Source organism: Curtobacterium sp. MCBD17_035 (genome assembly GCF_003234815.2).
GTDB lineage: Bacteria > Actinomycetota > Actinomycetes > Actinomycetales > Microbacteriaceae > Curtobacterium.
Genome location: NZ_CP126279.1, coordinates 2,970,057 through 3,081,663 on the forward strand (window position 1 = coordinate 2,970,057; position 111,607 = coordinate 3,081,663).

Here is a 111,607-nt window from a genome sequence, read left to right on the forward strand (position 1 = left end):
CCGCGTCGTTCCCGGTACGGTCAGCCCCGGGGGCGTGTCATGGCGGGACAGACCGCGGACGACGACCGGTCGACCCCGGCCGCGCGCATCGGGTCGTCAGCACACATCGACTCGTCGCTCGCGATCCACGAGGGCCGTTGCTGCGGACCGCCCGTCGACCACCGCCGGGCGATCCCTTGATCGGTCCTCTGGTTCCTCGGTGCCGCGGGCACCATGCTCCTCGTGTGTCTGCTCGTCGAGCACCATCGGCTCCATCGCTCGTTCGCTCTCGCGCGCCGGGCCGTTCCGGCCTCCTGACCGGTGCCGCTCGGACGACCGCGTCCCGCTCCACGCCGTCGAGTTCTGCGGCGTCCCAGTACGCTGCCGACGTGATCCCTGCGGGCTGGACGATCAACCACTTCTCCCTGAGCAATCCCGAGGGGAAGGGGCAGGGCAGCGTCCCGGCGTTGCTTCGTCGGCTCGCCGACGCCATCGACGGCCTCGGTGACGTCGACGTGCAGGACGTCACCTTCAGCAGCAAGGTGACCGACGGCGAGGATGACCTCACCATGACGGTCTACTACCACCGGGAGCCGCGGCGACGGTAGGGCACCGTTCATCGAAGGACGACGGACGGACATCGCGACGCAGCCGGGCCGGAGCGGGGATCTGAACTGCGCGTCCCTTGCTCGAAGGCCCCGGTCCCTCGCGGAGGGCCGGAGTCGCATCGGCGGCGCAGCGCTATCGCCCGCGCGAGCGGACGAAGAGCACGGCGGCGATGGCCAAAACCACGATGATCCCCGCGACGAACAGCCATGGAGGAACGCCCGCGCCGTGCTGAGGACTCACCGGCGCAGCCGCGAGGCTCACTGCTCTCACTCGATCGACCACCGGCATGTCCCCTCCTGTTCCCGACACGGTTCGTCGTGCGCGGCCTGACCAGCTCTGACGCGCCCTACGGACGCGGGCTGGCGCCGCCCCACCAGGTGTCGAACGGCGTCGCGGGCACGCGGCGCTTGTGCTCGGTGGCCCGGTAGCGGGTCTCGATCGCCTCGGCGACCTCCTCGGGCACGTCGTGCCCCTGCAGGTACGCGTCGATCTCGGCGTAGCTGAGGCCGAGGTTCGCCTCGTCGGTCTGACCGGGCAGGTCGTCGAGCAGGTCGGCCGTGGGCGCCTTCTCGTAGAGCCGCGCCGGCGCGCCGAGGTGCTCGAGGAGCTGACGGCCCTGGCTCTTCGTCAGGCCGGTCAGCGGGGTGATGTCGACGCCGCCGTCCCCGTACTTCGTGAAGAAGCCGGTCACGGCCTCCGCGGCGTGGTCGGTGCCGACGACGAGCAGACCGCGCTGCCCGGCGACCGCGTACTGCGCGACCATCCGCATACGGGCCTTGACGTTGCCCTTGACGAAGTCGCTCAGGGCGGTGCCCGACTCGGCGACGTCCTGGACGACGCCGTCGACCCCGTGCTCGATGTTCACGGTGATGCCCGGGTCGGCGGCGATGAAGCGGAGCGCGAGCTGCGCGTCGTCCTCGTCGGCCTGCACGCGGTACGGCATGCGCACCGTGGTGAACTCGGCCGGATGCCCCTCGGCCCGGAGCGACTCGACGGCGAGCTGGCACAGACGCCCGGCGAGCGAGGAGTCCTGACCGCCGCTGATCGCGAGCACGAAGCCCTTGGCGCCGGTGGCGAGCAGGTAGTCCCGGAGGAAGGCGACACGGCGCGCCACCTCCTGCTCCGGGTCGATGACCGGCTGGACGTCGAGGTCGGCGGCGATGGCCGCTTGGAGTTCACGCACGGAACCAGTATCCCGCCGTCGGCGCCGCCGGCACGAAAGCCGAGTCGAACCGCGTCACCTGCTCGTCGGTCTCCCAGTCGTCGTCGTCCCGTGGTCCACGGCCGACGGGGCGAGGAGCTCGCACCCGCAGCTCCGGGCGACGACGAGGTTCCCACGGAGCCGACTGCGCGCTGCCGGAGCCGTCGGGTCCGCGATGCCTGCGATGAGCTGCCGGGCGGCGAGTTCCGCGATCAGCTCAACGTCCTGCCGCACCGTCGACAGCGGCGGCACGGTGTACGGGGCGATCCGCGTGCCTCCCACTGCGACGACGGCGACGTCCTCGGGGACGCGGAGCCCGAGCTCCGCACAGGCGGAGATGACGCCGACCGCCTGGGCGTCGTTCGTGGCGAAGACGGCGGTGGGGCCGCGGCCGTGGACGACCCAGGGACGACCGTGACTGCTCAGGAGCTGCATGGCGGCCGAGTACCCACCCTCCTCCGAGATCTCCCCGTAGGCGAGCAGTTCCGGTCCGGAGGGCAGTCCCTCGCTCCCGGTCGCGGTGCGCCACCCGGCGATGCGCTCCGCCTCGCTGGTGAGCCGCGGCGTCCCGGCGATGCAGGCGACCAGCATGTGCCCGTGCTGCAGGACCAGGTGCCCGACGGCGGTCGCGGCGTCCAACGCGTCCTGGGCGCTCACGGTCGACCAGCCCGGATGGGTCCCCGCTCCGTCGAGACTCACCACGGGGCGATCGGCCTGCCACGTCGGGGTGCTGGCGAGCGAGACCCCGGGGGCGAACACGAGGCCGTCGACGTTGCGGTCGATGAACGACTGCAGGTACCGCTCCTCACGTGCCCGGTCGAAGTACGTGTTGCCGGTGAGCACGAGGTAGCCCCGAGCGCTGAACTGCCGCTCCACCGACTCCCCGAGTTCCGCCATGAACGGATCGCGGGGGTTCGGCGTGAGGTACCCGATCGACCGGGTGCTGCCGTTGCGGAGCGACGACGCGATGGCGTTCGGTCGGTACCCGAGGTCGGCGATCGCCGCCTCGACCCGCTCGCGGGTGGTGGCGGAGACGGGGCGCGGCCCGTTGTTGATGACGTAGCTCACGACGGCGGGCGAGACCCCCGCAGCCCGAGCGACGTCCGACCGTGTCACTGGCATGGGTCGATCTTCCCGCGTCAGCTGATCGGTCCGGTGACGGCCCTCTCCGTCGTGAGGTCGGCGAGCGTCGGGTACGAGGACTGCGCCCCCGGCGTGCGGACCGCGAACGTCCCGGCGGCCACACCGATCGCGGTCGCCTCGCCGAGCCCGCCGCCGCGCGCGAGCGTCGCCGCGAGTGCACCGACGAACGCGTCGCCGGCGCCGGTCGTGTCGACGACCCGGTCCGGTGGCGTGGCGGGGAGGTGCCCCTCGCCTCCCGAGTCGGCCCAGCAGGCGCCCTGCGCGCCGAGGGTGATGACCACCGAACGGGCGGTACCGAGCAGGGTGCGGACCGCCGCAGCGGCCTGCTCCGGATCCGCGATGGGCCGCCCGACGAGCGCGGTCGCCTCGGACTCGTTGAGCACCAGTGGGTCGCAGACCGCGAGCAGGTCGTCCGGGAGGCGCTGGTACGGAGCGAGGTTCAGCACGCACCGCGCTCCCGCCTCCGCCCCCGCCCGGAGCGCCGTCGCGATGATCTGCGGTCGGAGCTCCGCCTGCACGACGACGATCGCCCGCTCGGCCTCCGCCGCGAGGCGTCGCACCGTCCGGTCGACGCGGCTCGCGGTGAGCGCGAAGTTCGTGCCGGGCACCACCGTGATCGCGTTCTCGCCGGAGTCGTACACCGACACGAGCGCGAGTCCCGTCCGACCGCGGTCGATGATCTCGACCTCCGAGGTGTCGACGCCCTCGCTCCGCAGGCCACGGAGGAGGTCGGTGCCGTCCGGGTCGTCACCGACGCTGGCGACGAAGCTCACGTCGCCGTTGAGCCGTGCTGCGGCGACGGCCTGGTTCGCTCCCTTGCCACCGGGCTGTCGCAGGAGGTCCTGGGCGAGGACCGTCTCCCCCGGCGCAGGCGGAGCGGTCACCCGCACGATGTAGTCCTGGTTGGCCGAGCCGACGACGATGATGTGCGCGGATCCCGGCGCTTCCGTGCTCACTTCTCACCACTTCCGATCGACAGCCGGCCGAAGAACCGCTGCAGGATGAAGAGACTGATCGCCGGCACGAGCGACAGCAGGACGGCACCCGCGAAGTTCTCGCCGTAGTTCGCGCTGTGCTCCCCGAACGTCGACGCGAGCGCCACCGGCGCGAGCTGCTTCGAGTCGTCGGTGACGACCAGCAGCGGCCACAGGTACGAGGTCCACTGCGCGAGGAAGATGAGCAGGGCGGAGTTCGTCAGCGCCGGACCGGACATCCGGAGGTACAACGAGAAGAGGATCTTCGGCTCGCTCGCGCCGTCGAGCATGGCGGCTTCTCGGTAGGAAACCGGGATGCCGAGGAACGCCTGCCGGAGGTTGAAGATGGCCAGGCCGTTCCCGATCCCGGGCAGGATCAGACCGATGAGGCTGTTGCCGAGCCCCCAGTCCGTGAACTGCTGCGCCAGCGGGATGGCGATCGCCTCGAAGGGGACCATGAAGCTGATCACGATGACGGCGAAGACGACGTTCCGTCCGCGGAACCGGTACACGGCGAGCGGGTACGCGGCGGCCGCGGACACGAGGATCCCGACGACGACGGACGCGATGCACACGATCGCCGAGTTGAGGAGCGCCGTGCCGAAGCCGTCGTGGACGAGCAGCCCGACGTAGTTCTGCACCGTCACCCGCGAGGGGACGAACAGGCGCCAGGTCAACGGCGACATGGTCGTGAGCACGTCCATGTTCGGCCGGAAGGACCCGATGAGGATCCACAGCGCCGGGAGCATGAAGACGGCGCTGACGACGATCGCGACGACCGTCAGCACGAAGCGGGTCGTCGACCACCGCCGCCGACGGGGTGCTCCGGGTGACGCGACGTCGTCGCTCACGGTCGACGCGACCGCGGCCGGGAGGCCCACCATGCCGCTGTCGGCCGTCATGCGTCCTCTCCGTCCTCGCGGAGCAGCCGGAACTGCAGGACGACGAACACCAGCATGATCACGGTCAGCACGATCACCTCGGCCGAGCCGAGGTTCTGGCTGCCGTACCCGTAGGTGGTCCGGTACGCGTCGAACATGAGCAGCGTGGTGCTGTCCTGCGGTCCACCGTTCGTCAGCAGCTGCACGGGGACGAACAGCACGAAGTTCGCGACCGTGTCGGCGACGAGCACGAACAGCAGCTGTCGACGGAGCATCGGCAGGGTGATCCGCAGGAACGTCCGGACGGGACCGGCGCGGTCGAGCTTGGCCGCTTCGTAGAGCTCGCCCGGGATCGCCTGGATGCCGGACACCAGGAACATCATCCAGTAGCCGATGCCGATCCAGGACGCGACGATGATGATGCAGGCCAGCGCCTGCCGCGGCGAGGTGAGGAACGGCTGCGTGCCGCCGCCGATCGCGGTGATCGCAGCGTTGATCGGCCCCTGCGGGTTGAACGCCGCGCCCCAGGCGATGCAGGAGCCGACGATCGGGATCGTCACCGGCACGACGAGGAGTGTCCGCCAGAGCCCGACGAGCGGGATCCGCTGCGTGAGGAGCACGGCGACGAGGAGCGCGACCACGATCTGCAGCGGGTTGATGACGACGTTGAACAGGAGCGTGCGGCCGACCGTCGCCAGGAAGGCCGGATCGCCGAACAGCGACTCGTAGTTGCCGAGTCCGGTGAAGGTCGGGGGGATGAGGCCGCCCGGGAACGCCTTGAGCAGGCTGGACCCGACGGCGTCGATCGTCGGGGCGACCCGCAGGACGGCGAGGGCGATGACCGCGGGGGCGAGGAATACGATGCCCCAGACGAGCTCGCGTCGTGCGCCCGCGCGGCCGGTGCGGCGCCGAACCGGGACGGGCGTGCCGAAGCGGTTGCGGACCTCCCGGGGTGCGGTCCGGGGACCGGGGCGGCGCGCGCGGGCCGCCCCGGTCGTGGTGTCGGTGGTCGAGATCACGGGCGGCCTACTTGTACTTCGCCCAGGCGGTCGTCAGCTTCGCCTTCGCGGCGTCGAGCGCCTGCTTCGGGTCGGCCCCGTTCCGGATGTCCGAGTAGGCCTGGTTGATGATGGACTCGAACTCGATGTAGCCGATCGTCTTGACGCGCGACACCGCGGTCTGCGACGTCTCGTGGTTTATGATCTTCGCCGCGTCGGCCCCTGCAGCCGACTGGAACACGGGCTTGTCGAAGTAGAGCTGCTTGCCCTTGACGTTCGCGGCGAGCTCCGGGTTGCTCCGGTAGCGGATGTAGCCCGAGCCGTTGTCGACCGCGAGCCACTTCATGAACACCGCGGTGGCGTCCTTCTGCTTGCTGAAGGGGTTCATCGCGACGGACCACGAACCGGTCGGCGTCGCGACCTGCTTGCTGTCCGCGAAGGCGGGCATCGGTGCCACGCCCCAGTGCACCTTCGACGCCTGGAGCTCGGGCAGGAGCCAGGGCCCCTCGACCGAGTACGCCACCTGGCCGGCGAGGAACGCGGGGTCGGTCTGGTCAGCGGTCATGCCCTTCGGAGCCGCGCCCGAGGCGAAGATCGAGCGGTACCACGTCATCGCCTTCACCCACGCGCTGTTGGTGAAGTCCGGCGTCAGGTTGTCCGTGCCGTCCGCGCCGACCGAACCTCCGAGCTGGACCGAGAGCGGCTCGAGCTGGTAGTAGCGGTCGAACTGGCCGAACGTCATGCCGTACTGCGCGCCGGCCTGCTTGGCCTTCAGCGCGTCGGACGCCAGGTCCTGCCAGGTCATCCGGCTGCTCGTGGACGGGGAGGGTGTGGGGAGCCCGGCCTTCGCCAGCAGGTCCTTGTTGTAGTACAGGAGCTGCGTGGAGTTCGCGATCGGGAGGGCGTACAGCTTGCCCTTCTGGACGCCCGTCTCGTACGACACCTTGTCGAACGACGACGAGTACCCGCCGAACTGGGACGTCAGGTCCTCGGCCTCACCGCGGCTGGCCAGCGCGGCGATGCGCGGCTGGTCCGCCCAGTAGAGGTCCGGGTCACCGCCCTTGTTCGACACGTGCGAGTCGACGGTCGAGTTGAGGGAGTCGAACGGCACGGTCTGCCACTTGATCGTGATGTTCGGGTGTGCCTTCTCGAACGCGTCGACGACCGGCTGCATGTTGTCCGGGGACTTGAGGCTGAGGATGCTGAGCACCTTGACGGTGGTCTTCGGGTCCTTCGACGGGATGGACCAGCTCCCCGAGGAGGATGCGGCACCCCCGCCGCTCGAGCATCCGGTCAGGGCGAGTGCGCCGGCGATGACGCCGGCGGCGGTGACGAGCAGCCGACGACGGCCGTGGTGGACGTGTGATCGCATTGGTCCCTCCATTGGGTGTGCGGATCGTGGGTACGGTGAACGGCCCGGCGCCCGGGGCGGGCGACGGTTGTGGCGGGCAGCGGGCGGAGCGGGTGCCGGTCGGGCGCTCCGACGGCTCAGAGGTCGGCGATGCGCCCCAGGAAGTGGTCGGTGAACGCGGCGACGTCGACCTCCGTCGCGATCCTGCAGTTCGGCGCGGGTGCGTCCGGCCCGTGCCCGAGGTCGGTGACGAGCACGCCGCGCGCGAGTCCGTCGCCGGTGACAACGTCGACCGCGGCGTCGACCCAGGTGAGGAACTCGGGGTGCGTCAGCGCCGCGACGGCGAGCGGGTCGTGCATCGCGCACGAATCGCGGTTGCGCGGGTCGCCCGGGTCGCGCTCGGCGATGTGGTCGATCCACGCGTTCGTCGATTCGCCCGCGAGGGTGGCGAAGTCGCGGCCCGAGTCGGTGAGACGACGAGCGTCGTCACGGGTGAGTCGGACCTGCAACGTGACGTCGAGACCGACCCACCGCTGCGGTGCACCGGAGCGCAGCACGGTCGCGGCGGCCTCCGGGTCCACCCACACGTTGAACTCGCCCGGCATGCTCCGGTGGGCCATGGTGCCGAGGAACACGCCGCCCATCATCACGATCTCCTTGACCGACGACGCCAGTCGTGGCTCCATCGTGAGAGCGAGCGCGATGTTCGTCAGCGGCCCGATCGCGCAGATCGTGATCTCGCCCGGGTTCGCCATCACGTGCTCGATGATCCGGTGCGCCGCGTGGCCCGGGTCGGGCTCCAGGCCGACCCCGTACGTGCTGACGACCTCGGGGGACGGCTCACGCCGGCGCTCCGGGTGGACGAGCGGTGTCGGGGCGCCCTTGACGACCGGGACGTCGATGCCCAGCCGACGGCGGAGTTCGAGCGTCAGGAGCGTGGCGCTCTCGACGTCGGTGTTCCCGTTGACGGTGGTGACCAGTTCGAGGTCGATCTCGGGTTCGGCCACCGCGAGGGCGAGCGCGAACCCGTCATCGATGTCGCTGCCCGGGGCACCCATGGCGAGGTCGGTGTCGAGGATGAGACGAGTCATCGCGAACTCCCTTGTTCAACTCGTGTTGCGTCGCTTCCTGACTGCGAGTTAACACGAGTTGCGCGGCGTGGACAAGGGGTGATCCGGAAATGGTCGGGCGAGAGACCTCGATGGGCGTCAGCGTCCGCGCTCCGGTCGATCACCGCAGTCGCGCGGGCTCGGCCATCCCGTCTCCTCCGGGGACCGCTTCCACACCAGCTCCGACCGAGCCCCCGCGCCACGAACTCGGAGGAGGAGCCACCCTGCCTCAGCCCCCTTGAAAGCGGACCCGTTGATCGCTCGGGTCGCTCATCAGGCCACGCCGGTCGTATCGCCCGACCGCGATCCGTCAGTGCAGACCTGATCCCCACCGGGAGCGGGCTGAGGCTCCGCGCTTCCCGGGCCTCGGTGACCTCGGGTCCGGACTCGGACACCACACGAACGGCGTCGCGACGCGCGAGAGCTGTGGTACGCGCGACAGGAGGCGGACGACCGCGATTCCCACGAGTGCCCCGACGGTGTTGCCGATCACGTCGTCGATGTCGGCGACACGCCCCGTGCTCACGGTCATGTCGCCGACGAGCTGGACCACTTCGATCGTGACGCTCAGCAGGAACGCGATGGTCCCGAGTCGGATGACGGATCCCCGGACGAGGAACGGCAGGAGCACCCCGATCGGAACGAACAGGACGATGTTGAGGACCATGCCCGACGGGTCGCGCGGCACGGTCGCCACCGGGATGAGTTGCACGAACACCGGCCATGGCGGGAGCGTGGCTCGTTCCGCGCCGAGGACGATCGGGGCGGGGAACAGCACCGACCGGAGCAGCACGATCCCGAACAGGCAGGCGGCGCCAGCGGTGATCGTGCGCGAGAGGGTCAGGCGGTCGCGCTGCCGCAGCCGCCACAACAGGAGCACCCAGACGACGATCGCGGCAGGGATGAGGACGGGCAGCGCGGGAACCACGGACGGCAGGCTATCGGCGACGCTCGCGCTGTGCCTGCGCGGGCGGAGGTCGTGGCAGCTGCCGTCAATGGTTCCTGCGGCGCTGCGCAGACAGGGCGCGAACCCATCGGAGCCAGCCTTCGAGCTCGGCTCGTGCTGCCTCCACACTGTGGTGACTTCCCTCGACGGTCCCGTCGATCGAACGCGCCGCGAAGCCCTGCTCGTGGGTCACCGAGCCGACGAGGTGTCCTCCGAGGAACGCGTCGAGACCATCATCGCCCTCCACCCACGCCAGATCGTGGAACGCGTCGGTCCCGGCTGGCAGATCGCTCATGGTTCGTCCTCGCGATCCTCGGGGCACCAGCGGTTCGAGCTGAGGCTGCCGCGGTGCTGCTCGGCTCGAGAAGATCCACGCGCGGATCGCGGGGTCTCGGTCGATCGCCTACCGGTGGACGTCGGCCGTGGAGCGCGATTGGGGCCGCTGCACGATGACGACCGGGCAACCGGGCCCACCCTGGTAGACGAGCGTGCCGCCCCCGTCGAGGTCGACGTGCTTCACACCGGGGTCGTTGACCAACGAGTCGAGCTGCCGGCCATCGGCCACGACGTCGAGGCGGTACTCGCGGCCGCCCACGACCGCGTACACGTCGTTCACGCTCGACCCCGGGGCGTGAAGGAGATCCTCTCCGCGGCGCGGGTCACTTCCTTCGCCCGCGCATCACGGTCCTCGGCCTCGCCCTGTGCCACATCGATCCGTCGCTGCTTCTCCGCGGCCACGTTCCGGCTGATCTCATCGATCACCGTTGCGATCTCCTCCGCGAGACCCTGCTCGAGCTCTTCCAACGAGGTGTGACCGATCAGGAGGCGACGATCGGCGATCTCGAGCGTGACCTCGGGGTACCCCGCCGTCGCCATGGCGTTCCGGACACTGCTCGTGACGATCGCCTGGGCCTCCATGGGCTCGGGACGACGGTTGAACACCGCCGGGACGGTGTACCGCGCCGACGAGGCGGGGAGCGGGTTGGGAAGGCCAGAGGCCACGACGCCGGCGAGAGCCAGGGATTGGAGATGGGTGTCGGTCATGATGTCGCCGCTTCCGTCGACGGCTCCCGCACGCTCGCGCTCGAGAGGATCCCGAGCGGATCTGTGGTGGCCGCTCCTCGAGCCTCCTCTCGGCGCCTGGAAGCGCGCCTGCGACCCATGGCAGCGCGCGGATCAGTCGGAGAAACCGGCGGACGAGGTGTGCCGGGGTCGCCGGGGGCAGGAGGAGGGACCTCTCAAGGGCGCGGCTACCGAGCTGGCTGGACCTTCGATCCCGGCACGGCGACGACGACGGTGGTGCCCCTGGAGGGACTCGAACCCCCAACCCTTTCCTTAGGACGGAACTGCTCTTCCATTGAGCTACAGAGGCAGGCGCCAGCCACTCTACCGGCCCCACCACGCACGGACGGGAGGCGCGACACCAGCCGGTGCCGCGCCTCCCGTCCGATCGATGTGGAGGGTGGGGCGGCTCCTACGCGGACGCCACCGGCTGCTCGGCCCCGGCCTCGGCCCGCGCGGTCGCGGGCGCAGCGCCGAGCGCCGACTCCGCGTCATCAACGGCCCCGGCGGCAGACGCCACCCCGCCCTGCGCCGCCCGCCGGTGCCCCGGCAGGAACAGCACGGCGACCAGGAGCACGACGGCGATCGCGGCGATCGCGACGAACACCAGGTGCATCGCGGTCATGAGCCCGGCGCCCTCGGGGACGCCGGCGGCGTTGAGCTGCACGTGCGCGTTGACGACCGCGCCGAACACCGCGACGCCGATGGCCGAACCCATCGAGCGGGCGAACATGTTCGTGCCGGTCACGGCACCGCGCTCGCTCCAGGTGGCGGACGACTGGGCGGCGATCAGGGTCGGCACGGCGGTCAGGCCCATGCCCGCGCCGATGACGAAGCAGAACAGGGCGACGAGCCAGATCGACGAGTGCACGGCGAGCGTGATGGTGAGCACCGCACCGATGAGCACGAGGGTCGACCCGATGACCGAGGTGACGCGGAACCCGAACCGCAGGTAGAAGCGCCCGGCCTGCGACGCCGAGATCGGCCATCCGAGGGTGAGCGCCGCGAGCGCGAACCCGGCGATGAGGGGCGACGCCCCGAGGACGTCCTGCGCGTAGATCGGCACGTACGTGGACAGGCCCATCACGATGACGCCGATGATGAGCGACGCGATCGTGGACGCGGCGACCACGCGCCGCTTCAGCAGGCCGAGCGAGAAGATCGGCTGCGCGACGCGGAGCTCGACGACGACGAACGCGACCAGGAGGACCGCGGCGGCGATGAAGATCGCGAACGACGCGGGGGCGTCCCAGGCCCACGACGTCCCGCCCTCGAGCAGACCGAGCAGGAGCGCGGTCGTCCCGCCGCCGAGCAGGGCCGCGCCGAGGTAGTCGATGCGCTGCCGGTCCTGCGACGCGTCACGTTGCTCGTGGTAGGCGCGGATGAGCATGACGCCGGCGACGATGGCGAGCGGGATGTTGATCCAGAAGATCCACCGCCACGCGCCGATCTGGCTGAACAGGCCACCGAGGGTCGGCCCGACGACCGAGGCGATGCCCCAGACCGAAGCGAGGTAGCCCTGCGTCTTCGCGCGCTCCTCGAGCGTGTAGATGTCGCTCGTGATCGTCATCGAGATCGGCAGCACGGCGCCCGCGCCGAGGCCCTGCACGACCCGCGCCAGGATGAGGACGGGCATCGACCACGCGGCGCCACACAGCACCGAGCCGAGCAGGAACAGGCCGATCCCGACGAGCAGCAGGCGCTTGCGGCCGAGCACGTCGGCGAGGCGGCCGTAGATCGGCACCGAGACCGCCTGCGCGAGCAGGTACACCGAGAACAGCCAGGGCAGCTGCTGGAAGTGCCCGAGGTCCTTGGCGATGGACGACGACGCCGTCGCGATGATCGTGGAGTCGAGGGCGACCAGTGCGGTCGCGAGCATCAGGGCCAGGAGGATCGGGCCGCGCTCGGAGCGCAGGCCCACGCCGGAGCGAGCAGGAGGTGCAGAGGGTGCAGACACCTCCGGGGCAACTCCGAGCGCTGGTTCAGCATTCCGCAGACACGCCGGACGGGAGGCCCGGCACCCGCTGGCCCCGTCCCTCCCGTCCGACGCCCGCCGGGTCAGGCGGCGGCGAGGTACTCGTCCCAGTCCGGCTGCGGCCGCTCGATGCCGCGCACGATCCACGCCGTGCCGTGCGGAGCACGTGGGCGGAAGCGCAGCGTCCAGCCCATCTCGTGCGGGGTGCGGTCACCCTTGACGTTGTTGCAGGCCAGGCAGCACGCCACGAGGTTCTCCCACGAGTCCGCACCGCCGCGGGACTTCGGGTGCACGTGGTCGATCGTCGTGGCGTGCCGGTTGCAGTAGGCGCAGCGGTTGCCGTCGCGGCGCAACACTCCGCGGCGGGACACGGGGACGAGCCGGCTCTGCGGGATGCGCACGTACCGGGTGAGGACGATGACCGACGGCCGGTCGTAGCTCGTGGTGGAGCCGAATACCGGGTGGTCGGCGTCGGCGGTGATGACGGTGGCCTTCTGGTTCATGACCAGGACGAGGGCCCGTCGGAACGAGATCACCGCGAGGGGTTCGTAACCGGCGTTGAGGACGAGAGTGCGCATGGGGTCCCTTCCGACGTGCCTGGACGGCTTCCAGGCGGACGACGCTGCTCACGGTCCCCTCGGTCCTCGAGCGGGTGACCCGACTCCGGAAGCAGAAGAGCACCGCCCTGGTGGGCGGTGCTCAGTTCGCGGGCGCGTGCTGGGGCACGCGGCAGGTCGTGGTCGACCATATGTCGACGTGCGCGCGCCGACCCATGGTGCGGGTCGTGCGGCAGGCTGGCATGTGATCTCCCGTTCGAGGTCGAGTGGACCGTGTCGCCAGGTTAACCCAGAAACCGGCCCGACACGAGAGCGTGTGGACCCGTTTCCGGTGCGTTCAGCGGGCCTGGGCCCGTCCGTTCACTTGATGCCGAAGCGGACGATGTGGTAGTCGGTCGTCCAGATCGGGCGGATGCTGACCGAGCCGCCGGGCTTCGGGGCGTCCATGATCATGCCGTTGCCCATGTAGAAGCCCTCGTGCGCCTCGGTGTTGAAGATCACGACGTCGCCGGGCTGGGCCTCGGAGGTCGGGATCGTCGTGCCGGCGGCGTCCTGCAGCGGCACGGAGTGCGCGAGCGAGATGCCGAACTGGGCGTAGACGTACATGACGTACCCGGAGCAGTCGAAGCCGGCCGGAGTCGCGCCGCCGTAGACGTACGGCGTGCCGATGTACTGCTCTGCGACCGAGACGACCTGCGACAGGCTGAAGCTCGGGTACTTCGGGCTCGCGACGTAGTCCGCGGCGCTCGGACCGGTGTACGAGGCGTACGAGGCGGCGGTCTGCGCGCGAGCCGTGGCGAGGGCGGTGTCGCTCGTCGTGGTCGTCGTCGTCGCGGTGGACGCGGTGACCTTCGGGGCGACGACCTTCGGGGCCGTCGCGGTGTAGCCGTCGCGGACGGTGTCGGCGAGCGCCGCGGTGTTCGCGACGGTGAGCGACTGGCTGTCCGCCGAGCGGAGGTTGCCCTGGGCGACGGCCTGCTGCGAGCCGGCGGTCGGCTGCGGGGCGGTCGCGGCGATGGCGGGGAGTGCCATGGTGCCGAAGAGTCCGGCCGTGATCGTCATGACGGCGACCGGCAGGACCTTGCGCTTCCCGCGCGCGGCCGGCCGGGAGGCGCTGCTCGCGACCGCCGCGCGGCTGGCGGCGGCACGGCGGGCGGCGGTGGCGACCGGGGACTTGGCGAACGACGATGTGACCGGCGCGATGGGAGCCTCGAGCTCCGGGTCGACGGAGCGAACCACGGCGGCGCCGGCCGCGACGGCGGGCTTGGGGGCCGGCTCGGTCGCCGCCACGAGGGTGGTCTCGGCAGCGGGTGCGGCCTCGACGATGGCCTGCTCGGACGCCGCGGCAGTCGTCGCGGCGACCGCGACCGGTGCGACGGGCGCGGTCGACCCCGTGCGGGCGGCGGCGGCCTCGGCGGCGCGGCGCTCGCGGCGACTCGCGAACTGGATGTCGGTCGAACGGGCGGCGGCACCCGTGGTGGTGTCGGCTCGCTGGGCGTCCGTGGTGGAACCGGTCTGCGTCAAGAGTGTTGTCTCCGGCGCCTCGACTGCACACGCGACCGAGGCCGTCGGGTGCAACCCCATCCGTTCGTCATCGTTTCCGATCAGGCAGGAGACGGGTTCGAGACGTCCTGCCACGGTTCCCGCCAGCTCGCTTCCAGGCTCTGCGGGACTCGTCGAGTGTACGCAACGCCTCCGACGGTGTCGAGGCCTGCGAGCAAGTTGGTAACGATTCGATCAAGAAAGCCTGGTCAGAGGCCGTTTTGACATGTTCCGACGCCGCGCGGGCGGGACCGCCGGAAGTCGTGTAGGCGCCCCGATCCGGGTACCCCGCAGCCCACCGCTCGGGGTACGCCGAGGGGGACGGCATCCCCGGCCGTCAGCTGCCGATGTACACGTGCTGTGCGACCTCGACCGGCAGCTCGAGGCCCTGGTCCTCGCCCTCGACCCGCACGGCGACGTACGCTCCGGCGCGCTGCACGCTCGCGGTCCGTCCCGGCATGACCCCGGCGGCACGGAGTTGCGCGAGGAGTTCCGGCTCGAACTGCACGGGTTCGCCCAGGCGGCGGATGGTCCCCGTGCTCACCGTCGACGAGCCGTCGGTCGCGGCGACGATGCTCCGGACGCCGTCGAGGAACCGTCCGGCCGGGGCGTCGCCGAGCTCGTCGAGGCCGGGGATCGGGTTGCCGTAGGGGGACTCGGTCGGGTGGCCGAGCATCTCGATGATCCGACGCTCGACCTGCTCGCTCATGACGTGCTCCCAGCGGCAGGCCTCGTCGTGGACGAAGGCCCAGTCGAGACCGATGACGTCGGACAACAGGCGCTCGGCCAGCCGGTGCTTGCGCATGACGTGGGTGGCCCGCTGGCGACCCTCCGACGTGAGCTCGAGGTGGCGGTCCCCGGAGACGACGACCAGGCCGTCGCGCTCCATGCGGGCGATGGTCTGCGAGACCGTGGGACCCGAGTGTCCGAGTCGCTCCGAGATCCGTGCGCGCAGGGGGACGATCGCCTCCTCCTCGAGGTCGAGGATCGTGCGCAGGTACATCTCCGTGGTGTCGACGAGATCGGTCACCGGAACGCCTCCCCTGTCACGTGCACAACTCCTCCAGCCTACTTGTTCACATGCCGCGGCCCGGACAGTGCTCCACAGGGGGTCGCGCGCTCGTCCGGGCGTGGGATACCAGCTCACTAGGATCGACGCATGGCAGACATCGTCATCCCCGCTGACCTCCTCCCCACCGACGGACGCTTCGGCTGCGGCCCGTCCAAGATCCGCGGTGCGCAGCTCGAGTCCCTGGTGACGGCAGGGGCGACGATCCTCGGCACGAGCCACCGTCAGGCGCCCGTCAAGAACCTCGTCGGCAGCGTTCGCGAGGGCCTCGCGACACTGTTCGACATCCCCGACGGGTACGAGGTCGTGCTCGGCAACGGTGGCTCGACGGCGTTCTGGGACGCCGCCGCGTTCGGCCTCGTCGAGCGCCGTGCCGAGAACCTCTCGTTCGGCGAGTTCGGCTCGAAGTTCGCCAAGGCGGTCGCCGCTCCCTGGCTCGAAGCCCCGCACGTCGTCACCGCGCCCGGTGGCTCCCGGTCGGAGCTCGAGATCGTCGAGGGCGTCGACGTCTACGCCTACCCGCACAACGAGACCTCCACGGGCGTGATGGCCCCCGTCGTCCGCGCGGCCGGCGATCCCGGCGCGCTGACCGTCGTCGACGCCACGAGCGCCGCCGGTGGCGTGCAGTTCGACACCGGTGCCGCCGACGTCTACTACTTCGCACCGCAGAAGAACTTCGCATCCGACGGCGGTCTGTGGCTCGCCCTGTTCTCGCCGGCCGCGATCGAGCGCGTCGAGCGCATCGCCGCGAGCGACCGCTACATCCCCGAGTTCCTCAGCCTGAAGAACGCCGTGGACAACTCGCGCCTCGACCAGACGCTGAACACCCCCGCGATCACGACCCTCCTGCTGCTCGACGACCAGATCCGGTGGATCAACGGGTCGGGCGGCCTGGCTTGGGCGGACATCCGCACCAAGGAGTCGTCGAACGCGCTCTACGAGTGGGCCGAGTCCGTCGACTACGCCACGCCGTTCGTCGCCGACCCGGCACACCGGTCGCAGGTCGTCGCCACCATCGACCTCGACGACGCGATCGACGCCAAGGCCGTCAGCGCCGCGCTCCGGCAGAACGGCATCGTCGACACGGAGCCGTACCGCAAGCTCGGCCGCAACCAGCTCCGCATCGCGACGTTCACCGCGATCGACCCCGACGACGTCCGTCAGCTCATCAAGGCCATCGACTACACGGTGGCCGCGCTGCGCGGCTGACGGCCGCACGACGGACGACGACGGCCCCCGGGATCCGATCCCGGGGGCCGTCGTGCGCCTCCCGGCCACAGGTCGCCACAGCGTCCGATCCGGCCGGGAGGCCCGGCGTCACTCCGCCTCGTCCGCCGCCTCGCCATGCCCAGCGCTGGTGCGACCTGCGTCGTCGTCGGAGTCGTCCGCGTCAGAGTCGTCGTCGTCCGCGTCGTCGTCCTCGTCAGGCTCGTCGTCCTCGTCCGAGTCGTCCTCGTCCGAGTCGTCCCCGTCCGAGTCGTCCTCGTCCGAGTCGTCCCCGTCGTCCTCGTCACCTTCGACGACGGCGATGGCCTCCTCGACGTCCACGCCGTCGAACGCGTCGTCGCCCAGGTCGTCGTCCTCGTCGGAGTCGTCCTCGTCGTCGTCGAGCAGGTCCTCGTCGTCCTCGTCCGCGTCGTCGTCGTCGTCCTCGTCCGACTCGTCCTCGTCGTCGTCCTCGTCAGGGTCGTCGTCGGAGTCGTCCTCGTCCGAGCCCAGGTCCTCCCCGTCGCCGGCCTCGGCGTCCGCATCGCCCTCTTGCGTCGCCCGGTACTCGGCGAGCCGCTCCGACCACGGCACCCAGTCGGGCGCGAGCAGCGAGCCGTCGCCGGGCATCAGCTCGACCTCGAGCACGGTGGGGTCCTCGCCGTCGACCTGCGCCAAGCTGACGGTCCAGCGCCATCCGGGGTAGCCGGGCATCGTGTTGGCGAACAGCACGGACACGACGCCGTTGCCCTCGTCCACGGTGCCGACGACCGCTCCGACGGTGTCCTCGGGCGTGACCTCGAGCAGCGCGGTACGCGCGAGCCCAGTCGGGTCCTCGATCACGGTCAGGCGTCCAGCTGGTCGGCGACGTGGCGGAGGATGGCCGCCGTCCGCGACCCGTTCTTCGGGTAGTGGCCGTGGCGCAGGTCGCCGCTGATGCGGTCGAGCTCCTTCACCAGGTCCTCCACGATGACGGCCATGTCGTCGGCCGAGCGCCGGTTGATCTTCGCGAGGCTCGGACCCTCCTCGAGCACGCGGACCGACAGCGCCTGCGAGCCACGCTTGCCCGCGACGACGCCGTACTCCAGACGCGCTCCGGCCTTGACGGTGGTGACCCCGGACGGGAGCGCCGACGCGTGCAGGAAGACCTGGTCGCCGTCATCGCCCGTGATGAAGCCGAACCCCTTCTGCTCGTCGTAGAACTTGACCTTGCCGGTCGGCATGACTGCACTCCTCGATCTGACGTCCGCGGTGTCCGCGGACGGCGTTCCTTGTCGATCATCCTGTGTCGACTATCCTGAGCCGGTGGCCAAGACCCGATCAACCGCGCGACAGCGTCCCGTTCGGACGCAGGCCACCGGCCCTGCGCAGTCGACCAGGACCCCGGAGCGCCCGCAGACGCCCGAGCCCCCGGTGGCCAATCGTATCGAACGCATTCTGATGTACATGATCGCGGGGATCATCGCGGTCGCACTCGTGTGCTTCCTCGTGCTCATCGTGGCGTGGCTCACGGTCGGGTCCATCCCCGGCACGGGCATCTGGCCGACGGTCGAGGCCTTCCCGCTCATCGGCTTCCCGATCGGGCTGCTGCTCATCATCGCGCTGCTCGCGGTCAACTGGACCAAGCGGGCACGCGAGAACCGGGACGACGCGCGCTGACCCCGCTCCGGGGCGGACGGACACGACGATGACGACGGCAGCCGCCCTCGCCGCCCGACTGCGGGCCATGCCCGACGACGACCTCGTCGCGCTCGTCGCCGCGCGGCGCCTGCCGGGCGCGGCCCTCGCCGCACATGGCCCGTCGGCCGTGGCCGACTTCTTCGACCTCGCGGACGCCCTCCGGACGCCCGACGTCATCGACCGTGCGCTGGCACGACTCCCGCGCGCGACGCTCGCCGCCCTCCAGCACCCCGCCGACGCGGACCACGCGGCACTCGCGCCCGCCGTGGCACTCGGCCTCACCGACGGAGCAGAGCTGGACGACGCGGTCGCCGCGCGACTCGCCGAGCATCCGGAGTTACGACCGGACGACGCTCCCCGGCCGGGAGGCCCGACCCCCGTCCCGCAGGACGTCGACCGGGTGCGCGGGGTCGCCGCCGAGACGGCGTTCGCGACGCTGACGTCACTCGCCGAACTGGTCCGCGCGGTCGCCGCGGACGAGGTGCACGAGCTCGCGAAGGGCGGGATCGGGGCGCCGCTCGCGCGGCACCTCGGCGAGCGCGCCGCGGCCGACCCGGTGCGGGTCCCGGACCTGCTGGCCCTGCTCGCCGAGACCGCGCTCGTCGATCCCACGAGCCCGACGTGGACCGTCACCGACGACGGTCGCGGCTGGCTCGTGGCGCCCTGGCCCCTCCGGTGGGTCGAGCTCGTGGTCCGGTGGCGGGCGACGCTGAGTGATCCGGTGGTCGAGGTCCTCGCCCTCGCCGCGGACGACTGGCGCGGGCTCGATGCCCTCGGACGCTGGGCCTATCCCGGCGGCGCGGAGTGGCTCCCCGCGGAGCTCGTGCGGAGCGCAGGGACCGCAGAGGCCCTCGGCATCACGGTCGACGGCGTGGTCACCGCGACGGGGCGCGTCCTGTTCGCGGCGCGGACCACCGACGACGCCCCGGCGATCGACCACGCCGCCGCCGACCTGCCGTCGACCGTGCCGGGGGTGTACCTGCAGAACGACCTCACCGTCATCGCCCCCGGCCCGCTCGAACCGGCCGACGACGCGGCACTCCGCACCGTGGCCGACGTCGAGGCACCGGGACTCGCGAGCCGCTACCGGATCTCCGAGGACAGCGTCCGCCGCGCACTGCTCGAGGGGTACGACGGAGCCGCGGTCCTGGACACGCTCGGCCGACTCTCTGCGGCCGACGTGCCCCAGCCGGTCCGTTACCTGGTGGAGCAGGTCAGCGCCCGTGCCGGCAGCATCGTCGTCGACCGCGCCGCTGAGCGGGGCAGCGTGGTTCGGGGTCCCGCCGAGCAGCTCGACCTGGTGTCCGTCGACGCCGAACTTCGCTCACTCGCCTGGGCCCGGCGGTCCCCCACGGTGCTCGTCAGCCCCTACCCGCCCTCGTCCGTGGTCTCCGCGCTCGAGGACCAGCGGTACCCGGCCGTCCTCGCTCCCGCCGCCCGCGTGGCGGACGCGGCCGGGCCTCCCGTTCGTCGCCGGACCGCGCGCACACCCGAGGAGCAGGCGCGCGAGCTCGTGGAGCGCCTCCGCACCGCGACCCGACGAGGCGACCAGGAGCCCGCGCAGGAGTGGATGGGACGGCAGATCGACCTGGCCGTGCGCGGCAAGGTGGCCGTGCGCGTCGTCGTGCGGATGCCCGACGGCACCGAGGCCCCGTTCACGATCGTGCCGACGTCGGTGAGCGGTGGCCGGATCCGGGGCCGCGACACGCACGCCGACGTCGAGCGGACCCTTCCCCTGTCCCTCGTGGTCGCGGTCGAGCACGTCGCCTGACCGACCGACCCGGACGTCTCGTCCGCGGCGCGGCTAGGCTCGACGGTCATGAACGGGCCACTCATCGTCCAGAGCGACCGGACCGTGCTGCTCGAGGTGGCGCATCCCGAGGCCGAGGACGCGCGACACGAACTCGCGGTGTTCGCCGAGCTCGAGCGCGCCCCCGAACACGTCCACACCTACCGCATCACCCGCCTCGGGCTGTGGAACGCCCGCGCCGCGGGTCACGACGCCGACGCGATGATCGACACGCTCGAGCGGTTCGCCAAGTTCCCGGTGCCGCAGAGCGTCGTCGTCGACATCCGTGACACCGTCAGCCGCTACGGCCGTCTCGTCATCCGCCGCGAGGACCCGGCGGACGCGCCGGCGATCGCGAACGACGCGACGGAGGAGCTGGAGCAGCAGCCGAGGCTGGTCCTCACCGCATCGGACCCGTCGATCCTCGCCGAGGTCACCCGCTCGAAGCGGATCGCCCCGCTGCTCGGCGCCCGCCGGTCGGACACCGCCGTCGAGCTCGAGCAGTGGGCGCGCGGCCAGGTCAAACAGGAGCTCGTCAAGATCGGCTGGCCTGCCGACGACCTCGCCGGGTACACGCCCGGACAACCGCACCGGATCGACCTCGACGAGACCGAGTGGCACCTCCGCGCGTACCAGGAGGACGCGGTCAAGAGCTTCTTCGCCCAGGGGTCCGGTGTCGTGGTGCTGCCCTGTGGTGCGGGCAAGACCCTGGTCGGCGCGGGCGCGATGGCCACCGCCAAGGCGACGACGCTCATCCTCGTCACGAACACGGTCTCGGCGCGGCAGTGGCGCGACGAACTCCTCCGCCGCACGTCGCTCACCCCGGACGAGATCGGCGAGTACTCCGGGAGCGTCAAGGAGGTCCGGCCGGTCACGATCGCGACGTACCAGATCCTCACCGCGCGGCGGAAGGGCGTGTACACGCACCTGTCCCTGCTCGACGCCCTCGACTGGGGCCTCATCGTCTACGACGAGGTCCACCTGCTGCCCGCGCCGGTGTTCAAGCTGACCGCGGACCTCCAGGCGCGACGGCGCCTCGGACTCACGGCGACGCTCGTGCGCGAGGACGGCCGCGAAGGCGACGTGTTCTCGCTCATCGGGCCGAAGCGGTACGACGCGCCGTGGAAGGAGATCGAGGCGCAGGGGTACATCTCCCCCGCCGAGTGCTACGAGGTGCGGATCGACCTGCCCCACGAGGACCGCCTCGAGTACGCGGCCTCCACGGACGACGACCGGTACCGGCTCGCCGCGACCTCGCCGGCCAAGACCCCGGTCGTGCGCGACCTCATCGAGAAGCACCGCGGCGAGCAGATCCTGGTGATCGGGCAGTACATCGACCAGCTCGACGAACTCGCGGCGCAGCTCGACGCGGCCGAGATCACCGGGGCGACCCCGATCGACGAGCGCGAACGGCTGTACCAGGCGTTCCGCGAGGGCACGATCGACGTGCTCGTGGTGTCCAAGGTCGCGAACTTCTCGGTCGATCTGCCGGACGCGACGGTGGCGATCCAGGTGTCGGGCTCCTTCGGCTCACGGCAGGAGGAGGCCCAGCGGCTCGGTCGGCTGCTCCGCCCGAACAAGGACGGCCTCCCGGCGTCCTTCTACACACTCGTCACGCGGGACACCGTCGACCAGGACTTCGCGCAGAACCGGCAGCGGTTCCTGGCCGAGCAGGGGTACGCGTACACGATCCTCGACGCCGATTCCCTAGCGGCCGCGTGAGCAGATCCGGACACTCGTCGCCCCCTCGACGTCTGCACCAGGAAATCCCGCCGTCCTGTCAGACAGCGTCCCATCCGTTCCCAGGCAACCCAGAGGCCACGACCAGATACTGGGTCACATGACCGACGGACCGAAGATCCTCATCGTCGACGACGAGCCGAACATCCGCGACCTCCTCACCACCTCGCTCCGGTTCGCGGGCTTCGCCGTCCGCGCGGTGGGCAACGGTGCGCAGGCGATCTCCGCCGTGCTCGAGGAAGAGCCGGACCTCATCATCCTCGACGTCATGCTCCCCGACATGAACGGGTTCGGCGTGACCAAGCGCCTCCGGTCGTCGGGCTACACGTCGCCGATCCTGTTCCTCACCGCCAAGGACGACACCGAGGACAAGATCACGGGACTCACCGTCGGCGGCGACGACTACGTGACCAAGCCCTTCTCGCTCGACGAGATCGTCGCCCGCATCAAGGCGATCCTCCGGCGCACCATGAACGACGAAGAAGACGCGATCATCCGCGCCGGTGAGCTGACGATGGACCAGGACACGCACGAGGTCAGCATCGGCGAGGCGCAGATCGAGCTCTCACCCACCGAGTTCAAGCTGCTCCGCTACCTCATGCTCAACCCGAACCGGGTGCTGTCGAAGGCCCAGATCCTCGACCACGTGTGGGAGTACGACTTCAACGGCGACGCCGGCATCGTCGAGTCCTACATCTCGTACCTGCGCCGCAAGCTCGACCAGTACTCGGCCGAGCCGGTCATCCAGACCAAGCGCGGCTTCGGGTACATGCTCAAGGCCGCCAAGGCGTCCTGATCCAGCAGGTCATCGGCGCGATCCCAGCAGCAGCTGGGTCGCGCCGATTACTGTGATCGCAGCATGCACACACGCCTCGCCCGCTGGTGGAACGAGATCTCGCTCCGGACCAAGATCACCGGGATCACCGTCCTCCTGGTGACCCTCGGGCTGCTCGTCGCGGGGCTCGGCACCATGACGGTGCTCAGCACCTACCTGATGAAGCAGCTCGACAACGACGTCCAAGCGACGAAGACCTCGCTGAACGGCCAGAAGCTGACGAGCGTCGAAGGCTACTGCCAGATCAACGTCACCCTGCAGAGCGCGGCCTACATCGCCGTGCTCAAGCCCGACGGCGGCATCGCCTGTCACACGAAGAGCGACTACACGCCGGATCTCGGCGGGGTCGTGGGCAGCTCGCACGTCGACGACGACCACCCGTTCAGTGTGGTCGACGACAAGGGCCAGCACGAGTGGCGTGCCCTCGCGATGACGTCGCCCACCACCGACGCCGCCGGCAACCACTACACGATCGTCGCGGCCGTCTCGAGCCAGGGCACCGACTCGACCATCGCGCGGTTCACGGTGATCTTCCTCGGGTTCGGCATCTCGGTCGTCCTGCTCGGCGGCATGCTCACCCAGCTGCTCGTCACCGCCACGTTCGACCCCCTGCGGGACGTCGAGGCCACGGCCGCACGCTTCGCCGCGGGGGACTTCTCGCAACGCCTCGGTGCGGACACCCCGAACACCGAGGTCGGTCGCCTCAACCACTCCCTCAACGTCATGCTCGAGCGCATCGACTCGGCGTTCGAGGACCGCCAACGCACGATCGAGCAGATGCGCCGCTTCGTCGGTGACGCATCGCACGAGCTGCGGACCCCGCTCGTGTCCCTGCGGGGGTACGCCGAGCTGTACCGGATGGGGGCCCTCCGGAAAGAAGAGGACGTCGCCCAGGCGATGGAGCGCATCGAGAAGGAGGCCCAGCGCATGGGGCTCCTCGTGCAGGACCTCCTGCAGCTCGCCCGCATCGACGAGTCGAAGCCGCTCGAGCTCGGGCCGGTCGACCTCGTCGCCATCGCGCGGGACTCGGCGCTCGACACGATGGCGTCGAACCCCGACCGCGAGATCCAGGTCCTGCTCGCCGACTCCGTCACCGGCGAGAACGTCCCGCAGGTCGTGCCGCAGTGGGTCGGTCCTGCGGCACCCGGAGCGCGGAACGGACAGTCCCCGACCTCGCCGCCGTCGAACGTCACCGGGCCGATCGCCTTCGCGGGGCAGACGCTCGCCCGGCTGCGCGCACGTCGTGGTCGTCCCGTCGGCATCGAGTCGGGCCCGGCCGCGCCGACCACGGCCCCGCTGCCGACCGTCGTCCTGCCCGTGCGACCGCCGGTCGTCCTCGCCGAGGAGAACAAGATCCGTCAGGTCGTGACGAACCTCATGGGCAACGCCATGCGGTTCACGCCGCAGGACGACCCCATCGAGATCGGGATCGGCGTGGACGAGGCCCGGGGCATGGCGCACCTCGACGTGATCGACCACGGTGAGGGCATCCCGCCGCAGATCCGCGAGAAGATCTTCCAGCGGTTCTGGCGCGCCGACACCTCGCGCGCTCGGGACACCGGCGGCTCGGGCCTCGGGCTCGCGATCGTGTCCGGCATCGTGGCGGCGCACCACGGCGAGGTCGAGGTGTTCGACACCCCGGGCGGTGGTGCGACCTTCCGCGTGTGGCTCCCCCTCCTCCCGCGCGACTACGTCGCCCCCACCCCCTGACCCCTCTGGCGAGATCGCAGTCGTTGCCGTTCTGAGGTCCATCAGAGCGGCAACGACTGCGATCTCACGGCAGCGGTGATGACACCCGGGTGCGGAACACGTCCGACAGTCGCAGGAGGAACGCCGTCGGGTCGGCAACGTCACGTGCGGTGACGTGCAGGATCAGCCATCCGGCGGACACGAAGCCGTTCGACCGGGTCGCATCGTGCTGCCACGTGGCACGATCCGTCCGGTGGTGCTCGCCGTCGTACTCGACTCCGATCCGGAGGTCCGGGTAGGCGAGGTCGACGCGTCCGAGGAATCGACCGGCGGGGCTGTGCACGTCGATGTTGAGCTGGGGCTCCGGGAATCCCGCGTCGACGATGACGAGTCGGATGAGCGTCTCCATCGGGGACTCCGACCCGAGCCGCACGCGATGGGCCGCGGCCCGGAGCCGCCGTGCCCACCGGGACCGCCGCTCACGACTCCGGCGCTCGAGTTGCTCCGGATCGGCGAGCGCCCGCGCGACCAGGTGGTCCCCGATCACCACCAGGTCACGTTCGGCCAACAGGCCCGCACTCTCGCACCACGCCGCCACCGGGCTGCTGGCCGGGAGGCCCGCACACGTCACCACATCGGCGAACGGTGGCGAGACGCGATGGCCTACCACCCCGGTGCGGCGCATGACCGGTCCGTCCCCCACCGTGCTCACGTGCACGGTCGCGTCGGAAACGACCCAGGGCGGCAGTGGGAGCTCCCAGAGGGCGAGGGCGGTGGTGTGGCTGAAGTGATGCCGTTCACCGAGGACGAGGCCGAACGCGGCGACCCGTGCCGAGAGGTCCGCCAGGTCCAGCTCGGCAGGGACCCGCACGCCTCGGGTCGGCGCGGCGAGGTCCTCCCGACGGAGCCGACCCGGAGTGACCCCGTTCCGGACCGCATCAGCCGTGTCGAAGGCCTGACCGAGGAAAGGATCCGGGAGGCGGGCCGGCGTGCGCGTCATGCGCCGAGCCTCCCGGCCGTACCGCAACGCGGAGCACGTGCGCGCCCGACCTGTGGACGGCCGCTGCCCGGCTCCCCCGGTGGAGGACCGGACACCTGGCCCGACTCCCCCTCCGCCGAGATCGCAGTCGTTGCCGGTGTGCGGTGGGTCAAACCGGCAACAAGTGCGATCTCGGCGGAGGGAGAGGAGGGAGGAACGGCGAACGGGCCGCCCTCCCGGAGGAGAGCGGCCCGTTCGGAGCCGTCAGGCGTGGATCAGAAGTCCATGCCACCCGTCGGGTCGGCCGGAACCGGCGCCGACTTCTCGGGCTTGTCGGCGACGACGGCCTCGGTGGTGAGGAAGAGACCGGCGATCGACGCGGCGTTCTGCAGCGCCGAGCGCGTGACCTTCGCCGGGTCGATGATGCCCGCAGCGACGAGGTCGACGTACTCACCCGTCGCGGCGTTGAGGCCCCAGCCCGACTCGAGCTCGCGCACCTTCGCGGCGACGACGCCCGGCTCGAGACCGGCGTTCAGCGCGATCTGCTTGAGCGGCGCGTCGATCGCGACGCGGACGATGTTCGCGCCGGTCGCCTCGTCACCCGTGAGCTTGAGGCCCTCGAGCGCGGTCTTGCCGGCCTGGATGAGGGCGACACCACCACCGGCGACGATGCCCTCCTCGACGGCGGCCTTCGCGTTGCGGACGGCGTCCTCGATGCGGTGCTTGCGCTCCTTGAGCTCGACCTCGGTCGCGGCACCGGCCTTGATGACGGCGACGCCACCGGCGAGCTTGGCGAGGCGCTCCTGGAGCTTCTCGCGGTCGTAGTCCGAGTCGGTCGACTCGATCTCGCCGCGGATCTGGCGGACGCGGCCGGCGATCTGCTCGGAGTCCCCAGCGCCCTCGACGATCGTGGTCTCGTCCTTGGTGATGACGACCTTGCGGGCACGGCCGAGGAGGTCGAGCGTCGCGTTCTCGAGGCTGAGGCCGACCTCTTCGGAGATGACCTGGCCACCGGTGAGGATCGCGATGTCCTGCAGCATGGCCTTGCGGCGGTCACCGAAGCCCGGAGCCTTGACGGCGACGGACTTGAAGATGCCGCGGATCTTGTTCACGACGAGCGTGGCCAGGGCCTCGCCGTCGACGTCCTCGGCGATGATGAGGAGCTGCTTGCCCGACTGGATGACCTTGTCGACCACCGGGAGCAGGTCCTTGATGTTCGAGATCTTCGAGTTGACGATGAGGATGTACGGGTCCTCGAAGACGGCCTCCTGGCGCTCCGGGTCCGTGACGAAGTACTGCGACAGGTAGCCCTTGTCGAAGCGCATGCCCTCGGTCAGCTCGAGCTCGGTGCCGAAGGTGTTGGACTCCTCGACGGTGACGACGCCCTCCTTGCCGACCTTGTCGATCGCCTCGGCGATGAGCTCACCGATCGTGCTGTCGGCGGCCGAGATCGACGCCGTGGCGGCGATCTGGTCCTTGGTCTCGATCTCCTTGGCGTTCTCGAGGAGCGCGGCGGAGACGGCCGCGACGGCCTTCTCGATGCCCTTCTTGAGGCTGATCGGGTCGGCGCCGGCGGCGACGTTGCGGAGGCCCTCACGGACCAGCGCCTGCGCGAGGACCGTGGCGGTGGTGGTGCCGTCACCCGCGACGTCGTCGGTCTTCTTGGCGACCTCCTTGACCAGCTCGGCGCCGATCTTCTCGTAGGGGTCGTCGAGCTCGATCTCCTTGGCGATGGAGACACCGTCGTTGGTGATCGTGGGGGCGCCCCACTTCTTCTCGAGGACGACGTTGCGGCCGCGCGGGCCGAGCGTCACCTTCACGGCGTCGGCCAGCGTGTTGAGGCCGCGCTCGAGGCCGCGACGGGCCTCCTCGTCGAAAGCAATGATCTTAGCCATGTGTGTTCCTCGTCCCTCCCGGACGTCGCAATGGTCTTGGCACTCGGTACAACTGAGTGCCAACTGATTCTGGCACTCGCACCTGTCGAGTGCAACACAGCGACCTCACGCGGCATGCCGCGTTCCGGGGACGCGGACCGGGAGGCCCGCCATCGTCCGACATCGGACCCCACCACCGGGGTCCCGGTCGGGGCCCCACCACCGGAGTCGCGGTCGGGGGCCCACCACCGGGGCCCCCTCCACACGACGACGAGCGCGCCGCCCCATCGGGGACGACGCGCTCGGACGCGTGGCGGTCGACGACCGTCGCCGGCGGACCGGCGACCGAGGTCAGGCCGGTCGGACGGACTCGGCCTGCGGACCCTTCGAACCGGTGCCGACGTCGAAGGTGACCGCCTGCCCTTCTTCGAGGACCTTGTAGCCGTTCATGTCGATCGCGGAGTAGTGGACGAAGACGTCCTGCCCCCCGCCGTCGACGGTGATGAACCCGTAGCCCTTCTCGGCGTTGAACCACTTGACGGTGCCGTTGGCCATTCTCTTGCTCCCTGCGGTGTTGCATTGCCACTGACGACGGCGCGACCGGTCCGCGACCGCCGGGTCCGAGCGCATACCTGCCTCACCCGGGTCTTCGCGGTGGAGGCACCGGCACGGTGTCGCCCTCGGATCACTGGGGTGACCAATTCCAGATCGTATCGGCGGACGCGCCGCCGACAAGAGGTGCGGACCAACTTCTTCATCCCGGCCGACGGAACTCAACATGCCCGAAACAAACGTGCAACAAACGGCACGACGAGTGGGGCGGAACGCCCGTCGCTAGTCAGCCGGCGTAATCGGCGCCGAGCACCACGGTGACGGCCGCGTTCGGGAACGCCGACGACTTGGCGACGGTTCCGACGCCGAGCGTCTTGACGATCCCGCGCGCGATCGCCGCCTCGGCATCCGTCTGGTAGTAGACGATCGTCTGCGAGGCGTCCTGGGACCCGGCGTTGCCGTCGCTCGCGACGACCCAACCCGCGTTCTCGAGCGTCGCGGTGCCGGTGGCGGCGAGTCCGGCGGTGGAGGTCCCGTTGAGCACCGTGAGCGTCATGGTCTTCGGCTGGTCGCTCGGCGCGGCGGTGGCGGCCGTCGTCGACGAGGACGACGCTCCGCTCGTGGCCGACGCGGACGCGGACGACCTGGTCGTCCCGGGGTCGGTGAACTGCGTGCTGTTGTTGGCGACCTCGAGCACGACGATGCCGATCGCGACGAGCACGGCGCAGGCGAGCGCGGACCAGGCCACCAGGATCCAGCCACGGCCGCGCCTCGGGAGACCGCGGTGTGCCCCGACCCTCGGGCCGTCGGCGACGTCGTCGAATCGGTCTCGGGGGTATCTCGTCATGGCTGTCCTGCGGGCCCTTCACGGTCGGCGCGAGGCGGTGCGAAGGACCGCGCGGCGCGGGCACTGGTCCGTGCCCGGCGCAGTCGCTGCAGTCGCGTCACGAGCTGCGGATCGTAGGCGAGCGCGGCCGGAGAGTCGATCACGCGGTTGAGCACCTGATAGTAGCGGGCCGGCGACATGTCGAAGCGGACGCGGATGTCGGCTTCCTTCGTCCGGTCGTGCCGCGTCCGATCGTGCTCGAACGTGAGGATGCTCCGTGCGAGCTCCGAGAGATCGGAGTCGGTCCGGGATCCGGTCACGTCGGTCCTCCTGGTCGGATGGCTCGCCGGTCGGCTGGCCTCCGGTCATGCTAGGGCGGCATCCACGCCGGACCCTGGCATGGCCCTGGCAGGTCGGAAAGACACCGATCAGGCCGTCGGTGCGCCGAGCGTCCAGGACGGGTCCGCGCCGAGGGGCGTGACGGTCGTGCCGTGGGCGTCGGCGAGCGCCAGGGCGACCCCGTCGAGCGAGACCGTGGCGAAGGCCGACGGAGCGGCGAGGTCGATGCCCCGCTCGGCGAGTTCCCCCACGGGCGGCAGGGTCGCGGCGACGTCGTGGAGCGACCCCGTCCGCTCCATCGCCACCCAGCGGACCCCGCGGTCCCGGAGCCGCTCGACGACGCGCTGCCGCTCCGAGCCCGGCAGGTAGACGAGCGTGCCGAGCGTGAGCACGACGGGCGTCGCCCCGCGCGGCAGCAGGTCGATCGCGCGGTCGAGGTCGTCCGGGGCGGTCCCGCGGACGGCGGTGTACTGGTCGGCCCGCACGGCGTCGGCGGCCCGCCGCATGAGCGCGACACGGTCGGTCGCCTCGACGGGGACGGACTCGACGAGCCGGTCGAACGCCCCGGGGAACCGCAGGTCGATCGGCGCCGGATCGAGCCCGACCCGCGCCACCACGTCGAGCTGGGAGGGCCGGCGCGGCCCCGTCCCGTCGGCCCGGCTCCCGGCGTCACCCGTCGACGGCCGGGAGGCACGGGATCGGCCCGCACCGCGCCTCCCGGCGGACGGAGCGGCGGGTCCCGGACGCATCTGGAACCGGAGCGGGATCTCCGGCTCGCGCGCGGCCTCGGCGACGCGGACGGTGTCGTCGAGCTCGTCGACGTCGACGGTGGCGTGGTCCGGGACGATGCAGAGGCCGGCGCTCACCCCCACCTCGAGGAGCGCGAGCGGCCCCGGGATGCCCGCGAGCACGGGGACGACCGGCGCCATGCGTCGGGGGTCGTTCGTCTGCGTCGTGGACACGGCGAGCTCGGCGAGCAGCCGGTCGGGGGCGTCGCGGACGAGCCGGAGGAGGGCCTCCCGGTCGGTCGGGTCGGCGCCCAGGCGTCGGGCGACGGCGAAGAGCAGCTCGGGCTGCCGCTTGGTCGGGGCGACGCGGATCAGCAGGTCGACGGCGGCGGCGTCACCGGCGATCGACGCCGCCCAGCGGGCGGAGGTCGGCGAGGCGGTCGCCATGCGCTCGGCGTGGTGACGGTAGCGGCGGCGGGTGGCCTCGGGGCCGTCCGGCTCCGGCTGGTGCGGGGGCTCCGCGCGGCCCGGCGCGTCAGCGGACAGCGTCGTCCCCGACCGCCGCTGCGCGGTACATCCCCACGTGGCGGATGCCCGCCTCGACGTAGGGTTCGCCGAACGGCACGAACCCGGCGGCGGCGTACAGGCCGGCGACGTACTCCTGCGCGTGGAGGAGGAAGGCCTCCTCCGGGTGGGCGGCGAGCACGGCGTCGACGAGCCGACGCGCGAGCCCCTGTCCGCGGTGCTCGACGGCCGTGGCCACGCGGCCGATGACCCGGGTCGCGGGCAGGTCGACGGCCGGCTGGACCTCGTCCGCGGCGGGCCGGATGCAGCGCAGGTAGGCGCGGGCGACGCCGTCCTCGCCGGGGACCCACCAGTGTTCCGTCTCCGGTTCGCGGTCCCGGCCGTCGAAGTCCTCGGCCGTCACGCGCTGCTCGAGCGCGAACACCCGGTTGCGCAGGCGGACGACGGCGTAGAGGTCGTCCGTCGTCAGGGCGTCCCACCGGCCACGGTGGACGGAATGCTCGGTCATCGGTGCGAGTTTAATGACATGACCGCGTCACGAGTGCGGTCACGACGAGGAGGAACCCATGGCATACAACGTGGAGAAGACCGACGCCGAGTGGCGTGAGGAACTCGACCCGCAGCAGTACGCCGTGCTGCGGCAGGCCGCGACCGAGCGCCCGTGGACGGGTGAGCTGCTCGACGAGGAGCGCGCCGGCGTCTACACCTGTGCGGCGTGCGGTGCGGAGCTGTTCAAGAGCGGCACCAAGTTCGACTCGGGCTGCGGGTGGCCGTCGTTCTACGAGTCGGTGCGCCCCGAGGCCGTGCAGCTCATCGAGGACCGCACGCTCGGCATGGTGCGCACCGAGGTCCGCTGCGCGAGCTGCGGTTCGCACCTCGGGCACGTGTTCCCGGACGGTTTCGGCACCCCGACCGGCGACCGGTACTGCATGAACTCGATCTCGCTCGGGTTCTCCCCCGCGGCGGACTGACCTCCGCCGCGACACCGCGGCTCGTCGGTACACTTGGCGGGCCAGCCGGCATGGCGCAATTGGTAGCGCACCGTACTTGTAATACGGGGGTTGCGGGTTCGAGTCCCGCTGCCGGCCCCGATCAGCCGCGTCCGCGGTGTCCGTCAGCCGCGGTGTCAGCGGCACGACCAGTCGAAGTCGACTCCGCTCGCCACACCCCCGACGACGTACTGCACCATGCTCACCCCGCCGTCGACGAGGCCCGGCCCGGCGCACGCCTCCTTCGCCCGGGCGAGCGGGGTCTCACCCGTGGCGATCCAGCTCGGCGCCGAGGCCAGGGCGCTGTTCGGTGTGGTCCCGCCACTGATGATCCCCCACTGGTACCCGGTCGAGTAGAGCCCGACGGCGATCCCCCGGGCGGCGAACGCATCGGTCATGCCGTCGAGCACCGCGACGTTCGTGGCGGGGTCCCGCCACGTGGCACCGGTCTCGACGTCGAGCCACCAGCGGTACGTCGTCGGATGGGACACGCCCCGGTCGACGACGTCGCGGACCGCGATGTCCCAGCCGTCCATGTACGAACAGGCGACGCCGTCGGAACCGGGCGTGCACACGCCGTACACGCTCGTGACCCTGGCCCCCTCGGGATCGACGTTCGCCGTCGGCCAGCCACCGCCCGGCACGTGGCGGCCCGGGTTCGCCGTGTTGACGTACAGCGCAGCACGGGGCTGCCCGGCACCGCCTGCGGAGTCCCGCGCCCAGGCGAGCTGCGCGGCGAGGCACGGGTTCGTCGTGGTGCCGGACCCGTCGTTCACACCGATCACCGCGAACGCCTGTCCCGCCGGCAGGGCCCCGTGGCACTGCGGCCACGAGACGTCGTTCCCGAGGCCGGAGGGCGCCGAGCCGTCCGTGAAGTAGCCGGCGACGTCCAGGTGGAGGGTCGCCGCGCCTCCCGACGCGACGGCCTGCACCGACGCCTGTCGGAGCGCGACCGGCACGAGTCCCGCCACGGCTCGGCCCGCGGTGAACGCCAGCGCGACCCCGCCGTCGTCCCGGCCGTAGGGGGCGACCCGGAGCGCACCGGCGGGGCCGGATCGTTCGAGCGATGCGGTGACGAGCACGGCGGTCGCGTCGCCCGGGACGCCCGCGCCCCCGGCGAGTTGGATCTGCGTCGCGGCGCCCGTCGTCGTGCCGGTGTACGCCCGGACGGCCGTCATCGGGGTGAACACGGCCCCGGAGTCCGAGCGCGCGTACGCGCCGAGCACGTCGAGGGTCACCGTGGCCGAGCCGGCCGACACCGCGACGGACAGGGCGCCGTCGTCGAGCTGGGCCACGACCGCGTTCGCCGCGACGGCCCCGCGCGTGAACTGCTGGACGCCGATCCGGTTCGTGCGTCCTGCCGGGCCGACCCGCAACGACCCCGGCGCGGTCGGGTGCACCACGGTGGCCTCGAGGACGACGGCGGTGGCGCCCGTGGGCACCGTGACGCCGTCCGCCACGGGGACGCGGACCGGATGCGTGCCGACCGTGCCACGGAACGCCCTGGTGGTGTCGACCGGCTGGTACGTCGATCCCTGCGCGGCGCTCGTGTAGGCCCCCGACACGATCACCGACACCGAGGCGGAGCCGTCCGACAGCGCGACCTGGAGGCGACCGTGGACGAGACGGACCGTCGCGAGCCCGGTGACGGTCGTGCCCGCCGTGACGCGCTGCGTGGCAACCGGTGCGTCCTGCCCCGCCGGCGTGACCCGGACCCAGCCGTCGTCCGTCGGAGCCGTGACGCGGACGTCGACGACGACGGCATCGGCCGCGGAGGCGACCCCCGCGCGACCAGCGACCGGCACCGCCACGGGTCGTGTGCCGACGTCGCCGCGGAACACGAGGGCGCGGGTCAGCGGCGTGAACCGGTCACCGGACGACCCGTCCGCCGCGAGGTGGGACGACCGTGCGGACCCGACGGCCACACCCGCCGCGACGGCGAGCGCGAGTACGCCGACGACCGCCACGAGCAACGCGGTGAGCCGGGCCGGACGCCTGCGTCCGCTCCGCATGGTCCCCCTCGGTCGACGTGGACGCTGCACGGCACGAGGCCACGCAACGCCCCCGGGGAGCGCGCGTGGCCTCGTGGTGCGTCCGGTCACGGATCAGGAGAGCGACCGGCGCGACAGCGGGTAACCAGCCCACCGATGCCGAGAGCATGACAGGCGGATCGACGTCGGACAACGTCTCCGAGCCACGCCGCGCCGCTTCCTGTGAGGATTCTTGGTATCGAGGGGGACGCTCAGCGGCCCCCGGTCAGCTTCCGGTCGCGCTGCGCCACACCGGCGGTGCCGTACGGGTAGTCGTCGATGCGGGGCGTGCTCGCCTCGGAGAGCGCCGTCAGCTCCTCCGGGGTCAGCACGAGGTCCGCCGACGCCAGGTTGTCCTGCAGCTGCTCCACCGTGCGGGCACCGAGGATGACCGAGGTGACGGCCGGCTGCGCGAGCAGCCAGGCCAACGCGACCTGCGAGTACGACGTGCCGTGGGCCTCCGCGGCCGCGCCGACCGCGCCGAGGACGGCCCACGTGCGCTCGTCCGCGTTCCGCGCCTCCCACGCCTCCATGCCGCGCTTCGGGTTCTCGCCCAGCCGGGTCGCACCCGTCGGGGCCTGGTCCCGCTGGTACTTGCCCGACAGCCACCCGCCGGCGAGCGGCGACCACGGCAGGAGACCGATGTTCGCGTCGAGGCACGCGGGCACGATCTCGTGCTCGATGTCGCGCACGAGCAGGTTGTACTGCGGCTGCAGGGTCACGGGCGGAGCCCAGTGGTTCGCCTTCGCCTCGTAGACCGCCTTCGTGATCTGGTAGCCGAGGTAGTTCGAGAACCCGTACGCGCCGATCTTGCCGGCGGACACGGCGTCGTCGAGGAACCGGAGGGTCTCCTCGATCGGCGTCAGTGCGTCCCACGCGTGCATCTGGTACAGGTCGATGTACTCGACACCAAGCCGCTCGAGGGACGCGTCGAGCGCCCGCGTCAGGTGGCGGCGCGAGAGGCCGACGTCGTTCGGGCCGTCGCCCTGGGGGAACCGGCCCTTCGTGGCGATGACGACCTGCTGCGCCTCGGTCGGGTGGTCTGCGAGCCAGCGACCGATGATCCGCTCGGACTGGTTGCCCGAGTAGACGTCCGCCGTGTCGATGAAGGTACCGCCGGCCTCGACGAAGGCGTCGAGGATCGTGCGTGAGGTGGGTTCGTCGGCTTCACTGCCGAACGTCATGGTGCCGAGCGTCAACGACGACACGGCGGCACCGCTGTTACCGAGGAGTCTGTAGTCCATGCCGTGGACGCTAGCCCTGGGTGGGCTCCGCGTCCGCTCGGGTGCGCTGCAGGAACGCGATCGCGGCCTCCCGGAACGCCCGGGAGGTCGGCGCGTTGAAGTGGTTCCGGCCCGGGATCTCGACGAACTCGGCACGCGGCGCCGCGGCCGCGAGGCGCTGCGACGCCGCGAGGATGCCGTCCTCGCTCCCCGCCGCCAGGAGCAACGGCTGCGTCGGCGCGTTGTCCGGTCTGGGCTCGACGCTGTCCCGCATCCCCTCGACCATCGCGACGAGCGCACGGAGGTCGTTGCCCGGGACCCCGGAGGCCATGGTCAGGTAGGCGTTCGTCACGCGGTCCTCGACGGGTTCGCCACGCTCGATGAACGCCCGCGCCTGGTCGACCCGGACCCGTCGCATCGGGTCCGCGTCCGGGATGCCCCCGAGGACCGCTCGGCTGATCCGGTCGGGGATCCGGTCCGCGGTGTGCCATCCGACGCGTGCCCCGAGCGAGTACCCGAGGTACGCGACGTCGTCGAGCAGGTAGGCGTCGACGACCGCGGTGACGTCGGCGACGAGGAGGTCCATCGAGTACTCCTGCGGCCGGTGCGGCTTGCTGCTGCGGCCGTGCCCGCGCTGGTCGACGACGACGACGCGGTGGCCGGCGCGCGTGAGGTCACGCGTCCACCCCGACGCGTGCCAGTTGAGGAGCCCGGATGACGCGAACCCGTGAACGGCGACCACCGCGGGGGCGTCCGGGTCGCCGTGGTCGTACGTGGCGATGTCGAGACCGTCCGGCGAGACGACGACGCGCGGACGGGGGGCTTCGGGGACGAGCGACATGGCGCGGACCAGGCTACCGACGACGTGGCATCGTGGCGGCATGGACGGCTACGGCGCAGACCAGATCCGGGCGGCCGAGGCGCCGCACCTCGCCGCGGGCGAGCCGCTCATGCAGCGGGCCGCCGCCGGACTCGCCGACGTGGTCGACGAGCTGCTCGGCGACCCCGCGGTCGTCCCCGGCGACGGCGAGCGCACCGTGCTCCTGCTCGTCGGCAGCGGCGACAACGGCGGTGACGCGTTGTTCGCCGGTGCGGCGCTCGCCGCACGCGGTCACCGCGTCGAGGTGCTGTGCCTCGGGTCGCGCGTGCACGAGGCGGGGGCGGCGGCCGCGCAGCAGGCCGGCGCGGTCCTCCTCGAGCACCCGGACGACGACGAGACGGTGCGGGCGGCGGCGCTGCGGGCCGACCTCGTGCTCGACGCCGCGCTCGGGATCGGACGGACGAGCTCGACGGCACTCCGGTCGCCCGCACGGGAGGCCGTGGGCGTCATCCGGGACCTCGCGCGGGACCAGCGCGCTCCGTCCGTCGTCGCCGTCGACGTCCCGAGCGGCATCGACCCCGACACGGGCGCGGTCGCGGACGACCACGTGCTCGAGGCCGACGTGACCGTCACGTTCGGCGGCGTCAAGGCGGGACTGCTGCGCGGTCCGGGGCGGGCTCTCGCGGGACGCGTCGTGCTCGTCGACGTCGGCATCGGCGCGGACCTCGCCGCGGTGGAGCCGCTCGTCCGGACCTGACCCGACCGGGAGCGCACCCGCCCCGCGGGACTCAGCCCCGCGCCTCCCGGTACGCCTCGACGAACCGCAGGTACGTGACGGCGATGAGGTCCTGGGCGTCCTCCTCGGCGAGGCCGCGGTCCAGGACGTCGCCGAGCGGCTGCTCCCAGATGCTCCGGCCGATCGCGAAGCCGACGAACCCGTCGAGTGGTGCGGCCACCGAGAGCCAGTGGTCGAGCGCGTCCTCCGAGGCGTCCCGACCGAGGATGACGCACTGCACGCTGTCCCGGCCGCCCTGCTTCGTGGCGGCGACGACCCGCTCGGCGTCCTCGCGGCGGTCGAGGCCCTCGATCTTCCAGATGTCCGGCTCCACGCCGTGCTCCTGCAGGAACCCGATGACGTCGACGGTGAGCGACGGGCGCAGGTCCCGGTCGTAGTCCTCGACCGACGCCTTCTGCTCGTCCGTGCCGGGGACGAGCAGTTCGAGCAGGAACGACCGGCCCGCGTCGCGCAGGGTGCGCGTCACGCCGGCGAGCCGTTCGGCCTGCCCGCGTCGTTCGTCGGCGTCGAGGTCCGGGTTGTCGCGGACGAGGACCTTGACGTGGTCGGGGTCGAACTCCTCGACGTGCTGCATCCACAGCCCGTCGTCCCCGTCGCCGTACTCGAACGTGAAGAAGTCGTGGCCCGACGCCTCGATCGGCATCGCGAGCTGGAGTCCCGCGGCCTTGGCCGCCCGTGCGACCTCGGCGCCGTAGCGTTCGTCGACGAGCACGCCGGTGCGCTCTCGGTCGGCTCCGCGGGTCAGGGCGTCGAGCAGCCCCCGGTAGACGAGCATCTTGCCGTCCCGGATCCGCTGGATGTCGTCCTCGTCGTCGGGCTGTCCGGACGCGATCCGGTAGGTGTGCTTGGCGAGCGAGTCCCGGTGGTCCATCGCCAGGATGAACACGGGATGCTCCGCGTCGAGCTGCGGTCGGTCGTCGAACGTGGACATGTGGCGCTCCCTCCGGGCGCGGCCCGGAAGGCCCGCCTCCACCGATCGAACGCCGTCGCCCTGGCAGCCGCCCGAGGGTCGGCGCGACCAGCCGCGGGTCGGCCCGCCCGCCCGCGGGTCGGCTCGCCCGCCCGCGGTTCGGCTCGCCCGCCCGCGGGTCGGGTCAGCCGGCCGAGGACGTCGCGGTCGGAGTCGGGGTCGGCGCCGGCGTCTCGTCGCCGGACGCGTACGTGCTGCCCGCGGCGGTCACGACGAAGGTCCGGAACTCGGCGTTCGTGAACGGCAGGCTGTAGTCGTACCGCTTGCCGTTCACGAAGATCGTCGGCGTGCCGGTGAGCTGCCGGAGCCCGGTGCCGGGCACCCCGTGGGTGAGGACGTCGTTCGTCCGCGCGTCCACCCACGCGGCGTAGCGCTGGGTGTCGATGCACCGCTCGATGGCGTCGAGGTGCCGGATCCCGTGCACGCCCGCCACGAGGTGTCGGAGCTGTGCGTCGTCGAGGCCCTTCGTGTTCTCCTCGGGCTGCTCGGCGTACAGCGCCTGGTTCACGGCGAAGAACTGGTCGGGCGACGAGTTCGCCACACAGACCGCCGCGTTCGCCGCACGGAGCGAGTACTTCGTGCCCTGCGATCGGTTCGTCAGGATCGCGATGGGGTGGATCTCGACGGTCGCGGCACCGGACGTCACGAGGCCCCGGATGTACGCGTTGTTCTCGTGCTCGAACTGGCCACAGATCGGGCAGAGGTAGTCGATGTACATCGTGATGTGGACGGTGCCCGCGACGTCGACCGCACCCGAGGCGTCCCCGGTCGCCGAAGCACTCGGCGTCGCCGATGCGGTGCCGCTCGAACCGGCGGACGCCGACGCACTCGACGTGGCACGCCCCGCGCCGCCGGCGTCACCGCGCCCCGCTCCGACCGCGCGCAGCCCCTGCCCGATGGTGATGCCGCCGCCCGCCATGTGCGCGGGCCCCGGACCGGCCGGCTGCACCGAGCGGACGAGCACGATCGACACGACCGCGACGATCGCGATGAGGACGACGACGAGGCCCGCCTGCAGCCCGATGCGCACACCGCGCTGGCGTCGCTTCTGGCGGGCCCTGGCCTGTTGTGCTCGGATCCTCGCAGCCGCGCGGCGCTCGTTCCGCGTGGCGCGCTCGTCGCCCTCGGGACGATTCGTCATACCGGTCCTCCGTGATCGGGCCGGCCCCTCCGGCCCTCCTGTCGTCCGCGGTACCTCCCGCACCGCCCGGACGGACCTGGGAAGTGTACTTGCGTGGGCTGGGAGACCGTGATCGGGAGGCCCATCGACGGCCGCGCCACTGGCGCCGACGTGCGAAACCGTGTTGTATGTCCCTCGATGGTCGATGTCGCCCATCCGGGGGCCTCAGGGTCACCGTTCCTCACTACGGATCGTCCGGCACGTACCTGCCGGTGAAGGAGCAAGAACGCATCATGGCGTCCGTCACCTACGACAAGGCAACCCGTCTCTACCCCGGAGGCAACCGCCCCGCCGTCGACGGCCTCGACCTCGACATCGCGGACGGCGAGTTCCTCGTCCTCGTCGGCCCGTCGGGCTGTGGCAAGTCGACCTCCCTCCGCATGCTCGCGGGCCTGGAAGAAGTGAACGACGGCCGGATCCTCATCGGTGACCGCGACGTCACCGACATCCCGCCGAAGGACCGCGACATCGCGATGGTCTTCCAGAACTACGCGCTGTACCCGCACATGACCGTCGCCGAGAACATGGGCTTCGCGCTCAAGATCGCCGGCGTCGGCAAGGAGGAGCGCGCGACCCGCGTCCTCGAGGCGGCCAAGCTCCTCGACCTCGAGCAGTACCTCTCGCGCAAGCCGAAGGCGCTCTCGGGTGGTCAGCGTCAGCGCGTCGCGATGGGCCGCGCGATCGTCCGTCAGCCCCAGGTGTTCCTCATGGACGAGCCGCTGTCGAACCTCGACGCCAAGCTCCGCGTCCAGACCCGCACGCAGATCGCGTCGCTCCAGCGTCGGCTCGGGGTCACGACCGTCTACGTCACGCACGACCAGACCGAGGCCCTGACCATGGGCGACCGCATCGCGGTCCTCAAGGACGGCATCCTCCAGCAGGTCGGCACCCCGCGCGACCTGTACGAGAAGCCGAACAACGTGTTCGTCGCCGGGTTCATCGGCTCGCCGGCCATGAACCTCCTGCCGGCGGACATCGCCGACGGTGGCGTGCGCTTCGGCACGTCGATCGCCGCGGTCGACCGCGACGTCCTCAGCAACGCCAAGTCGTCCAACGTCACCATCGGGGTCCGCCCCGAGGACGTCATCGTCTCGCAGTCGGGCGAGGGCCTGCCGGTCCAGGTCGACGTCGTCGAGGAGCTCGGCGCCGACGGCTACCTGTACGGCCACAGCGAGGCCGCCGGGAGCCGCGTCGACGTCGTCGCACGCGTCGACGGCCGTCACCACCCCTTCGCGGGCGACACCGTGTACATCACGGCCCAGCCGGGCCGCGTGCACGTGTTCGACACCGAGTCGGGCGAGCGCCTCGGCGACAAGGCCGTCGTCAGCGCCTGATCGGACCGACACCACCGGGAGCCTGCCGGACCGCCCCACGAAGGCGGGCCGGCAGGCTCCCGGCGTTCGGCCAGACCGTACCGTCCGCACCCTGCACCACCGAAAGCGACCCCCTCGTGCCCGACTCGATGTCCATCACCGCCGCCACCGTCGACCCCGGCCTGCTCGACCTGCCGTGGGACCTCCCGCTCGACGCCTGGCCCGACGACACGATCGCCGCGCTACCGAAGGGCATCTCGCGACACCTCGTGCGGTTCGTGCACCTCAGCGGCTACGTCGTGGCGGTCAAGGAGACGAGCGAGGAGCTCGCCCGCAGTGAGTACGACATGCTCCGGACGCTCCAGCGCATGGACGTCCCGTGCGTGGACCCGGTCGCCGTCATCACGAACCGCGTGGGACGTGACGGGGAGGCCCTGCAGCCGGTCCTCGTGACCCGGCACCTCCGGTTCTCGCTCCCGTACCGCGCGCTCTACTCGCAGACGCTGCGCCCGGACACCGCGACGCGCCTCGTCGACGCCCTGGCGGTCCTCCTGGTGCGGCTGCACATCATCGGCTTCTTCTGGGGCGACGTCTCGCTCTCGAACACCCTCTTCCGCCGCGACGCCGGAGCGTTCGCCGCGTACCTCGTCGACGCCGAGACGGGCAAGCTCTACCCCGGCGGCCTGTCGAACGGGCAGCGTGAGAACGACCTCGAGATCGCGCGCGTCAACATCGCCGGCGAGCTCCTCGACCTGGAGGCCGGCGGTCGCCTCGACGAGAACGCGGACCCGGTCACGGTGTCCGACGGCATCGTGGCCCAGTACCGGACGCTGTGGAAGGAACTGACCGGGTCCGAGGAGTTCGACGCCTCGGAGCGCTGGCGCATCAACAGCCGGGTCGAGCGCCTCAACGACCTCGGGTTCGACATCGAGGAACTCGCGATCCGCACGACCGAGGGCGGCCAGCAGGTCCGTATCCAGCCGAAGGTCGTGGACGCTGGCCACCACCAGCGGCGGCTGCTCCGGCTCACCGGCATCGACGCCGGCGAGAACCAGGCACGGCGGCTCCTCAACGACCTCGACGCCTACCGTGCCCGCAACGGCCGCGACGAACTCGACGAGGAGATGGTCGCGCACGAGTGGGTGTCCCGCGTCTTCGAACCCGTGGTCCGGGCGATCCCCCGGGAGCTCCGCGGGCGGCTCGAACCCGCCGAGGTGTTCCACGAGCTCCTCGAGCACCGCTGGTACATGGCGCAGCAGGAGCAGCGGTCGGTGTCGCTGCCCGAGGCCACCACGGCCTACATGAACGACGTGCTGCGGCACCGCCGCGACGAGCGCATGCTCATCGACCCGCCGACGAACTCGATCGCGCTGCCCCTCGAGGACGAGGACGAGGACGAGGACTGGCGGGCGAACGTCTGACGGCTGCGGTGCACCGGTGACGACACCGGCTCGCGGGCGACGACACCGACGATACGGTCGGACCGTGACGTCCGAGGAACAGCGCGTGTGGGACCAGGCCCGCTGGCAGCGCATGAGCCAGTGGCCGCTCACGGTCGCCGCCGTGGCGTTCCTCGTGGCGTTCGCCGTCCAGGTGCTCGCGGACCTGCACGGCGCAGCCGCCCTGCCGTCGGATCTCGTCATCAACGCCACCTGGGTGATGTTCGCGGTCGACTACGTCGTCATGCTCGTCCTCGCGGAGCACCGCGGCCGGTGGTTCCGCCGCCACCTGCTCGACCTCGCGGCGATCGCCCTCCCGACGCTCCGCCCGCTGCGGCTCCTCCGCCTCGTGCAGCTGTTCCGGGTCCTGCAACGCACCACCGGCACGGCGGTCCGGGGCCGCGTCATCATCTACGTGACGGTGACGACCGCGCTGCTCGTGTTCGTCGCGGCACTGGCGATGCTCGACGTCGAGCGCCACGCCCCGCACGCGACGATCACGGACTTCGGCGCCGCGATCTGGTGGGCGCTCGTCACGATCACCACGGTGGGCTACGGCGACGTCGTGCCGGTGACGCCCGAGGGCCGGTTGATCGCGGCCGCCGTGATGATCGGCGGCATCGCGCTCATCGGTGTCGTCACGGCGACCCTGGCGAGCTGGATCATCGACCAGGTCGGACGGCGCGACGAGGAGAGCCAGGCGGTGACCCAGCGGCAGGTCCGCGAGCTCGCCGCCGAGATCCGCGCGCTGCGCGCCGAACTCGCGGACGCCCGGACCGCACCGACCGCGGGAGTGGCCTCCGCAGCCACACCAGCAGCGACGGCACCCGCCGCAGCCGCACCCGCACCGACCCCGCGGACGACGCCTCCGTCGGCGCAACCCCGGTGACGGCGGATCCGAGCGTCAGGCCCCTCGACGGCGGCGGGCGATCTCCCACAGGGTGACGCTCGCGGCGATCCCGGCGTTGAGCGACTCCGTGGCGCTCGAGATCGGGATCGACACGACAGCGTCGCACGTGTCCGTGACGAGCCGCGACAGGCCCTTGCCCTCGCTCCCGACGACGATGACGATCGGCCGGTCGGCGAGTTCGAGTTCGTCGAGCTGCACGTCGCCGTCACCGTCGAGTCCGAGCACGAACAGCCCGCGCTGCTGCAGGGCCTTGAGCGTCTGCGTGAGGTTCGGCGCCATCGCCACGGGGATGCGCGCCGCGGCACCGGCCGAGGTCTTCCACGCCGAGGCCGTGACGCCGACCGAACGGCGCTGCGGCACGATGACACCGTGGCCGCCGAACGCAGCCGTGGACCGGATGATCGCCCCAAGGTTCCGGGGGTCCGTCACGCCGTCGAGTGCCACGAGCAACGGCACCTGGTCGCGACGCTCGGCCGCGTCGACGAGGTCGTCCGCGTGGGCGTACTCGTACGGCGGCACCTTGAGCGCGACACCCTGGTGCACCGCGTCGTGGCCCGAGATGCGGTCGAGCTCGGGCCGCATGACCTCGAGCACCGGCACACCGCGGTGCGTCGCGAGCGCCAGGATCTCCTTGACGCGGTCGTCGACCTCGATCCGGGCGGCGACGTAGAGCGTGCTCGCCGGGATCCGCGCGCGGAGCGCCTCGAGCACGGAGTTGCGCCCGGTCACGAGCTCCGACTCGTCACCCGACCGCCGCGGTGCCGGCCGGGAGGCCCGGGGCTGCGGCGCGCTCGACGCACCGTGCCGCTGACGGGCGGTCTCGAGCCGTTCCTGCGCGGCTTTGCGCTTGCCCGCGGGGTGGTACGGCCGATCCTCGGCCTTCGGGGTGGGGCCACGCCCCTCGAGCGCCTGGCGCCCCTGCCCGCCCGAACCGACCTGCTTGTTGCCGGTGCGGCCGGAGCGGACGGCGCCCGGACGGCCCTTGCGCTTGCCGGAGGTGTTCTTCACGCGATGCTCCAATGGGTTCCGGAGGGGGTGTCCTCGATCGTGATGCCGGCGGCGGCGAGGTCGTCGCGCACGCGGTCCGCCGTGGCGAAGTCGCGGGCGGCACGGGCAGTGGTGCGCTCGGCGACGAGCCGCTCGACGAGTTGGGCGAGCGGACCGGCGGCGCGGTCCGAGGCCTCGGGGCCGGCGGACCAGGTGTCGGCGAGCGGGTCGATCCCGAGCACCTCGACCATGGCCGTGACCTGCTGGTGGGCGGCGCCGAGCGCGGCGATGTCGTCGGCGTCGAGCGCGGCGTTGCCGGCCCGGACCGTCTCGTGGAGCACCGCGAGGGCCTGCGGAACGGCGAGGTCGTCGTCCATCGCGGCGGCGAACGCGTCGGGGACGACGGCGGCCACGCGCACGGGCTCGTCCACGAGGCGCCGGCGGGCACGCGACAGGAACCCGGCGATGCGCTCGAACGCCGCCTCGGCCTCGGCGAGGGAGCCCTCGTGGTGGTCGATCGTCGAGCGGTAGTGCGCCGACGCCAGGAAGTACCGCACCACGACGGGGCGCGCGGCCGCGAGGAAGTCCGCCGCGAAGATCGAGTTGCCGAGCGACTTCGACATCTTCTGGCCGTCGACCGTGACGAGGCCGTTGTGCAGCCAGTAGGTGGCGAAGGCGTCACCGGCCGCCGTCGACTGCGCGAGTTCGTTCTCGTGGTGCGGGAAGCGCAGGTCGAGGCCGCCCCCGTGGATGTCGAACGCCGCACCCAGGTACCGCCGGGACATCGCGGAACACTCGATGTGCCAGCCCGGTCGCCCCGCACCCCAGGGGGACGGCCAGGATGCGGATGCGGGCTCGCCCGCCTTCGTGCCCTTCCAGAGGGCGAAGTCACGCGGGTCGCGCTTGCCCCGCGGATCGGCATCGGTGGCGTCCACCATGTCGTCGCGACGCTGGTGCGTCAGCGCTCCGTAGTCCGGCCAGCTCGCCGTGTCGAAGTAGACGTCGCCCGAGTCGTCCGCCGCGGGGTAGGCGTGGCCCCGCTCGACCAGGCGGGCGATGATCGCCTGCATCTCGGACACGCTCGCGGTGGCCCGCGGTTCGTAGGTCGGGGGGAGGATCCCGAGCGCCCGGTAGCCGGCCGCGAACTCGAGCTCGAACCGGTAGGCGCGGGCCCACCACTCCTCGCCGGACCCGGCCGCGAGGTCGAGGATCTTGTCGTCGATGTCCGTGACGTTCCGGACGAGCGTGACCTCGTACCCACGGTGCACGAGCCACCGCCGCCAGAGGTCGTAGACCAGCGCCGAACGGAGGTGCCCGATGTGCGGGGAGGACTGCACCGTCGGACCGCAGACGTACATGCCCACGTGGCCGTCGGTCAGCGGCGTGAAGGGGACGACCTCCCCCGCGCGGGAGTCGTACAGGCGAACGGTCACGGCCTCAAGACTATGGGGTCGTCCGTCCGCGTGACTCAGTCGACGGCCGCCGTGTGGACGGTGTCGGCACCCGTCGCCCTGTGCACGAGCGCCGTGGCGATGGCGGCGAGCCCCTCGCCCCGGCCCGTGAACCCGAGGCCGTCGGTGGTCGTCCCGGACACCGCGACCGGCACACCGACGACCGCCGCGAGTGCGTCCTGCATCTCCTCGCGCCGGGCACCGATCCGCGGCCGGTTCCCGATGACCTGCACGCTGACGCTCGTCGGCACCCAACCGGCCTCGGCCAGGAGCGCCACCGTCCCCTGCAGGAACACGGTCCCCGACGCGCCGGCGTAGCGGGGATCGTCGGTCCCGAACCGACCGCCGATGTCCCCGAGCCCGGCGGCGGACAACAGGGCGTCGCACACCGCGTGCGCCACGGCGTCCCCGTCACTGTGGCCCGCGAGCCCGGGCTCATCCGGGAACGCGAGCAACCCGACCCGGCACGGCACTGCGGCGTCGAACGCGTGGACGTCGACACCCAGCCCGACGCGCGCCGCCACCGGCACCCCGGCCGGGAGGCCCGGACCAGGCGAATCCGACGGCCGCCGGTCCGCCCCGCGGTCGGCGACCACGGCCTCCGCGCGACGGAGGTCCCAGGCGGTCGTGATCTTGAAGGCGTCCGCGTCACCCGCCACCACGTGCACCACGCCGCCCGCGGCCTGGAACACCCCGGCGTCGTCGGTCTCGGAGCGGGCGGCGGACGCGTACGCGGCCCGGAGTGCTTCGAGCGGGAACCCCTGGGGCGTCTGCACACCGACGAGTGCGGCTCGGTCCACGGTCTCGACGACGACGGCGCCGTCATCGGGACCGAGGACGTCGACGCGCTTCACGGTGTCCGTCACCGGGAGCGCCGGGACGACCCCCGCGCCCGTGGTCCGCACGGCCTGGAACACCCGCTCGACCTGGTCGGCCGGGGTGAGGCACCGGGCGGCGTCGTGGACGAGCACCGAGGCGACGGAGTCCGGCAGGGCTGCCAGGCCGGCCTCGACGGACGCGTGGCGATCGGGGCCTCCCGGCACGACCGCCGTGTGGCCGACCGCCGGTCCGGCGACGTCGGCGACGAGGGCACGGCACTCGTCGAGCCGCTCGACGGGAGCGACGACCACGACGAACGTGGGCTCGGCGAGCGTGAACAGCGGTTCGAGCGCCCGCTCGAGCATCCGACGGCCGGCGACCGGCACGAACGCCTTCGGGACGCCGAACCCGAGCCGGGTCCCCGAACCCGCCGCGACCACGACGACCGCGCGCACGGCGACGGCGCCGACGTCATGGGACGTCGGCGCCGTCGTGGGTGACCGGTGGGTCACGGATGCGTCAGGAGGCGAGGACCTCGTCGAGGACGGTCGAGGCCTGGTCCTCGTCGGTCTTCTCGGCGAGGGCGAGCTCGGAGATCAGGATCTGACGGGCCTTGGCGAGCATGCGCTTCTCGCCGGCGGAGAGACCGCGGTCCTGGTCGCGGCGCCAGAGGTCGCGGACGACCTCGGAGACCTTGATGACGTCACCCGAGGCGAGCTTCTCGAGGTTCGCCTTGTACCGGCGCGACCAGTTCGTCGGCTCCTCGGTGAACGGGGCGCGCAGGACCTCGAACACGCGGTCCAGGCCCTCTTTGCCGATGACGTCACGGACACCGACGAGGTCGACGTTGTCCGCCGGCACCTCGATCGTCAGGTCACCCTGGGTGACACGCAGCTTGAGGTAGACCTTCTCCTCGCCCTTGATGATCCGCGTCTTGACTTCAGAGATGGTTGCCGCCCCGTGGTGGGGGTAGACGACGGTTTCGCCGACCTCGAATTGCATGTGTTGAGCTCCGTTCCGAGACCTTCAGTTTACCACAAGCATTTGTCGAGTAATGGGCGGCCGGTGGGGCTGCGCGGGCAGTGCCTCCGCCCATCGCTAGGATGGGGCGGGTCGCCGTGGGCCCGCTGCGATCCGGTGTCGCGCGGGTCGCTGACAGCGGCCCCAGCCGCACCGCGCCAAGCTCGGATGCGTCCATGACGGCTGTCCCACCGGTCAAGCATCGTGACTCCTGGAGGAAAGTGTGAGAGCTCGGGTTCTCGTGTCCATCGCCGTGGCGGCGTCCATAGCCGTCGGGACCGCCGGCTGCGAGTTCCTCACCGAGGCCGGCACCACCAAGGGGTACAACGCGAGTGACGGCGTGAGCACCTCCGTCGGTGCCGTCGACGTGCGCAACGCCCTCCTCCTCACCAAGAACGGCAAGCGGGCACGGCTCGTCGCGTCGCTCGTGAACAACGCGGACAGCAAGCGCACCGTGACGATCGAGCCGAAGGACCACGCGGGGCAGTCCGTGACCGTCGTCATCCCGGGCAACTCCTCGGTGGACCTCGGCAGCACGAGCCCCACCGCGCAGGAGGTCGTGTTCCCGAAGCTCGACTCGAAGGCCGGCTCGCTGGCCCGCGTCTACTTCACCTACTCCGGCGCCTCGGGCAAGTCGATCTCGGTCCCCGTGCTGAACGGCGCGATGGAGGAGTACCGCACGCTCCTGCCCACCCCGCAGCAGTCGCAGACCCCACCCTCACGCCGACGCCGACCTCGACGGCCACGCCGGTCGGCTGACGGTCCGACGTCCCGCAGCACCGACGGCGCCTCCGACCTCCGGGTCGGGGGCGCCGCGTCGTCCGCCCCGCCGAACGGGGACCGGATCGGACCGGGCCGCCGCGCAGGCAGCGCCGCGCAGGCAGCGCCGCGCGCGGCCGGGAGGCGCGGGTCGGGCCCGCACCGTCCCTCCCGGCCGGCGACCGGCGGATCAGGCCTCGATGCGGTAGCCGAGCCCGCGCACGGTGACGAGCACCTCGGGCACGGACGGCGTCCGCTCGATCTTCGAGCGGATCCGCTTGATGTGCACGTCGAGGGTCTTCGTGTCCCCGAAGTAGTCGGACCCCCACACGCGGTCGATGAGCTGACCGCGGGTCAGGACGCGCCCGGCATTCCGGAGGAGCAGCTCGAGGAGCTCGAACTCCTTGAGCGGCATCGGCGTCTCGGCGCCGTCCACGGTGACCGTGTGCCGCTCGACGTCCATCCGGATGGCGCCCACCTGCAGCACGCCGCTGTCCGCCTGGTCGTCGTCGACGCGGCGCCGGAGCACCGCGCGGATCCGGGCCAGGAGCTCGCGGGTCGAGTACGGCTTCGTGACGTAGTCGTCGGCACCGAGCTCGAGGCCCACGACGACGTCCACCTCGGAGTCCTTCGCCGTGAGCATGATGATCGGCACGTTCGACCGCGTCCGGATCTGTCGGCAGACCTCGGTGCCGGGCAGCCCCGGGAGCATGAGGTCGAGGAGCACGAGGTCCGGCGTCACGGCGTCGAACTGCGCGAGTGCGGCGACGCCGTCGGCGGCCACGGTGGTCTCGTAGCCCTCGCGCTGCAGCAGGAAGCTCAGGGGGTCGCTCAGGGCGGGTTCGTCGTCGACGATGAGGATGTGGGTCACGATTGCTGCTCTTCCAGGTGCTCTTCGAGGGCTGAGGTGAGTTCGGGGTCGGCTTCCGGGATCCGGATGGTGAACGTCGATCCGCGGCCGGGCTGGGACCAGACGCGGACGTCGCCGCCGTGGTTCGCGACGATGTGCTTGACGATCGCGAGCCCGAGGCCCGTGCCGCCGGTCGCCCGGGACCGCGCAGGATCGACCCGGTAGAACCGCTCGAACACGCGGTCCAGGTCGACCTCCGGGATCCCGACCCCCTGATCGGTGACGGTGATCTCGACGAAGCCGTCCGCCCGCCGCACGCCGAGTCCGACGCGGGTGTGGTCCGGTGAGTACTTGACCGCGTTCGCGACGAGGTTCGAGACCGCGACCTGGAGCAGCGCCGCGTCGCCCATGACCCGGAGCTTCGACTTCTTGGCGCGGACGATCTGGATGTCGCGGCTCGCGGCGACGACCGAGTTCGCGTCGATCGCAGCCTGCACGATGCCGTCCACGGCGACCTCCTCGCTCGTCTCGACGACGTCGAGCGACTGCAGCCGGGACAGCTCGATGATGTCCTTCGTCAGTGCGCCGAGCCGCTCGGACTCGGTCACGAGCTGGGCGGCGAACCGGCGGACGTGCTCCGGGTCGTCCGCCGCCGCGACGAGGGTCTCGGCGAGCAGGCCGATCGCACCGATCGGGGTCTTGAGCTCGTGGGAGATGTTCGCGACGAAGTCACGACGGACCTCGTCGATCCGTCGACTCTCGGTGAGGTCGTCGGCGGTGAGCAGCACGTACCGGTTCCCGAGCAACGCCGCGCGGAACCCGAGGTACCCGACCGCGTCGCGGCTCCCCCGGGTCAGCTCGAGGTCCTCGGTCGCGTTCTCGCCACTGCGGCGCACCCGGTCCACGAGGTCGACGAGCTCGTCGTGCACGAGCCGCCGCCGCACGACGAGGCCCACGACGAGCGCCTGCGGCGAGGCCGCGACCACCGTGTTCGACGGGTCGACGACCACCGCGGGGTTGTGCATCGTCGCGATCACCGCCGCGACGCCGTCCGGCAGGTGCCGCTCGGCGACGTCGGCCGCCCGGGCGGTGCGCTCCGCCGCGATCACCAACACCACGACGCCCGCACCGAACACACCGCCGAGGAGCATCGACAGTGGCACGAGCCACGCGTTGTCCATGGACGCCAGTGTAAGGACGGACGCGCACCCCTCCAGCCCCGGTGCACGGAGGACCGGGGGTGCCGCGACGACCGTTCAGTCGGCCGTCACCGTCCGTTCACCTGGACGGCCGACACTGTTCGGGCATCCGCCGACGATGCACCAGGTGAGATGTGCCGACGGAAGGGCTCATGATGCGCGAAGTGTTCCAGCAGGAGCTCCAGGACGTCCAGGAGCGGCTCGCCGAGATCGCCGCGCTCGTGGCGACCGCGATCGACCGCGCGACCACGGCGTTCAACGACTCGGACGTCGCGCTCGCCGAGCAGGTGATCGCCGACGACGCGAAGATCGACCACGCCGCCCAGTCGCTCGACGAGCTCGCGATCGACATCCTGGCCCGCCAGGCCCCCGTCGCCCGCGACCTCCGGACCGTCGTCAGTGCGCTCCGCATCAGCGCCTCGCTCGAGCGCATGGGCGACATGGCCGAGCACATCGCGCAGCTCGCCCGCTACCGCTTCCCGGAGAAGGTCGTCCCGAAGAGCCTCCGCTCCACGTTCCGCGACATGGGTGCCCTCGACGTCGCGATGGCCGACAAGCTCGCGCGGCTGCTCCTGACCGAGGACGTCACCCTCGCCGAGGAGATCCGTGACGAGGACGACCGGGTCGACGAGCTGCACGCCAGCGTGTTCGACGCCGTGCTCGGGGAGACCTGGAAGGGCGCGACGATCGACACGGTCGACGCGACCCTCGCCAGCCGGTACCACGAGCGCTTCGCCGACCACGCCGTGTCCATCGCCAAGAAGGTGCAGTACCTGGCGACCGGCGACTGGGTGGGCGCGGCGGCCGAGTAGCCGGACCCGCCGGGCCGATGGCCGACCCGGCTCTGCGAGGATGGTCGTATGGCTGCCGTCGCGATCCTCGTCAACGGACTCCCGGGATCGGGCAAGACCACGCTCGCGGCCGGCCTGGCCGAGGTGCTCGGATGCCCGCTCCTGTCGAAGGACGCCGTCAAGGAACCGCTCGCCGACATCGCGGGCCCGATGATCACGTCGCGTGCACTGGGCGGCGTCGCGATGGACACCGTCTGGGGCATGGCCGCGGCGGTCGAAGCCGGCGTCGTGCTCGACGCGGTGTGGCTCCGGACGCGTGATCGGGAGCACCTCGTGACGGGGCTGGCGCGCGCCGGGTCCCCGCGGTTCGTCGAGGTCTGGTGCGACGTCGACCGGACGGTCGCCGAGGAACGCCTGCGCGACCGGTACGACCCGGGCTCGCCCCTGCGGCACCCCACGCACGGCGATCTGGAGGACGTGCTCGCCTTCTGGGACGAGCACGCGGCCGCCGCGGGGCCGGTCGGGCTCGGGCCCGTCGTGCGGGTCGACACCGGCGCGGCCCTCGACGTCGCGCAACTGGTGCTGGAGATCAGCCGGCACTTCGGCGCCTGAAGAGGGCGCCGAGATCGCACAACGCGCCGCTCACCTCTGGAGGTGAGTGGCGTGTTGTGCGATCTCGGCGGGGAGGGGGAAGGCCGGGAGCTGCCCCTACTTCTTGCCCTGAGCGGCGACCGCGGCGGCACCCGCGGCGGCGGCGTCCGGGTCGAGGTACCGGCCGGGACCGGTCGGACGCTGCTCGTCGTCGAGCTCGTACACCAGGGGGATGCCCGTCGGGATGTTGAGGCCGGCGATGTCGGTGTCCGAGATGCCGTCGAGGTGCTTGACGAGCGCCCGGAGCGAGTTGCCGTGTGCGGTGACGAGCACCGTGCGACCCGCCGCGAGGTCGGGCACGATGTCCGACTGCCAGTACGGCAGCAGGCGGTCGATCACGAGCGCGAGCGACTCCGTCCGCGGCAGGTCGTCGCCGAGGTCCGCGTACCGCCGGTCGTGGGCCTGGGACCACTCGGCGTCGTCGGCGATGGGGGGCGGCGGGACGTCGAACGACCGACGCCACTCCATGAACTGCTCCTCGCCGTACTGCTCGAGCGTCTGCGCCTTGTCCTTGCCCTGCAGGTCGCCGTAGTGCCGCTCGTTGAGACGCCAGTTCCGCTTGACCGGCAGCCACGCGAGGTCGGCTTCGAGCAGGGCGATGTCCGCCGTCTGGATCGCCCGCGTGAGCACCGAGGTGTAGAGGACGTCGGGCACGATCCCCGACTCGGCGATGAGCTGCCCCGCACGCTTCGCCTCCTGCTCGCCGAGCTCACTGAGCCGCACGTCGACCCAACCGGTGAAGAGGTTCTTCTGGTTCCAGTCGCTGTTGCCGTGCCGCAGGAGGACGAGTGTCGAGGTCATGCCCGGAGTCTACCGAGCGGCCCGGAGGCTCGATCGGACGAGCCCACCCTGGCCCTACCCTGGGTGGATGCCGATCGGGAACGTCACGCGCGGCACCACCGGCACGAACCGGTTGCGGCGCGTGGACCGGTGGATCGCCGCACTCCCGGTGCTGCGCCGCACGGACGATCCGCTCGTGGCCGACCTCGGCTACGGGGCGAGCCCGACGACGACGCTCGAACTCCGGGACCGCCTGGCGCGGGTCCGGCCCGACGTCGAGGTCACCGGGATCGAGATCGAGCCCGAGCGGGTCCGGGTCGCCCGGCTCGCCGAACGTGACGGAGTGACGTTCCGGCTCGGCGGGTTCGAGACACCCACGCCCCAGGGTCGTCGCCCCGCCGTCATCCGCGCGTTCAACGTGCTCCGCCAGTACGCCGAGGACGAGGTCCCGGCCGCCTGGGCGCTCATGACCGACCGACTCCAGCCTGACGGGGTCCTGGTCGAGGGCACGTGCAACGAGGTCGGCCGCGTCGCGAGCTGGATCGACGTCACGCGGGGCGGCCCGCAGACCCTCACGGTGTCGCTCCGCCTGGCCGGACTCGAGGCCCCCTCGATCGTGGCCGAACGGCTGCCGAAGGCACTCATCCACCGGAACGTGCCCGGGGAGCGCGTGCACGACTACCTGCGGGACCTCGACCACGCGTGGGCGGTCGCCGCGCCGCTCGGGACCTACGGGCCCCGCCAGCGGTGGATCGCCACCGTCCGGGCGATGCGCGACCGGGGCTGGCCGGTCCTCCACGGCGTCACCCGATGGCGCCTCGGCGAGGTGACCGTGCCGTGGTCAGCGGTCGCGCCGGCGTGAGCGCGGCCGGATCAGCGCGCCGCCGCCGGACCGACGTCGGCGGCACAGGGGTCAGGAGGTCGGGCGACGGACCGCGCCGAGGCGCGGCATCCGGGGCACGTCCGCCGTCGCCCCCGCGCTCGGCGGGACGATCACCTGCTGCGCGGCCGTGACCACGGTGTCCTCGGCGTCCGTGACGAGGACCGCGGTCGGGTCGACCGTGCGCTTGACCACCGCGAGCGCGATCGGACCGAGCTCGTGGTGCGTCGCCACCGCGGTGACCCTGCCGACCTCGGCGTCGTCGGACTGCGCCCGGACCACGGCGCCCGGCGTGGGCAGGACCCCCTGGGAGCCGTCGAGGTGCAGGAGCACGAGGCGGCGCGGCGGATGCCCGAGGTTGTGCACCTTCGCGACGGTCTCCTGCCCGCGGTAGCACCCCTTGTCGAGGTGGACGGCGGAACGCATCCAGTCGAGCTCGTGCGGGATCGTGCGCTCGTCGGCGTCCGCGAGACGCGGGCGCCACGCTGCGATGCGCAGGGCCTCCAGGGCGAGCGTGCCCGCGACGGGCACGTCGGACGCGGCGAGCGCGGCGGCGTCCGCGGGCGTGAGCACGGCGAGACGGAGCGACCAGTCCCGGCCCGGGTGGTCGGACGGGTCGGCGTAGCTCCAGCCACCGACGGCGATCGCGGCCCAGGGGTCCGTCCAGGTGACGACGGGGGCGAACGCGGCCAGGGGCGCGTCCGCGAAGGCGCCGACGACCCGGTGCTCGGCCGACCGGTCGGCCACGTCGACGCGGAGCATGAACCGCATCGACGTCAGCCACGCCGCGAGTGGTGCGGCGTCGCCGGGGTCGGTCACGAGCCAGGTGGTCGTGCCGTCGTCGACGACGCGCGCCGCGTGCTCGAGTCGTCCGGAGGCATCGAGCACGAGGGTCTCGGTCGGGACGCCCGGAGCGAGGCCGAGCAACAGCTGCGTCGTCATCGAGTTGAGCCACGACAGCCGGTCCGGGCCGGTCACCGTGACGACGCCGTACGTGCCGAGGTCGACCACGGCGCGGCCCCGCTCGAGCAGACGCTGTTCGCCGAGCGGGTTGCCGTAGTGCGCCGCGACACCCGCGCCGTCGGCGACGTACCCGTCCCGCGTCGCGAAGGGGGTGCCCTCCCGGTCCGGCGAGGTGGTGCCGTCGGCGTTCGACATGGTCACTCGACCCGGGCGAGCTGCCCGGAGGCGTGCGAGGTGAGTTCCTGCCCGAGCGCCGCGATGTCCCACGCCCAGAACAGCTTGCCCTCGACGAGGCCGTACATGCGCGTCGCCGCGGAGTACTCCTTGGCGTTCGAGGAGCGCATCACGGCATCGGTCGACAGATCGATCCGGGGCCCGTGGATGCGCCCGACGTAGAGCTCGTTGACGCCGGTCGGGTGGATGATCGAGGCCTCGATGTCGAAGCCGTCGTCGTTGTTGCGGAGCGCCTCGACGCTCCGGGCCGTGGTGAACGGCATTGCGCCTTCGCCGAGGAGCATGGCGGGACCGCGGTCCCCCGGCTCGGACGGACGGTCGAGCCGCCAGTACCCCATCTCGGCGGTGAGTGGCGTCTGCCGTTCGTCGAGGAGCCAGGCGGACGACGAGTAGTTGAGGTAGGGCAGGCCGTCGTGGCTGAAGCTGACCCGCTGGCCGAACTCGTGCTCACGGACGTCGTCGCCCACGGGGTAGTGCACGACGCCCGTGCCTTCCCACACGCCGATGAGCCAGGACAGTGGGACGAGCTCGGCCGGGAGGTTCGATGGGATGTCGATCATCGGGTCAGCGCTGACCCTTGAAGAGCTTGACGAGCACGACGACCGATGTGAACGCGATGGCGAGCGACGCGAGCCCGAGGAGACCCACGTAGAAGAGCTCGAGCGGGAGCAGCGAATCCATGCCCGGAGTCTACGCGGCGGCCCTGACGCTCCCGCGTCCGGCGCGGACGGCGAGCCGCAGGCCGGGCGATCCGTCAGGCCGTCGGCCCCGTCCGGCCGGTGGCGCCCGTGCTGCCCGTCGCGCCCGTCACGCTCGGACGAGCAGCAGGACGGTCCCGACGAGCACCACGACGAACGCCCCGGACGACGCCGCACTGATGCGGAGCACGAGTCCGTCCTTGGTCTGGGTCGCGAGCTGGAGCACGAAGCCGACGAGCACGCTGCCCACGAGCACGAGGAGCATCCAGGCGAAGGGGTCCTCGTGCGCGAGCAGCAGGACGAGGACGGCCCCGACCACGGCGAGCACCCACACCGGGACGACCGACAGGGTGGTCATGCGGCTCGTCCGTGTCGTGTCGCTCATCGTCACATCATCGCACCGGTGCGGGGCGTGCGGCCGGTGCCGGGACCGGGACCGGGACCGGGAGCGGGACCGGGCGCAGGGTCCGTCCGGGGGCGTCACTAGGATGTGGGGGACCGCCCCGACCCGTCCTGGAGGTTCCGTGGCCCAGCTGCTGGTGCTCACCTCGACCGCGCCCGGTGAGGTGCTGCCCGCGCTCGGTCTCCTGAGCCACCGCATCCGACATGTCCCGGCCGAGGCCTCGCAGCTGGTCAACGCGCCGTCGAGCGACCTCATGTTCGTCGACGCCCGGACGGACCTCGTGAGCGCGAAGTCCCTCTGCAAGATCCTCTCGACCACCGGATCGACCACGCCGGTCGTGCTCGTCGTGACCGAGGGTGGACTCACCGCGGTGAACAGCGAGTGGAGCATCGACGACGTCGTGCTCGAGACCGCCGGCCCGGCCGAGGTCGACGCCCGCATCCGCCTCGTCGTGGGTCGGGCCTCCCAGGCGCAGTCCGGGTCGAAGATCCAGGCGTCGGGCGTCGTCATCGACGAGGCGAGCTACTCGGCCAAGGTGCGCGGCCGGCCGCTCGACCTCACCTTCAAGGAGTTCGAGCTCCTCCGCTTCTTCGCGACCCACCCCTCACGGGTGTTCACGCGCGAGCAGCTGCTCAGCGAGGTCTGGGGCTACGACTACTTCGGCGGCACGCGCACGGTCGACGTCCACGTCCGGCGCCTGCGCGCGAAGCTCGGGGACCTCGAGTCGCTCATCGGCACGGTCCGCAACGTCGGCTACCGCTTCAACGTGTACGACGACGACGCCGACCGGTTGGCCGGCGACGGTGTCTGACACCGCAGCGGGTGACCTCGTCCGGGCGCTCGCGGCCGAGGCCGCCGCCCACGGCGAGGCACCGCCGTTCTCCGACCAGACCCTCGTCGACGTCCGCGCCGGACGCGCCCGCGTCCTCAGCGACGACGACGGCCGCGGGGTCGCGGTGCTGCGCGACGGCGAACTCGAACTCGCGGTCGGCCGGGAGGCCCGGGGCCGCGGCATCGGGACCGCGCTCGTCGACCGTGCGCTCGCGGTCCGACCGGCTCCGTCGCTCGCATGGGCCCACGGCGACGCACCGGCGGCGCAGGCCCTCGCGGCCCGGGCCGGGTGGCACCCCGTCCGCCGGCTGCTCCAGCTGCGCGCCCCACTCACGGAGGGAAGCGCAGGGGCCGGGACCGCACCGGCGGGCGGAGGCGAGGTCCGCGTCGCGGCCGACCCGGGCCTCCCGGCCGACCAGCACGTCGACGCGTTCCGTCCGGGCATCGACGAGGACGCCTGGCTCGACCTCAACGCCGCCGCGTTCGCGCACCACCCGGAGCAGGGCCGGATGACGCTCGACGACCTCCGCGACCGCGAGCGCGAGCCGTGGTTCGACGGTGCCGACCTGCTCCTCCTCCGACGCGGAGACGACCCCCGGCTCGCCGGCTCCTGCTGGCTCAAGGTCGAGGACGGCATCGGTGAGTTCTACGCCGTGGCCGTGCGCCCGGACCTGCAGGGGCAGGGGATCGGCGGCGTGCTCATGCGCGCGGGGATGGCGCGTCTGCGCGGGCGGGGACTCACCGCGGCGGCGCTCTACGTCGAGGGCGACAACGTCCCGGCGCTCGCGCTCTACCGTCGCGCCGGGTTCACCGAGCACGCGGTGGACGTGCAGTACGCGGCGCCCTGACCGACGCCTCCACGTCGTCCGTTCACCCTGGGTTCTCCACGAGGTCGTCCTACCACCACCGCGTGGGGGACCCGGATGGCAGGATGAGTCCATGGAAACCGAGCCGCAGCTGGACGGCGAATCCGTCACCCCGGATCTCGACGACTTCGACGAGATCGTCCGCGTCGAGCACGAGTCGTTGCCGACGGATCGGTACTTCGACCGCGAGCTCAGCTGGCTCCGGTTCAACCAGCGCGTGCTCGAACTCGGCGAGGACCGCGCGGTTCCCCTGCTCGAGCGTGCGAACTTCCTCGCGATCTTCGCCTCGAACCTCGACGAGTTCTTCATGGTGCGCATCGCGGGGCTCAAGCGCCGCATCGACACCGGCATCGCCGTGCCGACGAACGTGGGCCGCGCCCCGCTCGACGTGCTCGCCGACATCGCCCGCGACGCCCACGAGCTCCAGGACCGCCACGCGCACGCCTTCCGCGACTCGCTCAAGCCCGACCTCGACGCCGCGGGGATCCACGTCGAGAACTGGTCGGACCTGGCCGAGGCCGACCGCGTCCGGATGGACGAGTACTTCACCGACCAGATCTTCCCGGTGCTCATGCCCCTGGCGGTCGACCCGGCCCACCCGTTCCCCTACATCTCGGGGCTCTCCCTCAACCTCGCGGTGCGGGTCCGGAACCCCAAGACGGAGCGACAGGAGTTCGCCCGGCTCAAGGTGCCGCAGAACTTCCCGCGCTTCGTGCAGCTCCCGGACGACGGGTCGGGGCGGCTGCGCTTCATCCCGCTCGAGGACCTCATCGCGAACCACCTGGACGACCTGTTCCCCGGCATGCAGGTGGTCGAGCACCACGTGTTCCGCGTCACCCGCAACGAGGACGTCGAGATCGAGGAGGACGAGGCCGAGAACCTCCTGCAGGCGCTCGAGCGCGAGCTGCTCCGACGCCGGTTCGGGCCGCCGATCCGCCTCGAGATCACCGAGGACATGGACCCGGTGACCCTCGACCTGCTCATCCGCGAGCTCGACGTCACCGAGCAAGAGGTCTTCCGTCTGCCGTCGCCGCTGGACCTCGGCGGACTGTTCGAGATCGCCAAGATCAACCGCCCGGAGTTGCACTACCCGCGGCACGTGCCCACCACGGCGGTGCAGCTGCAGCCCGACGAGCCGAACATGAAGCCCGACCTGTTCCGTGCGATCGGACGCGAAGACGTCCTCGTCCACCACCCGTACGAGTCCTTCTCCACGAGCGTGCAGGCGTTCCTGCAGCAGGCCGCCGCCGATCCGAACGTCCTGGCCATCAAGCAGACGCTTTACCGGACGTCGGGTGACAGCCCCATCGTCGAGGCCCTGATCGACGCCGCGGAGGCCGGCAAGCAGGTGCTCGCACTCGTCGAGATCAAGGCCCGGTTCGACGAGCAGAACAACATCGGCTGGGCGCGCAAGCTCGAGCGTGCCGGGGTGCACGTCGTCTACGGACTCGTCGGGCTCAAGACGCACTGCAAGATCGCCCTGGTGATCCGCCAGGAGAAGAACGGACTGCGGCACTACACGCACATCGGCACGGGCAACTACAACCCGAAGACGAGCCGTATCTACGAGGACATGGGGCTGTTCACCACCGACGATCAGGTCGGCAAGGACGTCACCCGCCTGTTCAACGAGCTGTCCGGCTACGCGATCGAGAAGAAGTTCAAGCGGCTGCTCGTCGCCCCGCTCCACCTCCGCAAGGGCCTGCTCAAGCGGATCCACACCGAGACGGTGAACGCGCTCGCGGGCAAGCCCTCGGGCATCCGGATCAAGGTGAACTCGATGGTCGACGAGGAGATCATCGACGCCCTGTACCTCGCCAGCCAGGCGGGTGTCCCGATCGACATCTGGGTCCGTGGCATCTGCTCGCTCAAGCCCGCGATGGAGGGCTACAGCGAGACCATCCGCGTGCGCTCCATCGTCGGCCGGTACCTCGAGCACTCGCGGGTCTTCTCGTTCCACAACGACGGCGACCCGGCGGTCTACATCGGCAGTGCCGACATGATGCACCGCAACCTCGACCGCCGCGTCGAGGCCCTCGTCCGACTCACCGCGCCGCGGCACATCGACGAGATGGAGCGGCTGTTCGACCTCGCGATGGCCGACACCACGAGCTCGTGGCACCTCGAGTCCGACGGCGAGTGGACCCGGCACGCGGTGGACGACGACGGCGAACCCCTACTCGACCTGCAGGACAGCCTGATGCGCCAGATCTCAGCGCGGAAGCGTTCCTCCCGATGAGCCAGACGACACCCGACGGCCTCGTGGTCGCCGCCGGTGCCGTGTGCTGGCGACGGCACGAGAGCGGCCCCCAGGTGCTCCTGATCCACCGCGAGCACCACAAGGACGTCTCGTTCCCCAAGGGCAAGGTGGACCCGGGCGAGTCGGTGCCGCATGCAGCGGTCCGCGAGATCCGTGAGGAGACGGGCTACCGCGTGCACCTCGGCGCCCCGATCGGCACGGCCGAGTACGTGCTCCCGAACGGCCGCGACAAGGTCGTCCACTACTGGGTGGCTCAGGTCAAGGACACCGAGATCGAGCGGGCCGGGGCCTTCCACCCGAACGACGAGGTCGCTGCGCTCGAGTGGGTGGACATCGACGCCGCACGGTCGATGCTCACGTACGAGCGCGACATCGCCATCCTCGACCGCTTCGCCGAACGGGCCGCCGTGGGCCAGCACCGGACGTTCGCGATGATCGCCCTCCGGCACGGCAAGACCACGCCGCGGCACCAGTGGAGCGGACCCGACGCCACCCGGCCACTCCTGCCGGTCGGGCGGACGCAGGCCAAGCAGGTCGCGCCGGCGATCGCCGCCTTCGGCCCGCGGAAGATCGTGAGCAGCACGGCCGCGCGATGCCTGGCGACGGTCGAGCCGCTCTCGGCGCAGACGAAGATCGGCGTCACGAGCACCGCCGACATCAGCCAGGACGCCCACGAGCACGGCAAGAGCGACGTGCCGGGGGTCGTGCGCAAGCGGCTCCGGAAGGGACGCACCACCGTGCTCTGCTCGCACGGCCCGGTGCTCCCCGACATCATCGCGCACATCGCCGCTGCGACCTCGGGCGAGGACTCGCGCTTCGACCTGCACCGGGCCGCGATGCTCTCGACCGGGGACTTCGCGGTGCTGCACATCGCCGACGACGAGCTCATCGCCGTCGAGACCCACTCGTCCGGCGTCCACGACTGACGCGCCTGCGGTGCCGGAGCGGGCACACACGGATCCACGTATAGCGCGCTCGGCACTGCGCCGCACGATCCCGCGATCCCGTTCCCCGCTCGTTCACCCGTCGTTCACCGAGCGGCGTCGTCCCCGTCACTTCCCTTCCTTACTGTCACTCGCAGGTCGGCCACCCACCGGCCGCCCCTGCACCTGACATCCCCGAAGGGACCCCTGTGAACATCAAGCGAATCGGTTCGGTCGCGGCCATCGCGATCGCCGGCGCGATCGTGCTCTCCTCCTGCGCGGCGAACGAGGGCAGCGGCAGCGGCAGCTCCGCCAGCGCCTCGTCCTCCGCCTCGACGGGCGCGGACCTCTCCAGCCTCTCCGGCACCCTGAACGGCATCGGCTCGAGCGCGCAGGGGACCGCCGAGACGACCTGGATCTCGGGCTTCCAGTCGAAGGCGTCCGGCGTGACGGTCAACTACAACCCGCAGGGCTCCGGCGCGGGCCGCTCGAGCTTCATCTCGGGTGCCGCCGACTTCGCCGGCTCCGACGCAGCACTCGCCGACACCGAGCTGTCGGGCGACTTCAAGGAGTGCAAGACCGGCACCAAGGGCATCGACCTGCCGATCTACATCTCGCCGATCGCCATCGCCTACAAGGTCGACGGCGTCAAGAACCTCACGCTCGACGCCGAGACCGTCGCCGGCATCTTCAAGGGCACGATCACCAAGTGGAACGACCCGGCGATCGCCAAGCTCAACAAGAGCGCGTCGCTGCCGTCCGCCTCGATCAACGTGATCCACCGCTCGGACGACTCGGGCACGACGCAGAACTTCACCGAGTACCTCTCGGCGAACGCGTCGGACGTCTGGAACGCCGCCCCGAGCCAGACCTACCCGTACAAGGTCGGTGACGGCGCGCAGGGCACCTCGGGTGTCGCGAGCGCCATGGGTGGTGCGTCGAACTCGATCACCTACATCGACGACTCCGGCGCCGGCAGCCTCTCGAAGGCCAAGCTCATGGTCGGCGGCACCGCCACCAAGATCAGCGCCGACGGCGCCGCCAAGGTCGTCGCGGACTCCGACGTCGTGTCGGGCCGCGCGAAGAACGACCTGGCGATCGACATCAACCGCAAGGACACCGCGAAGGGCGCCTGGCCGCTCGTGCTCGTCTCGTACGCCATCGCGTGCCAGCAGTACAGCGACAGCAGCAAGGCCGACCTCGTCAAGGCGTACCTGAACTACGTCGCCTCGTCGGACGCCCAGCAGGCCGCCGCGCAGCAGGCCGGCTCTGCCCCGCTGTCCTCGGACCTCGCGAGCAAGGTCCAGAAGGCCGTCGCCACCATCAAGTGACACCGTGTCAGCCCAGACGCCCGGTCACCACCCATCCGACCGGACGTCTGGGCCGGACCCGTTCACGGGCCTGACCGCGAGCGGCTCCGACCGGCGCGCGGTCCACCCGACCCGCACCGTTCCTCCCGGCCCCCAGCCACCGCAGCCACCGAGCACACCCCACCCGACGCCTCCCCCGGCGCCCTCCCCGACAGGAGCCCCATGTCCGCAGCCCCGGCACCGCAGCCGCAGGCCGTGCAGCCCCCGAAGCCGCGTGCGACCGTCCGCATCGGCGACCGCATGTTCTCCACCGCGACCGTCCTGGCCGGCGGGCTCATCCTCCTCGTCCTCGCCCTCGTCGCCCTGTTCCTCGTCTGGCAGAGCATCCCGGCGTTCTCCGCCAAGCCCGGGGACCTGCCGAACGACGCGACGGGCTTCTGGGACTACGTCGGTCCCCTCGTCTTCGGGACCGTCTGGGCGGCGCTCCTCGCGCTCGTCATGGCGACGCCGATCTCCATCGGCATCGCCCTCTTCATCTCGCACTACGCGCCGCGCCGGATGGCCGCCCTGCTCGGGTACGTGATCGACCTGCTCGCCGCCGTACCGAGCGTCGTGTTCGGCCTGTGGGGCGTCCTGGTCCTGGCTCGCTTCGTGCAGCCCTTCTACGTCTTCCTCAACCACTCCCTCGGCTGGTTCCCGCTGTTCTCCGGACAGGTGTCCGGCACGGGTCGCACGATCCTGACGGCGGCGATCGTGCTCGCGGTCATGACGATCCCGATCATGACCGCGGTCATGCGCGAGATCTTCCTGCAGGCGCCGCGCCTCAACGAGGAGGCCGCCCTGGCCCTCGGTGCCACGCGCTGGGAGATGATCCGGCTGTCGGTGTTCCCGTTCGCCCGGTCCGGCATGGTCTCGGCGATCATGCTCGGCCTCGGGCGCGCGCTGGGCGAGACACTCGCGGTCGCCATCGTGCTGTCCGTGTCGAACAGCGTCACGCCGAAGGTGCTCACCTCGCTCAACCCGAGCACCATCGCCGCGAACATCGCGCTGCAGTTCAGCGAGGCGTCCGGCGTCAGGCTCAACGCGCTCGTCGCATCGGGCCTGATCCTGTTCGCCATCACCCTCGTGATCAACATCGCCGCGCGGTTCATCGTCCGCAAGCGCGTCGCCTGACGGGAAGGCCAGAACCATGACCATCGCGCTCCGCCCCGCCCGCGGCAACGTCTACGCGTCGGGCAAGCTCCCGAAGCCGTTCCCCTGGATCCTGCTCGCCGGCAGCTGGATCGCCTTCGGCCTCGTCTTCGCCCTGCTCAACGCGGGCGGTACCGTCGCGGACTTCAACGTCGTCGGCGCACTGTTCCTCGGGACCGTCCTGTTCGACGTCCTCATCGTCGTGATCTCGCGGATCGTCGAGGGTGGCCGCAAGGCGATCGACCGGCTCGTCACCTCGCTCGTCGCGACCGCGTTCATCGTCGCCGTGCTGCCGCTCGTGTCGCTGCTCTGGACCGTCATCGCCCAGGGGCTGCACCGCTTCGACGCCGAGTTCTTCACGTACTCGATGCGCAACGTCATCACCGTGGGCGGCGGCGCACTGCACGCCATCGTCGGCACCGTCGAGATCACCCTGCTCGCGACGCTCATCAGCGTGCCGATCGGGCTCCTCACCTCGATCTACCTCGTCGAGTACGGCCGCGGCTGGCTCGCCCGCGGCATCACGTTCTTCGTCGACGTCATGACCGGCATACCCTCGATCGTGGCAGGCCTGTTCGCCTACTCGCTGTTCGCGCTCATCGTCGGGCCGGGCACCCGCACGGGCGCGATCGGGTCGGTCGCGCTGTCGGTCCTCATGATCCCGGTCGTCGTCCGGTCGACCGAGGAGGTCCTGAAGATCGTCCCGATGGATCTCCGCGAGGCCTCGTACGCCCTCGGCGTGCCGAAGTGGCTCACCATCGTCAAGGTCGTGCTGCCCACGAGCCTCGCGGGCATCACCACCGGCGTCATGCTGGCGATCGCCCGCGTCATCGGCGAGACCGCCCCCCTGCTCGTCACCGCCGGCTTCACGACGAGCATGAACTACGACCTGTTCGGCAACCCGATGATGACGCTGCCCGTGTTCGCGTACACGCAGTACTCGCAGCAGGGCGCGAACCCCGTGCCGTTCGTCGACCGCGCCTGGACCGCAGCGCTCGTGCTCATCCTCATCGTCATGCTGCTCAACCTCATCGCCCGCTTGATCGCCCGCGTCTTCGCACCCAAGATCGGTCGGTAGCCACTCCCCCGGCCACCGGCACCCGACCACCCACCCCAGAAGGAACCAGCGTGTCCAAGCGCATCGAGGTCTCCGGCCTCAACGTCTACTACGACAAGTTCAAGGCCGTCGAGGACGTCTCGATGACGATCGAGCCGCGGACGGTCACCGCCTTCATCGGCCCGTCCGGCTGTGGCAAGTCGACGTTCCTCCGCACCCTGAACCGCATGCACGAGGTCATCCCCGGCGCGACGGTGCAGGGCGAGGTCCGCATCGACGGCGACGACCTCTACGCGCCCGGCGTCGACCCGGTGCTCGTACGTCGACAGGTCGGCATGGTCTTCCAGCGCGCCAACCCGTTCCCGACGATGTCGATCAAGGACAACGTCCTCGCCGGCGTCAAGCTCAACAACAAGCGCATCAGCCGCTCGGAGTCCGACGACATCGTCGAGAAGTCCCTGCAGGGCGCGAACCTGTGGAACGAGGTCAAGGACCGCCTCGACAAGCCCGGCATGGGCCTGTCCGGTGGTCAGCAGCAGCGCCTGTGCATCGCTCGGGCGATCGCGGTACAGCCCGACGTCCTGCTCATGGACGAACCCTGCTCGGCGCTCGACCCGATCTCGACCCTGGCGATCGAGGATCTCATCGAGGAGCTGAAGCAGGACTACACGATCGTCATCGTGACGCACAACATGCAGCAGGCGTCACGAGTCAGCGACAAGACCGCGTTCTTCAACATCGCGGGCACCGGCCAGCCCGGTCACCTCATCGAGTACGGCGAGACGGCGAACATCTTCTCGAACCCGACCGTGCAGGCCACCGAGGACTACGTCTCGGGCCGCTTCGGGTGATCCCACCGGCCACGCGCCGCGGGGCAGAGCGGATGACGGGAGGCGGTGCACCAGCAGGTGCACCGCCTCCCGTCCGTCCTGGACCTGGTCGTCAGGCGCTCGTGGGTACCGCCACGATCGGCTTCGTGGTCGGCTGCTTCGAGCCCCCGGCGGGTTCGACCGTGATGCCGATGGTGTCGCCCGCCGCCTTGGCGCCGGAGAGCACCGCGCTCGTCGTGCCACCGTCGACCGAGCCGACGAGTCCCGCCGGCGTGATCGAGGACCCGATGTACCAGAGTTCGTACGTCTTGCCGGCGGGCGCGGCCTTGACGCCCTTGAAGATCACGGCGGACTTGCGGAGCTGGTCGGACCACACGACCGTGGCCGTGCCTCCACCCTTGACCGTCGTCGACGCCCGCTGGAAGTCCGCGGCGGCGTAGATCTGGTCGAGCTTCGTCGAGGCCTGGACCTGCCCCTGTCCGGGTCCGGTCTCGTGCTCGGCGAGCGACTGGATCCCGAGGGTGCCGCCGGCGATCACGGCCACCGCGGCGGCGGCGGCCAGGACCACGCGAGCCGGACGCTGGAACCAGCGGACCCGCGCGTTCCCCGACGCCGTGCCGGCGGGGGCGGCGGTGACGTCCGTGACGGCCGCGTGCCGGGCCTCCCGGGCGACCGGCTGCGGCGCGACGGACTGTGCGGAGCCGGGCGCGGCGGCGGCGAGGTCACCCACGGACGAGCCGCCCTGTGCGTCCTCGACCGGCAGCGCCGGGAGCTGGGGCGTCGTGGCGATCTTCGCCATGAGCGCGGCCCGGAGGTCGCGCGGCGGCTCGACCGGCTCGACCGCGTAGGCCAGCAGCAGTGCGGTCTCATGGAGCGAGTCCACCTCGGCACGCACCGGGTCGGATGCGGCCATCGCCGCGTCGACCGCAGCGCGCTCGACGGCGTCGACCGCATCGGTCGCGTAGGAACCCGTCATGAGCGCCACGTCGTCGGGTCGGATGGTCATGACCTCACCCCCATCTCGTCGCGGAGTCGGATCATCCCGTCACGGAGACGGGTCTTCACGGTGCCGATCGGGACACCGAGGATCGCGGCCATCTCGCTGTGCGAGTAGCCGCCGTAGTAGGCCATGGTGACGGCCTGGCGTTGGAACTCGGTGAGGCGGGCGAGCGCCCGGCTCACCCGCTCGTGCTCGATGCGGATCTCGACCGACTCGGTCACCGAGTCGAAGTCCGTCTCGAAGTCGCGGATGCCCACCTTCGTGTCCCGGTCACGCGAGGACTGTGCGGCCCGCACCCGGTCGACCGCGCGTCGGTGCGCCATCGTCAGGATCCAGCTCGGGGCCGAACCGCGCGCGGCGTCGAACCGGCTGGCGTTCTGCCAGACCTCGAGGAAGACCTCTTGCGTCACCTCTTCGGACTGGGCATGATCTCGGAGCAGCCGCGTGATGAGACCCATGACGCGGCCCGAGAGCTGGTCGTACAGGGCTCCGAACGCCTCTTGATCGCCAGCGGCGACGCGCGTGAGGAGTTCGTCCGGCGACGCAACGAGTGGGGACGAGGGGGCCTCGTAGCCGTTCGTGTCGCGTTCCACGAGAGTCAGCATCGCAGGTTTTCCTCCTCACAGGGCGTCGGAGCGCAGCCGTTGTCCACGACGCGCTGGTGGTTCCGGGTACGTCGATGACGGCTGGACGGCGACGGCACCGGACCCCGTGCGACCCGCAGGGAATGGGCCGTCGGCCCGGGTCGCACGGGGTGGTTCCGGTGGTGAGCGGCCGTCCCGCCGTCACAGCAGGGATTCGGCGTCCCCCGCGGATCGGATTGGGCGGGCTTCCGGCGGGGTGCCGCGGAAGGTCCGGGGCGGCAGAAGGTCCGGGGCGGCGGACACGACAGTGCGGAGGTCGAACGACAGCGGCCCCGTCGACACCTGCGCCCGCACCCGCACCCGCACCCGCACCCGCACCCGCACCAGGCTCCAGCGGGACCGTCGTCGACACCGGACGCCCGATGATCCGGGTCGCGGGAACGACGACGGGCCCGGCGGAGGGAACCGCCGGGCCCGTCGTGACGTGGACGCCGGACCGCAGAAACGCCTCTCGGCGCGAGGCCGCTCGGAGCGGCGAATTTTGGAGCCCGGGGTTACTGCGGCCCGACGTGGACGAGTGTAGCGAAGGCGCCCTGGCCACCGTCGGGTGTTCACGCAGAGAGGACGTGCGCGCGCCCCGGGCGCGTCGGTGCGGTCAGTCGAGGCTGTCGCGGCGCCACAACCCGGCGGCCGCAGCGAGGTCCTCGGCGAGTTCGGACAGGCGCAACGCACGACGGGTGAGCTCGCTGGCTCGGTCCTCCGCCGTGAGGTCGGCGTCGTCCGCGACGCTCGTCGCTCCGGCGGCCGTCAGGCGGCAGAACGCCGCTCCGCGCTCGAGCGCGACCGCGAAGTCGCCGGTGTACAGGCCGCGGAGGATCTCGTCCGCCAGGGTGACGATCTCGGCCGGTCCGGTCGGTTGCTCCGCGCCCGCGACGGCCTGGTCGATCGTCGAGACGGCCTCGGTGCCGCGCTCGAAGAGGTACGCGACCTCGTCCGGGTTCTGCCGGATCAGGGTGCGGACGAGGTAGATCCGCCAGAGCGCACCGGGCAGGGTGTGTGCGCCGACCCGTGCCCAGAGCTCTGCGAGGGCGTCGATCCCGTGCACGTCCGTGTAGGTCACGAGGCGCTCGACGACGGCGGGGTCCGGATCGGTGCGGACGCGGTGCACCAACGCCGTCGCGGTCTCGTGCGCGACACGGTTGATGAGCGCCGGGTCGTTGCCGCCCTGGATGGCCTCGAACTCGGCGGCGGTGAACTGCACGGGTCGGTGGTAGTCGCGTGGCATCGGCGTCAGTGTAGGCGGGACCGGTGACACGGTGGTCAGGTGGGACGGCGCTCCGTCGGCCGATACGCTGGAGGGCGAGGGCCTCTAGCTCAGTCGGTAGAGCACCGGACTTTTAATCCGAGGGTCGTGGGTTCGAGCCCCACGGGGCCCACCGTCGCGAACGCGATCCGGGGCGCCCCTCCGAGTGGTGGCGGCAGCGGCGCGGGTCTCCGTCCGGGTGACGGGACCGTGACCCGCAGATGAAATACGCACATCCATCGGATCCACCGTCGCGTTGTCAGGCCGGATGCCGTAGGTTGGGCGGACAGTCGATGCGCAGAACAGACGCGTACCGCACCAGCAGAACAAGGAAACAACGCAGTCATGGCTACAGGCATCGTCAAGTGGTTCAACGCCGAGAAGGGTTTCGGCTTCATCGCTGCCGACGACGGCAGCGGCGACCTCTTCGCTCACTACTCCGCCATCCAGACGGGCGGCTACCGCTCGCTGGAGGAGAACCAGCGCGTCGAGTTCGACGTCGCGACCAGCCCGAAGGGGCTCCAGGCGGAGAACATCCGCGTCATCTGACCTCCCGGTCTCTGTTCGGAGCGCGGGTCCCTCATCGGGGCCCGCGCTTCGTCGTTCCCGGGGCGTCCGCTCGGGGGCACGGTCGGCGTCCCCGCGCCTCGGGCGACGCGCCCGAGGTGGGCGCAGCGGGGTACACGCGCTCCTCAGCGCTGTCACGGCTGATCTTGTCCACTGTTCAGCTGCCGCTCAGTGGTTCGAGGGGGAGGCGCCGATAGCGTCGTTCGCGGATCCACCACGTGGGTCCCGACACTGGCACCACCAGCAACGACGAACGGGGTACACCGTGACCGAACCCATCCACGACACGCACACCAGCACCACCGGCGCAGCGCGACGGGCGATGGCCCCGGCCACGGGGCGCCTCGCGCTCTCCGATGACCGCCTGCTCGACGAGCTCCGCCGCAACGCGCGGGTCTCGACGCGGCGGATCCGCGCGGACTTCGTCGAGGTGCACACGCCCACGCGCGTGCTCGGGTACGTCAAGGGGCAGCGCAAGTCCTTCGTGGCGCTCCGCGGGGACGACCCCGCCTGGGCCGAGGAGATCGGCCGCTACCCGTCCGAGTCCCTCGCGGTCGAGGCCCTCCGCATGCGCCGAGCCTGAGCCGCTCCCGCGCCCGGTCGCGCCCCCGCTCCCACGCCCCCTCCCGCCCCCGCTCCCGCTACCGCGACCAGACCCGGCGGATGCCCCAGCTGCCGGTCCACGCTTCGTCCGGTTCGAGCCAGCGCAGCCCCTCACCGCTGTTGAGGGCGTTCGCGGGCGCGGTCATCGGCTCGACCGCGAGCGCGAGCCCGACACCGTCGCCGCGGGGGAACTCGCGCGAGGTGAACACCTGCACGTAGGGGAACGAGGCGTCCTGCCAGAGTTCGACGCCGTCGCCGTCGGCCGCCCGGACGGTGGTCCGTCGCACGCCCTCGGCGTCGGCGGCGACGTCCGTGTACGCGGTGTCGAGGTCGCTCTCGCCCACGACGCGGCCACCCCGGAGGTCGAACGGCATCCCCTCGACCGACTCGGAGCCGTCCGGCACCTTGTGCTCGTCGGTCGTGAACCGGGTCGCGGCGTCCAGGGTGACGGTGAGTTCCTCGACGGGGGCGTCCCCCGCCCGCAGGTACGGGTGGTTGCCGACGGCGAACGGCGCACGGCGATCGGACCGGTTGACGATCTCGTGCGTGACGCGCAGGCCGTCGTCGACGAGTTCGTGGTGCACGCGGGTCTCGAGCAGGAACGGCCACCCGTGCTGCGGGTACACCGTCGCCTCCTGCACCAGCGTCGACTCGGTCTGCTCGACGACGCGGTAGGGCGCGTAGCGCAGGAGCCCGTGGCTGGCGTTGCCGTACTTCGGCTCGGTGACGTCGAGCTGCTGGGTCGTGCCGTCGAGCTGCCACGTCGCCCCGGCGACGCGGTTCGGCCACGGGACGAGGACGATCCCGCACGCGCCCGCGGGCATCTCGTGCGGACCGAACGACTCGGTGAGCGCGAACCCGTTCACGCTGAGCTGCCGGATGCCGGCCGCGACCTGGGTGATGTCGGCCTCGACGACACCGTCGGGCCCGGCGTGCCGCAGGTGGTACTGGCCGCCGGTGGGTGCTCCGCTCATGCGTGGTCCTCCTCGGGATCGTCCGCCACGAGCACCTGGACGCCCGCGGCACGGATGGGGGCGAGGTCGAACCCGCGCACGCCGGCGGTCACGAGGACGTCGACGCTGTCGAGGGCACCGACCACACCGATGTGGGACCGACCGAGCTTCGCCCCGTCGGCAACGACGACAGTACGCCGAGCCGCTCCGGCGAGCAGGCGCTTGACCTCGGTCTCCGGCAGGTTGACGTTCGTGACGCCGCGTTCGACGGACACGCCCGTGCAGCCGATGATCGCCAGGTCGGCGGCGATCATCGGGAGGACCGTGCCGACGAACGGGGAGACGAGCGAGTGCTGCAGGGGACGCAGCGTGCCGCCGGTCACGACGACCGTGAACCGGGGCACGGCCCGCTCGAGCACGAGCGCGTTCGTCAGGGAGTTCGTGACGACGGTGACGTCGGCGAGGTCGCGGCGGGCGACGAGTTCCTCGGCGACGGCGGCGGGCGTGGTGCCGACGTCGAGCACGACGCACTCCCCCGACCGGACGAGGGCAGCGGCGGCCCGGCCGATCGCCCGCTTCGCGGCGGCGTGCTCGACCGCGGTCTCCTCGTAGGGGCGTTCGTCGCGCCCGGGCTGCGCCGGGCGCAGGGCACCACCGTGCACACGTCGGATCCGGCCGGCGGCGTCGAGGGTCGCGAGGTCGGCGCGGACGGTCACCGCACTGGTCCCCACGGCGGCGGCGAGGTCGGCGGTCCGGACGAGGCCCGGTGCCTCCTCGACGAGTTCGACGATGCGGTCGTGGCGCAGAACGGCCGGCAGCGCGCTCGGCTCCGCCGCGTCGGGGTCCCGCTGCGACAGGTCGGTCATCGCACCAGTTTCGTCTGCTTCCGTTCCGTTTCGCAATCCTTCGTCCGGGAGTAGGGTTGCCCGGTGTCCACCGATGGGAAGGAACACCAGTGAGCGGGATCACCAAGCGGGCGACGACCCTCGCGGACGGTCGTGACCTCATCTACTTCGACGACGCGGACACGCAGCTGCCCGCCGAGCGTCGCATCGACGAGCGCGTGCTCGACCCGCGCCCCGCCACGGCGCACATGCGGCAGGACGTCCTGACGGGCGAGTGGGTGTCGATCGCCTCGGCTCGACAGAACCGCGCCTTCCTGCCGCCGGCCAACCTCGACCCGCTCGCGCCCCAGACGGACGAGAACCCGTCGGAGATCCCGAGCCGGTACGACGTCGCCGTCTTCGAGAACAAGTCACCCTCGTTCGGTCCCGACCTCGAGGCCGACGACGCACCACCGTCGGTGGCCGCGCTGTCCGAGGTCGGCCTCAACCGCACCTACCGGTCCGTCGGGCGCTGCGAGGTCGTCTGCTTCAGCCCGGAGACGAGCGGCTCGTTCGCGTCGATCACCGAGTCCCGCGCCCGGACCGTCGTCGAGGCGTGGGCCGACCGCACGGCCGCACTGTCCGCCATGCCGGGCATCGAGCAGGTGTTCCCGTTCGAGAACCGCGGCGAGGCGATCGGGGTCACGCTGCACCACCCCCACGGGCAGATCTACGCCTACCCCTACGTGACGCCCCGCACGCAGCGCCTCCTGGCGTCGATCGAGCGCTTCGGACCGGACCTGTTCGAGCAGCACCTGGCGAACGAGCGGGCGTCGGACCGGGTGGTCCTCGCGGGCGAGCACTTCACAGCGTTCGTGCCCTTCGCCGCCCGATGGCCGCTCGAGATCCACATGCTGCCGCACCGGCACGTCCCCGACTTCGCCGGCCTCACCGACGCCGAGAAGGACGAGCTCGCGCACATGCACCTGCGCCTGACACGGGCCCTCGACGCCCTCTACGACTCCCCCACGCCCTACATCGCGGCGTGGCACCAGGCGCCGGTGTCGATCGGCCGCGACGCCGTCCGGTTGATGCTGCAGATCACGTCGCCCCGGCGTGCCGAGACGAAGCTCAAGTACCTGGCCGGCAGCGAGGCCGCGATGGGCGCCTGGATCGGCGACGTCGTGCCCGAGGCCCAGGCCGAGTTCATCCGAGGAGGGATCGAACGCGTATGACCACCGACTTCCAGAGCGTCTTCGGCGCGGAGCCGACCACGCGGTACTCGGCACCGGGCCGGGTGAACCTGATCGGCGAGCACACCGACTACAACGACGGGTACGTCCTGCCGTTCGCGATCGACCGCCGTACCGTCGCCGACATCCGCGTGCGCGACGACCGGCTGCTCCGCGTCGCGTCGTCGTTCGACCCGGAGGGCGGCGTGCAGGAGCGCTCACTCGACGCGCTCGATCCCGCCGACATGGACGGCTGGTCGGCGTACGTGTTCGGTATCGCCTGGGCCCTGCAGGACCGGGGGGCGGACCTGTCCGGCGCGACAGGGCTCGACGTCTTCATCCACTCCGAGGTCCCGGTCGGGGCGGGGTTGTCGTCGAGCGCCGCGATCGAGTGCGGCGTCGCGCTGGCGTTCGACGACCTGTGGAGCCTCGGCCTCGACCGGCAGGAGCTCGCGCGCGTCGGGCAGTGGGCCGAGAACAAGGCGGTCGGGGCACCCACGGGCATCATGGACCAATCGGCGTCGCTGCTCGGCCGGCAGGACGCGGCCGTGTTCCTCGACTGTCGATCGCTCGAGGCAGAGGTCGTCGACCTCGGCTTCGACGCCGCGGGTCTCGAGCTGCTCGTCATCGACACGCACGTCCAGCACGCCCACGCCACCGGGGGCTACGCCGCACGTCGGGCGTCCTGCGAGCGGGGGGCCTCGGTGATGGGCGTGTCCGCGCTCCGCGACCTGTCCGTCGACGACCTCCCCCGCGCGCAGGAGCTCCTCGACGACGAGACCTTCCGCCGCGTCCGGCACGTCGTCACCGAGGACCAGCGTGTCCTCGACACCGTCCGCACGCTGCGCGAGCAGGGTCCGCGCGCGATCGGCGACCTGCTCGTCGCGTCGCACGCGTCGATGCGCGACGACTTCGAGATCTCGGTCGCCGAACTCGACCTCGCGGTGGAGACCGCGCTCGAGCACGGCGCCGTCGGTGCCCGCATGACGGGGGGCGGGTTCGGTGGCGCCGCCATCGCGCTCGTCGACCGGGAGGCCCGGGACACGATCGCGGACGCGGTCACCGCCGCCTTCGCCGCGGCCGGGCACTCCGCGCCCACCGTGTTCACCGTGCACGCCGACGAGGGTGCCCGGCACGACGCGTAGCGCCGGCGGTCGGGACGACGCTCCCACGGCGCCGACCAGCAGCGAGATCGAACCGCGCGATGCCGTTCGAACACGGGGATCCCGGTGTTCGAACGGCATCGGCGTGTTCGACGCCGACGCCCGGCGCGGTGAGCTCAGTGCCGGTGGCGCTCGGCGGCCTCGACGACGTTCTTCATGAGCATCGCCCGGGTCATCGGCCCGACGCCGCCCGGCACCGGCGACAGGAACCCGGCCACGGACGCCACGGCGGGGTCGACGTCGCCACGGAGCTTCGCCCGACCCGTCTCGGGGTCGACGACGCGGGTGATCCCGACGTCGATGACCGCCGCACCGGGGCGCACCCAGTCGGGCTGCACCAGACCCGCGACACCAGCGGCCGCGACGACGATGTCCGCCCGTCGGGTCTCCGCCGCGACGTCGGACGTGAGCGAGTGCGTCAGCGTGGCCGTCGCCTCGAGCCGGGTGAGGAGGAGCCCGAGGGGTCGTCCGACGGTCAGCCCCTGCCCGATGATCGTGACGTGCTGTCCTCGGATCGGGACGTCGTACGCGCGGAGCATCTCGACGATGCCGCGCGGCGTGCACGGGAGCGGCGCGTCGATCGTCCCCGCGCCTCCCGGCACCGCGAGCACGAGCTCACCGAGGTTCGTCGGGTGGAGGCCGTCGGCGTCCTTGTGCGGGTCCATGAGCTCGAGCATCGGCGTCGGGTCGATGCCCTCGGGCAGCGGGAGCTGCACGATGAACGCGGTGACCGCGGGGTCGTCGTTCATCTGCAGGATCGCCGCGCGGATGTCGGCCGCCGACGCCGTCGCGGGCAGGTCGATCCGCACCGACTCGATGCCGATCTCGGCCGAGTCACGGTGCTTGCCGGCCACGTAGGACAGCGAACCGGGGTTCTCGCCCACCAGGATCGTCCCGAGTCCGGGGCGCACGCCGTGCTCGTGCAGTCGTGCCACGCGGGTCCGGAGTTCGCCCCGAACGCGAGCGGCCAACGCGGCGCCGTCGACCCGGATCGCCGTGCCGTCGGCGTCGAAGCGGTCGCGCGGGAGCGGCGGCAGCTCGTGCTCCGCCGCCGTGCCGGTGTCGCTCACGCGTACAGCGGGAACGCGGCGGTCAGGGCCTTCACCCGGGCCGAGAGCGCGGCGATGTCCGGCTCCGGCATGAGCGTGGCCGCGATGACGTCCGCGACCTCGGTGAACTCCGCGTCGCCGAACCCGCGGGTGGCGAGGGCGGGCGTGCCGATCCGGACGCCCGAGGTCACCATCGGCGGCCGCGGGTCGAACGGCACGCTGTTGCGGTTCACGGTGATGCCGACCTCGTGGAGCAGGTCCTCGGCCTGCTTGCCGTCGACCTCGGACGCGCGCAGGTCGACGAGCACGAGGTGCACGTCGGTCCCGCCGGTCAGGACGTCGATGCCCGCTGCCTTGGCGTCGGGCTGCGTCAAACGCTCGGCGAGGATCTTGGCGCCGCGGACGGTGCGCTCCTGGCGGTCCTTGAACTCGGGCTCGGCCGCGAGCTTGAACGCCGTGGCCTTCGCCGCGATGACGTGCATGAGCGGCCCGCCCTGCTGCCCGGGGAACACGGCCGAGTTGAGCTTCTTGAACAGCGATTCGTCGTTCGACAGGATCACGCCCGACCGCGGCCCGGCGAGGGTCTTGTGGACGGTCGAGGACACGACGTGCGCGTGCGGCAGCGGCGACGGGTGGAGGCCCGCGGCGACGAGCCCGGCGAAGTGCGCCATGTCGACCCAGAGCTTGGCGTCGACCTCGTCGGCGATCGCCCGGAACTTCGCGAAGTCGAGCTGCCGCGGGTACGCCGACCACCCGGCGATGATGACCTTCGGCCGGTGCTCGAGCGCCTTCGCGCGGATGTCGTCGTAGTCGACCTCGAAGGTCTCCGGGTCGACGCCGTAGGCCACCGCGTTGTAGAGCCGCCCCGAGAAGTTGAGCTTCATGCCGTGGGTGAGGTGCCCGCCGTGCGCGAGCTCGAGCCCGAGGATGGTGTCCCCGGCGGAGGCGAGCGCGTGCAGCACGGCCGCGTTCGCCTGGGCACCGGAGTGCGGCTGGACGTTCGCGTACGCGGCGCCGAACAGCGCCTTCGCCCGGTCGATCGCCAGCTGCTCGGCGATGTCGACGAACTCGCATCCGCCGTAGTAGCGCTTGCCCGGGTAGCCCTCGGCGTACTTGTTCGTCAGGACGGAGCCCTGCGACTCGAGCACCGCGCGGGGCACGAAGTTCTCGGACGCGATCATCTCGAGGTAATCGCGCTGGCGCCCGAGCTCGAGCTCGAGGACCCGGGCGATCTCCGGGTCGACCTCGGCGAGCGGGGCGTTGAAGGTGGACGGCAGGCGGTCGGACGTGGCGGCGCTGGGCTCGGAGATGGACACGGTGGCTCCTCGTGGTCGTTCACGGAACGGTCGGGTCTCGTGGCCCAGGCGTACGGCCGCGATCCGTGTCTGTTGCCGCTCCCCGATGGTGACCCATCCAACGCCAGTCGCGACAGCAGGGATCGTACCAAGGCAGGCCTCCCGGGCGCGAGGGCCGAGCCTGCACGAGCAGTGGGCGAAGCGACCGGGCGCGTGCGACCCTGGAGGGGTGACGATGCTCGAGCCCGACCTGGACGTCCGGGAGCGCACGCGCTCGGACGCGCCCTGGGTCGCGGTCGTGTGGGACGACCCGGTCAACCTCATGTCGTACGTGACGTACGTGTTCCAGACCTACTTCGGCTTCCCGCGACACAAGGCCGAACGGCTCATGCGACAGGTGAACGACGAGGGCAGGGCGGTCGTCGCGCGCGGCCTGCGCGAGGAGATGGAGCGCCACGTCGAGGCCATGCACGGGTTCGGTCTGCAGGCGACGGTCGGCAGGGACGCCACGTGATCCCGTTCGTCCGACGTCGCGACGGCGTGCACCTGACGCTGTCGCGGGGCGAGCGCAGCGTGCTCGAGAGCCTGACGGCGCAGCTCATGCAGATCCTGCAGGGGGACCTGGCCGGTGATCCGGTCGCGCTGCGGCTGTTCCCCGTCGCGTACCCGGACGACCCCGAGGCGTCCGCGGAGTTCCGCCGCTACACGATCGTCGACCTGCAGACGCAGAAGGCCGAGAACGCCCGCATCGTGCACGACTGGTTGACCGGCCGCGCGTCGGGACCCTTCGACCGGGAGGCCGAACAGGCGTGGCTCCGCTGCCTCACCGACCTGCGGCTCACCGTCGCGGAGCGGCTCGGGATCACCGACCACGACCCGGACGACCCCGACGCCGATCCGGACGGTGTCGGGAGCGAGATCGGACTCCGCGACGTCTACGACTGGCTCGGCTACGTGCAGGAACACCTCGTCGTCACCCTGCAGGGGCACGGGGACTGAGCCCCACAATGGAAGTCTGCCTTGCAAGGCTGGCTTCCCAGGCGTAGCGTCGTCGCGTGACCGAGCGCAGCGCATCCGACATCGACCTCGCCGAGGCGCTCATCGCCGTGCACGGCCGGTTCCGTCGCACGCTCCTCGTCGCCAAGACCGACGAGATCTCGCCGACCCAGTCCGCCGTGATCGGCCGCCTGCTCCGCGACGGCCCGCAGACCACCGCGGACCTCGCCCGCGCCGAGGGCGTGCGCCCGCAGTCGATGGGTGCCACGATCGCGGGTCTCGTCGAACTCGGTCTCGCCGTCCGTGAGCCGCATCCCACAGACGGTCGACGAGCGCTCGTCCAGCTCACCACCGCCGGCCGGGAGGCCCGCGCCGGTTCCCACGCGAGCCGCACGCGCCTCGTCGCGGACCGGCTCGCGGGCCTCCCGGCCGAGGACCGCGCCGCCGTCGAGCGCGCGATCGACGTGCTCGGGTCGCTCGTCGACCCCTGACGCGGGCGCCGCACCGCGCTCACGCCGTGGCTCCACCGCCACCCCCCCCCCGCTCGGTCGCTCGCTCGCCGCACCTCCAGCTCGCCGCACCTTCAGCTCGCCGTACCTCCCGCTCGCCGCACTTCCCGCTCGCCGCACCGACCGAAAGCCGCCGTCACGTCCGCGTCCACCGCATCCGTCCCCACCACCGGCCCCGCACGGCAGCGCCACCCCGGTTTCGGCCCGAAGCTCCTCGTCCCGGTGCTCGTCGGACCGCTCCTCAACCCGATCAACACCACGATGGTGTCCGTCGCGCTCGCGCCGATCTCCCGCGATCTGGGCATCGGGTCCGCGCAGGCGATCTGGCTCGTCGCGGCGCTGTACCTCGCGAGCGCCGTCGCCCAGCCGTCGATGGGGAAGCTCGCTGACCGGTTCGGGCCGAAGAAGGTGTTCCTCACGGGGCTCGTCATCGTCGGCGTCGCCGGGTTCGTGCCCGAGTTCCTCACCGGGTTCGGGGGCGCCGTCACCGCTCGCGTGCTCATCGGCATCGGGACCTCGTCCGCCTACCCGGCCGCCCTGACCACACTCCGCCAGCAGTCCGAGCGCATCGGCAAGCCGACCCCGCCGCTCGTGCTCGGCGCGCTCTCGATCACGTCCCTGGTCTCCGCGGCCGCCGGGCCACCGCTCGGGGGCGCACTCATCGCCGCCTTCGGGTGGCACGCGATCTTCCTCGTCAACGTGCCACTCGCCGCCTTCGGGTTCGTCGTCGCGGGGCTGTGGCTGCCGTCCGACGCGTCGCGGCCCCGCCGCGACGACGGAGTGCCGGTGCTCACCGCGCTCGACCCCGCCGGCATGCTCCTCATGACCGGGACCGTGTCCGCGCTGCTCGTGTTCCTGCTCGACCTGTCCGACGGCCTCTGGTGGCTGCTCGGGGTCGCCGTCGCGCTGCTCGTGGCCCTCGTGCTCCGTGAGCTCCGGGCGGCCAAGCCGTTCATCGACGTCCGGCTCCTCGTCACGAACCGGGCGCTGAGCCGCACGTACATCCGGTTGTTCCTCGTCTACATGGTCGCGTACACGATGACGTACGGGTTCTCGCAGTGGGTGCAGGACGTCGCCGGCTACTCGAGCGACCAGGCCGGGTACATCCAGCTGCCCTCCGCCGTGATCGCCGGCGTCGTGTCGTTCCTCGTGGCGCGACGGACCCGCGTCCGGACGCCGCTCGTGATCGCAGCCACGGTCCCGGTCGTCGGCGGGCTGCTGCTCCTCGGCCTCCACGCCGGCAGCCCGGTCTGGCTCATCGCCCTCGTGCCGACCATGTTCGGGGTGCCGCAGGGGCTCGCGTCGGTCTCGAACCAGGCGGCGCTGTACCGGCAGGTGCCCTCGTCGTACATCGGCACCGCGGCGGGTCTGTCCCGGACGAGCGTGTACATCGGGGCGATCGCCGCGTCGTCCCTCATCGGCGGTGTCTTCGGCGAGCGCCCCACCACGCCGGACCTGCACCTGCTCGGATGGGTGATCGTCGGCGTCGCACTGCTGCTGTCCGCACTGACGATCCTCGACCGGGCACTGCGGCGGGCGGATCGCAGCGCCGCGGGCTGACGCGGGGCGGACGTGCGCCGGGCCTCCCGGGCCGTCCGCTCGCCCCGATACGCTGAGCGGGTGACCGACCCGACCCACTGGACACTCACCCTCGTCTGCCAGGACCGCCCCGGGATCGTCCACGCGGTGAGCGGCGCCGTCGTCGCGGCCGAGGGGAACATCACCGAGTCGCAGCAGTTCTCGAGCGATGACACGAACACGTTCTTCATGCGGCTGCAGGTGCTCGCACCCGTCTCGCGCGCGGCGTTCGAGGCCGCGCTCGCCCCCGTGGTCGAGCGGTACGACATGACCGTGCAGCTCGACGTCGTCGGGCGCCCCCTGCGCACGCTCGTGCTCGTGTCGAAGGCCGGACACTGCATGAACGACCTGCTGTACCGGCAGCGGAACGGGCAGCTCCCGATCGAGGTGCCCCTGGTGCTGTCGAACCACCCGGACCTCGGGGAGCTCGCCGCGTTCTACTCCGTGCCGTTCGAGCACCGCGCGGTCGTCGACGAGGCCAGCAAGCGTGCCATGGAGGCGCGGGTCCTCCAGGCCGTCGAGGAGCACGACATCGAGCTCGTCGTGCTCGCCCGCTACATGCAGATCCTCTCGCCCGAGCTGTGCGCCGCGCTCGCCGGCCGTGCGGTGAACATCCACCACTCGTTCCTGCCCGGGTTCAAGGGCGCCAACCCGTACCGGCAGGCCCACGCGCGGGGCGTCAAGCTCATCGGGGCGACGGCGCACTTCGTGACGAGCAACCTCGACGAGGGACCGATCATCGAGCAGAACGTCGTCCGGGTCGACCACTCCCGCACGCCGCAACAGCTCGTGTCCATCGGACAGGACGAGGAGTCGCGCACGCTGACCCAGGCCGTCCGCTGGATCGCCGAGGACCGCGTGCTCCTCGACGGCGGCTCCCGCACGATCATCTTCCGGTGAGCGACATGTCGAACCCGCCGCAGTCCCCCGTCGACTGGGAGGACGTCCCGCCGCCCGCAGCCGGCGCGGGCCACGCCGCCCCCGCTCCAGGCCGCGCCGCACCCGCCGCGGGCCGCACGTCGGCGGCCGGGGCTCCGCGGGCCTCCCGGCCGCGCCGCCGCGTCGACGTCTGGACCGTCGTCCGGGTGGTCGTCATGGTGTTCGGCCTGTTCTCGCTCGCCTACTGGGGCTACATCTCGTGGGCCTTCCCGAGCCCCGCCGTCGTGTTCATGGTCGGCGCACCGGTGTTCGCCGCACTCGTGTGGTTCTTCTTCCGCTCGCCGCGGTCCCCGATCCCGACGGACGCGGTCGGCAAGACGATCGTCGAGGTCGCGCTCATCGTCGCCGCGGGCGGCGCCTGGCTCTCCATCGGCCGGCCGTGGGTCGGACTCGTGTTCATCGTCGTCGCCGCGGTGTCGGGCATCGTCGTCGGTCGCCGGGAGACCGCACCGTGACCGGCGGGGAGGCCCAGACCACGCTCCTCCGCGCCGCTCGCGCGGTCGACGTGTCCGGGATCGTCGAGGACCCGTGGCTGCTGCTCGTCGGCGACACGATCCGAGCGACGGGCAGCGGGCCGGACGCCCCCGCAGCAGAGGAGGTCGTCGACCTCGGCACGGCCACGATCACGCCCGGGTTCGTCGACCTCCACGGGCACGGTGGGGGCGGCGGCGCCTACGACCACCCGGACCAGATCCCGACGGGACTCGCCGTCCACCGTGCACACGGCACGACACGGTCGGTGATCAGCCTCGTGGCGAACCCCGTGCCGGTGCTCGTCGACCACCTCACCGCGATCCGCGCCCTCGCCGCCCGGGACCCACTCGTGCTCGGCGCGCACCTCGAGGGACCGTTCCTGTCGCCCGACAACCGCGGCGCACACCACCCCGCGTACCTGGTCCCCCCGGAGCCGGACGCCGTCGCCGCGCTGCTCACCGCGGGCGAGGGGGTCCTCCGCCAGATCACGATCGCGCCGGAACTGCCCGGGGCCGACCGCGCGATCCCCGCCGTCGTCGAGGCCGGGGTCGTCGCCGCGGTCGGGCACACCACGGCGGACCACGCGACGACGCAGCGGGCCTTCGACCTCGGCGCATCGATGCTCACGCACGCGTTCAACGCCATGCCGGGGATCCACCACCGTGCCCCCGGGCCGATCTCGGCCGCGATCGCCGACGACCGTGTGACGCTCGAGCTCATCCTCGACGGCGTCCACGTCGCGCCGGCGGTCGCGCAGATCCTGCTCCGCGCCGCCCCCGGCCGTGTCGCCCTGATCACCGACGCGATGGCGGCCGCCGGCTCCCCCGACGGCGACTACATGCTCGGCGACCTGGGGGTGCGGGTGACCGGCGGCGTCGCGCACGTGGCCGGCTCGGACACCATCGCCGGATCGACGCTGACGCAGGACGCCGCCCTCCGCATCGCCCTGACGCAGACCGACGTGTCGCTCGTCGATGCCGTCGCGGCGCTCACGGCCGTCCCCGCGGGCGCCATCGGCGAGGGGGAGCGCCTGGGCCGACTGGCACCCGGGTACGCGGCCGACGTCGTCGCGTTCCGCGGGGACTGGACCGTCGCGGGGGTGTGGGCTGCGGGGGTGCCGGTGGCCGGGGCCTCCGCGGACTGACGGTCAGCCGGCCAGGAGTGCCCGGGCGCGCGACGCCGCACCGAGCGCCACCGCGTCGCTGCCCAGCCGGGCCCGCTCGACCCGGACGACGGCGCCGCTGACGGGGGGTTCGGCCTCGAGCGCCCGGCGCATCGGCGGCTCGAGCAACGCCCACGCGGCGGACACCCCGCCGCCGATGACGACGGTCCGGACGTCGAGGATCCCCGCGGTCAGGAGGATCGCCCGCGCGAGCCCCCACCCGGCGGCATCGAACACGGCACGGGCGTCGGCGTCGCCGGCCTCGGCAGCGGCGGCGACCTCGTGCGCGTGGCGGGTCCGGCCCGTGCGCTCGGCGTAGCGCGCGCTGATGCTCCGCGCGGACGCCAGGGTCTCGAGGTGCCCGCGCTGCCCGCAGGTGCACCGGGCGTCGCCGAACCCCGGGACGTGACCGATCTCGCCGGCGGCACCACCGGGCCCGTCGTACAGCTCGCCCGCCAGGATGAGTGCGCCGCCGACCCCGGTGCCGAGCGTCATGCCGAGCACGTCCCGCTCCCCCGCCACGGCGCCGGCCGAGACCTCGCCGCGGAGGAACGCGTTCACGTCGTTGTCGAGGGTCGCCGGGACCCCGAGCGCGGCCTCGATCGCCGCGGTCACCCCGAAACCGGCCCAGCCGGTGAACGAGTCGCCGGTCACGAGCACGGTGCCGCTCGCCGCGTCGACGACACCGGCCGCGCCCACCCCGACGCCGATGAGCGTGCCGTGCTGCCGCGTGAGCAAGGCGCCCACCGCCGCGACCGCCGCGCGGACGATCGCAGCGCCGCCGTCGTGCGCCGGTGTCGGGACGTCGGTCCGGTCGAGCACCACGAGGTCCTCGGTGCACAGCAGCACCTTCGTGTTCGTGCCGCCGACGTCGATCCCGGCGAGCAGGCGACGTGGCGCATCGGTCGGGAGGGCCGGGGCCGCGGTGTCCGTGCGGCTCACGCGCGTTCCCCCGGGACCGGTCCTCCGGAGCCGGCGGCGAGCGCCGCCTGTCGCTCCGACCGTCGGCGGCGCTGGAGCACGGGGTCCGGGACCGGCACGGCCGCGAGGAGCCGACGCGTGTAGTCGGTCTCGGGGTGCAGCAGCGTCCGGCCGGTCGGGCCCTGCTCCTCGATCCGCCCGCCGCGCATGACGACGACCCGTGCGGCGAAGTGCTGCACGACGGCGAGGTCGTGCGACACGAACAGGCACGCGAACCCGAGGTCGTGCTGCAGGTCGGTGATGACCTCGAGCACGGCCTCCTGCACGCTGACGTCGAGGGCACTCGTCGGTTCGTCGGCCACGAGGAGCTTCGGCCCGAGCACGAGTGCCCGGGCGAGACTGACGCGCTGCCGTTGTCCTCCCGAGAGCTCGCGCGGAGCGCGTCCGGCCAGGGCACGGGGCAGCCGGACGGCGTCGAGGGCCTCGGCGACGAGGCGGTCCCGTTCGGCACCACCCATGCCCCGGCGGTGGACGCGGAGCGGCTCGGCGATGCACTCGCCGACCGCCATCCGGGCGTCGAGCGACGCGACCGGGTCCTGGAGGACCACCCCGATCCCGCCCTGGAGGGCCCGTCGTGCACGCCCTCGCGTCCGGCGGAGGTCCTGGCCGAAGAGCGCGACGGTCCCGGAGGTGGGCAGCACGAGGCCGAGCGCCACCCGCGCCGCGGTCGACTTGCCCGACCCGGACTCGCCGACGAGGCCCACGGTCTCCCCGGCGTGCACGCGGATGTCGACCCCGGCGAGGGCCTGCACGGCGCGGCGGCCACGACCGAAGGCGACCCCGACGTCCCGCAGGTCGACCACCGGAGGCGTGCCGTCCCTCCCGACCGTCGACGGGTCGTCGGGGACGGGCGCGGGCCGGTCCGGATCCGCCACGAGGAGCCGCGGCACGGCGGCGAGGAGCCGCTTCGTGTACTCGTGCTCCGGTCGGAGGAGGACCTCCTCGACGCTGCCCGTCTCGACGATCTCGCCCTGGAGCATGACGGCGACGCGGTCGGCGAAGTCGGCGACGACGCCCATGTTGTGCGTGACGAGCAGCACCCCGGTGCCGGTGTCGACGGCGAGGCGGCGGAGGAGTTCCAGGATCTCGGCCTGGACGGTCACGTCGAGTGCGGTGGTCGGTTCGTCGGCGATGAGGAGCCGCGGTTCGTTCGCGATGGCCATCGCGATGACGACGCGCTGCCGCTGGCCGCCCGACAGCTGGAACGGGAACGCGGAGGCGCGCTGCTCGGGGTCGGGGATGCCGACGCGGCGGAGCAGGTCGACGGCCTCGCGAGCGGCGTCGGCCGCGGTGACCTGCCGGTGGTTGCGGATCACCTCGGCGATCTGGGCGCCGATCCGGGTGAGCGGGTCGAGTGCGGTCGCGGGTTCCTGGAAGACCATCGACACCGTCCGGCCACGGAGTGCCGCGAGCGACGGCTCGGACGCGCCGACGACGTCGGTCCCGCCGACCGTGGCTCGGCCGCTCGGCGTGGCGTTCGGGGCGAGCAGGCCCATCGCGGCGAGCGCGATCGTGGACTTGCCCGATCCGGACTCGCCGACGAGAGCGAGCGTCTCGCCCGGCCGGACCTGGAGGGACACCCCGCGCACCGCGGGCACGGCGCCGGTCTCGGTGGCGAAGGTGACGTCGAGGTCCTCGACGTCGAGGATCGGCACGGTCGTCTGGGTGGTCGTCGGCATCAGCCGCGTCCTCTCGCGTCGAAGGCGTCCCGGAGCCCGTCGCCGATCGCGTTGAACGCGCAGACGACGAGGATCACGGCGAGGCCGGGCGGCAGGATGAGCCACCACCGGCCCGAGTACGCGGCGGTGAGGCCCGCCGAGAGCATGCCACCCCAGTCGGTCGCGGGTGGCTGCACGCCGAGGCCGAGGTAGGACACGTAGGCGACGAGGAGGATCGCGTCGGCCACCTGGAACGTCGCGGCGACGACGATCGTCGACACGGAGTTCGGGAGCACGTGACGCATGACGGCGCGGGCGTGCGTGCCGCCGATCGCCCGGAGCGTCAGGACGTAGTCGCGGTTCTTGAGCGTGAGGGTCTCGGCTCGGATGAGGCGCGACGGCACGAGCCACGACACGAGGCCGAGGATCACGATGAGCCCGAGGACGTCCGGCGTCGAGATCGCCGAGATGACGAGCAGGATGAACAGCGCGGGGATGGCGATGCCGGCGTCGACGACGCGCATCATGACCGCGTCGACCCATCCGCCCGCGTACCCGGCGATCGCACCCCAGAGCGTGCCGATGACCGTGGCGAGCAGCCCGGCGGCGAGACCGACGAGGAGCGACACGGTCCCGCCGTACATCAGGCGACCGAGCTCGTCGTGGCCGACGGCGTCGGTGCCGAGCAGGTGTGCGCCGCCGGGTCGGAGGTTCGCCTGCGACAGCGTGGTGTGCGTCTGGTCGGTCGGGTACACGAGTGGGCCCACGAAGCAGAACAGCACGAACAGGACGACCACGACGAGGCCGACGACCGCGAGCCGGTTGCGGAGGAACCGGCGCAGCGCGATCCGGAAGCCGGTGGCACCGACGACCTCGACGGCGGGCCCGGCGGCGGAGTCCGGGCTCAGTGGTGTCTGCCCGGGTTGGAGGACGGCGCTCATGCGGGACCTGCCTTGCTTCGGGGGTTCGGGGACCGGTCGCCGGTCATGCCGTCGCCGCCCTGACGCGGGGGTCGACGATCGACTGGATGACGTCGGCCAGGAGCGTGCCGACGACGGTGGCCACGGAGATGACGAGGACGCAGCCGAGGAGCACCGGGTAGTCGGACGACTGCGCGGCACTCCAGAACAGCAGGCCCATGCCCGGGTAGTTGAAGAGCTGCTCGACGACGAGCGATCCGCCGAAGAGCACCGGGACGTAGTACCCGAGCATCGCGATCACCGGCGTGAGCGAGTTGCGGAGGACGTGCCGTCGGAGGATCGCACCCTGTCGTGCGCCGCCGGCCCGCGCGGTGCGCACGTAGTCCTCCTGGAGGTTCTCGAGCGTCGACGACCGCATGTACCGACTGAACACAGCGACCATGGCGGCGGCACCGGTCACCACCGGGAGGACGAGACCGGCCGGGTCGGCGAAGACCTCGGCGAGCGTGTTGCCGTTCGGGGCCTGCGAGGGGAACCACGGCAGGACCTGGCTGAACACCACGATGACGACGAGCCCGAGGAAGAACACGGGGGTGGAGTACGCCACGAACGCGAGGGTCGTGACGACGTAGTCGACCGGCTTGTTGCGCCGGACGGCCTGCCACATGCCGAGCGGGATCGCCACGGCGAGCGCCACGACGGCCGACAGGATCGTCAGCACCAGGGTCTTCGGCAGTCGCTCGACGATGAGCTGCGTGACCGGCTCGTTCAGCGTGTACGAGGAGCCGAGGTCGCCGCGGAGCAAGGTACCGAGGTAGTAGACGTACTGCACGACGAGGGGCTTGTCGAGGCCCTGCTCGCGGTTGAACTGCGCGATCTGCAGGCTCGTGGCCTTCGCCCCGAGGATCCCGCGAGCGGGACCCCCGGGGAGCGTGTGCAGCAGGCAGAACACGATCACGGTGACGATGAACACCACGATCAGGGCCTGCAGCACACGCCGGGCGATGTAGAGCGCAGTGGTCACTTGCTCCACTTCCACTGCGCGGGGTGGAAGTTCGCCAGGGAGTCCTGGTCGAACCCGGTCAGGCCCTTCTTGACGACCGAGATCTGGTAGTCGGGGCTCGGCAGCCAGATCACCGGCAGGTCCTTCGCGACCGTCGCGCTGTAGTCCTGCACCGCGCTCGAGTCGGTCGACGTGGTGCTGGCCGAGATGAGCTGGTCGACCTGCTTGTTCGAGTAGTTCCCGAAGTTCGCGCTGCCGGCGGTCTGGAACAGCGAGTCACCGGTCGGGTACGCGTTGAAGTACCAGCTCCCGGCGGTCCCGAAGAACGACAGCTGCCACTTGCAGATGTCCTGGTCGGCGGTGCACTGCGGCGTCTGCGACAGGACCGTGTTGACCGGGGCGGTCTTGATCGAGAACCCGATGCCGGTCTTGGCGAGCGAGGACTGGATCGCGCTCATCATGTTGTCCGTCACGGTCGAGCCGGACTGCGACAGCACCTGCATCTGGAACTTCGTGCCCTTGGCGACGCCGGCCCCGCACTGCGAGCTCCCGGACCCGGCGTCGGTGCAGACCATCGTGCCGTTCTGCTCGGTCCAGCCGTGGCTCGTCAGCAGGGCCTTCGCCTTGCTGCTGGAGTACGGGTACGGGTTGTCCGTCTGGGTCGACGAGACGAAGTCGGACTTCTGCGCCTGCGGGACCGGCCCGTAGCCCGGCGTCGCGGTGCCGTTGAAGACGACCTTGGACAGCTGTGGCTGGTTGATCGACATCTGCACGGCCTGACGGGCGTACAGCTGCTGGTACACCGGACCCATGGTCGGGTTGTGGAAGTTGTACGGCATGTACGTGATCGCCCACCCGGTCCACGGCTCGACCGAGTAGCCCTTCGACGTGAACGAGGCCTTCTGGTCGATGTCCGAGGGACTGATGTAGCCGTAGTCGACGGAGCCCGAGCGGAGCGCGTTCGTCTCGGCGTCGCTCGTGGTGAACGGCAGCAGGTCGACCGTCGTGATCGAGGGCTTCTCGCCGCCGTCGTACTTCTTGTTCGCGGTCAGGACGACCTTGCCCGAGGTCGAGAACGAGTCGATCGCGTACGGGCCGGAGATCGTGGTCCAGAGCTTGTTCGAGTCGTACCCGGAGATGTCCTTCGCCGCGGCGTTGAGGAACTTCCACACCTGCTTCGCACCCGCGGTCGTGCGGTCGGCGTCACCCACCGAGCCGTTCGCGCTCGTCTTGTCCCAGGCGTGCTGCGGGAGCGGGGTGATGAGGCTCAGCTCGTTCGCGAGCATCCACTGCTCGTTGTAGGCCTTGTCGAACGTGATCGTGAAGTGTCGGTCGTCGATCGTCTTCAGGGACGTCCAGTTGTCGGGCGCCTTGCCCTCGTTGTAGCTCGCCCAGTCGGCCTTGTTCGCCTTGATCACGTTGAACCAGAACTCGACGTCGCGCGAGGTGATCGCCTTGCCGTCGCTCCATTGGCGGTCGCCGAGGGTGATCGTGACGCTCTTGCCGTCCGAGGCGAAGTCCGCGGCCGTGGCGATCGAGCCGGCCTTGTTCCAGGCGATCTTGCCCGTCGAGCCGTCGTACGCGATGAGGGGCTCCCAGAGCGACGACGCGATCGACCCATTGTTCGTGTTGAGGTGCGCCGCGGTCCCGATCGGCAGGATCCAGTTCGGCGTGAAGTTCGCGGGCAGGGCGTAGTCGATGGTGTCGGAACCCGACGACCCGCTCGATCCGCCGGAACCGGCGCAGCCGGCGAGCAGTGCGGACGCCGCGACGGCGACTCCCGCGACGAGCGCCCAGTGGCGGCGGGGACGCCCGGTGCGTGCTGTGGACATTGCTGTTCTCCTTCGAACGGGGCCGGTCGGCTCCAGGGGTGGAAGGGGGATCGGGAGGGGTGGCGCGTGCTGCTGCACAGTCAAGGGCCTGACGAGGTGGAGAAAGAAGTCCCGCCGTGTAAAAACTGCGTTTCTGCGGAACTGCGGAAAGCCAGGGCGACAGCGCAAGGCCGTACACTCGCCACCACCCCACCCGCGATGGAGATAGTTCGACCATGTCTGGAGAAAGTCCCCGGGACCGGTCCCGTGGCTGAGCTCAGTGCCCGCGTGCTCGAGCTCATCGCCTCGGGACAGGCGACCAGCCGCACCGAGATCGCCACGCACCTCGGCGCCGCGCCGTCGACCGTGTCGCTCACCGTCGGGCAGCTCATCGCGAACGGCCTCGTGGCCGAGGAGGGCACCCGCTCGTCGACCGGCGGACGCCCCCGGAAGGTGCTCCGCCTCGGGGGCGTCGACGAGTACGCGCTCGCGGCGGACCTCGGCGGCACGCACGCCCGGGTCGGCGTCGTCCTGCCGGGCGGTGGCCTCAGTGACGTCCGCACGATCCCCTTCGCCATGGTCGACGGGCCGCGCCCCGGGCTCGAACGCCTGGCGGAGGTGCTCGAGGAACTGGCCACACGCCGGGGCCGGAGCGCGCTCCGCGGCGTCGGGCTGAGCCTCCCGGGCCCCGTCGACGTCGAGGCGGGCGTCGTCGACCTGCCGAGCCGCATGCCGGGCTGGAACGGGTTCCCCGTCGCCGCCTGGCTGGCCGAGCGGTTCGGGGTCACGGCGGCCGTCGACAACGACGCGAACTGCATGGCCGTCGGCGAGCACGCGGTGCAGCCGCCGGAGCGTCGCCAGGCGATCATGGTGAAGGCGGGCTCGGCCATCGGTGCGGGGATCATCGCCGACGGCCGGCTCTACCGGGGTGCGACCGGAGCGGCCGGGGACATCACGCACGTGCGCATCGACGCGGCCGGCGACACCCCGTGCTCGTGCGGCAACACCGGGTGTCTCGAGACGGTGGCGTCGGGCGCGGCCCTCGTGCGCATCCTGCAGGAGTCCGACGTCGACGTGGCCACCACGCAGGACGTCGTCGCGCTCGCGACCGACGCCCACCCGGCCGCGACCCGCGCCGTCCGCCGTGCGGGCAAGTACCTCGGCGAGGTGCTCTCCGCCAACGTCAACTTCTTCAACCCCGACGCGGTGTACCTCGGTGGCATCCTCTCGACCGTCGAACCCTTCGTCGCGGCCGTGCGCAGCCAGCTGTACGAGGGGTGTCACCCGCTCGTCACCCAGCACCTCACCATCGAGCGGGCATCGCTCGGGGCCGACGCCGGCCTCGTCGGCGCCGGGCAGTTCGCCCTGCAACGCGCCCTCACCGCCACCCTCGACGCCGTCGCCGGCGCATCCACCACCAACCACCACCGGAGGATCCGTGTCCCCTGAACCCAGCCCGTCCCTCCCGGTCATCGCCGTCGCCGGACTCGGCATCGAGTCGTCGACGTTCTCACCGGCCCGGACGCTGGCCCCGGCGTTCCACCCGCTCCGCGGCGACGAGGTCATGGACCGGTACCCGTTCCTCCGCGCCGGGCAGCCGCTCCGCGAGGCCGCCCGGTGGCGCGGTGCGCTCGTCGGCAAGGCACTGCCCGGCGGGATCGTCACGCGGGACGCGTTCGAGGAGCTCGCCGGCGAGATCACCACCCGGCTCGACGCCATCGTCGGCAGCGGGGCGATCGACGGCCTCTGGTACGACATCCACGGCGCGATGACCGTCGAGGGCCTCGACGACGCCGAGGCGGTGCTGCTCGCACGGATCCGTGAGGTCGTGGGCCCGGACGTGATCGTGTCGACGTCGATGGACCTGCACGGCAACGTGTCGCGGGAGCTGGCCCACGCCTCCGACCTCATCACGTGCTACCGGATGGCGCCGCACGAGGACGCCCTCGACACGAAGGAGCGGGCGGTCCGCAACCTGGTCGACCTGCTGGCCGCGCAGCCGACCCTGCCGTCCGCCACCGACGCCGCCGACGGCGGGGCCGCCCCGCGCGTCCGTCCCGTGAAGGCGTGGGTGCCGGTGCCGGTGCTGCTCCCCGGCGAGCAGACCTCGACGCGGATCGAGCCCGCCGCGCACATCTACGCCGGCGTTCCGGAGGTCGAGGCCACCGACGGCGTCGTCGACGCCGCGATCTGGGTCGGGTACGCGTGGGCCGACGAGCCACGGAACCGCGCCGTCGTCGTGGTCACCGGATGGGACGAGGACGCCGTCACCGCGGGCGCCGAACGCCTGGCCCGGAGCTTCTGGGAGGCCCGCGAGGACTTCGCGTTCGTCGCGCCCACCGGCTCGTTCGCCGAGTGCCTCGACGCCGCGCTGGCCTCCGACGCCCGCCCGTACTTCATCTCCGACTCGGGCGACAACCCGACCGCCGGTGGCGCGGGCGACATGACGTGGGGCCTCACCGAGCTGCTCGCCCGACCCGAGTTCGCCGAACCGAGCGGTCCGACCGTCATCTACGCCAGCGTCCCCGGACCGGAGGCGATCCGTACCGCCGTGGGAGCCGGCGTCGGCGCGACCGTGACCGTCACGGCCGGGGCTGAGGTCGACGACCGGCACGCCGGACCCCTGACCATGACCGGGCGGGTGCACGCCATCCGACACGGCGATCCGGACGCCGTCACCGAGGTCGTCCTGCAGGTGGGCAGCGTGTTCGCGATCCTCACGGAGCTCCGGAAGCCGTACCACCACGAGCACGACTTCACCGACCTCGACCTCGACCCGCGGTCGGCTGACGTCGTCATCGTCAAGATCGGGTACCTCGAGCCCGAGCTGTACGACATGGCGGCCGACTGGATGCTCGGCCTCACCCCCGGCGGCGTCGACCAGGACCTCGAGCGACTCGGCCACCGGCGTATCCGCCGCCCGATGTTCCCGTTCGACCGGGCCTTCCCCGCCGAGCCGGACCTGTCGGCGCGCATCCTGCCGGCCTCGGACGTGCCGCTCACCGGGCCGGACGAGTGAACGACCGGCAGCCGACGTCCGCAGCCGTGGTCGGGCCTCCCGGCCGGGAGGCCCGACCAGCGCTCGAGATCGCGGTCACGTCCGCCGCGGGTGCGGTCGTCGCGCGCGATGGCGGCGCGGACCGCGTCGAGCTCTGCACGGCGCTCGAGCTCGGCGGCGTCACCCCCGCGCAGGGACTCGTGGAGGCCGTGGTCACCGTCGGGATCCCCGCGCACGTGCTCGTGCGGTGTCGGCCGGGTGACTTCGTGTACGACGAGGACGAGATCGCCACGATGATCCGCGAGGTCCGGGCGGTCGTGGCCTCCGGCGCGCGGGGCGTCGTCGTCGGGGCGCTCGGGCCGGACGGGATGCTCGACATCGCGACGATCGCGCGGCTCCGGAGCGCGGCTCGGGACGTCCGGGCCGATGTCGAGGTCACGGTGCACCGCGCGATCGACCACGCCGCGGACCCGATCGCCGCCGCCGCGACCCTGCCGACGCTCGGCGTCACGCGGGTGTTGACGTCGGGTGGTGCCGCGACCGCGCCGCAGGGCCTCGCGACCATCACGCGGATGGTCGCCGCGGCCGGTCCGGTGCAGGTCATGGCGGGGAGCGGCGTGGCACCGCAGGACGTCCCCGCGTTCGCGAACGCGGGTGTGGCGGCCGTGCACCTCTCCGCGAAGCGGCTCGTGGCAGGGCGTGGGACGCGAGCGAGTCGCGTGCCCATGGGCGTCGCGGGCGAGGACACCCACCTGGCCACGGACCCGGCCGTCGTGGCGGCGGCGCGGGCCGCGGTCGACGCGGTGCGCTGACGCCGGGGTTGCTGCCAGGCTGTGGGCATGAGCCTGATGATCTCGCCCTTCGACGCGCGAGCGACCCGCACCAGTGGCAAGTACACCGACTTCCCGCCGGACGTGATCCCGATGTTCGTCGCCGAGATGGACTGCACGCTCGCCGAGCCCGTCCGCGACGCCATGATCGCGGCCGTGCAGGGTGGCGACACCGGGTACCTGGGATCGTCTCGGGAACTGCCGGACGCGTTCGCGGACTTCGCCGAGCGGCGGTGGGGGTGGCGCGTCGAGCCGGACCTCGTGCACACGACCACCGATGTGTCCGTCGCAGCGGTCGAGGTGCTCCGGCAGGTGACGGAACCCGGTGACGGCGTCGTCGTCATGCCGCCCGTGTACCCGCCGTTCTGGGAGTTCGTGGACGAGGCCGGTTGCGTCGCGGTGGAGGTCCCGCTCCTGCCGCCGTCGGACGCCGACGACGACGCGACGCCGTTCCCGACGACCGCCGGCTGGCGGATCGACCTGGACGGGGTGCGCCGCGCGTTCGCCGACGGGGCGCGCACGGTGCTGCTCTGCAATCCGCACAACCCGCTCGGTCTCGTGCACAGCCGGGAGGCCCTCGCCGCGTTGGCCGCGCTCGCCGCGGAGTGGGACGCGGTCGTGGTGAGCGACGAGATCCACGCGCCGCTCGTGCACAGCGACGCGGTCTTCACGCCGTTCCTCGCAGCCTCGGACGACGCGGCCCGGGTCGGGGTCACGGTGACCGCGGCGAGCAAGGGATGGAACATCGCGGGGACCAAGTGCGCCATGATGATCGGCGCCTCGGACCGGGCCGCTGCGTGGTTCGACGCCCTGCCGCGCGAGGTCGAGTGGCGGACGAGCATCCTCGGGTACCTCGCCAGCACGGCGGCCTACCGTGACGGCGAGCCGTGGCTCGAGACCCTGCTCGGCGAACTCGTCGCGAACCGTCGTCTGCTCGCCGAGCTCCTGCCCGAGGTGGTGCCGGGGGCGCGCTACCGGCAACCGCAGGCGTCGTACCTGGCGTGGCTGGACCTCCGCGGCACACCGTGGGGTGACGACCCCGCGACGCCGCTCGTCGACGCGGCACGGGTCGCACTGGGCCACGGACCGGAGTTCGGCACGCCCGGCATCGGGCACGCCCGGCTCAACTTCGGGTGCTCCGAGGAGACGCTGCGCGAGGCCCTCCGCCGGATCGGCGACGCGACGGCCGGCGCAGCGCGCTGACCCTCGGACGCGACGACGGGCCCGGTGCGTGTGCACCGGGCCCGTCGTCGTCCATGCCCCGGAGGACCGGGAGTGTTACTTGATCTGCGCCGTGATGGTCGCGACACCCACGAGGAGGTTGCCCTTGACGGCGGTCGTGCCGAACGTCTTGTTGAGCAGCGCGGCGGCGTCCGACGACACGTGCACCGTGGTGCCGGTCAGGATCGCGTCGTCGCCCTGGAGCTTCAGCGGCTTGAGCGTCCCACCGTGCAGGGCGAACAGGTAGGCCTGCGTCGCGGCGGGCTTGCCGTTGACGAGCACGTCACCGTAGAGCTTCGAGCTGCCGGGGTTGACGGTGAAGTTCTCGAGCGTCACGGTGGTCGAGCCGCCCTTGAGGGTCAGGCCCGAGCCGTCGTGCTCGATGAGGCCCTGCACGTAGGGGCGGTAGTCGCTCTTCGGCGACCAGTAGACGACGCTGCCGCCGGTGATCGGGAAGGAGACGGTCGACCCGGACAGCTTCGCCGAACCGCTGACGCCCGGGGTGAGCTTCAGCGAGGTCAGCGCGCTCATGAAGCCGCTGTCGAGCGCGACCGCGGTGTCGCCGCCCTTGATCTCGGGGACGGCTGCGGCCGGGGCCGGGATCTTCGACGACGACGACGCAGCGAGGTGCACGGCGGGGGCCGCGGCGTTCGCGGCGCTGACGCCGAAGCCGCCGAGCCCGGCGACGAGCGCTCCAGCGGTGGCGATGGTGACGGTGGTCTTGGTGAATCCACGCATGATGACTTCTCCCTTGCTGTGGGCACGCCGAACACACCCTGATTGAGGGTGGAGAACCAGCCGCAGGTGGCCGGTGAGCGCTTCGAGCATTTGCTCGGTCTGTGCAGGTAGTTCGGCGCCCCCACGGAGGTGGATTGGTCGGCCTCGGAGCAATTCTCCGATCGCTCGGATGGGGTTCGGCTGCTCGCAACTGTATTGCGTGCAATACTTGCGTCATGGACACGCCTGCCCCCGTCGACGAGATGGTCTGCTTCGCGATCTACGACGCCGCCCGGGCGACGACCCAGGCGTACCGCGCGCTCCTCGCCCCCTGGGGCCTCACGTACCCGCAGTACCTCGTGCTCGTCCTCCTCTGGGACCGCGGCCCCCTGACGGTCGGCGCGCTCGGCGACCACCTCGACCTCGACTCGGGCACGCTCTCACCGTTGCTGCGGCGCATGGCGGACGCGGACCTCGTCACGCGTGAACGCAGCCGCGCCGACGAACGGGTCGTCGAGATCGCGCTGACCGACCACGGCCGGGCCCTGCAGTCCGACCTCGCCCACGTGCCCGGGTGCATCGCAGGCGGGATGGCGATCGAACTCGACACGGCACGTGGACTCATCGACACCCTGCACCGCGTCACGGCGGGGATGCAGGCGACCACGGCCGGCGCACGCTAGCCGCGCCTCCCGTCCGGCCCGGCCGGGAGGCCCCACCCACCCCCGTCACGCGCCGCGTGACGACCACGAACAGGAGACACCATGGACGCCCTCTACACCGCAGAAGCCCTCTCGACCGGCGAAGGCCGCAACGGCCACGTCCGGACCACCGACGGCACGCTCGACCTCGACATGGCGATCCCGAAGGAGATGGGCGGCTCGGGCGCCGGCGCGAACCCCGAGCAGCTGTTCGCCGCCGGGTACGCCGCCTGCTTCCACTCCGCACTCCAGGGCGTCGCCCGGTCACAGAAGGTCTCCGTCACCGACACCACCGTCGGCGGCCGGGTGCAGATCGGCGCGAACGGGCAGGGCGGGTTCCAGCTGGCGGTCCACCTCGAGGTCGTCATCCCCGGGATGGAGCACGACGCAGCACAGGCCCTCGCGGACGCGGCGCACCAGGTCTGCCCCTACTCGAACGCGACGCGTGGCAACATCGAGGTCACGATCAGCGTCTCGGAGGACTGACCCCACCTCGACGCCGCACGGTCCACTCCCCACCGCCACGAGCCGCGGTGGGGAGTGGACCGCTGCGGATCAGCGTGCTGGCGTCGCGTCGAAGCGCTGCCACGCCGGCTTGTTCGCGAACACGTGGCGGTAGTAGTCGGCGAGCTGCAGCTGTGCGGCGGCGGCCTCGTCGACGATGACCGTCGCGTGTTCGTGCAACTGCAGGGCGCTCCCCGGCACGAATGAACTCACCGGCCCCTCGACCGCGCCCGCGACGGCGGTGGCCTTGCCCTCGCCCTGCGCCACGAGCACCAGCTCCCGCGCCTCGAGGATCGTGCCCAACCCCTGCGTCATGCAGTGCATCGGCACCTCCTCCACCGAGTCGAAGAACCGCGCGTTGGCCGCGCGCGTCGCCGGCGCGAGCGTCTTGATGCGCGTGCGGGACGCGAACGAGGACGTCGGCTCGTTGAACCCGATGTGCCCGTTCGCGCCGATCCCCAGGATCTGCACGTCGATGCCCCCGGCCGCGCGGATCGCGGCGTCGTACTCCTTCGCCGCGAACTCCAGGTCCGCCGCACGACCGTCGGGGACCCGGACCCGCGCGGGGTCGAACCCGAGCGGACCGACGACGTCGCGGGCGATGACACTGGCGTAGCTCTCCGGATGCTCCAGCGGGATCCCGACGTACTCGTCGAGCGCGAACCCGCGGGCCTGCGCGAACGAGATCTCCCCGCCCTGCACCCGCCGGGCGAGGTCGGCGTAGATGTCCTGCGGACTCGACCCGGTGGCCAACCCGATCACGGCGGACGGCTTGCGGGACACGACGGACGCGATCTTCGCAGCGGCCATCCGGCCGACCTCGACCGCTGTGGGCAGGATGATGATCTCCATGACGGGCCCAGCCTATGCGGCCTGATCCTCCCGTGACGCGGTCCATCGGAGAGCGTCGCCCGCGACCGAGCCGCGCTGCCCGCGGCGGGTCGCTGACCCCAGAACGGGTGCATGGCTGGACGGATGTTCCGCCAGCGGCCTCATACCGCTACGCTCCGAGCACGCCCGACATTCTCGGTCGATTCACATGTCCGCATCAGCGGACCGAAAACTGGGGGAACACCCGTGCACCGCAGCACCTCCGGCACCCGACGCGCCTGCGCCGTCGGCACCACCATCGCCCTCGTGGGGCTCACCACCGGCCTCGGCGTCTTCGGCGTCCAGGCGGCGTCGGCCGACACGCTCACCGACACGACGACCGCGACCGCTGCCGCGACCGCTCCGGCCACGCCGAGCACGGACCAGCCGTCGCCGAGCAGCTCCGCGTCGCCGACGGCCTCGGCCACGCCGACCGACGCCCCGACCGCGACGGCGGGGACGGCCGCTCCGGCTCCCTCGAGCACCCCGAGCCACCACCCCGCGGCCACGCCGAGCGCACCGCGCGCGACGGACCCGAGCAGCACCGCGAGCCCGGCCGTGCCGACCCCGGTCGCCGCCCCGACGGTGACGCTGAGCACCACGGCCCCCACGGTGGGGAAGCCCCTGACCGCGACCGTGACGGGTTTCACCGGCACCCCCACGTTCACGTGGACGAACAGTGCGGGTACGACGCTCCAGACCGGGACCTCGGCCTCCTTCGTGCCGTCGGCGGCCGAGAACGGCACGACGATCACCGTCACGGCAGAGGACACCGACGGGGACAGCGCGACCGTGACCTCAGCAGCGGTCACCGCCCCCGCCGAGTTCTCCGAGCACACCTCGCAGAGCGACCCGCTCGAGCTGTCCGTCGTCGCGGGCCAGAGCCTGTCCCACGTCTTCAGCGCCGCTGGCGACCCCACCCCGACCTACAGCGTCGGCTGGTTCTACCAGGACGACGCCGACGCCGCCGCTGACGACCCGACCTACACCCCGGACACGCAGCTTCCCGACCACACCACCCTGTCAGCGGACGGCACGCTCAGCGGCACGCCGGAGTTCGCCACCACCTACGACTTCACCGTCGTGGCGGACAACGGCAGCGGTACGTCGACCGAGTACGTCGAGGTCAACGTCGAGGCCGCCGCAGCGTACGGCGTCGAGGTCTACACGACCGACAAGGGGAAGATCGACGACGACACCACGACCTCGTGGATCATCGACCCGGACGGCCACATCTCGACCGAGGTCGACACGGTCGTGGAGCAGGACCCGGACGGCAGCACCTGGGCGGTCGGCACGATCACCGACGGCGGTACGCCGACGATCCACCAGGGCGGGACCCTCGTCGTCGCGGGTGGCCTCGTCGACCAGTACGGCAACGAGGTCGACGAGGCAGACGGCACCTTCGTCGAGCCGACCGTCACGTCGGACTACGCCTCCGACGTGGTCAAGGCGGACGACGACCTCGGTGGCACTGACGTCACGTTCCCGCACGCCTCGACCCACCACCTCACCGTCTCGGCCGACGCGTTCAGCACGGCGTTCCCCGTCGAGGTCGTCCCGAACGCGGCGACCGTCGCGGCGATCACCCCCACGGCCACGACCGCCACGGGTGAGCTCGCGTTCACGGGCTCCGAGACGACCCGGGCCCTGCCGTGGGCCCTCGGTCTGCTCATGGCCGGCCTCGGCGTGACCGGTCTCCGGATCGCTCGCCGGCGCACGCAGCGCTAGTTGTGATGTCCAGGGACGTTGTGTCGTTGGGCGGTTGTTGACGCGCTGATCGAAGAAGGCCTCCCGGTGGTGGAGTGGAGCTGTCTAGGAACCGCTTCACACACCAGGAGGCCTTCGTGTCCCACGCTAACGCTGCGCTGACCCCACGCGCCCGCCTTCGCCTCGCCAGGCTGATCGTCGAGGGCAGATGGTCCGCGACCACGGCAGCGAAGATGTTCATGGTCTCACCCGTCACAGCCCGGAAATGGGCTGCCCGGTACCGGACGGAAGGCCCCGCCGGAATGACGGACCGATCCAGCCGCCCGCACCGGATGCCGGCGAAGACGTCGCCGGAACTGGTGAAACAGATCGTGAAAGCACGGTGGCGGCGTCGCCTCGGGCCGGTGCAGATCGCCGGCGAGCTCGGCCTGCCCGCATCGACGGTGCACGCAGTGCTGGTGCGGTGCCGCATCAACCGGCTCTCCCACATCGACCGGGTCACCGGTGAGCCGATCCGCCGCTACGAGCACGACAAGCCCGGCGCGATGATCCACGTGGACGTGACGAAGTTCGGCAACATCCCTGATGGTGGCGGCTGGCGGTTCGTCGGGAAACAGCAAGGCGACCGGAACCGGGCAGCGACACCAGGCAAGCCGCGCTCGGCAACCCGTGATCCGCTGATGGGTCGAGCATGCGTGCACACCGTCATCGACGATCACTCCCGCGTCGCTTATGCCGAGATCCACGCTGACGAAAAGGCCGCCACCGCGATCGGTGTCCTGCAACGTGCTGTTGCGTGGTTCGCCGCGCGTGGCGTCACCATCGAGCGAGTGCTCTCCGACAACGGCTCCGCCTACAAGTCCCACGCCTGGACGAACGCATGCACGGCGCTCGGAATCACACCGAAGAAGACCCGCCCCTACCGGCCGCAGACGAACGGGAAGATCGAGCGATTCCACCGCACCCTCGGCGAGGGGTGGGCCTACGCCCGCTTCTACGGATCAGAAACCCAACGGCGCCAAGCCCTGCCGGGCTGGCTCCACTTCTACAATCACCACAGGACCCACTCCGCCATCGGCGCCCCACCCATCAGCAGACTCAACAACCTGCCTGGACATCACAGCTAGTCGGTCCTCCCGTCCCGCGGTCCGCCGCAGGACGGGAGGCACGACGCGGGGCCCGTCGTCCAAATCGGACGGCGGGCCCTTCGTCGTCCACAGGCCGTCCGGGACGCCCGCCCGCTGCCACCCTGGTCGTTACGGTGGGGGCATGCCCACTCCCGAGTTCGTCCTGGCGCTCCGCGAGAAGGTCGGGACCGACCTGCTCTGGCTCACGGGCGTGACGGCCGTCGTGCTGCGGGGCGACGGCGACGAGCAGCAGGTCCTCGTCGTCCGCCGTGCCGACACCGGAGCCTGGACACCGGTCACCGGGATCATCGACCCCGGGGAGGAACCCGCGGTCGCCGCCGCACGCGAGGTCCTGGAGGAAGCCGACGTCGTCGCCGTGCCGGAGCGACTGGCGATGGTGCAGACCCTCGCGCCGATGACCTACCCGAACGGCGACCGCGCGCAGTACATCGACATCGTGTTCCGGTTCCGGTGGGTGTCGGGCGAGCCGTTCCCGGCGGACGGCGAGAACACGGAAGCTGCCTGGGCGCCGGTGTCGGACCTCCCCGCCATGTCGGACGACATGCGGAGTCGGGTGGCAGCCGCGCTGCGCGACGATCCCGCCGCGGTGTTCCGGACCTGAGTCTCAGCGTCCGAGCGGCACAGCCGCGGTCACCCGGAGCTTGACGGCGGACAGGATCGTCGCAGCGGCCGCCGCCACCACGGCGACCCACAGCACGGCGCTGGCAGCGGACGACTGCGCTGCCATCGACCCGGCTGCGGCGCCACTCACCACGAGTGCGATGCTGACGACGGCCGACCCGGCGGACTGCCCGACGGTTCGGTTCGTGTTGAGGACGGCCGATGCACTCGCGGCGTAGCGGAGGGGAGCGGCGGCCATCATGTCCCGGTTGTTCGGGCTCTGGAACGTGCCGTACCCGAGGCCGCACACGGCGGTGGACAGGAGCACGAGCCAGATCGGCGGCGCGGACCCGAGCAGCGCGAGCATGACGAGGCCGATCGTCAGGACGACGAGGCCTGTGAGGGCCAACACCGCCGGACGGACCCGGTCGGCGATCCGCCCGGACAGCGGTGCCACGACGACGATCACGAGCGGCCACGGCGTGAACAGGAGCGCCGACTCGAGCGGGCTCGCCCCGTACGCGGTCTGGAACAGGAACGGCAGGGCGACGAACGCGATGCCCTGCCCCAGGAACGACGCCCACGCCGTGCCGACCGTGAGACTGAACGGGCCGGTGAACAAGCCGAGCGGGATGAGCGGCCGGGCGGCCATCCGCTCACGACGCACGAACAGCACCACGCACACGGCACACACGACGAGGAGCACCAGCGCGTGCCAGAGGGTCGTGACCGCGGCGAGCTGTCGGACGCCGACGAGCAGCGCGGCGATCGCTCCCGCGGCCCAGACGGCACCGGGCCAGTCGTAGTCGCCCCGCTCGGGCACGCCCTTCGGCAGGACGACGAGCGCGAGCACGAACGACGCGACACCGATCGGCACGTTGATGAGGAAGAGCCACGGCCACGGGAGTGCGGCGAGGATCAACCCTCCGAGCGTCGGTCCGGCCGACGTCCCGATGGCGACCGTCATCGCGTTGAGCCCGAGCGTCTGTCCGAGGCGCTCCGGCGGGAACAGGCGCCGGATCAGCGGGATCGCCACGGCGAGGACCACCGCGGACCCGATGCCCTGGACGACGCGGAACGCGACGAGGACCGCGAGCGTCGGCGCGAGCGCGCAGCCCAGGGACGCCAACGTGAACACGGGGACGCCGATCAGGTACAACCGGCGGCGGCCGATCTGGTCGCCGAGCGCACTCGTGGCCGGGACCGAGCAGGCGACGGCCAGGAGGAACGCGGTCGCGACCCACACGGTCTCGGACGGTGCCACGTGGAGATCGGTCGCGAGCTTCGGCAGGGCGACGTTGACGATCGAGGTGTCGATGGTGCCGGTGAGGGTCGACAGGAGGATCGAGACGAGGGCCAGGGTCCGTCGCCGGGCGCTGAGGGTGGGCGCGGCAGCGGAGGAGGTCACCGTCGCTAGTTTAGCTTTGCGAACTATCTGGATCGTCAGCTACGGAAGGTCCTCACCCACCGCGGATCGCCCGGTCCTCCAGCTCGGCATGATCTCCACGAGCGGTACGACCTCCGACGTCACGCCGGGATGAGCCGTTCGACCCGGGCGAGTTCGTCGTCGTGCTCGTCGTGCTCGACTTCGATGTCGTAGTCGTTCTGGATGTTGAGCCAGAATCGCTCGGACAGCCCGAACGCCTGCGACAGCCGGAGCGCAGTGTCGGTGGTGATACGGCGCTTCCCCCGGATGACCTCGCTCAGCCGCGTCTGCGGTAGCCCGGTCGCCTGCGCGAGTCGGTACGCCGTGATGCCGAGTGGCTCGAGGAACTCGGTCCGCAGGATCTCCCCGGGTGTGATCGGGTCATGTGCTTTCGACATCAGTGTTCCTTCGCTAGTGGTAGTCGGCGATGTGGACATCGGAGGGTCCTGCGGCCGTCCAGACGAAACAGATCCGGTACTGATCGTTGACGCGGATCGAATACTGCCCCTCGCGGTCGCCGGACAGCTTCTCCAACCGGTTGCCGGGCGGAATCCGCAGATCGTTGATGGTCTCCGCTGCATGGAGCAGACGGAGCTTCTTCTGAGCGGACCGCTGCAGGTCCGGACCGAGACGCCGAACGTGTTGCCGGAGCCAGACTTTCCGAGTCAGCTCGTCCCCGAACGACTGGATCACGACCACATGATATCGGCTTCCGATAGTGACGTCCAACAGTAGTACGTGATCGCGGACTCTCTCGCCGACACAGGGCGCTCCGGCGGTACGGCGTCGATGGCCCGCAGCACAGCGGACGGGAGGCGCCGCACCCGATGACACCGCGCCTCCCGGGCGCAGTTCAACCGAGCGGCGCCACCGCGACCGGCGTCCCGAGCAGGCGGACGTGGACCTCGTCGCCGGGAACCGGCCGCTGCGCGACGTCGTGCTGGACGACGAGCGCCGTGCCGTCGTCGAGTCGGAGGGTCGTGCGGCGGACCGAGCCGAGGAAGCTCGACGTGAGGACGGCGCCGGACAGGCCGCCGTCCGGGGCGAGCATGACGTCCTCGGGGCGGACGTAGGCGGTCACGGGCCCGTCGTCGAGGGTGCGGTCGATGCTCGGCAGCGAGAACCCGTACGTGAACACGTCGCCTCCGCGGAGGTCCCCGCGGAGCCGGTTCGACTGACCCACGAAGTCCGCAGTGAACGCCGTCGCGGGCCGCATGTACAGCTGCTCCGGCGTCCCGATCTGTTCGATCCCGCCCCCGTGCATCACGGCGATCCGGTCCGAGACGGCGAGCGCCTCCTCTTGGTCGTGGGTGACGAACAGCGTCGTGATGCCGAGTTCGGTCTGGATGCGACGGATCTCGTCGCGGAGCGTCACCCGCACCTTGGCGTCGAGCGCTGACAACGGCTCGTCGAGCAGGAGCACCCGGGGCCGCGTGACGAGCGCTCGGGCGAGCGCGACGCGCTGTTGCTGCCCGCCGCTGAGCTGGTGCGGATAGCGGTCGGTGAGGTCCGCGAGGTGCACCATGTCGAGGGCCTCGACCACACGGCGGCGCCGGTCGTCCGCGGGGACCTTCCGCATCTCGAGCCCGAAGGCGACGTTCTGCCGGACGGTCATGTGCGGGAACAGCGAGTACTGCTGGAACACCATCCCGATGTCCCGTCGCTCCACCGGCACGGCCGCGACGTCCTGGCCGTCGATGCGGATGGCGCCGGCGTCGATCACCTCGAGACCCGCGAGTGCCCGGAGTGCGGTGGTCTTGCCGCACCCCGACGGTCCGAGCAGCGAGACGAACTCCCCCGGCTCGAGTCGGAGCGAGAACCCGGTGAGCGCGGTGTGGGCGCCGTAGGACTTCACGACACCGTCGAGCTCGACGGTGGCCCCACTGCGGTTCGCCGTCGTGGGGGTGGGCTGGGCGGTGCGGGTCATGCGGGCTCCTGGGAGGTGGGGGCGGCGACGGCGACACCGTCGAGGACGTGCGAGCGCAGGGCGGCGTCGGCCGGGCCACTGGACCCGGTGCCCGTGCTCCCGGCACCGGACGCGCCGCCTGCTCCACGACGGATGCGGCGCGCGCCAGGTCGGGCCGACCCGACGCGGCCGATCACGACGAGCAGGACGAACCCGAACACGAGCGCGGCGAGCGAGAAGATCGCCGCGACGAACGGGTCCGTCTGCTGGATGAGCACGAGCGCCGTCTGGAAGGTCGTCCGCGACAGGAACGACGCGAGCGTGTACTCGCCGAGCACGACCGTGACGGTGAGGAAGCACGCGGCGAGGATGCCGCGGCGCAGGTTCGGCAGGAGCACCCGCATGACGACCGTCGCCCAGCCTGCCCCGAGTGATCGAGCGGCCTCGGCGAGCACGACGACGTCGACCGTGGTGAGTGCGGTGGCGATGGGCCGGAACGCGAACGGCAGGCTGATCACCCCGATCGCGAAGGCGAGCGTCCACGCACCCGACCCGAGGACCTGCGCGATCACCTGGTACACGGGGACGAACCCGACGACGAGCACGACGGTCGGCACGGTGATCGGCAGGATGCACACGAACTCGAGCGCGCGCCGGAGCCGGGGGTACCGGAGTGTCGTGACGATCTGGGCGGGCAGGAGCACGAACAGGACGATGCCGACGGTGATCGCCGCGATGACGAGCGAGTTCACGAGGCCGTCGAACAGGGGCTGGTACGTGGCCCGGTTGACCGGATCCGCGAGCGCCGTGTAGTGCGACAGTGTCAGCCCGGCCCCCGCACCCTGCCGGAGGGTGAACTGCGCCAGCGCGACGATCGGCACCGCGAACACGAGCCCGACGACGACCAGGACGACGGTACCGACCGTCTTCGAGGGTGCGGGGCCGTACCCGCGTGCCGAGCTCATCGCTGCCACCGCGAGGCGCGACGCTCGAGCGCGGAGTACCCCGCCATCACGGCGACCATGACCACGACCATGCCGAGCGCCAGCACCCCGGCGACGTTCTGCACGCCGACGATGGTCTCGCTCGTGAGTTCCTGGCGGATCGTCAGCGGCACGATGCCGCCCTGGGCGATGAGCGCCGCGGCCGTGGCGTACGACGAGAACGCGTTGGCGAACAGGAGCAACAGGCTGCCCCAGAACGCGGGTGCGAGCACGGGGATCGCGATCCGGCGCCAGTACACGGACCGGGAGGCCCCGAGCGTCGCCGCCGCCTCGCCCCACTGCACGCCGAGGCCCTCGAGCGCCGGCATGAACGTCAAGACCATGAGCGGCACCTGGAAGTAGAGGTACGGCACGACGAGTCCAGCCACCGTGTAGAGGAACGGGCCGTTCGCGTTGATGTCGATCCCGACGCCGCGGAGCCAGACGGTCACGATGCCCTGGACGCCGATCGTGGCGATGAACGCGAAGGCGAGCATGACCCCGCCGAACTGGGCGAGGACGCTCGCCGCGGCGTCGACCATGGACCGGACGAGCCCGTCGGGGCGGAGAGTCGTCAGCGCCCAGCACACAACGGCACCGATGGCCGCGCCGAGCACCGCCGACGCTGCGGACAGCCCGGCCGAACCGGCGAAGGCCTGCAGGACCGACGGATCGGTGAACGCCCGGAGGTTCGCGAGCGTGGGGACGCCCGCGGCGGTGGAGAACCCGCTGGCGACCGCGATGACCGCGGGAACGGCGAGGAAGAGGAGCACGTAGAGCGCGAACGGGGTGAGACCGAGCCACGCGACGCCGCGGCGCCGAGGTCCTCCCCCGGCGCCGCGGCCTGCGGTGGTCAACCCCCGCGCGGCGCCGTGCGCCTGCGCCGCACGGGGCAGCGTGGTGGTCGTGGTCGCGTCAGCGGTGGCCATGGGTCAGCGGACCGTCGAGGACCACTTGCTGGTCAGCAGGGTGGCCGCGGTCGCCGCCTCCGTGCTCGACAGCTGGACGAGGCTCTTCGGTGCGTCGCCGACCTTCGCCAGGACGGCCTTGTCGACCGTGCCGTTCTTCTCCATCGCGGCGAGCGTGGCGGGGTACGCGCCGGACGCGAGGTACAGGTTCTGCACCTTCGGGCTGTAGATGTACTCCTCCCAGAGGCGCGCGGCCGCCGGGTGCGGCGCGTCGACGTTGATCGCCTGGTTGTAGTAGCTGCCGAGCGCGGTGCCCTTCGGGATCACCGTCTTCCAGTTCGGGTTGCCGGCCGATCCGCCCGCGGGCCCCCACGCGAGGTTGTTGTACGACCACTGCACGACGACCGGGGTCTCACCCGAGTTGACGGTGGCCTGCGTCGGCAGGACGTTGAGCATGTTGCCCGCGGCCTTGAGCTTGCCGAAGTAGTCGATGCCCGGCTGGATGTCCTTCGCCGAGCCGCCGTTCTCGAGCGCGGCGAGGTAGACGGCGCTCGCGGCCTCGTTCGCCTGCGTCGGGTCGCCCTTGATCGCGACCTTGCCCTTGTAGGCGGAGCCGAGCAGCGACTTCATGCTCTTCGGGGCGGTCTTGATGACGGACGAGTCGTACCCGATCGACATGAGGCCGGTGTAGTCGTAGTACCACCCGCCGTCGGCGGCCTTGTCCGCCGTGGGGATGTCCGCCCAGTTCGCGACCTTGTACGGCGCGACGAGGTCGAGGTTCTGGCTGAGGACCGCGGTGCCGACGTCGAAGACGTCGGGGGCGGTGGACTGGCCCTTCTGCGACTTCGCCGCGGAGACCTCGTCGGCGCTCGAGCCGTTCGGGTTCGCGGAGTTGATCGTGATGCCCGGGTACTTCTTCTCGAACCCGGCGATGATCTTGCCGTAGTTGGCCCACGAGGGCGGCAGCGTGATGACGTTGAGCTGTCCCTCCTTGTCGGCCGCCTTGACGAGGGCGTCCATGCCACCGTTCGACGACGCGGACGTCGCCGTCGACCAGTCACCGGAGGCCGAGGCGGATCCGGACGAGTCGGTGGTCGCGGCGCTGCTCGTGGTGGAGCAACCGGTCAGGGCGGCGAGTGCCGCGGCGGCCAGCGCGATGCCGGCGGATGAGCGCTTGGAGAGCACGGGTGTTCCCTTCCTGGGGGCGACCGGCCGTTCACTGTGGGACGGGTGTGGGAGTCGGAACGTGGGGTACCGGCCGCTGGACGAACGTCATCGTGACCCGGGGCGGTGACGCACTCGTGCCCCGTCCGTGAACGGATGGGGAACAGCGCGTGCGTGTCGGGGACCGCGGCCGTCAGACGGGCGCGGGAAGCGCCTCCAGGCCGGCCCACGTGCGGGCCGCGAGCCCGTGCGAGATCGTCATGCCCACGCCACTCGTCACGCTGACGACCGTGAGCCCGGGCGCGGGGTGGGCGACGAGGTACGGCTCGGGCGCGTGCGCGTAGACGCCCATCCAGCGCTGCCGCACCCGGAGCCCTCCGACCCCGAGCAGCGTCGCGACGTCCTGGAGCAGGGTCGCGCTGACGCCCTCGTCGAGGAACGGGTCGAGCGTGAGGTCGTACCGGTGACTGTCCCCGACGACCAGGCTGCCGTCAGGCCGCTGCGTCAGCATGACGTTCGCGTCCATGGCGACGAGGTCCGGTCGTTCGCGCGTGATCTCCTGCCGGAGCACGGTCGCCGCGGCGGTCTCGGCGAACGCGGGGTAGCGGAGCATGCTCGTGCCGGTGAGCACGGCCGGGGTGATCGACAGCCCGGTGGGCGGTTCCACGAGTGCCATCTGCAGGCCGCAGCGACGGATCCCGTGCTGCTCGGCGAGGTCCGGGTACAGCTGGTCGACGTCGTGCCCCACGCAGACGATCGTGCGGTCCGCCCGGACCGTGCCGCGCGAGGTGCGGACGAGGCCGTCCTCCCATCCGAGGTAGGCGGTGCCCCACCGGAACGTGACACCGCGCGACGCGACCAGTGCGGCGAGCCCCGCGACGGCAGCGCGCGGGTCGACGCGGACGTCGTCACGGAGGAACGCCCCGCCGACGATCGTCGGGTCGCCGGCCCCACCGATCCGGTCGACGGTCTCCGGAGCGGCGAGGAGCCGGACCTGACCCGGCTCGCGCGACGCGGCCAGCTCCTCCAGGACCGCGAGTTCGGCCCGGCTCCGCGCGACGGCCACCGCGCCGGATGCGACCGCGGGGAAGCGGCCGTCGTGGGCGTGCCGGAGCCACCGCTCACGGGCGGCGAGCGCCAGCTCGAGCATGTCGCCCGACTGCGCCGTCACGCACGCGTGCCCGAAGTTGCGGACCGAGGCGCCGGTGGCCCGGTGGTCGCGCTCCACGACGAGCACCCGGAGCCCCCGGTCGACGGCCTCGGCGGCGTGCGCGAGGCCGATGACCCCGGCCCCGACGACCACCACGTCGTACCGGTCGGGCCGACCGCCCGAGGCGATGGAGGCGGTGTCGTGCAGGTCGGTCGTCGTCGTGTCCACGGCCCGATCCTGTCCGCGAGCGCCAGCATCACAGGACCGTCAGCGGCGGCGTTCACCGACGGTTCATCCCGGCCCTGGCGCGTTCGGCTGCCGTTCACGCGCGCGACGTCGCCGCGCCGCAGCGCTCCCCTACGCTCTGCCCGTGATCAGCGCAGTGGTGTTCGACATGGCCGGGACGACGATCGACGACCGGGGCGCGGTGTACCGAGCCCTGCGATCCGCCGTGGAGGATGCCGGCGCGCCCGTCGCGGACGCCGACCTGCAACGGTGGATGGGCACCGACAAGGAGGAGGCGATCACGGCCCTCCTCGAGCTCGGGGGCGTGCAGCCGACGCCGTCGATCGTGTCCGCGACCTTCCGCGCCTTCCGCGCGACCCTCGACGACCTGTACCGCGCCGACCCGCCCGTACCGATGGCCGGCGTCGAGGCCGCGCTGGCGGACCTCCGGGCGCGGGGCGTCCGGGTCGCGCTCACCACGGGGTTCGACGAACCCGTCGTGGGGTCACTCCTCGCCTCGCTCGGCTGGACCGTCGGCCGGGGCCCGGCACACACCGTCGACGCGGTCGTGACGACGTCCGACGTCCGGGCCGGCCGCCCTGCGCCGTACATGATCCACCACGCCATGGAGCTGCTCGGCGTGGAGGATGTGCGCCAGGTCCTGGCCGCCGGCGACACCGTCGTCGACGTCCGCGCTGCGCGGAACGCGGGCGTGGTGGCCGTCGGCGTGTGCACCGGCGCCCTGTCCCGCGCGGAGCTCGAGGCCGAACCCCACGACCACGTGCTCGACGGCGTCGCGGACGTGCCCGCGCTGCTCGCCGGCCGGGAGGCCCGGGTCGGCGTCGCCTGAACGCCCCGGTCCCGCGGTGGTCCGGACCGACGACGTCCCCCGATCCGTGAGCGATCTCCCAGCCCTCCCGACGTGACGATCGGCCCGGTCGACACGACTCCCCTGCAGCACCACGGAGTGCGGGTCCGTCCGGACCCACGACAGGGAGGAACACCATGGCCACCACTGCGAGCGCCACCACACCCGCCACGGCCGCGACGGCCACCACGCTGAGCTCGACCGGCACCGGCACGGTCGGCGGCAAGACCGACATCGACAACGCGGTCGTCGCGAAGATCGCCGGCATCGCGGCCCGTGAGGTCCCGGGCGTCTTCGCGCTCGGCGGCGGCGCGGCCCGTGCCATCGGCGCGATCCGCGGTCTGGCGAACAACACCGACCTCAGCCAGGGCATCAGCGTCCAGGTCGGCGAGACCCAGGTCGCGGCCGACGTCGTCATCGTCGCGGAGTACCCGACCGACCTGCAGGCCGTCGCCGACGGTGTCCGCACCGCCGTGGCCGGGGCCATCGAGGACTACGTCGGGCTCCAGGTCACCGAGGTGAACGTCAAGGTCACCGACGTGCACATCCCGACGGCCGACGACGAGCAGCAGGCGTGACGATGACCGCAACGCGTTTCGGCATCCTCGTCGCGGCGACACTCGCGATCGTGTGGATCTGGGCCGGGTTCTGGCCCTTCATCGGTGTCGCGGCCGCGATGGCCATCGGTGCCGTCGTCGGGCGGATCACCGAGGGCAAGCTCGACGTCCGTGCCCTGAGCGACGCCGTCCGCGGGAAGCGGTCGTCCTCGTGACGACCGCCACCGCCACGGCCGCGGCGGGTCGGACCTCGACCGGGGTCCGACCCGACCGCACCGACACGCCGGGACGGACCCGGGTCACCGCGCGCGCCCTGTCCCGGGTCGTCGCCGCGCTGACGGCGGAGGAGCTCGACGTGGACGCCGACCACGTCCACGTGGACCTCGAGGACCGAGACGGCGCCCTCGCCGCGATCCTGCGGACGCCCATCGGCGTCCGCGGGCTCGACGCCGACGACGCCCCGAGCCTCGTCGAGCGCTGCTCCGCCGCGCAGCGCACGCTGCGCGACCGTGTCCCCGCGCTGACCGGCCGGCACCTCGCGCAGGTCACGCTCCATCTGACGGGCGCGGTCATCCGCGCAGAACGGCGGGTCCGATGAGCACCGACCACCTGCTCCGACGGGTCGCCCGCCGCGAGACGCACTCGTCCAAGGCCGTCCCCGCCGTCGTCACGGCCGTGCTGGTCATCCTGGCCTGCGCGTACGCCGGCACGGAGGTCGTCCTGGCGATGCTCGGGATGCGGCCGCTGCTCGCCGCCCCGGGTGACATGGGCGCCGCCCTCGTCGCCGCGAGCACGGTGGCCGCCGCCTGGCTCATCGTCGGCGGCGTGGTGGTGGCCCTCATCGGGGTCCTCCTCGTCGTCGTCGCGCTCCGGGCCTCCCGGCGTCCGCGACGCACGCTCCACTCCGACCGCACCGTCGTGGTCGTCGACGACCGCGTGATCGCCTCGGCGCTCGCGCGCCGCGCCGCCGACGCCGCGGGCGTCGACCCCGACGCGACCCTCGTCACCGTCGGGCGCCGGACCGCCGAGGTCCGACTCACGCCCACCAGCGGTCTGCCGGTCGACCGGGAGGCCGTGGTCACCGCCGTCGACGACGAGATCGCCCGCTCCGACGCGCGTCCACCCCTCCGGTCGCGCACCACCATCGAACGCACCGGGAAGGTGGGCGCATGAACGCCACGAACCGCGCGGCCAACCGGCTGTTCCTCCTCGTCGTCGGCATCGTGCTCGTCGCGCTCGGGCTCGTCGGGGTCCTGCTCGGCGCGGTCCCGGCCGTCACGCACGCCTGGAGCGGCGACGCACGCGGGGTCCGGCGGGGCCTGGACCAGGCGTTCGCCGCGACGACGATCCCCGGGACCCGCGCCGACTGGATCGGGATCGCGGTGCTCGTCGCCCTCGCAGTGGTCGTCGCGCTGCTCGTCGTGTTCATCGTCCGTCAGGGCGGCGGCCACACGTCGGTGCTGCTCGAGACCCGCGGCGAAGCGGTGGCATCCGGGCAGGAGGGCGACCGGATCGTCATCGACACCGCGGTCGCTCGCGACCTGCTCGGCGACGCGCTGTCCGGACGCCCGGAACTCGTCACGAGTAGCGTCACCACGTACCGGGTCCGACGCACTCCGGTGCTGCGGATCGCGGCGACGTGCCGGCGCGGGGTCGCCCCGACCGACGCGCAGGCCGTCATCGAGTCGGCACTCCGTCGGCTCGACCGTGCGGTCGGCCACGAGGTCCCCGCGCTCATCGAACTCACCGGCGGCTTCCGCGCACGCATGGCCGCCGCGACCACACGGGTCGACTGACCCGAGGAACGAGGCCCCCGTGTTCGCATTGCTCCGGTACCTGCCGGTCATCGTCGGGATCGTCCGCCACGCGCGGCGCGACCCCCAGGTCCAGCGGGCGCTGGCGAAGGCGAAGCAGCGTCGCGCTGCGGCGTCCCGACGCCGCCGCTGACCCGCCCTGCGGGTCGTCCGTTCACCCGATCCGGCCGACCCGCACGACGATCACGGGGACCGCGAGTCCGACGTGCGTCAGATGCTCCATGACCGCGTCGTGGACCGCGTGGACGACCTCGACGGTCGGCCGGATCCCGTCGACGGCGATCGTCATGGTCACTCCGTCGCGGCCGACCTCGACCGGTGCGTCCGTGGCCCCCGCGCCCACCAGTCGACGTGCACCGGCCGCCGCCGCACGGACGACGCCGCGACGGTAGACCTGCTCGACGCCGGGCACCGCACCCACCAGGGTCGCGAGTTCGGCTTCGAGGTCCGGTCGTCCGCTGCCGGTCATCGGTCCGCCTCCTGGCCGTCCCGAGGGACGTGGACGTCGCGCACGACGACGTCGATCCCGGCCACCCGCAGTTCGGTGTGCGCGGCGAGTTCCCGGGCGACCGCCCGGCGCAGGGCCGTCACGGCCGTGCGGACCGACCGCCCCCAGACGAGCGACGCGGTGACGCTGACGGTCACGGGAGCGTCGAGTTCGGTGACGTCGCCCACCAGGGAGCAGCGCCCGACGACCAACCCGTCCACCCCGTCCGCGGCGCGACGGACGAGCGCACGGATCGCACCCTCGGTGAGCGCAGCGTGTTCGGTGGGTGCCGTGGGCGCGAGCGGCACGTCACGACCGGCCTGGGCCTCTGTCGTGATGGCGGCGATCACGTTCCCGACCCACGAGTCGTCCCGGTCGGACGCGACCCGACCCTCCTCCTCGAGGAGCGCGGTCGACACCGCGCGGAGCCGCGCGATCGCCGCGAGCGCGTTCTGGCACGCGGGCGAGTCGTCGATGGCCGGATCCGGCGGCTCCATGCCGCGGTCGAGGTAGTCGACGAGCTCGTCCACGCTGTGGCCGTCGAGCTGGTCCGGCTCGAGCGCCAGGACGGCGGGGTCGTCGGGCGGCGCTGCATCGGTCATCGCCACGCCTCCATCCGGCTCATCATGGTCCTCCGTGCCCGCGAGAGTAGCCCTCGGACGGTCGACACCGGGACGCCCAGGTCCTCCGCGATCTCCTCGTACGACTCGCCCACGACCTCCTTGAGGAGCCAGCACCGCTGCTGCCGTTCCGGCAGGTCGGCGAGCACCGCGGCCATCGCCTCGGTCGCCGACCGCGCCTCGACGATCCGGTGGGGGGTCGCGTGCTCCTCGGCCGCGACGTCGTCGTCGAGCTCGCCGTGCGGTCGGGAGGCCCGGTGCCGGTCCGCCGCGCGGCGTGCGACGACCCGGAGCAGCCAGGCGCGGATCGCGGACGGGTCCGTCATCGTGGGCAGTTGCCGCCAGGCGGCGACGAAGGCGTCCTGCACGACGTCGTCCACCTCGTCCGTCCGGCCGAGCGCGCGGAATGCGACCGCCCGGAGGAGCGGACCGTGCCGACGGACCAGGACCTCGAACGCGCGGACGTCCCCGTCACCCGCACGTTCGGCGAGGAGTCCGTCGTCGACGTCCTCGAGGACCACCGGGCGGGTCACGGGTGCGACGGGATCGAGGGCGTCGGCCATGCACACCCGCTTCCGGTGGTGAGGGGGAAGACGGACCGGTGCCGCGCCTCCCGGCCGATGCTGCCACCCGTCCGGCGGGTTGTCCGGGCGCCGGGAACCCCGGCGGACGTCGCGGCCTACGGTGGGACGCATGGACGTCACGGAGCTCTGGTTGGTACGGCACGGCGAGTCGACGGCGAACGTCGCGGCGGCGGAGGCCGAGCGGGCCGGGCAGGACCGCATCGTCGTGGACCACCGGGACGCCGACGTGCCGCTCAGCCCGCTCGGCGAGCGGCAGGCACGGGCGCTCGGGGCGGGGCTGACCGACCGGCAGGTCGACAGCGTTCCGTTCGCCGTCTGGGTGTCGTCGTACCACCGCGCGCAGGAGACGATCCGGATCGCCCTCGACACCGCCGAGGTGCCCGCGGTCCTGCAGGTGGACGAACGACTCCGCGACCGCGAGCTCGGCGTGCTCGACCTGCTCACGAGCACCGGCGTGCGCCACCTGTTCCCGGACGAGGCGGAGCGGCGACGCTGGCTCGGCAAGTACTACCACCGGCCCGCGGGCGGCGAGTCCTGGGTGGACGTGATGCTCCGACTCCGCTCCGTCCTGCACGACGTCGACGCGCAGCACGACGTGCAGCGACTCGTCCTGGCCGCCCACGACGCGGTCGTCATGCTCACGGTCGCGATCTGCACCGGGATGGACGAGGCCGCCCTCCTCGACTTCGCCCGGACCCACACCGTCGCGAACGCGTCGCTCACGCGCCTGACCCGGGACCGCGTCGGCGCGCCCTGGCGGCTCGAGGAGTTCTCGGCCGTCGACCACCTCGACGACCTGGACACGCCCGTCACCGAGCACGAGGGCTCCATCCCCAACCGCGGAAGCGAGGACGCCCATGCCGGCCACTGACCGTTCGAAGATCGTCACCCCGAACGTCCTGCGCGACTGGCCGCTGCCCGCTCCGGGCGGCTCGAAGTACGGCCGCGGCCAGGTGGTCGTCGTCGGCGGGGCCGCGCGCACGCCCGGCGCCGCCATGCTCTCCGCGCTCGCCGCGCTCCGGGTCGGGGCCGGGAGGCTCACCCTCGCCATCGCGGAGTCGGTCGCGCCCCACGTCGCCGTCGCCATCCCGGAGTCCGGGGTGGTCCCGCTCGTCGAGGACGACGACGGCCACGTCCGCGGCGACGCGCTCGACGGCGCGGGCGACGACCTGTCCGCCGCGGACGCCGTACTGCTCGGGCCGGGACTCGACGAGCCGGACGGGACCCGGGAACTCGTGCGGCGCCTCCCGGGCCTGGTCGGTGACGACACCGTGGTCGTGCTCGACGCGTTCGCGCTCGGGGTCGCCCCGTCGGTCGCCGAGGACCTCGCGCCGCTCCGGGGGCGGCTCGTCATGACCCCGAACACGTCGGAGGCCGGGCGCCTGCTCGGCCGTGACGTCGACAAGGACGACCTGGCGTCCGACCTCGCCG

The 111,607-nt window shown here is 71.7% G+C and carries 118 protein-coding genes, 3 tRNA genes and 1 riboswitch (1 of these 122 running past the window's edge); of the genes, 54 read left to right on the top strand and 67 right to left on the bottom strand.

Annotated elements, in window-relative coordinates; genetic code table 11:
* Positions 1–368: 368 nt before the first annotated feature.
* On the top strand, positions 369–587 hold the full coding sequence (locus DEI93_RS13940; RefSeq protein ID WP_220035662.1) for a hypothetical protein: 219 nt from the start codon (positions 369–371) through the stop codon (positions 585–587).
* A gap of 347 nt (positions 588–934) precedes the next feature.
* Here DEI93_RS13940 and nadE read toward each other — a convergent pair whose 3' ends face one another.
* The 16 genes from nadE to DEI93_RS14020 form a co-directional block, all read right to left on the bottom strand.
* A complete protein-coding gene (nadE, locus tag DEI93_RS13945) occupies positions 935–1,771 on the bottom strand; it encodes an NAD(+) synthase (RefSeq protein WP_111013127.1) in 837 nt (278 codons plus the stop codon).
* A 54-nt stretch (positions 1,772–1,825) separates the two neighbouring features.
* Positions 1,826–2,911, bottom strand: coding sequence for a LacI family DNA-binding transcriptional regulator (locus tag DEI93_RS13950; RefSeq protein ID WP_111119898.1), 1,086 nt, complete (start codon positions 2,909–2,911; stop codon positions 1,826–1,828).
* A 17-nt stretch (positions 2,912–2,928) separates the two neighbouring features.
* On the bottom strand, positions 2,929–3,888 hold the full coding sequence (locus DEI93_RS13955; protein WP_111119897.1) for a ribokinase: 960 nt from the start codon (positions 3,886–3,888) through the stop codon (positions 2,929–2,931).
* Positions 3,885–4,808, bottom strand: a complete 924-nt coding sequence (locus DEI93_RS13960) for a carbohydrate ABC transporter permease (protein ID WP_258368609.1) — start codon at positions 4,806–4,808, stop codon at positions 3,885–3,887. The genes DEI93_RS13955 and DEI93_RS13960 overlap by 4 nt, the downstream gene beginning before the upstream one ends.
* A complete protein-coding gene (locus DEI93_RS13965) occupies positions 4,805–5,806 on the bottom strand; it encodes a carbohydrate ABC transporter permease (RefSeq protein WP_258372250.1) in 1,002 nt (333 codons plus the stop codon). The genes DEI93_RS13960 and DEI93_RS13965 overlap by 4 nt, the downstream gene beginning before the upstream one ends.
* Positions 5,807–5,813: 7 nt before the next feature.
* Complete coding sequence (locus DEI93_RS13970; protein WP_111119896.1) at positions 5,814–7,157, bottom strand: ABC transporter substrate-binding protein; 1,344 nt, start codon at positions 7,155–7,157, stop codon at positions 5,814–5,816.
* 116 nt (positions 7,158–7,273) lie between these two features.
* Complete coding sequence (locus DEI93_RS13975; RefSeq protein WP_111119895.1) at positions 7,274–8,227, bottom strand: nucleoside hydrolase; 954 nt, start codon at positions 8,225–8,227, stop codon at positions 7,274–7,276.
* A gap of 328 nt (positions 8,228–8,555) precedes the next feature.
* The gene (locus tag DEI93_RS13980; protein WP_181436052.1) at positions 8,556–9,173 is read right to left on the bottom strand and encodes a VanZ family protein; all 618 of its coding nucleotides are present in this window, start codon (positions 9,171–9,173) and stop codon (positions 8,556–8,558) included.
* 64 nt (positions 9,174–9,237) lie between these two features.
* A complete protein-coding gene (locus tag DEI93_RS13985) occupies positions 9,238–9,486 on the bottom strand; it encodes a hypothetical protein (RefSeq protein ID WP_181436051.1) in 249 nt (82 codons plus the stop codon).
* A gap of 108 nt (positions 9,487–9,594) precedes the next feature.
* Positions 9,595–9,807 (bottom strand): hypothetical protein, encoded by a 213-nt coding sequence (locus DEI93_RS13990; RefSeq protein ID WP_111010487.1) that lies wholly within the window; start codon positions 9,805–9,807, stop codon positions 9,595–9,597.
* Positions 9,804–10,235, bottom strand: a complete 432-nt coding sequence (locus DEI93_RS13995) for a hypothetical protein (protein WP_111119893.1) — start codon at positions 10,233–10,235, stop codon at positions 9,804–9,806. The genes DEI93_RS13990 and DEI93_RS13995 overlap by 4 nt, the downstream gene beginning before the upstream one ends.
* Before the next feature lie 253 nt (positions 10,236–10,488).
* A tRNA-Arg gene (locus tag DEI93_RS14000) sits at positions 10,489–10,563 on the bottom strand.
* 102 nt (positions 10,564–10,665) lie between these two features.
* Positions 10,666–12,132: an MDR family MFS transporter gene (locus DEI93_RS14005; RefSeq protein ID WP_111119953.1), complete on the bottom strand. Its 1,467-nt coding sequence runs from the start codon at positions 12,130–12,132 to the stop codon at positions 10,666–10,668.
* A 179-nt stretch (positions 12,133–12,311) separates the two neighbouring features.
* On the bottom strand, positions 12,312–12,806 hold the full coding sequence (locus tag DEI93_RS14010) for an HNH endonuclease (protein ID WP_111010489.1): 495 nt from the start codon (positions 12,804–12,806) through the stop codon (positions 12,312–12,314).
* Between the two features lie 339 nt (positions 12,807–13,145).
* The gene (locus DEI93_RS14015; RefSeq protein WP_146244415.1) at positions 13,146–14,309 is read right to left on the bottom strand and encodes a C40 family peptidase; all 1,164 of its coding nucleotides are present in this window, start codon (positions 14,307–14,309) and stop codon (positions 13,146–13,148) included.
* Between the two features lie 355 nt (positions 14,310–14,664).
* Positions 14,665–15,357 (bottom strand): iron-dependent transcriptional repressor DtxR, encoded by a 693-nt coding sequence (locus tag DEI93_RS14020; protein ID WP_111010491.1) that lies wholly within the window; start codon positions 15,355–15,357, stop codon positions 14,665–14,667.
* A 129-nt stretch (positions 15,358–15,486) separates the two neighbouring features.
* Between DEI93_RS14020 and serC the strand changes: the two genes are divergently transcribed.
* Complete coding sequence (gene serC, locus DEI93_RS14025; RefSeq protein ID WP_111026287.1) at positions 15,487–16,605, top strand: phosphoserine transaminase; 1,119 nt, start codon at positions 15,487–15,489, stop codon at positions 16,603–16,605.
* Positions 16,606–16,713: 108 nt separating this feature from the next.
* On the opposite strand, the gene DEI93_RS14030 is transcribed toward serC, so the two are convergent.
* A complete protein-coding gene (locus DEI93_RS14030; RefSeq protein ID WP_111026288.1) occupies positions 16,714–17,445 on the bottom strand; it encodes a DUF3027 domain-containing protein in 732 nt (243 codons plus the stop codon).
* Between the two features lie 2 nt (positions 17,446–17,447).
* Positions 17,448–17,825 carry a cold-shock protein gene (locus tag DEI93_RS14035; RefSeq protein WP_111013102.1) on the bottom strand — a complete coding sequence of 126 codons (378 nt, stop codon included), beginning with the start codon at positions 17,823–17,825 and terminating at the stop codon, positions 17,448–17,450.
* 217 nt (positions 17,826–18,042) lie between these two features.
* On the opposite strand from DEI93_RS14035, the gene DEI93_RS14040 reads away from it, so the two are divergent.
* The 5 genes from DEI93_RS14040 to DEI93_RS14060 all read left to right on the top strand — a co-directional run bounded on the left by DEI93_RS14040 (position 18,043) and on the right by DEI93_RS14060 (position 24,356).
* Positions 18,043–18,261, top strand: a complete 219-nt coding sequence (locus DEI93_RS14040) for a hypothetical protein (protein ID WP_111010495.1) — start codon at positions 18,043–18,045, stop codon at positions 18,259–18,261.
* A gap of 28 nt (positions 18,262–18,289) precedes the next feature.
* Positions 18,290–20,053, top strand: a complete 1,764-nt coding sequence (locus tag DEI93_RS14045; RefSeq protein ID WP_111026289.1) for a helicase-associated domain-containing protein — start codon at positions 18,290–18,292, stop codon at positions 20,051–20,053.
* 48 nt (positions 20,054–20,101) lie between these two features.
* On the top strand, positions 20,102–21,793 hold the full coding sequence (locus tag DEI93_RS14050) for a DNA repair helicase XPB (RefSeq protein ID WP_111013100.1): 1,692 nt from the start codon (positions 20,102–20,104) through the stop codon (positions 21,791–21,793).
* Between the two features lie 118 nt (positions 21,794–21,911).
* Complete coding sequence (locus tag DEI93_RS14055) at positions 21,912–22,607, top strand: response regulator transcription factor (protein WP_111010498.1); 696 nt, start codon at positions 21,912–21,914, stop codon at positions 22,605–22,607.
* A gap of 63 nt (positions 22,608–22,670) precedes the next feature.
* Positions 22,671–24,356: a sensor histidine kinase gene (locus DEI93_RS14060; protein WP_111010499.1), complete on the top strand. Its 1,686-nt coding sequence runs from the start codon at positions 22,671–22,673 to the stop codon at positions 24,354–24,356.
* Positions 24,357–24,420: 64 nt separating this feature from the next.
* Here the strand turns inward: DEI93_RS14060 and DEI93_RS14065 are convergent, their stop codons facing one another.
* The 7 genes from DEI93_RS14065 to DEI93_RS14095 all read right to left on the bottom strand — a co-directional run bounded on the left by DEI93_RS14065 (position 24,421) and on the right by DEI93_RS14095 (position 30,666).
* Entirely contained in the window at positions 24,421–25,335 is a 915-nt protein-coding gene (locus DEI93_RS14065; RefSeq protein ID WP_111119891.1) for an endonuclease domain-containing protein, read from the bottom strand.
* Positions 25,336–25,589: 254 nt separating this feature from the next.
* Positions 25,590–27,209, bottom strand: a complete 1,620-nt coding sequence (gene groL, locus DEI93_RS14070) for a chaperonin GroEL (RefSeq protein WP_111119890.1) — start codon at positions 27,207–27,209, stop codon at positions 25,590–25,592.
* Positions 27,210–27,539: 330 nt separating this feature from the next.
* Entirely contained in the window at positions 27,540–27,743 is a 204-nt protein-coding gene (locus DEI93_RS14075; protein WP_111010502.1) for a cold-shock protein, read from the bottom strand.
* Positions 27,744–28,026: 283 nt separating this feature from the next.
* Positions 28,027–28,587 carry a LytR C-terminal domain-containing protein gene (locus DEI93_RS14080; protein WP_111119889.1) on the bottom strand — a complete coding sequence of 187 codons (561 nt, stop codon included), beginning with the start codon at positions 28,585–28,587 and terminating at the stop codon, positions 28,027–28,029.
* On the bottom strand, positions 28,584–28,886 hold the full coding sequence (locus DEI93_RS14085; RefSeq protein WP_111119888.1) for a DUF3263 domain-containing protein: 303 nt from the start codon (positions 28,884–28,886) through the stop codon (positions 28,584–28,586). The genes DEI93_RS14080 and DEI93_RS14085 overlap by 4 nt, the downstream gene beginning before the upstream one ends.
* 108 nt (positions 28,887–28,994) lie before the next feature.
* The gene (locus DEI93_RS14090; RefSeq protein ID WP_258372261.1) at positions 28,995–30,179 is read right to left on the bottom strand and encodes a DUF2332 family protein; all 1,185 of its coding nucleotides are present in this window, start codon (positions 30,177–30,179) and stop codon (positions 28,995–28,997) included.
* Positions 30,169–30,666: a GNAT family N-acetyltransferase gene (locus DEI93_RS14095; protein WP_111119886.1), complete on the bottom strand. Its 498-nt coding sequence runs from the start codon at positions 30,664–30,666 to the stop codon at positions 30,169–30,171. Before DEI93_RS14095 ends, DEI93_RS14090 begins: the two co-directional genes overlap by 11 nt.
* Positions 30,667–30,724: 58 nt before the next feature.
* Here DEI93_RS14095 and msrB point away from each other — a divergent pair, with 58 nt between their 5' ends.
* The gene (gene msrB, locus DEI93_RS14100; RefSeq protein ID WP_111010507.1) at positions 30,725–31,129 is read left to right on the top strand and encodes a peptide-methionine (R)-S-oxide reductase MsrB; all 405 of its coding nucleotides are present in this window, start codon (positions 30,725–30,727) and stop codon (positions 31,127–31,129) included.
* 44 nt (positions 31,130–31,173) lie between these two features.
* A tRNA-Thr gene (locus DEI93_RS14105) sits at positions 31,174–31,246 on the top strand.
* 38 nt (positions 31,247–31,284) lie between these two features.
* Here DEI93_RS14105 and DEI93_RS14110 read toward each other — a convergent pair.
* The 3 genes from DEI93_RS14110 to DEI93_RS14120 all read right to left on the bottom strand — a co-directional run bounded on the left by DEI93_RS14110 (position 31,285) and on the right by DEI93_RS14120 (position 35,241).
* Positions 31,285–33,159, bottom strand: a complete 1,875-nt coding sequence (locus DEI93_RS14110; RefSeq protein WP_111119885.1) for a glycoside hydrolase family 25 domain-containing protein — start codon at positions 33,157–33,159, stop codon at positions 31,285–31,287.
* A gap of 230 nt (positions 33,160–33,389) precedes the next feature.
* Positions 33,390–34,421, bottom strand: coding sequence for an aldo/keto reductase (locus tag DEI93_RS14115; RefSeq protein ID WP_111119884.1), 1,032 nt, complete (start codon positions 34,419–34,421; stop codon positions 33,390–33,392).
* 10 nt (positions 34,422–34,431) lie between these two features.
* Positions 34,432–35,241, bottom strand: coding sequence for an alpha/beta fold hydrolase (locus DEI93_RS14120; RefSeq protein WP_111119883.1), 810 nt, complete (start codon positions 35,239–35,241; stop codon positions 34,432–34,434).
* A gap of 40 nt (positions 35,242–35,281) precedes the next feature.
* Between DEI93_RS14120 and DEI93_RS14125 the strand changes: the two genes are divergently transcribed.
* Positions 35,282–35,977 (top strand): NAD(P)H-hydrate epimerase, encoded by a 696-nt coding sequence (locus tag DEI93_RS14125; RefSeq protein ID WP_111119882.1) that lies wholly within the window; start codon positions 35,282–35,284, stop codon positions 35,975–35,977.
* Positions 35,978–36,008: 31 nt separating this feature from the next.
* On the opposite strand, the gene DEI93_RS14130 is transcribed toward DEI93_RS14125, so the two are convergent.
* Together DEI93_RS14130 and DEI93_RS14135 are read right to left on the bottom strand one after the other, a co-directional pair.
* Positions 36,009–36,947 (bottom strand): 2-deoxy-5-keto-D-gluconate 6-phosphate aldolase domain-containing protein, encoded by a 939-nt coding sequence (locus tag DEI93_RS14130; RefSeq protein ID WP_111119881.1) that lies wholly within the window; start codon positions 36,945–36,947, stop codon positions 36,009–36,011.
* A gap of 163 nt (positions 36,948–37,110) precedes the next feature.
* Complete coding sequence (locus tag DEI93_RS14135; protein WP_181436049.1) at positions 37,111–38,127, bottom strand: DsbA family protein; 1,017 nt, start codon at positions 38,125–38,127, stop codon at positions 37,111–37,113.
* Between the two features lie 272 nt (positions 38,128–38,399).
* On the opposite strand from DEI93_RS14135, the gene DEI93_RS14140 reads away from it, so the two are divergent.
* From DEI93_RS14140 to DEI93_RS14150, 3 genes are all read left to right on the top strand, one after another.
* The gene (locus DEI93_RS14140) at positions 38,400–39,500 is read left to right on the top strand and encodes an ABC transporter ATP-binding protein (RefSeq protein ID WP_111119879.1); all 1,101 of its coding nucleotides are present in this window, start codon (positions 38,400–38,402) and stop codon (positions 39,498–39,500) included.
* 116 nt (positions 39,501–39,616) lie between these two features.
* A complete protein-coding gene (locus DEI93_RS14145) occupies positions 39,617–40,900 on the top strand; it encodes a DUF4032 domain-containing protein (RefSeq protein ID WP_111010515.1) in 1,284 nt (427 codons plus the stop codon).
* 64 nt (positions 40,901–40,964) lie between these two features.
* Positions 40,965–41,807, top strand: a complete 843-nt coding sequence (locus DEI93_RS14150) for a potassium channel family protein (protein ID WP_258372249.1) — start codon at positions 40,965–40,967, stop codon at positions 41,805–41,807.
* Positions 41,808–41,822: 15 nt separating this feature from the next.
* Here DEI93_RS14150 and rlmB read toward each other — a convergent pair whose 3' ends face one another.
* The 7 genes from rlmB to DEI93_RS14185 form a co-directional block, all read right to left on the bottom strand.
* Positions 41,823–42,836: a 23S rRNA (guanosine(2251)-2'-O)-methyltransferase RlmB gene (gene rlmB, locus DEI93_RS14155; RefSeq protein WP_111026300.1), complete on the bottom strand. Its 1,014-nt coding sequence runs from the start codon at positions 42,834–42,836 to the stop codon at positions 41,823–41,825.
* On the bottom strand, positions 42,833–44,248 hold the full coding sequence (gene cysS / locus DEI93_RS14160) for a cysteine--tRNA ligase (protein ID WP_111026301.1): 1,416 nt from the start codon (positions 44,246–44,248) through the stop codon (positions 42,833–42,835). Before cysS ends, rlmB begins: the two co-directional genes overlap by 4 nt.
* Positions 44,249–44,283: 35 nt before the next feature.
* Positions 44,284–45,540, bottom strand: coding sequence for a 2-C-methyl-D-erythritol 4-phosphate cytidylyltransferase (gene ispD / locus DEI93_RS14165; protein WP_258372260.1), 1,257 nt, complete (start codon positions 45,538–45,540; stop codon positions 44,284–44,286).
* Between the two features lie 64 nt (positions 45,541–45,604).
* A complete protein-coding gene (locus DEI93_RS14170; RefSeq protein ID WP_111010518.1) occupies positions 45,605–46,087 on the bottom strand; it encodes a CarD family transcriptional regulator in 483 nt (160 codons plus the stop codon).
* Positions 46,088–46,300: 213 nt separating this feature from the next.
* The gene (locus DEI93_RS14175) at positions 46,301–46,609 is read right to left on the bottom strand and encodes a hypothetical protein (RefSeq protein ID WP_284158456.1); all 309 of its coding nucleotides are present in this window, start codon (positions 46,607–46,609) and stop codon (positions 46,301–46,303) included.
* 445 nt (positions 46,610–47,054) lie between these two features.
* Positions 47,055–47,735, bottom strand: a complete 681-nt coding sequence (locus DEI93_RS14180; RefSeq protein WP_111010520.1) for a response regulator — start codon at positions 47,733–47,735, stop codon at positions 47,055–47,057.
* Positions 47,732–48,895 (bottom strand): sensor histidine kinase, encoded by a 1,164-nt coding sequence (locus DEI93_RS14185; protein ID WP_111013085.1) that lies wholly within the window; start codon positions 48,893–48,895, stop codon positions 47,732–47,734. Before DEI93_RS14185 ends, DEI93_RS14180 begins: the two co-directional genes overlap by 4 nt.
* A 173-nt stretch (positions 48,896–49,068) precedes the next feature.
* Between DEI93_RS14185 and phoU the strand changes: the two genes are divergently transcribed.
* On the top strand, positions 49,069–49,725 hold the full coding sequence (gene phoU, locus DEI93_RS14190) for a phosphate signaling complex protein PhoU (RefSeq protein WP_111010556.1): 657 nt from the start codon (positions 49,069–49,071) through the stop codon (positions 49,723–49,725).
* A gap of 48 nt (positions 49,726–49,773) precedes the next feature.
* Positions 49,774–50,316, top strand: coding sequence for a P-loop nucleotide/nucleoside kinase family protein (locus DEI93_RS14195; RefSeq protein ID WP_220037885.1), 543 nt, complete (start codon positions 49,774–49,776; stop codon positions 50,314–50,316).
* 96 nt (positions 50,317–50,412) lie between these two features.
* Here DEI93_RS14195 and DEI93_RS14200 read toward each other — a convergent pair whose 3' ends face one another.
* Positions 50,413–51,156: a phosphoglyceromutase gene (locus DEI93_RS14200; protein ID WP_111010522.1), complete on the bottom strand. Its 744-nt coding sequence runs from the start codon at positions 51,154–51,156 to the stop codon at positions 50,413–50,415.
* 67 nt (positions 51,157–51,223) lie between these two features.
* On the opposite strand from DEI93_RS14200, the gene DEI93_RS14205 reads away from it, so the two are divergent.
* Complete coding sequence (locus DEI93_RS14205) at positions 51,224–51,997, top strand: class I SAM-dependent methyltransferase (protein ID WP_111010523.1); 774 nt, start codon at positions 51,224–51,226, stop codon at positions 51,995–51,997.
* A 51-nt stretch (positions 51,998–52,048) separates the two neighbouring features.
* Here the strand turns inward: DEI93_RS14205 and ygfZ are convergent, their stop codons facing one another.
* The 3 genes from ygfZ to DEI93_RS14220 form a co-directional block, all read right to left on the bottom strand.
* Positions 52,049–53,173, bottom strand: a complete 1,125-nt coding sequence (ygfZ, locus tag DEI93_RS14210; protein WP_111010524.1) for a CAF17-like 4Fe-4S cluster assembly/insertion protein YgfZ — start codon at positions 53,171–53,173, stop codon at positions 52,049–52,051.
* A gap of 2 nt (positions 53,174–53,175) precedes the next feature.
* On the bottom strand, positions 53,176–53,772 hold the full coding sequence (locus DEI93_RS14215) for a heme-binding beta-barrel domain-containing protein (RefSeq protein WP_111010525.1): 597 nt from the start codon (positions 53,770–53,772) through the stop codon (positions 53,176–53,178).
* A gap of 247 nt (positions 53,773–54,019) precedes the next feature.
* Positions 54,020–54,295 (bottom strand): hypothetical protein, encoded by a 276-nt coding sequence (locus DEI93_RS14220; protein WP_111010526.1) that lies wholly within the window; start codon positions 54,293–54,295, stop codon positions 54,020–54,022.
* Positions 54,296–54,434: 139 nt separating this feature from the next.
* On the opposite strand from DEI93_RS14220, the gene DEI93_RS14225 reads away from it, so the two are divergent.
* The 8 genes from DEI93_RS14225 to pstB all read left to right on the top strand — a co-directional run bounded on the left by DEI93_RS14225 (position 54,435) and on the right by pstB (position 63,602).
* Positions 54,435–55,124: a winged helix-turn-helix domain-containing protein gene (locus DEI93_RS14225; RefSeq protein ID WP_181434755.1), complete on the top strand. Its 690-nt coding sequence runs from the start codon at positions 54,435–54,437 to the stop codon at positions 55,122–55,124.
* A complete protein-coding gene (gene mshD, locus DEI93_RS14230; protein WP_111010528.1) occupies positions 55,117–55,992 on the top strand; it encodes a mycothiol synthase in 876 nt (291 codons plus the stop codon). The genes DEI93_RS14225 and mshD overlap by 8 nt, the downstream gene beginning before the upstream one ends.
* A 91-nt stretch (positions 55,993–56,083) precedes the next feature.
* The gene (locus DEI93_RS14235; protein WP_111010529.1) at positions 56,084–58,249 is read left to right on the top strand and encodes an RNA degradosome polyphosphate kinase; all 2,166 of its coding nucleotides are present in this window, start codon (positions 56,084–56,086) and stop codon (positions 58,247–58,249) included.
* Positions 58,246–59,196 carry an NUDIX hydrolase gene (locus DEI93_RS14240; RefSeq protein ID WP_111010530.1) on the top strand — a complete coding sequence of 317 codons (951 nt, stop codon included), beginning with the start codon at positions 58,246–58,248 and terminating at the stop codon, positions 59,194–59,196. Before DEI93_RS14235 ends, DEI93_RS14240 begins: the two co-directional genes overlap by 4 nt.
* Positions 59,197–59,402: 206 nt before the next feature.
* On the top strand, positions 59,403–60,524 hold the full coding sequence (locus DEI93_RS14245; RefSeq protein WP_111010531.1) for a phosphate ABC transporter substrate-binding protein PstS: 1,122 nt from the start codon (positions 59,403–59,405) through the stop codon (positions 60,522–60,524).
* A 201-nt stretch (positions 60,525–60,725) separates the two neighbouring features.
* Complete coding sequence (gene pstC / locus DEI93_RS14250) at positions 60,726–61,676, top strand: phosphate ABC transporter permease subunit PstC (protein WP_111011687.1); 951 nt, start codon at positions 60,726–60,728, stop codon at positions 61,674–61,676.
* A 16-nt stretch (positions 61,677–61,692) separates the two neighbouring features.
* Entirely contained in the window at positions 61,693–62,772 is a 1,080-nt protein-coding gene (gene pstA / locus DEI93_RS14255) for a phosphate ABC transporter permease PstA (RefSeq protein WP_111011686.1), read from the top strand.
* Positions 62,773–62,822: 50 nt separating this feature from the next.
* The gene (pstB, locus tag DEI93_RS14260) at positions 62,823–63,602 is read left to right on the top strand and encodes a phosphate ABC transporter ATP-binding protein PstB (RefSeq protein ID WP_111011685.1); all 780 of its coding nucleotides are present in this window, start codon (positions 62,823–62,825) and stop codon (positions 63,600–63,602) included.
* A 91-nt stretch (positions 63,603–63,693) separates the two neighbouring features.
* Here pstB and DEI93_RS14265 read toward each other — a convergent pair whose 3' ends face one another.
* From DEI93_RS14265 to DEI93_RS14275, 3 genes are all read right to left on the bottom strand, one after another.
* A complete protein-coding gene (locus DEI93_RS14265; protein ID WP_111025722.1) occupies positions 63,694–64,587 on the bottom strand; it encodes an anti-sigma factor domain-containing protein in 894 nt (297 codons plus the stop codon).
* The gene (sigK, locus tag DEI93_RS14270; protein WP_111011683.1) at positions 64,584–65,186 is read right to left on the bottom strand and encodes an ECF RNA polymerase sigma factor SigK; all 603 of its coding nucleotides are present in this window, start codon (positions 65,184–65,186) and stop codon (positions 64,584–64,586) included. The genes DEI93_RS14265 and sigK overlap by 4 nt, the downstream gene beginning before the upstream one ends.
* Positions 65,187–65,820: 634 nt before the next feature.
* Positions 65,821–66,450 carry a DNA-directed RNA polymerase subunit beta gene (locus DEI93_RS14275; protein ID WP_111011682.1) on the bottom strand — a complete coding sequence of 210 codons (630 nt, stop codon included), beginning with the start codon at positions 66,448–66,450 and terminating at the stop codon, positions 65,821–65,823.
* Between the two features lie 78 nt (positions 66,451–66,528).
* Here DEI93_RS14275 and DEI93_RS14280 point away from each other — a divergent pair.
* The 3 genes from DEI93_RS14280 to DEI93_RS14290 all read left to right on the top strand — a co-directional run bounded on the left by DEI93_RS14280 (position 66,529) and on the right by DEI93_RS14290 (position 67,618).
* Positions 66,529–66,601, top strand: a tRNA-Lys gene (locus DEI93_RS14280).
* A 212-nt stretch (positions 66,602–66,813) separates the two neighbouring features.
* Complete coding sequence (locus DEI93_RS14285; RefSeq protein WP_111011681.1) at positions 66,814–67,017, top strand: cold-shock protein; 204 nt, start codon at positions 66,814–66,816, stop codon at positions 67,015–67,017.
* A 283-nt stretch (positions 67,018–67,300) separates the two neighbouring features.
* Entirely contained in the window at positions 67,301–67,618 is a 318-nt protein-coding gene (locus DEI93_RS14290; RefSeq protein WP_111013076.1) for a hypothetical protein, read from the top strand.
* Between the two features lie 58 nt (positions 67,619–67,676).
* On the opposite strand, the gene DEI93_RS14295 is transcribed toward DEI93_RS14290, so the two are convergent.
* Together DEI93_RS14295 and DEI93_RS14300 are read right to left on the bottom strand one after the other, a co-directional pair.
* A complete protein-coding gene (locus tag DEI93_RS14295; protein ID WP_111011511.1) occupies positions 67,677–68,612 on the bottom strand; it encodes an aldose 1-epimerase family protein in 936 nt (311 codons plus the stop codon).
* Positions 68,609–69,457 (bottom strand): DeoR/GlpR family DNA-binding transcription regulator, encoded by an 849-nt coding sequence (locus tag DEI93_RS14300; RefSeq protein WP_111011512.1) that lies wholly within the window; start codon positions 69,455–69,457, stop codon positions 68,609–68,611. The genes DEI93_RS14295 and DEI93_RS14300 overlap by 4 nt, the downstream gene beginning before the upstream one ends.
* An 89-nt stretch (positions 69,458–69,546) precedes the next feature.
* Here DEI93_RS14300 and galT point away from each other — a divergent pair, with 89 nt between their 5' ends.
* On the top strand, positions 69,547–70,650 hold the full coding sequence (gene galT / locus DEI93_RS14305) for a galactose-1-phosphate uridylyltransferase (RefSeq protein ID WP_111011513.1): 1,104 nt from the start codon (positions 69,547–69,549) through the stop codon (positions 70,648–70,650).
* Complete coding sequence (gene galK / locus DEI93_RS14310) at positions 70,647–71,792, top strand: galactokinase (RefSeq protein WP_111120686.1); 1,146 nt, start codon at positions 70,647–70,649, stop codon at positions 71,790–71,792. The genes galT and galK overlap by 4 nt, the downstream gene beginning before the upstream one ends.
* A 134-nt stretch (positions 71,793–71,926) precedes the next feature.
* Here the strand turns inward: galK and DEI93_RS14315 are convergent, their stop codons facing one another.
* Together DEI93_RS14315 and glyA are read right to left on the bottom strand one after the other, a co-directional pair.
* Positions 71,927–72,847, bottom strand: a complete 921-nt coding sequence (locus tag DEI93_RS14315) for a bifunctional methylenetetrahydrofolate dehydrogenase/methenyltetrahydrofolate cyclohydrolase (RefSeq protein ID WP_111011536.1) — start codon at positions 72,845–72,847, stop codon at positions 71,927–71,929.
* A gap of 29 nt (positions 72,848–72,876) precedes the next feature.
* Positions 72,877–74,175 carry a serine hydroxymethyltransferase gene (glyA, locus tag DEI93_RS14320; RefSeq protein ID WP_284158458.1) on the bottom strand — a complete coding sequence of 433 codons (1,299 nt, stop codon included), beginning with the start codon at positions 74,173–74,175 and terminating at the stop codon, positions 72,877–72,879.
* A gap of 35 nt (positions 74,176–74,210) precedes the next feature.
* Positions 74,211–74,296: riboswitch (ZMP/ZTP riboswitch) on the bottom strand.
* 93 nt (positions 74,297–74,389) lie between these two features.
* On the opposite strand from glyA, the gene clpS reads away from it, so the two are divergent.
* The 7 genes from clpS (at position 74,390) to DEI93_RS14355 (ending at position 79,794) form a co-directional block, all read left to right on the top strand.
* Complete coding sequence (clpS, locus tag DEI93_RS14325; RefSeq protein ID WP_111120692.1) at positions 74,390–74,668, top strand: ATP-dependent Clp protease adapter ClpS; 279 nt, start codon at positions 74,390–74,392, stop codon at positions 74,666–74,668.
* Complete coding sequence (locus tag DEI93_RS14330) at positions 74,665–75,153, top strand: DUF2017 family protein (RefSeq protein ID WP_111013072.1); 489 nt, start codon at positions 74,665–74,667, stop codon at positions 75,151–75,153. The genes clpS and DEI93_RS14330 overlap by 4 nt, the downstream gene beginning before the upstream one ends.
* Before the next feature lie 56 nt (positions 75,154–75,209).
* Entirely contained in the window at positions 75,210–75,641 is a 432-nt protein-coding gene (locus tag DEI93_RS14335) for a MarR family winged helix-turn-helix transcriptional regulator (RefSeq protein ID WP_111049114.1), read from the top strand.
* Positions 75,642–75,881: 240 nt separating this feature from the next.
* Positions 75,882–77,219: an MFS transporter gene (locus tag DEI93_RS14340; protein WP_111119968.1), complete on the top strand. Its 1,338-nt coding sequence runs from the start codon at positions 75,882–75,884 to the stop codon at positions 77,217–77,219.
* Positions 77,220–77,279: 60 nt separating this feature from the next.
* Positions 77,280–78,137, top strand: a complete 858-nt coding sequence (purU, locus tag DEI93_RS14345) for a formyltetrahydrofolate deformylase (protein ID WP_111119969.1) — start codon at positions 77,280–77,282, stop codon at positions 78,135–78,137.
* A gap of 5 nt (positions 78,138–78,142) precedes the next feature.
* On the top strand, positions 78,143–78,631 hold the full coding sequence (locus tag DEI93_RS14350; protein WP_258372269.1) for a YrdB family protein: 489 nt from the start codon (positions 78,143–78,145) through the stop codon (positions 78,629–78,631).
* A complete protein-coding gene (locus DEI93_RS14355) occupies positions 78,628–79,794 on the top strand; it encodes an N-acetylglucosamine-6-phosphate deacetylase (RefSeq protein WP_111119970.1) in 1,167 nt (388 codons plus the stop codon). The genes DEI93_RS14350 and DEI93_RS14355 overlap by 4 nt, the downstream gene beginning before the upstream one ends.
* Before the next feature lie 3 nt (positions 79,795–79,797).
* Here the strand turns inward: DEI93_RS14355 and DEI93_RS14360 are convergent, their stop codons facing one another.
* Genes DEI93_RS14360 through DEI93_RS14380 form a run of 5 tightly spaced genes read right to left on the bottom strand, consistent with a single transcriptional unit; the run spans position 79,798 to position 86,206 of the window.
* Complete coding sequence (locus DEI93_RS14360; protein WP_220037891.1) at positions 79,798–80,754, bottom strand: ROK family protein; 957 nt, start codon at positions 80,752–80,754, stop codon at positions 79,798–79,800.
* On the bottom strand, positions 80,751–82,472 hold the full coding sequence (locus DEI93_RS14365; RefSeq protein WP_111119971.1) for a dipeptide ABC transporter ATP-binding protein: 1,722 nt from the start codon (positions 82,470–82,472) through the stop codon (positions 80,751–80,753). The genes DEI93_RS14360 and DEI93_RS14365 overlap by 4 nt, the downstream gene beginning before the upstream one ends.
* Positions 82,472–83,392 carry an ABC transporter permease gene (locus DEI93_RS14370; RefSeq protein WP_111011522.1) on the bottom strand — a complete coding sequence of 307 codons (921 nt, stop codon included), beginning with the start codon at positions 83,390–83,392 and terminating at the stop codon, positions 82,472–82,474. Before DEI93_RS14370 ends, DEI93_RS14365 begins: the two co-directional genes overlap by 1 nt.
* A 43-nt stretch (positions 83,393–83,435) precedes the next feature.
* A complete protein-coding gene (locus tag DEI93_RS14375; protein ID WP_111025731.1) occupies positions 83,436–84,395 on the bottom strand; it encodes an ABC transporter permease in 960 nt (319 codons plus the stop codon).
* Complete coding sequence (locus DEI93_RS14380; protein ID WP_111119972.1) at positions 84,392–86,206, bottom strand: peptide ABC transporter substrate-binding protein; 1,815 nt, start codon at positions 86,204–86,206, stop codon at positions 84,392–84,394. Before DEI93_RS14380 ends, DEI93_RS14375 begins: the two co-directional genes overlap by 4 nt.
* A 246-nt stretch (positions 86,207–86,452) precedes the next feature.
* Between DEI93_RS14380 and DEI93_RS14385 the strand changes: the two genes are divergently transcribed.
* From DEI93_RS14385 to DEI93_RS14400, 4 genes are read left to right on the top strand one after another with little or no spacing between them, the layout of a single operon-like run.
* The gene (locus DEI93_RS14385) at positions 86,453–87,634 is read left to right on the top strand and encodes an ROK family transcriptional regulator (RefSeq protein ID WP_111013063.1); all 1,182 of its coding nucleotides are present in this window, start codon (positions 86,453–86,455) and stop codon (positions 87,632–87,634) included.
* Positions 87,624–89,204 carry a M81 family metallopeptidase gene (locus DEI93_RS14390; RefSeq protein ID WP_111119973.1) on the top strand — a complete coding sequence of 527 codons (1,581 nt, stop codon included), beginning with the start codon at positions 87,624–87,626 and terminating at the stop codon, positions 89,202–89,204. Before DEI93_RS14385 ends, DEI93_RS14390 begins: the two co-directional genes overlap by 11 nt.
* Positions 89,201–89,995 (top strand): copper homeostasis protein CutC, encoded by a 795-nt coding sequence (locus DEI93_RS14395; RefSeq protein WP_258372262.1) that lies wholly within the window; start codon positions 89,201–89,203, stop codon positions 89,993–89,995. Before DEI93_RS14390 ends, DEI93_RS14395 begins: the two co-directional genes overlap by 4 nt.
* Before the next feature lie 27 nt (positions 89,996–90,022).
* The gene (locus DEI93_RS14400; RefSeq protein WP_111011541.1) at positions 90,023–91,216 is read left to right on the top strand and encodes a MalY/PatB family protein; all 1,194 of its coding nucleotides are present in this window, start codon (positions 90,023–90,025) and stop codon (positions 91,214–91,216) included.
* Positions 91,217–91,291: 75 nt separating this feature from the next.
* Here DEI93_RS14400 and DEI93_RS14405 read toward each other — a convergent pair whose 3' ends face one another.
* Positions 91,292–91,972, bottom strand: a complete 681-nt coding sequence (locus DEI93_RS14405) for a hypothetical protein (protein ID WP_111011527.1) — start codon at positions 91,970–91,972, stop codon at positions 91,292–91,294.
* Positions 91,973–92,187: 215 nt separating this feature from the next.
* Here DEI93_RS14405 and DEI93_RS14410 point away from each other — a divergent pair, with 215 nt between their 5' ends.
* Together DEI93_RS14410 and DEI93_RS14415 are read left to right on the top strand one after the other, a co-directional pair.
* Complete coding sequence (locus DEI93_RS14410; protein WP_258372263.1) at positions 92,188–92,634, top strand: MarR family winged helix-turn-helix transcriptional regulator; 447 nt, start codon at positions 92,188–92,190, stop codon at positions 92,632–92,634.
* An 81-nt stretch (positions 92,635–92,715) separates the two neighbouring features.
* Entirely contained in the window at positions 92,716–93,138 is a 423-nt protein-coding gene (locus DEI93_RS14415; RefSeq protein WP_111119975.1) for an organic hydroperoxide resistance protein, read from the top strand.
* A gap of 69 nt (positions 93,139–93,207) precedes the next feature.
* On the opposite strand, the gene nagB is transcribed toward DEI93_RS14415, so the two are convergent.
* Both nagB and DEI93_RS14425 read right to left on the bottom strand, forming a co-directional pair.
* Positions 93,208–94,008 (bottom strand): glucosamine-6-phosphate deaminase, encoded by an 801-nt coding sequence (gene nagB, locus DEI93_RS14420; protein ID WP_111119976.1) that lies wholly within the window; start codon positions 94,006–94,008, stop codon positions 93,208–93,210.
* A gap of 140 nt (positions 94,009–94,148) precedes the next feature.
* Positions 94,149–94,838 carry a hypothetical protein gene (locus tag DEI93_RS14425; protein ID WP_146244427.1) on the bottom strand — a complete coding sequence of 230 codons (690 nt, stop codon included), beginning with the start codon at positions 94,836–94,838 and terminating at the stop codon, positions 94,149–94,151.
* On the opposite strand from DEI93_RS14425, the gene DEI93_RS14430 reads away from it, so the two are divergent.
* The 3 genes from DEI93_RS14430 (at position 94,819) to DEI93_RS14440 (ending at position 97,485) form a co-directional block, all read left to right on the top strand.
* The gene (locus tag DEI93_RS14430) at positions 94,819–95,757 is read left to right on the top strand and encodes a hypothetical protein (protein WP_146244428.1); all 939 of its coding nucleotides are present in this window, start codon (positions 94,819–94,821) and stop codon (positions 95,755–95,757) included. The genes DEI93_RS14425 and DEI93_RS14430 overlap by 20 nt on opposite strands.
* A gap of 116 nt (positions 95,758–95,873) precedes the next feature.
* A complete protein-coding gene (locus DEI93_RS14435) occupies positions 95,874–96,863 on the top strand; it encodes an IS481 family transposase (RefSeq protein WP_111120064.1) in 990 nt (329 codons plus the stop codon).
* Positions 96,864–97,005: 142 nt separating this feature from the next.
* The gene (locus DEI93_RS14440; RefSeq protein WP_111119978.1) at positions 97,006–97,485 is read left to right on the top strand and encodes an NUDIX hydrolase; all 480 of its coding nucleotides are present in this window, start codon (positions 97,006–97,008) and stop codon (positions 97,483–97,485) included.
* A gap of 3 nt (positions 97,486–97,488) precedes the next feature.
* Here DEI93_RS14440 and DEI93_RS14445 read toward each other — a convergent pair whose 3' ends face one another.
* From DEI93_RS14445 to DEI93_RS14480, 8 genes are all read right to left on the bottom strand, one after another.
* The gene (locus tag DEI93_RS14445; protein WP_181436064.1) at positions 97,489–98,892 is read right to left on the bottom strand and encodes an MFS transporter; all 1,404 of its coding nucleotides are present in this window, start codon (positions 98,890–98,892) and stop codon (positions 97,489–97,491) included.
* A 119-nt stretch (positions 98,893–99,011) separates the two neighbouring features.
* The gene (locus DEI93_RS14450; protein WP_111011534.1) at positions 99,012–99,308 is read right to left on the bottom strand and encodes a HigA family addiction module antitoxin; all 297 of its coding nucleotides are present in this window, start codon (positions 99,306–99,308) and stop codon (positions 99,012–99,014) included.
* 13 nt (positions 99,309–99,321) lie between these two features.
* A complete protein-coding gene (locus tag DEI93_RS14455) occupies positions 99,322–99,603 on the bottom strand; it encodes a type II toxin-antitoxin system RelE/ParE family toxin (RefSeq protein ID WP_111011542.1) in 282 nt (93 codons plus the stop codon).
* Between the two features lie 160 nt (positions 99,604–99,763).
* Complete coding sequence (locus tag DEI93_RS14460; protein ID WP_111011535.1) at positions 99,764–100,837, bottom strand: ABC transporter ATP-binding protein; 1,074 nt, start codon at positions 100,835–100,837, stop codon at positions 99,764–99,766.
* Positions 100,834–101,781 (bottom strand): ABC transporter permease, encoded by a 948-nt coding sequence (locus DEI93_RS14465; protein WP_111010717.1) that lies wholly within the window; start codon positions 101,779–101,781, stop codon positions 100,834–100,836. Before DEI93_RS14465 ends, DEI93_RS14460 begins: the two co-directional genes overlap by 4 nt.
* Positions 101,778–102,728: an ABC transporter permease gene (locus DEI93_RS14470; RefSeq protein WP_111119980.1), complete on the bottom strand. Its 951-nt coding sequence runs from the start codon at positions 102,726–102,728 to the stop codon at positions 101,778–101,780. Before DEI93_RS14470 ends, DEI93_RS14465 begins: the two co-directional genes overlap by 4 nt.
* A 3-nt stretch (positions 102,729–102,731) precedes the next feature.
* Complete coding sequence (locus DEI93_RS14475; protein WP_111119981.1) at positions 102,732–103,892, bottom strand: ABC transporter substrate-binding protein; 1,161 nt, start codon at positions 103,890–103,892, stop codon at positions 102,732–102,734.
* A 172-nt stretch (positions 103,893–104,064) separates the two neighbouring features.
* Positions 104,065–105,249 carry a TIGR03364 family FAD-dependent oxidoreductase gene (locus tag DEI93_RS14480; RefSeq protein WP_258372264.1) on the bottom strand — a complete coding sequence of 395 codons (1,185 nt, stop codon included), beginning with the start codon at positions 105,247–105,249 and terminating at the stop codon, positions 104,065–104,067.
* Between the two features lie 142 nt (positions 105,250–105,391).
* Between DEI93_RS14480 and DEI93_RS14485 the strand changes: the two genes are divergently transcribed.
* The 7 genes from DEI93_RS14485 to DEI93_RS14515 all read left to right on the top strand — a co-directional run bounded on the left by DEI93_RS14485 (position 105,392) and on the right by DEI93_RS14515 (position 108,618).
* Positions 105,392–106,096, top strand: coding sequence for a phosphonatase-like hydrolase (locus tag DEI93_RS14485; protein ID WP_258368639.1), 705 nt, complete (start codon positions 105,392–105,394; stop codon positions 106,094–106,096).
* Positions 106,097–106,251: 155 nt separating this feature from the next.
* Entirely contained in the window at positions 106,252–106,692 is a 441-nt protein-coding gene (locus DEI93_RS14490; protein ID WP_111010698.1) for an Asp23/Gls24 family envelope stress response protein, read from the top strand.
* Between the two features lie 2 nt (positions 106,693–106,694).
* Complete coding sequence (locus DEI93_RS14495) at positions 106,695–106,886, top strand: hypothetical protein (protein WP_111010714.1); 192 nt, start codon at positions 106,695–106,697, stop codon at positions 106,884–106,886.
* Positions 106,883–107,269, top strand: coding sequence for a hypothetical protein (locus tag DEI93_RS14500; RefSeq protein WP_111119983.1), 387 nt, complete (start codon positions 106,883–106,885; stop codon positions 107,267–107,269). Before DEI93_RS14495 ends, DEI93_RS14500 begins: the two co-directional genes overlap by 4 nt.
* Positions 107,266–107,844 carry a DUF6286 domain-containing protein gene (locus DEI93_RS14505; protein WP_111013050.1) on the top strand — a complete coding sequence of 193 codons (579 nt, stop codon included), beginning with the start codon at positions 107,266–107,268 and terminating at the stop codon, positions 107,842–107,844. Before DEI93_RS14500 ends, DEI93_RS14505 begins: the two co-directional genes overlap by 4 nt.
* Positions 107,841–108,467 carry a hypothetical protein gene (locus DEI93_RS14510; protein ID WP_111119984.1) on the top strand — a complete coding sequence of 209 codons (627 nt, stop codon included), beginning with the start codon at positions 107,841–107,843 and terminating at the stop codon, positions 108,465–108,467. The genes DEI93_RS14505 and DEI93_RS14510 overlap by 4 nt, the downstream gene beginning before the upstream one ends.
* A gap of 19 nt (positions 108,468–108,486) precedes the next feature.
* Positions 108,487–108,618 (top strand): hypothetical protein, encoded by a 132-nt coding sequence (locus DEI93_RS14515; RefSeq protein WP_258370121.1) that lies wholly within the window; start codon positions 108,487–108,489, stop codon positions 108,616–108,618.
* Positions 108,619–108,639: 21 nt separating this feature from the next.
* On the opposite strand, the gene DEI93_RS14520 is transcribed toward DEI93_RS14515, so the two are convergent.
* The 3 genes from DEI93_RS14520 to DEI93_RS14530 are packed head-to-tail and all read right to left on the bottom strand — an operon-like array spanning position 108,640 to position 110,155.
* Positions 108,640–108,954: a hypothetical protein gene (locus tag DEI93_RS14520; RefSeq protein ID WP_111025750.1), complete on the bottom strand. Its 315-nt coding sequence runs from the start codon at positions 108,952–108,954 to the stop codon at positions 108,640–108,642.
* Positions 108,951–109,574, bottom strand: a complete 624-nt coding sequence (locus tag DEI93_RS14525; RefSeq protein WP_146244429.1) for an Asp23/Gls24 family envelope stress response protein — start codon at positions 109,572–109,574, stop codon at positions 108,951–108,953. Before DEI93_RS14525 ends, DEI93_RS14520 begins: the two co-directional genes overlap by 4 nt.
* Complete coding sequence (locus DEI93_RS14530) at positions 109,571–110,155, bottom strand: RNA polymerase sigma factor (RefSeq protein ID WP_111010693.1); 585 nt, start codon at positions 110,153–110,155, stop codon at positions 109,571–109,573. Before DEI93_RS14530 ends, DEI93_RS14525 begins: the two co-directional genes overlap by 4 nt.
* A 130-nt stretch (positions 110,156–110,285) precedes the next feature.
* Between DEI93_RS14530 and DEI93_RS14535 the strand changes: the two genes are divergently transcribed.
* The gene (locus tag DEI93_RS14535; RefSeq protein ID WP_111119985.1) at positions 110,286–111,047 is read left to right on the top strand and encodes a histidine phosphatase family protein; all 762 of its coding nucleotides are present in this window, start codon (positions 110,286–110,288) and stop codon (positions 111,045–111,047) included.
* Positions 111,034–111,607: the 5' portion of an NAD(P)H-hydrate dehydratase gene (locus DEI93_RS14540; protein ID WP_111119986.1), read on the top strand. Its footprint extends 305 nt past the window's final position; only the first 574 of its 879 coding nucleotides appear in the window; the start codon lies at positions 111,034–111,036; its stop codon lies beyond the right edge, outside the window. The genes DEI93_RS14535 and DEI93_RS14540 overlap by 14 nt, the downstream gene beginning before the upstream one ends.

What these genes read in the sequence shown, in the direction of transcription:
- DEI93_RS13950 (WP_111119898.1), bottom strand. Translation starts at nt 2,911, where the DNA reads ATGCCAGTGACACGGTCGGACGTCGCTCGGGCTGCGGGGGTCTCGCCC.
- DEI93_RS13960 (WP_258368609.1), bottom strand. Translation starts at nt 4,808, where the DNA reads ATGACGGCCGACAGCGGCATGGTGGGCCTCCCGGCCGCGGTCGCGTCG.
- DEI93_RS13970 (WP_111119896.1), bottom strand. Translation starts at nt 7,157, where the DNA reads ATGCGATCACACGTCCACCACGGCCGTCGTCGGCTGCTCGTCACCGCC.
- DEI93_RS13975 (WP_111119895.1), bottom strand. Translation starts at nt 8,227, where the DNA reads ATGACTCGTCTCATCCTCGACACCGACCTCGCCATGGGTGCCCCGGGC.
- DEI93_RS13985 (WP_181436051.1), bottom strand. Translation starts at nt 9,486, where the DNA reads ATGAGCGATCTGCCAGCCGGGACCGACGCGTTCCACGATCTGGCGTGG.
- DEI93_RS13995 (WP_111119893.1), bottom strand. Translation starts at nt 10,235, where the DNA reads ATGACCGACACCCATCTCCAATCCCTGGCTCTCGCCGGCGTCGTGGCC.
- DEI93_RS14005 (WP_111119953.1), bottom strand. Translation starts at nt 12,132, where the DNA reads ATGCTCGCGACCGCACTGGTCGCCCTCGACTCCACGATCATCGCGACG.
- DEI93_RS14010 (WP_111010489.1), bottom strand. Translation starts at nt 12,806, where the DNA reads ATGCGCACTCTCGTCCTCAACGCCGGTTACGAACCCCTCGCGGTGATC.
- serC (WP_111026287.1), top strand. Translation starts at nt 15,487, where the DNA reads ATGGCAGACATCGTCATCCCCGCTGACCTCCTCCCCACCGACGGACGC.
- DEI93_RS14035 (WP_111013102.1), bottom strand. Translation starts at nt 17,825, where the DNA reads ATGCCGACCGGCAAGGTCAAGTTCTACGACGAGCAGAAGGGGTTCGGC.
- DEI93_RS14040 (WP_111010495.1), top strand. Translation starts at nt 18,043, where the DNA reads ATGTACATGATCGCGGGGATCATCGCGGTCGCACTCGTGTGCTTCCTC.
- DEI93_RS14045 (WP_111026289.1), top strand. Translation starts at nt 18,290, where the DNA reads ATGACGACGGCAGCCGCCCTCGCCGCCCGACTGCGGGCCATGCCCGAC.
- DEI93_RS14050 (WP_111013100.1), top strand. Translation starts at nt 20,102, where the DNA reads ATGAACGGGCCACTCATCGTCCAGAGCGACCGGACCGTGCTGCTCGAG.
- DEI93_RS14055 (WP_111010498.1), top strand. Translation starts at nt 21,912, where the DNA reads ATGACCGACGGACCGAAGATCCTCATCGTCGACGACGAGCCGAACATC.
- DEI93_RS14060 (WP_111010499.1), top strand. Translation starts at nt 22,671, where the DNA reads ATGCACACACGCCTCGCCCGCTGGTGGAACGAGATCTCGCTCCGGACC.
- DEI93_RS14065 (WP_111119891.1), bottom strand. Translation starts at nt 25,335, where the DNA reads ATGACGCGCACGCCGGCCCGCCTCCCGGATCCTTTCCTCGGTCAGGCC.
- groL (WP_111119890.1), bottom strand. Translation starts at nt 27,209, where the DNA reads ATGGCTAAGATCATTGCTTTCGACGAGGAGGCCCGTCGCGGCCTCGAG.
- DEI93_RS14075 (WP_111010502.1), bottom strand. Translation starts at nt 27,743, where the DNA reads ATGGCCAACGGCACCGTCAAGTGGTTCAACGCCGAGAAGGGCTACGGG.
- DEI93_RS14080 (WP_111119889.1), bottom strand. Translation starts at nt 28,587, where the DNA reads ATGACGAGATACCCCCGAGACCGATTCGACGACGTCGCCGACGGCCCG.
- DEI93_RS14095 (WP_111119886.1), bottom strand. Translation starts at nt 30,666, where the DNA reads ATGACCGAGCATTCCGTCCACCGTGGCCGGTGGGACGCCCTGACGACG.
- msrB (WP_111010507.1), top strand. Translation starts at nt 30,725, where the DNA reads ATGGCATACAACGTGGAGAAGACCGACGCCGAGTGGCGTGAGGAACTC.
- DEI93_RS14110 (WP_111119885.1), bottom strand. Translation starts at nt 33,159, where the DNA reads ATGCGGAGCGGACGCAGGCGTCCGGCCCGGCTCACCGCGTTGCTCGTG.
- DEI93_RS14115 (WP_111119884.1), bottom strand. Translation starts at nt 34,421, where the DNA reads ATGGACTACAGACTCCTCGGTAACAGCGGTGCCGCCGTGTCGTCGTTG.
- DEI93_RS14120 (WP_111119883.1), bottom strand. Translation starts at nt 35,241, where the DNA reads ATGTCGCTCGTCCCCGAAGCCCCCCGTCCGCGCGTCGTCGTCTCGCCG.
- DEI93_RS14125 (WP_111119882.1), top strand. Translation starts at nt 35,282, where the DNA reads ATGGACGGCTACGGCGCAGACCAGATCCGGGCGGCCGAGGCGCCGCAC.
- DEI93_RS14130 (WP_111119881.1), bottom strand. Translation starts at nt 36,947, where the DNA reads ATGTCCACGTTCGACGACCGACCGCAGCTCGACGCGGAGCATCCCGTG.
- DEI93_RS14135 (WP_181436049.1), bottom strand. Translation starts at nt 38,127, where the DNA reads ATGACGAATCGTCCCGAGGGCGACGAGCGCGCCACGCGGAACGAGCGC.
- DEI93_RS14140 (WP_111119879.1), top strand. Translation starts at nt 38,400, where the DNA reads ATGGCGTCCGTCACCTACGACAAGGCAACCCGTCTCTACCCCGGAGGC.
- DEI93_RS14170 (WP_111010518.1), bottom strand. Translation starts at nt 46,087, where the DNA reads ATGCAATTCGAGGTCGGCGAAACCGTCGTCTACCCCCACCACGGGGCG.
- DEI93_RS14175 (WP_284158456.1), bottom strand. Translation starts at nt 46,609, where the DNA reads ATGACGACGGTCACGGACTGCCCCGCGTGGTCCTTCGGCTCGATCGTC.
- DEI93_RS14185 (WP_111013085.1), bottom strand. Translation starts at nt 48,895, where the DNA reads ATGGACAACGCGTGGCTCGTGCCACTGTCGATGCTCCTCGGCGGTGTG.
- phoU (WP_111010556.1), top strand. Translation starts at nt 49,069, where the DNA reads ATGCGCGAAGTGTTCCAGCAGGAGCTCCAGGACGTCCAGGAGCGGCTC.
- DEI93_RS14195 (WP_220037885.1), top strand. Translation starts at nt 49,774, where the DNA reads ATGGCTGCCGTCGCGATCCTCGTCAACGGACTCCCGGGATCGGGCAAG.
- DEI93_RS14200 (WP_111010522.1), bottom strand. Translation starts at nt 51,156, where the DNA reads ATGACCTCGACACTCGTCCTCCTGCGGCACGGCAACAGCGACTGGAAC.
- DEI93_RS14205 (WP_111010523.1), top strand. Translation starts at nt 51,224, where the DNA reads ATGCCGATCGGGAACGTCACGCGCGGCACCACCGGCACGAACCGGTTG.
- ygfZ (WP_111010524.1), bottom strand. Translation starts at nt 53,173, where the DNA reads ATGTCGAACGCCGACGGCACCACCTCGCCGGACCGGGAGGGCACCCCC.
- DEI93_RS14215 (WP_111010525.1), bottom strand. Translation starts at nt 53,772, where the DNA reads ATGATCGACATCCCATCGAACCTCCCGGCCGAGCTCGTCCCACTGTCC.
- DEI93_RS14220 (WP_111010526.1), bottom strand. Translation starts at nt 54,295, where the DNA reads ATGAGCGACACGACACGGACGAGCCGCATGACCACCCTGTCGGTCGTC.
- DEI93_RS14235 (WP_111010529.1), top strand. Translation starts at nt 56,084, where the DNA reads ATGGAAACCGAGCCGCAGCTGGACGGCGAATCCGTCACCCCGGATCTC.
- DEI93_RS14240 (WP_111010530.1), top strand. Translation starts at nt 58,246, where the DNA reads ATGAGCCAGACGACACCCGACGGCCTCGTGGTCGCCGCCGGTGCCGTG.
- pstC (WP_111011687.1), top strand. Translation starts at nt 60,726, where the DNA reads ATGTCCGCAGCCCCGGCACCGCAGCCGCAGGCCGTGCAGCCCCCGAAG.
- pstA (WP_111011686.1), top strand. Translation starts at nt 61,693, where the DNA reads ATGACCATCGCGCTCCGCCCCGCCCGCGGCAACGTCTACGCGTCGGGC.
- DEI93_RS14265 (WP_111025722.1), bottom strand. Translation starts at nt 64,587, where the DNA reads ATGACCATCCGACCCGACGACGTGGCGCTCATGACGGGTTCCTACGCG.
- sigK (WP_111011683.1), bottom strand. Translation starts at nt 65,186, where the DNA reads ATGCTGACTCTCGTGGAACGCGACACGAACGGCTACGAGGCCCCCTCG.
- DEI93_RS14275 (WP_111011682.1), bottom strand. Translation starts at nt 66,450, where the DNA reads ATGCCACGCGACTACCACCGACCCGTGCAGTTCACCGCCGCCGAGTTC.
- DEI93_RS14285 (WP_111011681.1), top strand. Translation starts at nt 66,814, where the DNA reads ATGGCTACAGGCATCGTCAAGTGGTTCAACGCCGAGAAGGGTTTCGGC.
- DEI93_RS14295 (WP_111011511.1), bottom strand. Translation starts at nt 68,612, where the DNA reads ATGAGCGGAGCACCCACCGGCGGCCAGTACCACCTGCGGCACGCCGGG.
- DEI93_RS14300 (WP_111011512.1), bottom strand. Translation starts at nt 69,457, where the DNA reads ATGACCGACCTGTCGCAGCGGGACCCCGACGCGGCGGAGCCGAGCGCG.
- galK (WP_111120686.1), top strand. Translation starts at nt 70,647, where the DNA reads ATGACCACCGACTTCCAGAGCGTCTTCGGCGCGGAGCCGACCACGCGG.
- clpS (WP_111120692.1), top strand. Translation starts at nt 74,390, where the DNA reads ATGCTCGAGCCCGACCTGGACGTCCGGGAGCGCACGCGCTCGGACGCG.
- DEI93_RS14350 (WP_258372269.1), top strand. Translation starts at nt 78,143, where the DNA reads ATGTCGAACCCGCCGCAGTCCCCCGTCGACTGGGAGGACGTCCCGCCG.
- DEI93_RS14365 (WP_111119971.1), bottom strand. Translation starts at nt 82,472, where the DNA reads ATGCCGACGACCACCCAGACGACCGTGCCGATCCTCGACGTCGAGGAC.
- DEI93_RS14370 (WP_111011522.1), bottom strand. Translation starts at nt 83,392, where the DNA reads ATGAGCGCCGTCCTCCAACCCGGGCAGACACCACTGAGCCCGGACTCC.
- DEI93_RS14380 (WP_111119972.1), bottom strand. Translation starts at nt 86,206, where the DNA reads ATGTCCACAGCACGCACCGGGCGTCCCCGCCGCCACTGGGCGCTCGTC.
- DEI93_RS14400 (WP_111011541.1), top strand. Translation starts at nt 90,023, where the DNA reads ATGAGCCTGATGATCTCGCCCTTCGACGCGCGAGCGACCCGCACCAGT.
- DEI93_RS14405 (WP_111011527.1), bottom strand. Translation starts at nt 91,972, where the DNA reads ATGCGTGGATTCACCAAGACCACCGTCACCATCGCCACCGCTGGAGCG.
- DEI93_RS14410 (WP_258372263.1), top strand. Translation starts at nt 92,188, where the DNA reads ATGGACACGCCTGCCCCCGTCGACGAGATGGTCTGCTTCGCGATCTAC.
- DEI93_RS14415 (WP_111119975.1), top strand. Translation starts at nt 92,716, where the DNA reads ATGGACGCCCTCTACACCGCAGAAGCCCTCTCGACCGGCGAAGGCCGC.
- nagB (WP_111119976.1), bottom strand. Translation starts at nt 94,008, where the DNA reads ATGGAGATCATCATCCTGCCCACAGCGGTCGAGGTCGGCCGGATGGCC.
- DEI93_RS14440 (WP_111119978.1), top strand. Translation starts at nt 97,006, where the DNA reads ATGCCCACTCCCGAGTTCGTCCTGGCGCTCCGCGAGAAGGTCGGGACC.
- DEI93_RS14450 (WP_111011534.1), bottom strand. Translation starts at nt 99,308, where the DNA reads ATGTCGAAAGCACATGACCCGATCACACCCGGGGAGATCCTGCGGACC.
- DEI93_RS14460 (WP_111011535.1), bottom strand. Translation starts at nt 100,837, where the DNA reads ATGACCCGCACCGCCCAGCCCACCCCCACGACGGCGAACCGCAGTGGG.
- DEI93_RS14465 (WP_111010717.1), bottom strand. Translation starts at nt 101,781, where the DNA reads ATGAGCTCGGCACGCGGGTACGGCCCCGCACCCTCGAAGACGGTCGGT.
- DEI93_RS14470 (WP_111119980.1), bottom strand. Translation starts at nt 102,728, where the DNA reads ATGGCCACCGCTGACGCGACCACGACCACCACGCTGCCCCGTGCGGCG.
- DEI93_RS14490 (WP_111010698.1), top strand. Translation starts at nt 106,252, where the DNA reads ATGGCCACCACTGCGAGCGCCACCACACCCGCCACGGCCGCGACGGCC.
- DEI93_RS14495 (WP_111010714.1), top strand. Translation starts at nt 106,695, where the DNA reads ATGACCGCAACGCGTTTCGGCATCCTCGTCGCGGCGACACTCGCGATC.
- DEI93_RS14505 (WP_111013050.1), top strand. Translation starts at nt 107,266, where the DNA reads ATGAGCACCGACCACCTGCTCCGACGGGTCGCCCGCCGCGAGACGCAC.
- DEI93_RS14510 (WP_111119984.1), top strand. Translation starts at nt 107,841, where the DNA reads ATGAACGCCACGAACCGCGCGGCCAACCGGCTGTTCCTCCTCGTCGTC.
- DEI93_RS14520 (WP_111025750.1), bottom strand. Translation starts at nt 108,954, where the DNA reads ATGACCGGCAGCGGACGACCGGACCTCGAAGCCGAACTCGCGACCCTG.
- DEI93_RS14525 (WP_146244429.1), bottom strand. Translation starts at nt 109,574, where the DNA reads ATGACCGATGCAGCGCCGCCCGACGACCCCGCCGTCCTGGCGCTCGAG.
- DEI93_RS14530 (WP_111010693.1), bottom strand. Translation starts at nt 110,155, where the DNA reads ATGGCCGACGCCCTCGATCCCGTCGCACCCGTGACCCGCCCGGTGGTC.
- DEI93_RS14535 (WP_111119985.1), top strand. Translation starts at nt 110,286, where the DNA reads ATGGACGTCACGGAGCTCTGGTTGGTACGGCACGGCGAGTCGACGGCG.